The sequence below is a fragment of the Nocardia albiluteola genome (genome assembly GCF_018860155.1).
GTDB classification, from domain to species: Bacteria; Actinomycetota; Actinomycetes; order Mycobacteriales; family Mycobacteriaceae; genus Nocardia; species Nocardia albiluteola.
Genome location: NZ_JAHKNI010000004.1, coordinates 459,469 through 574,811, shown reverse-complemented (window position 1 = coordinate 574,811; position 115,343 = coordinate 459,469). Strand labels below are relative to the sequence as shown.

The window sequence follows — 115,343 nt, the reverse complement described above, 5'->3', positions numbered from 1 at the left end:
ATCAGTTCGTGGGGGCGCTGTCCGGCGGCGATGGCGCGCAGGGCGCCCGCGGTCAGGGTGTGCAGGCGGGGGGCGGGGGCGCGCTCCTCGCCCGCGAGGCGCTCGGCGGTCTCGAGCACCGCGCACGCGGCGGTGTAGCGGCCGTAGTCGGCGACGATGTCGGAGGCGAACGCCTCCACGGTGTGTACCTGGGTGACGGTGTCGAGGTTGCGTCCGGGATACAGCTGCACATCCACGTAGGCGAACGGCTCGAGCCGCGCCCCGAATCGGGACCGGGTGCGCCGCACCCCCTTCGCCACCGCCCGCACCAGCCCGTGCCCGCGCGTGAGCAGTGTGACGATGCGATCGGCCTCCCCCAGCTTATGCTGGCGAACGACAATCGCCTGGTCCCGATACAACTGCACCCACACATCCTCCCACGCCCCGCCGACGCCCTCACCCCGCCGCGCCGAACCCCCGGCCGCCGTCGGCCCGCGTGTCGCCGACCAGCGAAGATGCTGACCCAACCTGCCAACGGCCCCACGGCAGGTCTCGCGGCCGCCGTGCTTCGCCCCATTGCGACGGCAGTCACCGGACACCCTTCGGGCCGCGCTCACATCCTCGCCCGCCCACACGCGCCAGCCGCGCACAACCCAACACCTGGACGCTCCACACATGCGCCGACTACGCAGACCAGCCGCGCGCCCTCCACTCGACCAGCCCACAGGCCGTAGCTGCCGCAATCAAAGACCATCGCGCGAGATACCGCGCTGCACCGAAGCCGCGCCACCTCAGCAGTCAGCTCCACGATCCGTACGTGTGCGCCGGAAGCTATTCCTCGGTCGCCTCCGCCCCGCGCCATGGCGTGCCACGGCCAGCGGCGATCAGGCGCAACTCGGCGTCGATGGGTCGGTGAACGCCCATCCCGGTCCTGTCGTCGCTCATGCGCACGATGGTGAACGGCAGCATCGTGAACCGGTCGCTCCCCGAGGTCATGCTCAGAGTATTGGCCGCACCGCGCGACGGCGGCATCGAATTTCGGTGCCGCCCACTGCATGCCGCGACCGCCCTTCACACCGGACGGTCGGCGTTCTCCGCATAAACCTGCGCGATGCGCGGGGCGTGGATGGTGCGTAGGAGCATGGTCGTCCACCCCGTCCGCGTGCGGTCGATCTGGAAGTTGTCCGACTCGACCAGCATCCGCTCGGGCCCCTGGAGTTCCATCGACACCGCCGGATGGCCGAGCGGAACCTCCACCAGCGCCTCGCGGCCGCCCCAGACGACGAGTCTCCTGGTGCTCATCGCGATCGTGCCGAACGTGATGTTCTCCCAGCTCGCCGAGGCGAAATGTAACGGTGTCCGATGACTGCGCCGTGCCACCGATCCCTCTACCGGACCGAATACCACGATCCCCTCCCATTCCATATCCGAGCGCAGTTGGGGCGGTAGCTCTTTCGAGCCGAACGCCCGGGACATCCACTTCACCTGTTCGATCGTAGGGCCCTCGAGGGCTGTCCGGCTCGACCCGTGTGTGCCGTTTCGCCCAAACCGCCGGCAAAACCGATCGCGATCCGACTACGTACGCTGGAACGACCCGATGTGAACAGTCCGACCAGGAGAACACCGATGACCACGGCGCCCACACGCGATCTCGGACTGGCCGAGCTGGCCGCCGCCCTCGCCACCGGCACGACGAGCTCGGTAACGGCGGTCACGTCCGCGCTGGACCGCATCGAGGCGAGCCAGGCCACGCTCAACGCCTTCCGCATGATCCGCCGCGAGCAGGCCCTGGCCGAGGCCGCCGACGCCGACCGCCGCCTCGCCGCGGGCGAGCGACTGCCGCTGCTCGGCGTGCCGATCGCGATCAAGGACGACACCGATATCGCCGGGGCGCCGACGGCCTTCGGTTGCGGCGGCGAATTCCCCGCCGCGACCGAGGACGCCGAGTCGGTGCGACGCCTGCGCGCGGCGGGCGCGGTGATCGTCGGCAAGACCAACACCTGTGAGCTCGGGCAGTGGCCGTTCACCGATGCGGCCGCGTTCGGTTACACCGCCAATCCCTGGCACGCCCAACGCACGCCGGGCGGCTCGTCGGGCGGCTCGGCCGCGGCGGTCGCGGCCGGATTGGTCCCGGCCGCACTGGGTTCCGACGGCGCGGGCTCGGTGCGCATCCCCGCGGCGTGGACCCATCTGGTCGGCATCAAGCCGCAGCGCGGACGCATCTCCACCTGGCCGCTGGCCGAGTCGTTCAACGGGCTGACCGTCAACGGTACCCTGGCGCGCACGGTCTCCGATGCGGCACTGCTGCTCGACCTCGCATCCGGCCCGAATCCGGGCGATCTGCACACCCCGCCCGCGCTGCGGGTGTCCGAGGCGGTGGGGCGCGATCCCGGACGGCTGAGAATCGCTCTGTCGCTGAGCATTCCGTTCACCGCCACCTGCACCAAGCTCAACCGCGAGATCGCTGCCCAGGTGCATGCGGTCGCCAATGTGCTGCGCCGGCTCGGGCATTCGGTAACCGTCGCGGATCTGCACTACGGCCTGCTGGTCGGGGCCACCTTCCTGCCGCGCTCGCTGACCGGCGTACGCGCGGCCCTCGCCGAGCGCCCCGGCGCCCGAGTCGATGCGCGTACCCGTACCAACGCCACGATGGGCCTGCTTCTGGGCCCGGCCCTGGGCGCCGCCCGCGCCGCGGAACCACTGCTGCACAGGCGAATCGGCCGTTTCTTCGACGACTACGACCTCGTGCTGGCGCCCACCACCGCCACCCCGCCCCCGTCGCTGCACGCCATGGACGCCCTCGGCACGAGCGCCACCGATACCCTGATCACCGCCTGCTGCCCCTACACCTGGCCGTGGAATGTGCTGGGGTGGCCGAGCATCAACGTCCCCGCCGGCTTCACCGCCGCCGGACTGCCCGTCGGCGCCCAGCTGATGGGCACGGCCAACTCCGAACCCCTGCTGGTTTCGGTTGCCGTTCAACTGGAATCGGAACTCCGCTGGGACCGCGACCGGCCGTCCCCCTGGTGGGAACGGTAACCCTGTCCGATCCGGGCACAATTATCGACCGAATGCCCTGTGCGTCACATTGATCCGAATCACCGCACCGACCCGGTCGAACGGCCCAGTGAGCGGTGACACATCCCAGTGTGACAATCTGGGCAATCGTGGCAAGTCACCAACACCGGCAACCAATCCTTCTGCGGTGCACTCGCATCCGCTGTAGGCTCGGTCAGTCCCGGACCCTCTCAATCGGTAACGAGGCATGACCGACTTCACTCCACTCCAGCTCGACGTCCTCGATGCACTGGCAGACTGCCCGGGTGCCCGCACCCCCGAGGAACTCGCCGACATCCTGGATTACTCCACCGGCGCGGTGGCCGATGCCCTGGACACGCTGAGACGACATCGCCGGATCGAGCGGGTCAACGCCTGGCAACTGGCCTCCGGCGCGCAGTACGCGCTGCGCTCACGCCTCACCCTGACCGATCACCAGATCGACATCATGAGTGACCTGGACAACGCCCCTGGCGCCCGCACCATCGAGGAACTGGCCTACGACTCCGGTGACGACGAGGACCTCGTCGCCGAGACCATGGACTCGCTGGCCCGCAGCGGTTACGTGCAGGCGGTCTCGGCCTACCGCCGCCCCGCGGAATCGCGCGTCGCGGCCGCCGCCCCCCGGCCCGGGCGCTCAGCCACTCCCCCAGATCCCTACGCCAGCCCCCTGGATCCCTATGCCGCGCAGGCGTATTCCACAGCTGATCCCTACACCGGCTCATCGGATCCCTATACCGGCTCCTCGGATCTCTATGCCGCGCAAGTAGATCCCCGGGCCATCACCGCAGATCCCTATGCCACTCCCGCGGTTCCCTACGAGCCGCTGCACGAGACCGTCACGGCGGATCCCTACACCACCCCGGCGACCGGCCTGCCCGCGCCGAGCTGGCTCGACCCCGAGCCCGACTCCGAACCCCCGACCCGCCGCCGAGTTCCGGTCTGGGTCAATCGATCTCGCTGAGGACAGTCGGTCTTGCCGGCGGCAATCGCTCTCGCCGGGACCGTCGGTCCAGACCGCGCCAGTCGATGCCGCCGAAGCCAACCAATCCCTGCCGCAGACGATCGACCTCGCCTAGGGCCATCACTCTCGCCAGGACCGTCGATTCAGATCGAGCCAGTCGATCTCGCCAAAGCCAACCAATCCCTCCGAGGACGATCGATAAGTCGCCGGACGCCGCACCTACCAACCGGGCCGGAATAGGGCCTGCCGATCAATAACACGTAGTCCATGGGGTTTCGGTTGTGCCGCTGGCGCATTGCTGGGCCGGTTCGCCTTCGATACCGGCAGTGCCCTCGAAGGCGAACGCGCCGCCATCCGTCCGCCCCGACGATTGGACGACACGGTCACGCGCCGATTCCATGCAGGCGTGCTGTCGGCGTCGGTATAGGCATTGGCCATACCTACGCCGATAGCACCGACGATCACACCATTATTACCCGCCTGCACAGACCGACCGAACCGTGAACAACCGGCAACTGGGCGTACGGGGTCGAGACCGCATACGGCAGACGGTATCTACGTGATCACGGCGGTCGCGGAGCGCCTCGCACGCATCCGGTCGGCAGCCTGCTCACGGTGGGTCGATCTGGAGATCAGGCGCTGTGCGCGCTTTCCTGCATGGCGCGGATGACGGCGATGTCGATACCGAGCTGCCTGGCGAAATCGGCGGTATCCCAGTAGGACCGGATCCGGTCGATTCGGCCGTCCTTGTCGAAATGATAGAGCGACACCATGTCCAGGCTGTAGGGCCGACCGCCGGGCTCCAGGGACACGGACGCGACAGCCTCCTCCGGAATGACGACGGTGCCGGTCTCGGTCAATTCCGTTGCGGCGGTGTCGCCTTCGACCACGATGCGTTGCACGGTTTGCTTTACGTCCGGGATCACGGTGTCGAGCACCTCCGCCCACACCGGCCGCAACTGCTCTTTGCCAAGAATCGGTTCGGGGCTGGTCGGAAACCGCACGACCACATCGTCGGCCAGTGTCGCCAGCAGGGCTTCGAGGTCGTGGTCGCTGTAGGCGCGGAAGAGCTGGCGAAGGGTATCGGCGTGGTTCATCGGTTTCTCTTTCTCACATGGCTCGCCTCGGCGACGAGCCGGATACCTGAACAATATATGGCAGAACTGCCAATTGGCAAGACTGCCTGAAGGCACGTATGCCTTTTTGCATAGGTGACATCGGTTGTTATGCTGGCTGCTGTGGTGGCTGACGATGCCGAGACCGGCCTACGAGCTCGCAAGCGCAAGCGCACCCAGGATGCGATCGTGGACTGCGCGCTGAGGCTGTTCGAGGAGAAGGGCTACGACGCGGTGACTATCGAGGAGATCGCCGCGGCCGCCGACGTCGCACCGCGCACCTTCTACCGCTACTTTCCCGCCAAGGAAGATGTGATCCTCGGCAATCCCGATGGGCGCGCGGCATCCGCCGCCGCCCTGTCACAGCGCCGTCCGGGAGAACCCGACGCCGAGTTCATCACCAGGGCAATGCTTGCGGGTCTGACCGCCGGTGACCCCGAACGCACCGCACGCTCGTACCGCCTGATCCAGTCGGTGCCCGCCCTGCAGGCGCGAATGTTCCGCCTGATGTGGGGCGCCGATCAGGAACCGTTCGTCGATGCCCTGCTCGATGGGGTCGAGCGCACCCGTGATGCCGAATTGCGAGCGCGGGTCATCGCCCACGCCGTCAGCGATACCCTGCGGATCGCAGTGACCTGGTGGCTACAGGGACACCAAAGCGGCACCCTTATCGACGCATGCAACAAGGCCATGTCCTACCTGTCCGAGGCAGTAGCTATCTGACACGCAGCACTCGGCGGCACAACCATCCGCCGCGACACGTCTCGCCACTGCGGCGGGCCTGGCCCGGACCTGGCTGAACCGAATGATTCTCGTGACCGGAGCCACCGGTACCGTCGGGCGTGCGGTGATCGATCACCTGCTGGACGCCGGTGTGCCGGTGCGTGCACTCACCCGGAAACCGGAGACCGCGGCACTGCCCGAGGGCGTCGAGGTCGTCCGGGGCGACCCCGCGGAACCTGGCAGCGTGGCCACCGCCCTGGGTGGGGTGGACCGCATGTTCCTGCTGACCGCCGGCCCGGACCTGGCCGTTCATGATGCCAACCTGTCGAAGGCGGCCGCCGCCGCGGGCGTCGCCCATATCGTGAAGCTGTCCTCCGGCCGGGCCGGTGACCCGGCGGCAACGGATCCGATCCCCGCCTGGCATCGCGCCGGAGAGCAGGCGGTCCGCGACAGCGGGGTGGCGTGGACGATGGTGCGCCCCTTGGGTTTCATGGCCAACGCCCTGCTCAGCGGATCGCGCCGCCCGCGCATGGCTCGCCCGTCAGAACCCCAGCTTGCCGAGCTGCTTCGGGTCGCGCTGCCAGTCCTTGGCCACCTTCACATGCAAATGCAGGTAGATGCGGGTGCCGAGGATGTGCTCGATCTGCTTGCGCGCGTTGGTGCCCACCTCCTTGAGGCGGGCGCCGCCCTTGCCGATGACGATTGCCTTCTGGCTGGGGCGTTCGACGTACAGCAGGGCGTGCACGTCTAGCATCTCGGGATCCGAATCCTCTTGACCCTCATAGCCTTCGCGCGGCAGCACCTCCTCGATCACGACCGCCAGCGAATGCGGGAGTTCGTCGCGCACCCCCTCGAGCGCCGCCTCGCGGATCAGCTCGGCCATGAGGGTTTCCTCCGGCTCGTCGGTCAGCTCGCCGTCCGGGTAAAGGGCCGGTCCCTCCGGCATTTTCGAGGCGATGACGTCGACGAGCACCTCGACCTGCTCGCCCTTGACCGCCGACACCGGCACCACGTCGGCATCCGGGCCCAGCAGTTCGGAGACGGCGATCAACTGCTCGGCGATCTGGTCGCGGCCCACCTTGTCGATCTTGGTGACCACGCCCAGCAGGGTGGTCTTGGGGGCCATCTGCCGGATCTGGGTGAGGATCCAGCGGTCACCCGGACCGATCTTCTCATCGGCCGGGATGCACAGCGCGATCACGTCGACCTCGGAATAGGTATCGCGCACAAGGTCGTTCAGGCGCTGGCCCAGCAGCGTGCGGGGCCGGTGCAGGCCGGGGGTGTCGACGAGGATCAGCTGCGCGTGCTCGCGGTGCACGATGCCGCGGATGGTGTGGCGGGTGGTCTGCGGGCGCGAGGAGGTGATCGCGATCTTCTGTCCCACCATGGCATTGGTGAGCGTCGATTTGCCGGTATTGGGACGGCCGATGAAACAGACGAAGCCCGAACGGAATTCGCTGGTCATTGCGCGGCCTCGACGGTGTCGTACACCGTGCCGCTGCGATCGGCGAAGATGAGCTTGGCCTCGGCCGAGACCTCGCGCACCGCTGCGATGCCCGCGTCGTGGAACGAACCGCCGACGAGCACCGCGGCCTCGAATCCCTCGGCGCCGCTGGAGATTGCCGCGGCCACCGCGGCCTGCAATGCGGTCAGCGGCAGGGCCTTCAGCTCCACCGCGCCGGCGGCGTAGGTGCGGCCGTCGGTGTCGCGGACCGCCGCGCCGCTGCCTCCTCCGGTACGCCCCATCGCGCCGCGCGCGAGCACCAGCAGCTTGTCGTCCTCCGGTTCCAATCCCGCGGTCTCACTCATCGCTGTCTCCATCCTGGTATTCGGGTTCGTGATTCTGTTTCTTCTCCGGCGCCCGCCGCACCACCACCGTGTGTATCCGTACTCGTCCGCGGGCGTCGGCGCCGCCCTCGCCGCGCAGCTGCAACCCGTGGATGACGGCCTTGGAGCCGGGCAGCGGCACGCGCTCGAGCGCGTGCCCGAGCAACCCGCCCACGGTATCGACGTCCTCCTCGTCGATCTCCGTATCGAACAGCTCGCCCAGATCCTCCAGCGAAAGCCTCGCGGACACACGGTATTTCCCGTTGCCCAGCTTTTCGACGGGCGCGATCTCGTCGGTGTCGTACTCGTCGGCGATCTCCCCGACGATCTCCTCGAGCACGTCCTCGATGGTGACCAGGCCCGCGATACCGCCGTATTCGTCGACCAGCAGCGCCATATGGTTACGGCGGCGCTGCATCTCGTCCAGCAGCGTGTCCAGGGGTTTGGAATCCGGTACGAACACCGCCGCGCGCATCACCTCGCGCACCCGTACCTTGCGGCTGCGATCCGCGTACGGCACAAGGTCTTTCAGGTACACCACACCGAGTATGTCGTCGACGTTCTCCCCGATCACCGGAATGCGCGAGTGCCCGGACCGCACCGCCAGCGACATCGCTTGCGCCGCAGTCTTGTCCGACTCGATCCACACCATCTCGGTGCGCGGCACCATCACCGCGCGCGCCGCGGTGTCCCCGAGTTCGAAGACCGACTGGATCATGCGGCGCTCGTCGGAATCCACCACCCCGCTCTGCTGCGCCATGTCCACCACCTCGCGCAGCTCCACCTCGGAGGCGAAGGGGCCGTTGCGAAATCCGCGGCCCGGGGTGATGGCGTTGCCCACCAGGATGAGCAGCCGCCCGACCGGGCCCAGCAGCGCGCCGATCGCCTGCAGCGGCAGCGCCGCGCCCAGGGCGATCGAATAGGCGTGCTGGCGGCCGAGGGTGCGCGGCCCGACGCCGATCACGACGTAGTCGACCAGCACCATGATCACCGCGGTGATCACCAGCGCCCAGTCGGTGTCCAGCACATCGTTCAGCGCCGCCGCCAGCAGCACCGTCGCGGAGATCTCGCACACCAGGCGCAGCAGCACCAGCAGATTCACATAGCGGGGGCGGTCGGTGACGATGTGCGCCAGCCGGCGGGCCCCGCCTCGGTCCGCGCGGACCATATCCTCGATCCGCGCGGGCGAGACGGTGACCAGGGCCGCGTCCAGGGCCGCGAACATGCCGCCGACCGGGACCAGAACAATCGCCAGCGCCAGTAGTGCCAGAGGGCTCACGTCTCCGCCTCACTGACGCTCGGCTCCGCCGTTCCCCCGGGGGCCTGTGTCATCGGTTCACTCGCTGCGCTCGCTCACGCGGGGCCCAGGGGATCACCGGAGTCGGTGAACCCGGCCTTGCCGAGCAGCGTGCGGTCGCGTTCGGTCTGCGCCGCGCGGCGCTGGGCCTCGCGCAGGCTCTCGTACCATTCGGCGAGCAGGGTGTTCTGCAGGCCGAACATCTCCTTCTCCTCCTCCGGCTCGGCATGGTCGTAGCCGAGCAGGTGCAGCACGCCGTGCACGGTCAGCAGCGCCAGCTCCTGGTCGAGCGAATGCCCGGCCTTGGTGGCCTGGGCTATGGCGAACTCGGGGCACAGCACGATGTCGCCGAGCATGGACGGTCCGGGCTCGCTGCCGTCCGGGCGACCGCCGGGCTCGAGCTCGTCCATCGGGAACGACATGACGTCGGTCGGGCCCGGCAGATCCATCCAGCGCATGTGCAGGTCGGCCATGGTGTCGAGATCGACCAGCACCATCGACAGCTCAGCCGCGGGGTGCACGTTCATGCGTCCGATCGCGAAGCGTGCGACGCTGACCAGATCTTCCTCCGGGACGTCCATACCCGATTCGTTGGCGATCTCGATACTCACGCCGCTCAGCTTAGGCCACCACCGTCGCCGCTCCGCGCACTGCGCCGCCGTCGTGCTGCGGGGCACCCGCGCAGTTCAGCCGGTACGCGCGCGAGACACGGAGCGTGTCCCGATCTGCCGCTGGGCTTTTCACAGTGAATCGCCGTCGTCATCGGCGACCGAACCGGGAATTGCTGCTAAATTCGCGGCGGTGACGACCATGCGCGGGGTGTGCTGCACGACGGTCTCGACCCTGGCGGCGCTGCTGATGGCCGCCCCTGTCACCGCCGCGGCGGACCCGCCGCAAAATCCGGGGCTTCCCGCCGCACTGACCTCGGCGATCGAACGCGATCTGGGCCTGTCACCGCAGGAATACCAGCGGCGGGCCGAGCTGGCACAGCGGCTGGCGAGTTTCGCCGCGACCCGGCGGCAGCTCGATCCGGGATCGGTGCGTGGCATCCGGCTCGACGGCGCGGGCCGACCCGTCGTCGCGACGACCGACAACGCCGTTCGCGCGGCCGCCCAGCATGCCGGATTTGTCCTCACCGACGCGGCCGCCCCCGGTTGGGACGCCGCGGCGGCCCACCCCGGCACGGACCGGAGGTATCCGGTACCCGAGCTGCCGGCCGCGGCCGCACCCGTCACCCCGCTCGACACGGTCGCCGGTGGTAACCGGTACATGAGCATCACGCAGCCGTCGAAGCATCAGGGCGCCGAATGTTCCTGGGCATTCAACGCGGTGGACCAGGACGGTCATCCGGCCGCGCTCACCGCCGGGCACTGCAACGTCGCCGCCCTCGCCGAGGAGTCCATCGGCCCCGATCAGCGTACCTACCAACTGCTCCCGGGCGACAAGCCCGGCGTAGTTACCGGAAACTTCGAGAAGTCGGTGGTCGACGGGATTCGCGACTACTCGATCGTGCGGATCGCCGAGCCGGTACGACATGCGTTCCACAACAACCTCGTTCGCGGCCGGGTCGGCGGGCCGGCGATCGGGATTACCGGCGTGGGGATTCCCGTCGAGGGGGCGCCGGTCTGTAAATCGGGCTCCACCACGGGATTCACCTGCGGCATTATCACCGCCGTGGATCAGCCCGATCCGCAGCGCCCGCCGATCCGGTTCAAGCACACCGCGCTCACTCTGCCGGGCGACAGCGGCGGCGCGCTGGTGTCCGGATCGCTCGCGATGGGGATCGTCAGCGAAGGCGGAATCTACAGCGACCCATCGGAATTCCCCACCGACCGGCCCGGCGTGCTCCCGCCGGCACAACCCGGCCTCCCCAGCCTGAGCCGGATACTGCAGCAGATCGGGCCGGGAGCACTCGAGCAGGTGAGCCCGCCGATCGACGGACTGCTGCGGTTCGTCCCGCAGGTGACGATGATCGCGCAATCGGTCGCCGATGTGCTCGCCGAGAACCCGGGTGTGCACTTACGCACCAGCTGATCTGCCACCGCCCGCACCGCGGATGCGGATCAGGCTGAACCATCAACGCCCGCACCACGAATGCGAGAATCGGGCTGCCCCATCGTCGCGCGAACGCAGATGCGGAGACCTGACTGCCTGTAATCGCCCGCCTGACCGTCTCGCACCACAGATGCGGAAACCGGCCTGCCCCATCGTCGCCCGCAGCGCTCATGCGGGAGTTGGATCGAACGTCGTCGGCACCGCGGGTGCGGGAATCAGTCCTCGCAGCACCGCTAATCCCTGTGCCCCAAGCGAAAACGCCTGGGGCACAGAGCACTACCGTGCCACCCGGAGCGCCCTACCTCAGCGCCGCGAGCGCTCGGCGGCGCGCCGCTGAGCCCGATTGCCCGGATAGTGCGTGGGCGCGACCGCCGGACGGTCGGCCTCGTACCGGTCGTACGCGTCGACGATCTCGGCGACCAGCCGGTGCCGCACCACGTCGCTCGAGGTGAGCTGCGCGAAGTGGATGTCCTCGACATCGCTCAGGATGTCGCTGACCACGCGGAGCCCGGAGCGGGTGCCGCCGGGCAGGTCGACCTGGGTGACGTCGCCGGTGACCACGATCTTGGAACCGAAGCCCAGGCGGGTCAGGAACATCTTCATCTGCTCGGGCGTGGTGTTCTGCGCCTCGTCCAGGATGATGAACGAATCGTTCAGCGAGCGGCCGCGCATGTAGGCCAGCGGGGCGACCTCGATGACGCCGGACTGCATGAGCTTGGGGATCGACTCCGGATCCATCATGTCGTGCAGCGAGTCGTACAGCGGGCGCAGATAGGGGTCGATCTTCTCGTTCAGCGTGCCCGGCAGAAAGCCCAGCCGCTCCCCCGCCTCGACCGCCGGACGAGTCAGGATGATACGGGTGACCTGCTTGTTCTGCAGTGCCTGCACGGCCTTGGCCACCGCCAGATACGTCTTGCCGGTACCGGCGGGGCCGATGCCGAACACGACAGTGTGCTCGTCGATCGCATCGACGTAGCGCTTCTGGTTCAGCGTCTTGGGCCGGATGGTCTTGCCACGCCGGGACAGGATATCCAGGCTCAGCACCTCGGCCGGGGAATCGGAGGACCCCTCGGTGAGCATGGCGTAGGTGTGCCGCACGGCCTCGGGCGTGACAACCCGATTGCGGCCGGTCAGCGCGACCAACTGCTCGACCACGCGCTCGGCCAGGGCCACATCGGCGGCGCGACCGGTGAGCGTGACCGCGTTGCCGCGGACATGGATGTCGGCATCGAGGAGGCCTTCGAGTTCACGCAGGTTCTCGTCGGCCGAACCGAGGAAGCCGAAAACGGATTCTGGAGCGAGTTCGATGCTGGAGCGCGCGGTCCGCGCGGCGGGCCCCGTACCGTTACCGGTGCCGCCGGCTCCGATGCCAGCTGTGGGGGTTGTCGGGTCGCCGTTTTCGCCTGGTGATCTCAAAAGTGCCTATGGCCTGCTTTCCGGTCTAGAGCTGCGCTGGCTGGTATGCCGGGTGTGATGCAAGTTTACAGCCGAGCACCGACACCGCCCAGTGAATAGACCGCGACCGGCAGGTCACAGGCCTGTGTGCGGTAACACGAACTACTTCGCCGAGATCAGATCGGGGTAGTGGCTCGCGAACTGCTCACGCAGCCAGGCCGGATCGCTGATGCACTGCCACAGCTCGGCGTCCGGAGCAGTCTCCTGCGCGAAGGCCACCCCGGCCCGGGCGCCCGCGGCGCCGAAGTTGGCGTGCACGGCGCCCGCGCTGGCGCACCAGCGATCGATGAGAAACCGGGTGTAGGCTTCGTCGATTCCGTATTCGCTGCCCCGCGCCAGCATCGCGACCTCGCGAAAGCCCGATCGCCAGGTGTGGAACGGGCTCTGGTTGAAGCGGCTGACCCCCGCCACGATCGGCCGGAATTCGACCCGGTCGAGCGCGGCGAGCACGTCGACGGTGCCGTCGCGCATGCCCCGGATCGCCTCGGTACGCATCAGCTTGAGGCCGCCGTACCCGGCGACGAGACCGTTGATCACGTTGACCGCCTGCAGCACCGCCATGGCCACGCCGTCCGCCAGCGGCTCCAGCGCGTCGGGATCGAATTGCGGATCGATGTCGAAATCGCCGTCGGCGAGCCAATATTGTTCGGTATCAACGAGTTCGGCGGTCATTTTCAGCGCGCGCCGCATCGGAGCCACCCCGTGCAGTCGCTTCACCGGCCGCTTGAATACTCGCTCCAGCCGGCCGTGCAGCTGCCCCGCCAGCGGTTCGTCATAGGACAGCAGGACGACGTCGATTCCTGTCACAATCATTCCCCATCCGCGCCACGCCCTCATCACGTGGTCGTCATCGCCACCCTAGACGACCTGCCGGACTCCCCGGTGGTTCAACCCAATTCGAGCGCGATACCCCGGCGCCGTCGATCGCGGATAGGTTCTGTCTCGAAGTGACCTGATGGGTGGCACCGCTGCCACCCATCAGCTTGTTTGGTGAAAAATGTTGGCTGCGTTGGCATATAGGTGAGGTCTCCGGTAGGTGGTTCAGCGACCGAGCAAAACCGGAGTACCTACCGGAGACCTCGTTGACCAGCGAAGCGGTGGCGGGGCGCGTGGACCTGACCGATGCCCAATGGGCACGGCTGAAGCTGTTGCTGCCCTGCGGTAAGAAGGCGGGACGCCCGCCGAAGTGGACGAAAAGGCAGCTCATCGACGGGATCCGGTGGCGGTGCCGGGTCGGGTCGCCGTGGCGGGACGTGCCGGCCGAGTACGGGTCCCGGCAGGCGGCGTACGGGCTGTTCCGCCGCTGGCAGCCGGAACCACCGTTAGATCAACAGTCCCGCCGTAGTGGTGCCTCGATCTATTGATGCTGGGTGCTGGGTGAACGCGGCGCGGTACGCGCTGGGAGTGAGTCCAGTCCTTCTCGACATGTGCTGGCGCAGGGAGTCGGTGGTGGTGAGGCCACTGAGCCGGGCCACCTGGTCCATCGGCAGGTCCGTTGTCTCCAGGAGTTCCTGTGCCCGGATCACGCGCTGGTGGAGGAGCCACTGCAGCGGGCTCAGGCCTGTTTCGTCGTGGAACCTGCGGGTCAAGGTGCGGACGCTGGTCGTCGCGTGTGCGGCGAGGTCGGCACGGGTGAGCGCTTCATGCAGGTGATCGAGCGCCCATGCCCGGGTCGCGGCCAGCGAGGTGCCCGTCTCGGGCGGCAGCGGTGTCGCGATGAACTGTGCCTGCCCACCGGGCCGCACCGGTGCCGCGACCACCAGCCTGGCGACCGCGTTGGCCGTCGCGGCGCCGTAGTCGGAGCGGACCAGGTGCAGGCACAGGTCGATGCCGGCGGACAGCCCGGCCGAGGTCAGGACGTTGCCGTCCTCGACGTACAGCACGTCGGGCCGCAGCAGGACTGCGGGATAGCGGGCGGAGAACTCCTCGGACTTGGCCCAGTAGGTGGTGGCGCTACGTCCGTCGAGCAGTCCGGCCTGGGCGAGGACGAACGCGCCGGTGCAGATCGAGGCGACGCGTTTACCCGCGGCTGACGCGCGGCGCAGTGCCGCCAGGACACTGGGGTCGATGTCATCGCGGGCAGCGGTTCCGGTCACGATGACGGTGTCCGCGTCGTCGACGGCCTCCAGCCCGTGCGGGACGGCGACCTCCAAGCTGCTGCCGGTGGTGATGGGCCCGGGACGGGCGGTGCACACGCGCACCCGGTAGCCGGGGCGGCCGTCGACGATCGTTTCGCCGAGGACGAGCTCCGGGATGGACAGGTCGAAGGTGGTCGCCGGGGGAACGGCGACGACGGCAACCCGATGCATGGCCCGAACCTCCGGATGTTTGTCATTCGGGCTACTACCTTACTGATCACCCGTGGCGGAGGGTAGAACCGCTGGGGCGGCCGGCCCCAGCTCTTCGACCAGGGAGTGCACCCATGTCCTTGTACGTCATCGTTGGAGCCGGAGCCACGGGATCGTCCGCCGCACGGCTGTTGGCGGACGCCGGTGAGCAGGTCCGGCTCGTCACCCGCCGGGGCAGCGGGCCGGCGCACGATCGGATCGAGCGGGTGGCCGTCGACGCCACCGATACCGCGCGGCTGATCGAGGCGACCCGCGGGGCAGCAGCGCTGTTCAACTGCGCCATGCCTGCCTACGACCGATGGCCGGCCGAATTCCCGCCGCTGGCCGCCTCGTTACTGGCCGCAGCGGAACGCAGTGGAGCGGACTACGTCATGCTCGGGAACACCTACGGCTACGGACCCGTGGATGGACCCGTCACCGAGGATCTTCCGATGGCGCCCACCAGCGTCAAGGGCCGCGTCCGTGCTCAGATGTGGCACGACGCACTCGCAGCCTACGAGGCGGGCCGGGTTCGGGTGACCGAGGTCCGGGCCAGCGACTACCTCGGTGTGGGCGCCTACTCGCCGTTCACGATCATGGTGGGGACCCCCGTGCTGGTCGGCTCGCCCGTCTCCTACCCGGGAGATCTCGACGCCCCGCACAGCTGGACCTACACCGGTGATGCGGCCCGGACCTTGATCGCCGCCGCCCGGAACGAGAAGTCCTGGGGCCGGGCCTGGCACGTGCCATCCACCTCTCGAGCCTCGGTCCGCGCGTTGGCCGCACACCTGGCCCTGGTAGCCGCCGTACCCGGCCCGGAGCTGACACACATGACCAGGGCCGAGCTGAAAGAGATCGGACGGACCGATTCGATCATGGCGGAGTTCCCGGAAATGCTGTACCTGTACGACCGTCCCAACATCCTCGATACGTCGCTCACAGCGTCACTCTTGAACATCGCCCCAACTCCGATCGACGTGGTCCTCGACGAGATAGCCGCGGAGCACGGCCAGCCCAAGGTCTGACGAACCGTAGGTAGGCCGCGGCGGGTGTTGTGACACCTGGGATCACCCGCGATCAAGCGAGGGTGGACATCAACGAGTCCGCGTCGTCCGCCGCTGGGCGTGCGCCTCGCACGGCCATTCGGAGTCCCAGGTCAAGACGCTTGTCCACGTAGACGGAAGGTGCCGTACGGGTTGATGTTCGACCAGAACAAGGCGGTCAGCCCCCATCGGTCTTCATCCGTGAGCCGGTTCGCCCACGCGCGCTCGGCGAGGACCTGCTGCGGCAGCATGTTGATGTACACCAGCGCGGACCGCAGCAGCTGGTCTCGGCGTGCTCCTTGTCCGGGCCAATCAGGGCACCGTCCTTGCCCTAGGTGGCGCGCGCCGCCCACTCGACGGTGAAGTCGCGGAACACCCGCACCGCGTCGGACGGTACGACGTTCGCCGACCAGATCAGCCCGACCGCGCGGGTGGCGCCGGGATCCGTCAGCGGCACCAGCACCGGACCGGGCTGGGGCCCGAGCCCGCGCGAAACTGCGTCCTCGATCGGTAGCAGCGCCACGCCCAACCCGGCCCCGACGAGGCCGCCCACCGTCACGAGATCGCTGGATTCCATGACGATTCTCGGGCGAAAATCGGCTGCGGCACACAGGTCTTCGAGAATCGTACGCATGCCGTATCCGGTCTGCATGGCGATGAAGTCCGAATCGGCGGCCTCGGCCAGGCGCACCTGGCGACGGCCCGCGAGCCTGTGGTCGGCGGGTACCGCCAATGCCAGGCGCTGACCCAGCAGCTCCCGCCAGCCCAGGCCGGGCACGGCCGGCTTGGGCGAGACGATGCCCAGGTCGGCCGCGCCGTCGCGCACCCGGCCGGTGACCACTTCCGCGGCATCCTGACTGAGGTTGAACGTGATCGCACCGGATCCACGCCGGAATCCGGCGATCAGCTCCGGGACCAGGCGCGCCCCGAACGAGTGCAGGAACGTCAGGCGCACCACGCCCCGGGCCGGATTGGCCAGATCCGCCAGCTCCCGTGCGGCGGCATCGAGTTCGGCCTGGGCGCGGCGGGCATGCTCGTAGTAGACGTGACCGAAGTCGTTGAGTGACAGGCGTTTTCCATGCCGATCGAACAGCCGCGCGCCGAGCCGGCGTTCCAGGCGGGCGAGCATGCGCGAGAGCGTCGGCTGCGACAGGCCCAGCCGGACCGCCGCCGCGCCGACATGCTCTAGCTCGGCGAGCGTGAGAAACCAGTGCAAATCGTCACTCGGCACGGGCCACCTCCCCTCGCGGAGCTTCACTAATGCAGCATCGGCATCAACTATCGAACTCTAATGCATTTCCTTTCCGAACGATATGCTCCCAAGCTGGGGATATGACCCACCAGCGCAGCACCCCGGCCCGCGAATCGGCGATTACGTCGGCGGCGAACGGTGTGCGGGCACGTCGATCGCTCGGCTCGATCCGCGGCCGCGAGACGTCCGGCGCGGATCCGATCGACGACCGCGGCAATCCCGGCGGCACCGGCGCGCGGCACGAACGACGGATCACGATCGCGCTGTTTGCGGCAGGCCTGACGACGTTCGCCTCGATGTACAGCATGCAGGCGCTACTGCCGAGCCTGTCGGCGGCGTTCGGGGCGACTCCGGCGCACGCGGCGCTGGCGGTCTCGCTGACGACCGGGCTGCTGGCGCTGGCGATCATTCCGGCGGGCGTGCTGTCGAGCCGGTTCGGACGGACCCGGGTGATGATCGCCTCCGCCGTCACGGCGAGTGTGATCGGGCTGCTGCTGCCGTTCAGTCCGTCGCTCGAGGTGCTGCTCGCCGGGCGCGCGCTGCAGGGCATCACCCTGGCGGGAGTGCCCGCGGTGGCGATGGCCTACCTGGCCGAGGAGGTGGGCGCGGGCGGGCTCGGTGCCGCGATGGGGATATACATCTCCGGGACGACGCTGGGCGGGCTTGCGGGACGGCTGATTCCGTCCTTCACGCTCGAGGCGGCGACGTGGCGGTGGGCGGCGGCCGCGGTGGCGATCGCGGCGGCGCTGTGCGCGATCTGGTTCGCGAGGCAGCTTCCGGCCTCGCGGCGATTCACCCCGCAGCCATTCGAATTACGGGTCATGGCAGCCGATTTCGCCGGACACCTGCGCAATCCGCGACTGCTGGCGCTGTTCGGACTGGCGTTCGTGCTGATGGGCGGATTCGTCTCGATCTACAACTTCCTCGGCTACCGGCTCATCGCCGCTCCGTTCCGATTGTCCGACTCCACAGCCGGTTTGGTCTTCCTGCTCTATCTGGCCGGGACCGTGAGCTCGACCGCCGCGGGCCGGATGGCCGACCGGGTCGGCCGCGGCAGGGTACTCACGGTCTCGGTGATCACCATGGCCGCGGGTACGGGGATCACGCTCCCGAACTACCTGCCGAGCCTGCTGGTCGGCGTGCTGCTCTGCACCGCAGGGTTTTTCGGCGCCCACTCGGTGGCCAGCGCCTGGGTCGGCAGCGCGGCGACCGGAAACCGTGCGGGGGCGTCGTCGCTGTACATGTTCGCCTACTACCTGGGCAGTTCGATCGTCGGCGGGGCGGCGGGATTCGTATACGGCAGGCACGGATGGGTGGGCGTTGCCGTCTACGTGGGCGTGCTACTGGCCGTGGCCGCCGGGCTCACCGCGAGCCTTGTCCTGCCGTCCCGGGAACGCCATCCGGAACCTGCAGCGGCACATGATTCGGTGTCCATTCAGGGCCCGAGCAACGGCGCGACCCGGTAGCGGCTGGCCGTCCAGGGCGGCGAGCCCGGGGTGGGCTCGAGCGTGATGGTGAGGACCCGCTTGTTCGCGGTCGCTGCGGCCGGAAGTACATAGGTGTCGTCGAGCCAGCGGTGAATGGTGTTGCGGCGGGGCTGAAGCCAGGTGCCGATCGGGGTGCCGTCGACGAGCACGCGCGCCGACTGGTAGCCCCGGTCCTGGTCGCCGGTGCGTTCCAGGACGACGCCGGTGTTGCCGGGCGGGATCGCCGTGCGGAAGGTGATGGGAGCGGAGGTGGCGCGCACGGTTCCGGGCACCGGAACGGTGTCTGCTGTTCCTTCGTATTGGCTGACGAGCGGGTACCGCACCGCGCCCGGATCGCTGTAAGCGTGTGCGGCACGGCTGTTCCGGTCGGCGAGATCGATCCGGTCGCCGGGTGCGGCGGCCGGCAAGGCGGAGGTGTAGAGGAATGCGGTGGAGCCGTAGTCGGCGGGCATCAGGTTGCGCTTGCCGTGTTCGATGCCGAATCGCATGCCGGATCGATAGTCCACGGCGTCGGTGAGCATCAGCCGATACGCGTCGAGGCAGTAGCTCGGACATCCGGACCCGGTGCCGCCGGCGGCGGGCATGCCCGTCAGCGGGTCGCTGAAGGCGACGCCACCGACGGGGTAGTGATCGGGCGGCGAGCCGGGGTATTTGTCCACGTGGGCCTTGAAATACCAACCGCCCTCGAAGAAGTCCTCGGTACCGGTGCCGTACAACCGGGGCGATCCGGCCCCGTCGGCATAGACGCGCTCGGCTCCCTCGAGGAACAAGGGGGCGTCCGGGGAGAACGCCGAGGGCACGGTGACGCCTCGCATGGTTTCGCTGACGCCGACGAACTTTCCGTGTCCGGGTTGGTCGGCGAACGTCCAATCCTGCCCCGGTGCAGTGAGTCCCGTATGCGAGTACGCCGTGAAGTACCCCGCCAGACCGCCGGCCAGTGCCGGAGCCCAGGCCGGATCCGCTACCGTCGCCACGTCGGTGTCGATGCCGTTCACCGGACCGGGCGAGCCGTTCGCCAGCCATGCTGTTACGTTGCGGGCGTATGGCATTGGCCACCACGACGATAGCCAACCTCCCAGCGCCGGATCGGTGGCGAACATCAGTGCCCGGACCGGCGGCGCCGCGTATCCGGCCCCGAAAAACTCGTCGACCGGCGCATCGACGAGCACACGACCGTCGAAGGCGATGCCCAGCCGCAACCCGTTCCGCGCGGCCGGAGCGATGCGCAGCCGCAGTGCGGCGATGCTGCCGGAACCGCTCGCGGCGGCTATCGGAATCTCCGCTCCGGGTGGGAGATTCACCGTTCGGCGGTCGTGCCGGGTATCGGGCGCTTCGGGTTTCGGATCACGGGCACCCGCAGACCGCATCGTGGCGATCACATCGTCGGCCCGGCCCGCGGGGTCGAACGCGGTGATCCCGTCCGCGTCGGGAAAATGCCGGTACACGACGTGGTAGTACTCCAGATTCGATGCCACGCTGATCCGCATCGAGCGGCGATACGGCATGGGCACCTTGATGTAGACCCCGCCCGAGGACTGATTTCCGTTGGCGACCAGCGGGAAGACGAACGGCGCACCGAGCCTGCCGTCCACGATCGACTGCAGCGGCGCGTCCACGACCGTCCGCCCGTCCAGCTCGACGCGGAGATTCCCCATCGCCGACACCACCCCGCCGTCCCGGGTGAACCAGACCGACTCGATCTCCCCCGCGCCGTCGTCCTGCGCGATCATGCATCCGGCCCCGCCGGGCCCCAGACACCCGCCACTGCCGTTGTTGTTGCCGGTCAGCGGGTCGAAATCGCCACCGCTGCGATCGAAGCTGGAGAATTCGCGCGTCTCGGCGCCGGAATCCAGATAGGGCAGCCGATCCAGGTGCCGGAACGTATCCCACCCCACCGATCGGCCTCCCGGGGCCGGCCCGGTCGCGCCCGCAGGCGGCATCCCCGGCGCCGCGGCCCCCAGCACGACCGCCACGACCATCACGACACCGCGCCGGAACAGCGAAGATCCGCCGATTCTCATGCCCTGCAACACCCTTCGCGATATCCGCGGGACTGCCCGTCGGGGTTGCGTGACGGCGCCCGCCGATGCGGAGAATCCATCCAGTCGGTAGCATTTTGCCACGCCGCGCCACCGCGGCAGAAGCGGGATCCGCCGGGCTCAGTGCGGGAGGTCCGGGGTCAGGGCGGTCGCGGATCGCAGGGCCAGGCCGCAGAGGTTTCCCGACAGGCTCGAGCCGACGGATTGGCGGACGAGGATCTGGACGGTGCCCTGGGAAGTCGGCACGGCCACCGAGCAGTTGGGCGGGGGTGAGAGGATGTCGAAGTCGATTGCCCTGCGGTTGCCGACAGCGACGTCGCGGATGTTTTCGAAGGTCTTGTTCGCACGGAACTCGGCGATGGTGTGCACGGTGGCGAAGACGCTGAGAAAGTAGGTGGCGCTGTGCCATGCGCAGCCCTGCCAGTCGATGTAGTCCGGCATCTCCGAGGGCGTCGAATCCTTGGTGCCCGACTCGACTCCCACGGCCGCCAGCACCCGGTCCGGCAGCGTGCACGGATTCCACAGCTGCTGTTTGGTGAGCGACTCCGGGCTGGTCGGCGCGGTCTGCGACGAGTCCGAGTCCGGTGGAGCGCACGCGGCCAGCGCCAGCAACACACCCATCCCGGCCGCGATCCCCACTGTACGCACTCAAAACCCCCGTTCCGAGAAATCCGTCCCAACGTAGCAATTGGATCTCAGCTCGAGTACCCCCACTCTCATGGACACGTTGTCGCGCGCGAGCTGATCGCGCGGACCCGGTCGCGAATCGATTGTCCCGCAGCGCAATAGCGCGGCCGTTGCCAGCTCCTCACCACGGGATGAGGGCGCGAAACCGAATATGGCTGGGGGCGCCCCGCGTCCTGCGGGTATGGTGCTGCCCCGGGGGGCGTCGGCTCGGCAGCGGTCGGGATCTGGAAGGAATCGGGTTGTGCGTAAGACGGTTTGGGCTGTGCTCTTGATCGGTGCGCTGTCGGGATGCGGTTCGATGAATCACGGGGACGCGGGGATCCCCGTCCGACCAGTACCCGCGTCGAGCGCCGGGCCGACGACATCGAAGTGCCCCGCGCCCGCCCCGGCCGCCGCGACCGGCTATACCGCGACCACCACCCGAATACGCTCGAAGACAGCCATATTCGCGTACAACATCACGCTACCGCAGCTCACGGGCGGCACGGCCGCGGTGCGCGACCGTTTCAATTCGGCCATGCACGCGGCATTGTCGGATGCGACAGCGGTCGGGAACGGCACGGTCGCCGACGGCGAAATCCCCTACGACTGCAACGAAGCCAGCGGTGTCACCCGCATCGGCGCGCACGTGATCGCGGGCGTGCTCATCACCAACCGGTACAGCGGCGGCGCCTACCCTTCCAATAAGCTCGACACCGTCGTCATCGATACCGCCACCGCCCAGCCGATCCTGCTGCCGTCGGTGTTGCGCAACCCGGCCCGCGCCTGGGAAACGCTCGCAGCTCTCGCCCCCACCCTCGTCCCGGCCGGCGAGCCGAAGCTGGACACCCCCGGAGCCACCGGGGATTCGTTCGCCGAGTGGCTCCCCTCGCCCGCGGGCCTGACCGTGTATTTCGGGGTGCCCCACGTCCTCGGCGACTACCACCCGGTGCTGTTCCCGTGGTCGCGTATCCGGGATCTGTTCACCCCCTCCGAGCTGGCGATTCTGTCCAGTTGAGCTTGCCGCCGCCCGCGCGTCGCCCCGGATCCATTGACATCGGCGCGGCGCGATTGTCAGGATGTATGCGCGTAACCGTTCGCTGAGCGATTGCTGCTCATCCGGTTGTCGGCATGCCTGGCCGAAATGCCCCAGGCGGCTCGACAGCGCTCGACGATTCGACGGACGCGGTATTACCCCCGTTCGAGAGAGCTTTCCGGACGTGACCTACCGACACGGAGGTTCGAATGTCTGATCGCAAGCAGAATCGAAAACCCGGCCAGACAGCCAACAAGGCCAAGCAGGGCATGAAGGATCAGGGCCAGCGCATGCAGCGCGAGGCCGATCGCATGTCCGGCGAAATGAAGCAGGACATGGACCGTCTGGGCACGGGAATGCAGCGCGAAGCGCAGCAGGCGCGGTCGGATACGAAGAACATGAACGAGGATATGAAGAACATGGGCAAGGAGCCGAAGAGGAAGCTGCAGCACCGCTAGCTTCGCATCGGCCCGCGGATTCCGAGATGGGGTCCGCGGGTCGAGATGTCCTGTGCGGCAGGGAATTACCAGCGGTCGAATTCGTCCTAGCGGAGGCAGGACCGGGCTCGTTACCGCAGACTGTGTGACAGAGCGTGACTCGCATCCGCAGTACAGGCCAGGACCCAATACCGCCCGTCGCGCCCGGGGCTGACGCCGGTCGGCTCCTGGTCCTGCCAGCGAGCCGGGTCGCCCCAGGGGAAGTGCGGTTCTTCCGCCGGTGACCACACACAGCTCAGGAACTCGCCGCGATCAACCTCCAACAGCGGCCGCATCGGGGCGCCGCAGGGGCAATCTTCCAGATGCGCGGGATCGATCCAGCTGGAGTCCCAGCCCCCGATCTTCCAGCCCGGAGCGTGGGCCAGGTAGAAGTAGCTTTCTTTCTCGGGCTGGTCGGCGTCCCAGATCCGAAGGCGCTGTTCGAGTTCGGCGGGCATCCGGCCGAGCAGTCGACCGTGGCCGAGATCGGCGAGTTGGCAGATGGGCGGGAACTCGACTATCGGCTCCGGGTGGGCCACACAGGGATTCGGCACGTACTGCGGGCGCTCGATCAGCGTGCACGGCGGCGGTGAATCCAGCAGGGCGCCAACCGATGCCGAGTCGCGCCAGACGGGCACCGACCGAGGTCCGCGCCACTGCTTGTGATCGTTGGGACACCACAGAATCTGCAACAGGTCCGTGCCATCCGGGAACGGGAAGTCTCCGGCCTCGGAACGAAACAGCTGCACGACCGGAATCATCGCAACCGGCTCGGCCGGGATCTCCTCGACTTCCCAGGTGACGGCGTACCCCTCGGGAGTGATGCCGAACTGACCGATGCGGGTGGGACCCGCAGCGATAAATGCCAGCACCTCCGGCCGCCTCACGCGGCCGCGGCTTTCCTCCCTGGCCAGGTTGCGGCGTGCGTGCTCCTTGCGCTGGGCTTCGAAGCCTTCGATCTCCTCGTCCGTCATCGGCCGGGTCTTCGTGATCGGATGCGGATCCGAACACACGGGCCACGGCTCGTCCCGCGGCCACAGTAGCGGCCCGCCCACAGAACTCTGCCGAGGTATCGGCGCTCCGGCACGCGGATGCAGTCGCACCGCGGGGAGCGCATAGCCGAGCAGTTCCGGGAAGGCGGACAGCAGTGCTCGGCGCATGCGCGGCGTCGTGACGATCACCGGTCCACTCTTTCGCAGTCCCGCACAGAAAGATATGGGCCGGTTCACCAGAATGTTCCCGTACCCCAACGGGGTTGCGGGCCACCGATAACGGGCGGGCTCAGATGACCATGACCCGGCGTCCCCGGGTGTGACCGGCTCGGCTATCGATATGCGCCGCAGCCGCTTCGGCGAGCGGATACGACTTCTCGACCGGGATGTGGAGCTTTCCGCCCGAGATGAGATCGGCGGCCACGGCGAGCGCGTCCGGCATGCTCCCGGCCACACCGGAGAATCGGACACCGAACTCCGGCGCACCGAGATCGGCGATGGAGACCACCCGCTGCGGATCGCCGGCCAGCTCGACCAGCTGCGGGATCACACCCGAGCCGGCCAGGTCGAGCGCCGCGTCGATACGGCCGAACCGCCGGACGCGCTCGACCCAGCCCTCGCCGTAGGTCGTGGCGAGGGCGCCCAGGCCGCGCAGATAGTCCTGGTTGGCGGCGCCGCCCGTGGCGATCACGGCGATACCCCGGTCGCGAGCGATTTGCAGCACCGCCGATCCGACGCCCCCGGACGCACCGCTGACCAGCAGCGTCTGCCCGGGCTCCACGCCGACCTGGCCGATGATGCGTAGCGCGGTCTCCACCACCGAGGGGTACCCCGCCGCCTCTTCGAACGTCAGCCCCTCGGGCATGCGGGCCCAGGCCCACAGCACGGCGAACTCGGAATAGGTGCTCGATCCCTCGCCGAATACGCGGTCACCGATCTCGACCCCGGCGACGCCCTCGCCGATCTCGTCCACCACCCCGGCGGCGTCCTGCCCGACACCGGAGGGCAACTCGATCGGATGAGCCCCGAGGATCTGGCCTTCACGAAGGCGCCAGTCGACGGGGTTCACGCCCGCCGCCCTCACGGCGATGCGCACCTGGCCGGGGCCCGCATGGGGCTCCTCGGCCTCGAGGAGTTCCAGCACGTCCGGACCGCCGAATTCGGCGAAAGTCACTCTCTTCATGCGATCGACTATAACACTAACGGTTAGTATTTTGATACGGGTACATTTTTGCATCTGATAGCATGAATGGATGACTGTGCCGCCCGGACGCCGCGAGCGCAAGAAGGCCGCGACCCGCCAGAAGATCGCCGACACCGCGCTGCAACTGTTCCTCGAACACGGGTACGACGCGGTAGGCATCCGGGACGTGGCCGCCGCGGCGGATGTGGCTGTCACCACGCTCTTTTCGCACTTCGCCTCGAAAGAGGCCCTGGTGTTCGAGCAGGACGAGAACTTCGAGCAACGCCTCACCCGAGCGGTCACCGACCGGGTGCCGGAGGAACCGCTCATCCCCGCGCTGCGCCGCGAGATCCACGCCCAGGTCCGGCATTGCGTCGCGGCCGACGGCGGCGCGGAGATCTGGAACCTGATCGACGAGTCACCCGGTCTGCGCAAGTACGAGGAGTCGATGCGGCTGCGTCACGCCGAGTCGCTGGCGACGGCCATCGCCACCGATCTCGACCTGCCGGAGCCGACAACGGCATGCCGGGCGATCGCGAGGTTCGTGATTGATGTGCATTCGCTGGCCCGCGAGGCGGCCGATCCCGAGGCCGCGGTGGACGAGATCTTCCGGATGATCGAGGCGGCCTGGAAGATCATCCAGGTCAATCCCCCGCGAGGAACGAGGTCACCGTCGCGTGGTGGCCGTTGAGGGTCTCCAGGTCGGATTCGATGCGCTGCAGTGTTGTTCGCATTGCCGCGACGATCTCGGGGCACAGTTCGAGCTGTGGGCGCGAGCCGCTGGCGCAGGACGCGTGTCGTGGCGCCCGATCGGCGGGCCACGAGACGACGGCCGTGCGCTGCCCGCAGAACCGCTGCGGGACAATCGGTTACGCGCCAGGAACACCGGACAGCAGGAGTTGCAGACCGAGCTCGAAGCGCTCGTCGGCGGGGGTGGAGACGATTTCCGGAAGCGCTTGTGCGGTGCGCGGGAAACGGGCGGAATCGATCGCCCGCGAAGCGGCGAAGTCCTCGGCCAGGTCGGACAGGGTTTGTTCCTCGATGCAGAAGCCGACGATGAAGTGACGTAGCAGCGCGGTGCGGTGGGCGGCATCGGCGGGCCGGAGACCGGCCTCGCGCCAGGCGTCGAGGACCGATTCGATGACCTCGAAGGTAGCCGGGTCGGCGGCGAAGGTGCCCGCGAAGACCCGGGCACCGTCGCGATGCCCGATCATGGTGCGCCGCAGCGCATATGCCCAGCGGGTGAGGCATTCCCGCCACGGGGCGCGCCGGTCCGCCGCGGTCATCAGGGCCGCGGCGTCCTGGCTCATGGCGATGGCCATCGCCCCGAAGATGTCGTCCTTGGACTTGACATGCCAGTACAGCGTGGGCGCGCGGACGCCGAGTTCGGCGGCCAGCGCACGCATGGTGACGCCGTCGATGCCGTTCTCGTCGAGCAGGCGCAGTCCGGCGCGAGCGATCACTCCAGCCGCGGCGCCGGTGATCATCGCCGGCGCCGGGCCGACCGGCCTGACCCTCGCCACCGAACTGCGGCGCGGCGGCGTGCAAGTGGTACTGCTGGACCGACGTGCCGATCGCGGCGTCGAGGGATCACGCGCGGCGGGAATGCAGCCGCGCACCGTCGAAATGCTCGACCAGCGCGGCATCGCCGATCGCTTCCTGGCCTACGGCCCGCCCCTGAATCTCGGAAATTTCGCGGGTATCAGCCTCGACTACTCGCGACTGCCGAGCCGATATCCGCATGCGTACAACATCATGCAGGCCGACACCGAACGGATCCTGGAAACTGTCGCGGCCGAACTCGGCGCACCGGTGCGCTGGTCCGCGGAAGTGACCGGGCTACGCCAGGACACCGACGGCGTCGAGGTCACCGTCACCGGGCCGGGCGGCATCGAAACCCTGCGCGGCAGTTACCTCGTCGGCTGCGATGGCGGCCGTAGCGCCGTCCGGAAACTGACCGGAATCGGTTTCCCCGGAACAGATCCGGCGATGACCTGTCTGATCGGCGATGTCGAACTGGACGAGCCACCGCAGCGGCCGATGTTCCTCGAGCGCCGTGAGGCCGGGCTGATCACGGCGATCGGGTTCCGGCCCGGCTGGTACCGGATCGTCACCAGCGAACGCGAACGGGCCGCGGCCCCGGGCGATCCGGTGACCCTCGAGGAACTGCGCGCCTCCACCCTCCGGGTCGCGGGCACCGACTTCGGAATGCACAGTCCCCGTTGGCTTTCCCACTTCACCGACGCCGTCCGTCAGGCCGAGCGCTACCGCAGCGGCCACGTGCTGCTGGCGGGCGACGCCGCGCACATCCACCTGCCCGCCGGCGGGCAGGGCATGAACATGGGCATGCAGGACGCCTTCAACCTCGGCTGGAAGCTTGCGGCGGTACTGCGCGGCGAGGCGCCCGACGAACTGCTCGACACGTACCACGACGAACGCCACGCCGCCGACGCCGATATCCTGAAACTGATTCGCGCGCAATCGATCCTGTGCCAGCCCGACCCGAAACTGCACGACCTGCTCGAGCTCATGGCCCGTCTCATCGGCTTCGACGACGTCAACCGCTACCTGGCCGCCACCGTCTCCGGGCTCGACCTCCGGTATCCGATCACCGGCGACCACCCGCTGCTGGGCCGCCGCGTCCCGGATGCCGACATCACTACCACCACCGGCGATAAACGGATATACGACCTTCTGCACGCCGCAAGGCCTGTGTTGCTGGACCTTTCGAACACAACGGGCCTGGCCGATGCCGCCTCCGAGTGGACCGACCGGATCGCCATCGCTAGGGCCGAGGGCTCCGGCGCCCCCTGGGCACTGCCCGATGGCGGATCAATCCCGGAACCCGCGGCGTTGCTGATCCGACCGGACGGATACCTCGCCTGGGTAGCCGACGGGGATCCGAATCTCGTTGCCCTGCAGCATGCCCTCACCAGCTGGTGCGGCCCGGCCACCAGCAGGGTCGGCGCCCTCGACCGCGCCTGAGTCGACCTCTCCCGAAAGACGCCCCTGTAGCGCCACCACGGATAGGCCGCCCTCGCATTTCGTGCCGGGCGAGCCGGCGTGAGCGTCGGCCGCCGAGAGCAGGGTCCAGCCGAGCGCCGCGAGGGTGAGGGCGGCAAACCGCGATGACGGGTTCGAGGCCCGTGAGGAGCGTCCGGGCCGGCGCCATCTGGGTGATGGCCTCGGACGGCACCGGCCAGCGGCAGCTGCTGGCGGATTCGTTCTTCAACTCCGAGCCCGTCTTCACCCCCGACGGAACCGGAATCGTGTTCACGAGCAACCGGGGCGGGAAGAACCAGTCAGAGATCTATGCGATGAACGCCGATGGCAGCCACATCCGGCCGCTGACAAGCGATTCGACCGGGCACCCGTCGTTCTCCGAACTCGGCTCGACCATCGTCTTCACGCGCTTCACCCGTGACTCGGCATCCAGAGCCGGAGCAGAGGTCTGGGAGATGAACAGCGACGGCAGCAACCCGCACCGTCTTACCGATCCGAAACTCATTGCGCAGCATCCCAGTTCGGGCGGCGGCGAAAGTATGTGAGCGGCCACCGCGACGCGAACGGTATGGTCGACGGCTGAGGGAGCGCTGTCCTGTCGAAGGGCGCCCCAGCACTGTCCACGGATACTGATCGCCGGACCCGTACCGGCGACCACTCACTTGACGCAGGGAATCCCGCTGCCCTGCATGCTCGACAGGTCCGTCGGCGCCGGGGAGTTCTGGCCCACGGCCGTGGCCGAGACCGGCGGCGGGGGCGGCGGGGTGGTCGTGGTCGCGGAATCCGAACCGCCCATCGCGGAGACGATGCTGGCGATGGGGCCGCTGCTGGCCGACTCGGTGCCCACAGTCACCTGGATGGAGTTCGAATCCAGCGACGAGGACGCGGTCGCGGTCAGGCCGAGTTGACTGGCCAGGGCGTTCGCGGCGGTAGCCGCACCCGAGCCGTACAGCAGGGTGCTGCCGCTGCGGGCCGAACCGGTGCTCGCCTGGCCCTGGGTGAATCCGCGTGCGGCGAGGGCCTTTTCGAGATCTCCGCCCAGGCCGTTGTGGCCCGAGCCGTTCACCACGTTCACCACGATGCCCTGCGCCGAGGGGATGTTGGTGCTGGTGGTCGTGGGGGCCGCGGCCGAGGTGCTCGCCCCGGGCTTGGGCGGGTTGAGCAGGTTGTGCACGATGCTCTGGATCACGTCCACGTCGACGAGGTTGATGTCCTCGCCGTTGCTCGGGTCGTTGCCGAAGTCCTTGACCGGCAACGTGAACAGCGACAGGCCGCCGGACATCAGACTGGACGCCTGCGCGGCGAACTTCCCCAGATCCAGACCACTGTCGACGGCCATGTTCTGCTGGGCAACACCCAACAGGCTCATCAGCTTGCTCGGGCTGGACATTGTGCCACTGCTCTGCAGCTGATGCAGCAGCGACACGATGAACGCCTGCTGACGACGAGTGCGGTCCAGGTCGGTGAAGTTCAACGACTCGTTCGGATCCCGGCGCTGCCGCACGAAGGCCATCGCCTGCGACGCGTTGATCTGCTGCGGCCCCTTCGCAAACTTAGCGCCGGAGAAATTGTCGGAGGTCTTCTCGTTCAGGCACACCGTGATCGGCTGTACCGCCTCGGCGACCTGGAAGAACGCGGCAAGCGTGATCTCGACGAAATGATCGATCGGTACATTGCCGAGGAACTTGCTGACCGTGTTGACCTCGGCCTTGCGCCCGGCATCGCGGGACTTGGCGTCCAGCGCGACCGGGTCCTTGATCTTGCTGGCGTACTTGTCGTGGGACGCCCCGTAGGCGCGGCCGTACGCCTCCTTGATCTTGCCCTTGCAGGTCTCGCCGCCGCAGGCCGTCGGATCGAGGCTGGCGTAGTCGTCGCGCGGGATGGAAATCGCCGTCGCCTTCGAGCCGTCACCCGGGATGTGAATCATGATCAGCACATTGGAGTTCATGCCGCCGTTGCTGTCGTCGCCGGCGTGCAGCGCGTTGTACATGGCCTGGGGCAGGGCATTGCCGTGCTCGTCCAGTCGGCTGTCCAGGCCCATGATCAGGATGTTCTGGTCCTGGCCGGAGGATTTGGGGCCGTCGCTGATCGCGTCGGAGGTGGTCACACTGTGGACCGCGTGATCGTAAACTCGATACGCCGCACCGGTTCCGACCAGCACGGCCGCCGAAACAACCGCCATGATCGAACGCCCGGCGACCACACCCTTGGAGGACTGCCGCGCGCGCCGCGGAGGCTGGCGGTGCGTACGACGGCGCGGCTGTGTGCCGTGCGGCAACCGCTCTGTTTTCGGATCGGCCGCCCCTCGCGGGCGCCGTTCCCCTCCGTAACTCATACGGACCGAATATAGCCAGCGCGGGCACCGGAGGCGAACGCGCTGATCACCCGCACCGGCTGTGACCGGGCGGTCGCGGGGTGGATCGGTTGAATCTCACATTGTCCAGGTTCGGGGTTTAAAACTCCGACGCACCGCATAAAAACCGCCTCGAACCCTTCACAAAGTTAGCACCAGCGCGGCGTCAGCGCGCCCAGGGCGCCCAGCGCGACGGCGGCCGCGGTGGAGGTGCGCAGCACCGTGGGGCCCAGCAGCGAGGGCTCGGCGCCCGCTTCCGACAGCGCCGCCAGCTCCGCATCGTCCAGCCCGCCCTCGGGGCCGACGATCAATACGACCTGCGCGGCCTGCGCGAAGGGAAACGAGGCGAACCGGCCCGCGCCCGATTCGTGCAGCGCCACCGCTATTCCATTGTCCGCCTTGATGTTCCTGATCAGCTCGAGCACATCGGCGGTGCGGTGCAGTTCGGCGACCTCCGGGATGTATGCGCGACGGGACTGCCGGGCGGCCGAGCGGGCCGCGGCGCGCCACTTGTCGACACCCTTGCGCGCCTTGCCCTCCCAGTTCGCCACGCAGCGGGCGGCCTGCCATGGCACGATGACATCGGCCCCGGCCTCGGTCATCAGCTCGACCGCCAGTTCCGAGCGGTCCGACTTCGGCAGTGCCTGCACGACCGTGACCCGCGGCGAGACAGGTTGCGCGGCGACCTTTTCCAGGACCTTCAGCTCGAGCCGGTCTTTCTGTGCCGCAACGACTTCCGACGGGGCCAGCACACCGGCGCCGTCGGACAGCGTGATCGGCTCGCCGACCCGGATGCGGCGTACGGTCGCCGCGTGGCGCCCCTCCGGGCCGTCCAGCACCGCGATGCCGCCGGGTTCCGGGATCTGCTCGAGATAGAAAACCGTGGCGGCCAACGGGTCTCAGCGTCCGCTGAACGAGGCCCGCAGCCGCGCGAACAGGCCGCTGTTGTGCTCTGACTGCGCCGAGAGCACCTCGGTGCGCTCGCCGTTGCGGGTGGCCTTGTATTTGCGCAGCAGATCGGACTGCTTCGAATCGAGCTTGGTGGGCACCACGATGTCCAGGTGCGCGATCATGTCGCCGCGCGCGCTCGACCGCAGCTTCGGCATGCCGTGGGCGCGCAGCACCGACACTTCGCCGGGCTGGGTACCCGCGGGAATGGTCAGCTCGGTGGGGCCGTCGAGAATGGTGTCCACGACCACGGTGGTGCCGAGCGCGGCATCCACCATCGGCACCCGGATGGTGCAGTGCAGATCGTCGCCGTCGCGGACGAACATGTCGTGCGGCTGCTCGACGATCTCCACGTACAGATCACCGGCCGGGCCGCCGCCGGGGCCGACCTCGCCCTGTGCGGCCAGCCGCACTCGCATGCCGTTGGCCACGCCCGCGGGAATCGGCGCGGCGATCTCGCGGCGCGAACGCACCCGGCCGTCGCCGCCGCACTTGCGGCAGGGATCGGGAATGGTCTCCCCCGCGCCGCGGCAGGTCGGACACGGACGCGAGGTCATCACCTGGCCCAGGAACGAACGCTGCACGGTCTGCACCTCGCCGGCGCCGCCGCAGGTCTCACAGCGCACCGGCTTGGAGTTGCCGTTGGTGCCCGCACCCTGGCACAGGTCGCACAGCACGGCGGTGTCGACGGTCAGGTGCTTGGTGACACCGACCGCGCACTCGGCCAGCGAAAGCCGCGTGCGCAGTAGCGAATCCGCACCCGGCTGCACCCGGCCGCGCGGACGGCGCGGCCCCGAGGCGTTCATGCCGCCGAAGAATGCCTCGAACACATCGCCCAGGCCGCCGAATCCGGCGCCGGAGAAGCCGCCCGGGCCGCCGCTGGACTCCAGCGGATCGCCGCCCATGTCGACGATGCGGCGCTTCTCGGCGTCGCTGAGCACCTCGTAGGCCGCGGATACCTCGCGGAACTTCTCCTGCGCATCGGCGTCCGGATTGACGTCGGGATGCAGCTCTCGTGCCAGCTTGCGATAGGCGCGCTTGAGTTCCTGGTCGGTCGCGTTCCGGCCGACACCGAGTATTCCGTAGTAGTCCCGTGCCACTTGCGTCTCTAGTCCTGTTCCGAATTCGTTCGCTTCACCATCGGTCGCACACTCATCGTTCGGCGAGCACCTCGCCGATGTATCTCGCAACCGCAGCAACCGAGGCGATAGTCCCCGGGTAGTCCATGCGGGTGGGGCCGAGCACACCCATGCCGCCGAGCACGGTACCCGGCATACCGTACCCCGTAGAAACCACCGAGGTTCCGCGCATCTGCTCGAGCTGCGTCTCCTCGCCGATCTGCACGGTCACGGTGCCGGGGTGCTGCGCGGCCGCTAGCAGCTTGAGCACGATCACCTGCTCCTCCAGCGCCTCCAGCACGGCGCGCAGTGAGCCCGGGAAGCCGAAATCGTTCGCGTTGCGGGTCAGGTTCGCGGTGCCGCCGAGCACCAGGCGGTCCTCGGAGTGTTCGACGAGGGTCTCCACCAGCACCGTCGACACCCGGACCAGCACATCGCGCAGTTTGGCCGGGGAATGGTCGGGCAACTCGGCGACCGCCGTCGAGGCGACCGAGAGGCGCTTACCGTCCATGGCCTTGCCGAGCATCGCGCGCAAAGCCGTCAGATCGTCGTCGCCGATCACCCCGCCCAGATCGACCAGGCGCTGATCGACGCGGCCGCTGTCGGTGATGACCACGAGCAGCAGCCGGGCCGGATTGATCGCGACGACCTCGATGTGGCGAACCGTGGATGCGGACACCGTCGGGTACTGCACCATCGCCACCTGACGGGTCAGCTGTGCCAGCAGGCGCACCCCGCGGCGCAGCACGTCGTCCAGGTCGACACCGCCCTCGAGGAAGTCCGTGATCGCGCGGCGCTCGGCCGTGGACAGCGGCTTGACCTCGGCGATGTTGTCGACGAACTGGCGATAGCCCTTGTCGGTGGGGATGCGGCCGGAGCTGGTGTGCGGCTGGGCGATGTACCCCTCGGCCTCGAGCACCGCCATATCGTTGCGCACGGTCGCGCTGGACACCCCGAGGTTGTGCCGGTCGACCAGGGTTTTCGAGCCGATCGGCTCCTTGGTCGTGATGTAGTCCGCAACAATCGCGCGCAGGACCTCGAGCCGCCGCTGTTCGGTACTCGACACGGCCCCACCTCCTGTTCGGCTATGCGGGTCCACGCAGGCGCCACCGCCGCTGCGGGCAGGGCGAGACGCGCGGATTCCCGGGTTCATCCAAACCCAGTTTATGTCGCCGCGGGCGAATCGCTCGCACACACGCCCCAGCAGGGGGCGGATGACGGCCCGTCGCCCGGCGAGGCGAGTGTCCTGCCGGGCGACGGCAGGTCACCACCCGGAACGGCGAAACGGGTGGCTACGGCAGGGAATAGCCGATGAGCGCGCCGATGCCGGCACCGACGATGCCGCCCGGAATGGCGCCGACGACGAGGAACCAGATGCCGATCAGAATGCCCACACCCAGGCCGATAAGCGCGCCTACACCGGCGTTGTACTGGTGGCGGGCCAGGTCCGCGGCCGCGCCGACGTACTGGACACCGGCCTGCTGACGAACCTGCTGAGAATGGGGCTGCGCCCCGCGCAGGTTCAGCGTAAGAGTGCGGCCCGACGGATCGATCGTCGGCGTCAGGGCAACCTTGCCGGGGCGATCCAGTATCCGTACCGCCATCGGCACCCGGGCCACAACGTCCCCGGCCGGATCGGTGACGACGACTTCCCCGGCGTCCGGGGAGAGTGTGAATTTCCCCTCACCGAGGGTGGCGCGCACGGTACCGGCGTTCGGATCGAACGTCGTGGCGTAGTGCATCCCCAGCTCGGCGCCGTTGACGGTGGCTGCTGGGGCGATCGGCTGCGCGTGCACGACACCCGCGGTGAGGCCGAGGGAACCGATGATCAAGCTTGCGATAGCCGCAGCATTGCTGCTCTTCATAGCTGGCCTTTCTCCGATGGTTCGGCACAGTCGGCGCCGACCGCAAATCGGGCACCGTACACACACGCTTCGACCGTAGCTATTTCGATTGTTGACTGTATTTATCCAGTTAATAGCGGTTTTCGCGGAAATGGTTGCCTTACCGGGGCAAACCTCGACTGCGACGTTCGAGCGACTGGGCGATTTGCGTCATTGCAGGTTTGCCAATCACATGCCGAGGCCGAGATGCGTTGCGGCTCAAGCGAAGTCCAGATTGGTCGGTTACTAGATCATCGATGAACGCGCTCGCTTGATGATGTAAGGCCTTGCGGCACCGGAATTTCCGTATTGGAATATTCCAAATCTGTTGTGCAGCAACAAATTTAGTCAACAAAGGCTCGTGTACTGTGAGCAATACCTCCTGCCGAGGGGCGGTGGACACGGTCCACACACCGCGCCCAGGAAGGAGGTGGTGGGAATGGCGAAACATCGCCGGGCTAAGAGCAATGCCCCGGTCGATTACGGCATGTGCTTCGCAGGCTCTGTCGTGATCGCCGGGGCGCTCGCAATGGTCCGCTGGTTGATCCGGCGGGCTAGGTAAGCGCCCTAGCACACCTGGTGAGGCGTCGGAGGCAACCGGCGCTTCACCCCAGCATCACTTTCGTGACGACTTCCACTCTACCGTGCAGTGCCGCCGATCGTCGAAGTTCGTACATCGGACCCGCACCGCGTGCGGCAGAAGTCTTTTCCGGTTCGGTCGCAGCCGCGTACCCTGACGTCGGCCACGGACTCACGCCATCGGTCGAGGTCCGTTCACACAAGCAGCGCCCGGACCACCGCGTCGGCGAGCAGGCGGCCGCGCGCGGTGAGAATCAGGCGGTCGCCGCGCAATTCGGCGAGACCGTCGGCCACGACCCGATCGGCGGCCGCGCGCCCCGGCGCGTCGAGATCGCCCAGCGGCAGGCCCGAGCGCAGGCGCACCGCAAGCATGACGCGCTCGGTATGACGCTCCTCGGCGGTCAGTTCCTCCCAGCCCGCGGCCGGTAGCGCGCCCGCCGCGACCCGATCGGCATAACGTGCCGGATGCTTGACATTCCACCACCGCACGCCGCCGAGGTGGCTGTGCGCGCCGGGGCCCGCACCGAGCCAGTCGCCGCCGTCCCAGTAGCCCAGGTTGTGCCGGCACGCCGCGGAATCGTTTGCGGCCCAATTGGATACCTCGTACCACGACAGGCCTGCGGCGGCGAGACGGGTATCGATGCGGTCGTAACGCGCGGCCAGCACGTCGTCGTCGGGGGCGGGGAGTTCGCCGCGCCGCACGCGGCGCGCCAGTGCGGTGCCGTCCTCGACGATCAGCGAGTAGGCCGAGACGTGATCGACCCCGGCATCCAGGACCGCGTCCAGGCTCGCGTCCAGGTCGGCATCGGACTCCCCCGGGGTGCCGTAGATGAGATCCAGGTTGACGTGTTCGAATCCGGCGGCGCGCGCCTCGCGGGCGGCGGCCACCGCGCGGCCGGGTGTGTGGGTGCGGTCGAGCACCTTCAGCACGTGCTCGGCGGCGGACTGCATTCCCAGCGAGATGCGGGTGAACCCCGCCGCACGCAGACGCTCGAAAAACTGCGGCGAGGCGGATTCGGGATTGGATTCGGTGGTCACCTCGGCGTCCGCGGCCAGGACGAAGTCCGCGCGGATGGCCTCGAGCACCTGCGAAAGACCGTCCCCGCCGAGCAGCGACGGGGTGCCCCCGCCCACGAACACCGACGACACCTCCGGCTGCGGGCTCGGCAGCTCACCGAAAACCTTTGCCGCCATGGACAATTCGCCCCGAAGCGCGTCCATCCAGGACTGCGGTGAGGCCGAGGTGCCCAGCTCCCCCGCGGTGTAGGTGTTGAAGTCGCAATACCCGCACCGGGTCGCGCAGAACGGCACGTGAATGTAGATGCCGAAGGGGCCGCCCCCGAAGTCGTGGAGCTGCGGGAGGTCGGTCGCGGTTCGGGGGGCGGATGTCACCCTTCGAGTCTGAACGCGGCCTCTCGGCCCGTCGCACTCGGCCCCATGTCAACCGTGTTTTCGGCCGCATGCCCGCACGTATGACGCACCTCACAATTTCGGACAAGTGTCCAGGGTATTTCCCGCATTCTTACGGAAAATCCAGGCCCGCGGTCGGAAAGACGCGGCTGACATGGCACAATGGTCCGCATGACTGGACTTGGGGTACGACTCGTGGCGCGTCGCCACGTCGACTTCAAGCGTGTCTGCAGTGCGAGCTGTCTGCCCGATTGCCTCCGGTAGCTCGACTCTGTCCTCCGGCGTCACCTCTCGGCGCCCGTTCTTTTTCGGCCGTTGAGCTATCGAAGGCGTGAGCCAGCCCCTCCCGCCTACCCTCAGGCCTGATCACCACCCGCAGGAGCGACCCTATGACGTCGAGCACCGACGCCGGTCTCACAGCCGATGAATCCGCACGCCTCGAGCGCGAGCAGGAAGTCGCGCGCGAGCGCGCCCAGGCCGCGCGCGAGCGCCGGTCGCGTCCGCGCGAGGAGGTCAAGGGCCCGCGCGAGCGCACCAGCAAGCCGCTGCGCCGCAAGTCGGAGGGTCAGTGGGCCCTCGGCTACCGCGAGCCGCTGAACCCGAACGAGCAGAGCAAGAAGGACGACAACCCGCTCAACGTCCGCGCCCGCATCGAGAACATCTACGCCAAGGGCGGCTTCGACTCGATCGACAAAGCCGATCTGCGCGGACGTTTCCGCTGGTGGGGCCTGTACACCCAGCGCGAGCAGGGCTACGACGGCACCTGGACCGGCGATGAGAACATCGACATCCTCGAGGCCGAGTACTTCATGATGCGGGTGCGCTGCGACGCCGGCGCCCTGAATCTCGCGCAACTGCGCACCATCGCCGGCATCTCCACCGAATTCGCCCGCGACACCGCCGACCTGTCCGACCGCGAGAACGTCCAGTACCACTGGATCGAGATCGAGAACGTGCCGGAGATCTGGCGGCGCCTGGAGGATGTGGGCCTGAAGACCACCGAGGCGTGCGGCGACTGCCCCCGCGTCGTGCTCGGCTCCCCGCTGGCCGGCGAGTCGCTGGGCGAGGTGCTGGACCCGACCCCGGCGATCGACGAGATCGTGAGCCGCTACATCGGCAAGAAGGAATACTCCAACCTGCCGCGCAAGTTCAAGACCGCGATCTCCGGCCAGCAGGACGTGGTGCACGAGATCAACGACGTGGCGTTCATCGGCGTCGACCATCCCGAGCACGGCCCGGGTCTGGACCTCTGGGTCGGCGGTGGGCTGTCCATCAATCCGATGCTGGCCCAGCGCGTGGGCGCGTGGGTGCCGCTCGAGGAGGTGCCCGACGTCTGGGAGGCCGTCGTCTCGCTCTACCGCGACTACGGCTACCGCCGCCTGCGCACCAAGGCGCGACTGAAGTTCCTGATCAAGGACTGGGGCATCGAGAAGTTCCGCGAAGTCCTCGAGACCGAATACCTGAAGCGCAAACTGATCGACGGCCCCGCACCCGAGAAGCCGAAGCAGATCATCGATCACGTCGGCGTGCAGCGGCTGCGCAACGGGTTCAACGCCGTCGGCTTCTCCCCCATCGCCGGGCGCGTATCGGGCACCACGCTGACCAAGGTCGCCGATGCGGCAGAGCGGGCGGGCTCGGACCGGGTCCGGTTCACCCCGTACCAGAAGCTGATCGTGCTGGATGTGCCCGACGAGAAGGTCGAGCAGCTGCAGGCGGAGCTGGAACCGCTCGGCCTGCAGTCGCATCCGTCGATCTGGCGGCGAAACCTGGTGGCCTGCAGCGGAATCGAGTTCTGCAAGCTGTCGTTCGTCGAGACCCGGAGGCGTTCTCAGGCGCTCGCGCCGGAGCTGGAGCAGCGCCTGGCCGACATCAACGCGCAGCTGGACGTGCCGATCACCATCAACATCAACGGCTGCCCGAACTCCTGCGCCCGCGCCCAGATCGCCGACATCGGCTTCAAGGGCCAGCTCGTCGACGACGGTGACGGGAATCAGGTGGAGGGTTTCCAGGTTCACCTGGGTGGCAGCCTCGGGCTCGACAGCGCCTTCGGGCGCAAGCTGCGCCAGCACAAGGTGACCAGCGACGAGCTCGGTGACTACATCGAGCGTGTGGTGCGCAATTTCGTCAAGAACCGCAACGAGGGCGAGCGGTTCGCACAGTGGGCTGTCCGCGCGGACGAAGCCGACCTTCGGTAAGGGGAAAGTTCAGCTATGACAACCACTTTGGATAAGTTGTCCGAGGACGAGCTGCGCAAGATCGCGGAAGACGGTGCCGCACAGCTGGGTCCGGACGCCACGGCGAAGCAGCTGCTGCAGTGGACTGAGGACACCTTCGGCGGCAACTACATCGTCGCCTCCAACATGCAGGACGCGGTGCTGGTCGAGCTGGCCGCTCAGGTGCATCCCGGCGTGGACGTGCTGTTCCTGGACACCGGCTACCACTTCGCCGAGACCATCGGCACCCGCGACGCGGTGGAGGCCGTGTACGGGGTGAACATCGTCAACGCGCGGCCCGAACAGACCGTGGCCGAACAGGATTTGCTGCTGGGCAAGGATCTGTTCGCGCGCGACGCCAATGAGTGCTGCCGCCTGCGCAAGGTGGTACCGCTGCAGAAGTCGCTGAGCGGGTACAACGCCTGGGTCACCGGCATCCGCCGCGTGGAGGCGCCCACCCGCGCCAACGCGCCCCTGATCTCCTTCGACGAGGCCTTCGGCCTGGTGAAGATCAACCCGATCGCCGCCTGGTCCGACGAGCAGATGGCGCAGTACATCGAGGCCAACGGCATCCTCGTCAATCCCCTTGTGGAAGAGGGATATCCGTCCATCGGTTGCGCTCCGTGCACGCGGAAGCCGGAACCGGGAGCCGATCCGCGAAGCGGCCGCTGGGCCGGGCTCGCCAAGACCGAATGCGGGCTGCACCAGTCATGACCACTGCCGAGATCGACATCCAGGAAACCGACACCGCGGAGGTCACCGTGAGCACGAACCTCACCGGCGCTGCCATCGAAACCGAGGCTCTGGAAAGGGCATTCGGCGCGACCGACTTCGACACCTTGGCCGCCCTGGAGTCCGAGGCCATTCACATCTTCCGCGAGGTGGCGGGCGAATTCGAGCGGCCGGTGATCCTCTTCTCCGGCGGCAAGGACTCGACCGTGCTGCTGCACCTGGCGCTCAAGGCATTCTGGCCCGCGCCGCTGCCGTTCGCGCTGCTGCACGTGGACACCGGGCACAACCTGCCCGAGGTGCTGGCCTTCCGCGACCACGTCGTCGAGAAGTACGGCCTGCGCCTGCATGTCGCCAGTGTCGAGGAGTACCTCGCCGACGGGCGTCTGGCCGAGCGGCCCGACGGCATCCGCAACCCGCTGCAGACCGTGCCCCTGCTGGACGCCATCAACGAGCACCGCTTCGACGCGGTGTTCGGCGGCGCCCGGCGCGACGAGGAGCGTTCGCGCGCCAAGGAGCGGATCTTCTCGCTGCGCGACGCGTTCGGGCGCTGGGACCCCAAGCGGCAGCGGCCCGAGCTGTGGAACCTGTACAACGGGCGGCACGCGCCGGGCGAGCACGTCCGGGTGTTCCCGCTGAGCAACTGGACCGAGCTGGACATCTGGCGGTACATCGCCCGCGAGAACGTCGAACTGGCGACCATCTACTACTCCCACGAGCGCCCGGTGTACCAGCGCGACGGGATGTGGATGACCCCCGGAGTCTGGGGCGGCCCGGCCGAAAACGAAGAGCTCCAGATCAAGTCCGTGCGCTACCGCACGGTCGGTGACGGATCCACCACCGGCGCGGTCCTTTCCGATGCCGCCGACAACGAGGCAATCCTCGCCGAGGTGGCCGCCTCCCGGCTCACCGAGCGAGGCGCAACGCGCGGCGACGACCGCGTGTCCGAGGCCGCGATGGAAGACCGCAAACGAGAGGGTTATTTCTGATGTCCGACCTGTTACGGCTGGCGACCGCCGGCAGCGTCGACGACGGCAAGTCCACACTGGTCGGCCGCCTGCTCTACGACACGAAATCCGTACTGGCGGACCAGATCGACGCCGTCACGCGAGCCTCGGTCGATCGCGGCCTGTCCACCCCGGACCTGTCGCTGCTCGTGGACGGCCTGCGCGCCGAGCGCGAGCAGGGCATCACGATCGACGTGGCGTACCGCTATTTCGCCACGCCCACAAGGTCTTTCGTGCTCGCCGACACCCCGGGACACGTGCAGTACACCCGGAACACGGTCTCCGGCGCCTCCACCGCCCAGCTGGTGATCCTGCTGGTGGACGCCCGCAAGGGTGTGATCGAGCAGACCCGCCGCCACGCCGCGGTGATGGCGCTGCTCGGGGTACCGAAACTCGTTCTGGCCGTGAACAAGATCGATCTGGTGGACGACGCGGCAGGTGTGTTCGAGCGGATCGTCACCGAATTCACCGAGCTCACCACGAAACTCGGCTGGTCGCGCGAGGACGTCATCGAGATCCCCGTCTCGGCGCTGCACGGGGACAATGTCGCCTCCCGCTCGGAGAGCACCCCGTACTACACCGGCCCCTCGCTGATCGAGCATCTGGAGTCGGTGCCGGTGGACGCCGATGCGCACGGCCGCCACGAGGTGGGGCTGCGCTTCCCGGTGCAGTACGTGATCCGGCCCCGCACCGCCGAGTACCCCGACTACCGCGGATACGCCGGTCAGGTCTCGGCCGGTGTGGTGTCCAAGGGTGACGAGGTCGTGGTGCTGCCGTCCGGGACCCGCACCACCGTCGAGCGCATCGACACCCCGGACGGCGAGCTGGAATCGGCGCAGCCCGGGCGCAGTGTCACCCTGATCCTGGCCGACGACGTGGATGTCTCGCGCGGCGATGTGATCGCCGCCGCGGCCGATGCTCCCGAGCCGATCCAGGAGTTCGACGCGACGGTCTGCTGGCTCGGCGACAAGCCGCTGCGCCCGGGCGCGCGGCTGCTGCTCAAGCACGGCACCCGCACCACCCAGGCGATCGTCGGCGCGCTGCTCGAGCGCTTCGACGAACAGCATCTGGCCGCCGACACCGAGGCGGAGTCGTTGTCGCTCAACGACATCGGCCGCATCACGGTGCGCGTGGCCGATGCGATCGCGGCCGATGACTATCGCGTGAACCGGCACACCGGCAGCTTCCTGCTCATCGACCCGTCCGGGGGCAACACCCTGGCCGCCGGTCTGGTCGGCGACGTGCTGACCGCCGTCGAGGTCGGCACCGAGGCCGGGGTCTAGCCGATGGACACCGCGCGGACCGGCGCCTCGGCTGCCGCCGGGGCGCCGCAGAGCCCGCGCACGCCGGGCAATCCGCCGCGACCCTCGCGCAGCCGGCAGGACGTCCGGAGTTCCGTGCACGGATCTCGGGCCCTCCTGGAAATGGAGACTCACCCAGGTCCCGGCACCGATGCAGCTGCCCCGGAGCAGGCCCCCGCGACGCTGACATCTCAGCCCGCTCGGACCGCGTGCACGGGAGCATCGAGCCCCGGCCTACCTCTCGTCTCCAGGCCAGCGGGTGTGAGCGGGTTTACATGGGTCCGTAACGTCGGGGCAACCGACGGCGGCGCCGCGGCCCGTAGCGTCGGGACCATGGCGGTAACCAGGGCAAATGGCTCCGACGGCGGGCATCCGGCGCTGATCGCGGTCGCGCACGGCAGCCGCGATCCGCGGTCGGCGGCCACGATGTTCGCGGTGGTCGAGGAGCTGGCCGCCGCGCATCCGGTCCTGGACGTGCGGCTGGCGTTTCTCGATCTGAGCACGCCCTCGGTGGAGCAGGTCGTGGACGCGGTCGCCGGCGCGGGCCACACCGAGGCGATCGTGGTGCCGCTGCTGCTGGGCAGCGCCTTCCACGCCCGCGTCGACCTGCCCGGCCTGCTCGCGGCCGCCCAGGCCCGCCACCCGCGCCTGCGCCTGACCCAGGCCGATGTGCTCGGCCCCGACCCGCGCCTGGTCGGCGCCCTGCGCGAGCGCGTGCTCGCCACCGGCGCCGATGCCGACGACGCCACCCTCGCCGTCGCCGTCGCCGCGGTCGGCTCCTCCTCGCAGGCGGCCAACCGCCGCACCGAACAGATCGGCCGCCTGCTCGCCGCGGGCACCGCCTGGCGCACCGAGATCTGCTTCGCCACCACCGAACCCGGTGTTACACAAGCTGTTTCGCGCCTGCGCGAATGGGGCTGCGATCGCGTCGTCGTCGCCCCGTGGTTCCTGGCACCGGGCCTGCTCACCGACCGCCTCGCCGAGCAGGCCCCGGACCTGCGGCACGCCACCCCGATCGGCGCCCACCCCCTCGTCGCCGAGGTCATCGCCGCCCGCTACACCGACGCCCGGCAGACGGCCGGCACTCCCCATACCGCCGTCGCCTGACGACGTCAGTTCCCGAACCAGCGCTCCAGCACCAGCGCGACGCCGTCCTCCTCGACGGTCGCGGTGACCTCGTCGGCCGCTTCGCGGGCGGCATCGACAGCGTTGCCCATGGCCACGGAATGTCCTGCCCAGGAAAGCATTTCGGTGTCGTTGTAGCCGTCGCCGATGGCCAGGGTCGCCGCGCGGGGGATGTCGAGGTCCTCGCGCAGCCGCTCGAGGGCCCAGCCCTTGGTCACGCCGTGGCGGGAGGCGACGAGCCAGGGCTCGAACTCGCCGTGCACCCAGCCCGCGCCCGGGAGCTGACGGTCCCCCATCAGCGCGACCATGTCGTCGAGCGAACCACCCGGCCACCAGCCGTTGAGGCGGGTGGTCGGCTCCAGGCTGAGGTCGTCGTCCTCGACGAAGCGGAACTCGCCGAGGCGGAAACTACCGGGGTAGTATCCGGTGGCCCAGGTGCCGATGCCGACCTTCTCCACCGAGAGCACCATGTCCGGGAACAGCTCGCGCAGGACCGCCACCGCGGGCTCGGGGTCGAAGGTGTGCACCGATACCGGCACCCAGGTCGAGATGTCCGCGTGCACAGCGCCGTTCGAGCAGATCGTGTGTCCCTCGTCCAGGCCTAGCTCCCGCACCACCAGCTTGGTCGCCAATAGTGTGCGGCCCGTGGTGACGACCACGTGGGCGCCCGCCTCGGTGGCCGCCCGCACCGCGTCGAGCACGCGCGGAGCAATCGGCTGGCCGGTCTGCAGAATCGTGCCATCGACATCCAGAGCTATCAATTGAGGCCTGTCCGTGTCCACAGACCCATTCTGATCTATAGCCCAAATGCACTTGCAAGGCCATCGGTCACCGGTCAGCGACGGTCGGGCTCCGGCAGCGGAAGGTACGGGGTGATCGCGTGCGCGAGGTTGCTGACGGTCAGCGATTGCAGCCACACCCGGCCCGGACCGGTCAGCGCGGCCAGGAACAGCCCGTCGCCGCCGAACAGGATATTGCGGATGCCGCGCAGCATCGTGATGTCGAATCCCACTGTGGCATCGAACATTCCGACGTGCCCCGGATGCACCCGCAGCGTCTCTCCCGCGGCCAGATCGTATTGGATGACCTCCCCGGACAGCTCGGCCCACATGTTCCCGTCGCCGCTGACACGCTGTAGCGTGAACCCGGCGCCCCCGAAGATCCCCGCGCCCAGGCGCCGCTGAAAGCTCAGCGACACCCGCACATTGCCGGTGGCACACAGGAATCCGTGCCGATGCACCAGATAGTCCGCCCCGCGCCGCAGGGTGACCGGCACGATCTGTCCCGGCAGCTTGGTCGCGAACGCCACGGTACCGGGGTGGCGCGCGGCGGAGTACTCGGTCATGAACAGACCGGCGCCGGCGACCGCCCGCTTCACCGCGCCGAACACACCGCCCGCGGCCACCCGCGTGGAGGTGTGCAGCCGGATCGACTCGGTCATCCACGAGAGCTGCCCCGATTCGGCGAATACGGTCTCCCCCGGATCGAGGGTGACCTCGAGGACGGGCATCACGGTTCCGATGATCCTGGGATCCATCACTCCAGTGTGCGCGCGGTGCGGCGGGGTGACGAGGTTCTCCTGCGACGAACTTGGGCCACAGGCGATCTCGCTCCGCGGTCGTCGCGACCCGGGCGTGCACCGGGCGGCGTTCCGCGCCGAGCTGGATGGTCGTGTCGGGGTGGGCACGCAGATTGTGGAACCATCCCGGCAGCGTCGGCTGGCCGGCCTTGGAGGCGGCGATGGCGATCGTGTCGCCGTCCCGCTGACTACCAGACGCGAAAAGATCTACATACCCCATTGAATCGCAGGACGCGCACTGATGGGCCGCCTCGTGACGCCCGGCACGCGCCGGGCGGGTGAACGACGGGGCGGCGTACGGTGCCGCCGCGGCGCCTGCACCGCGCGGGGAATGTCCTGCGACCGCGGCACTGCGGCCCCGGCGCGGCGGCAGGCATCGGGGTGGCGGGCATGGTCAGTGGTGGCCGCCGCCGTGCGAACCGCCGGAGGAGCCGCCGTGCGAGGAGCCGTTGGATCCGCCGCCCCCGGCGGAATTGCTGCCGCGTGCGGCCGTGCCGCCGAAGTGTCCGCCGCCGGTGCCCGCGGCCGAGGTCCCCGCACCGGTGCCCCCGGGGCTCGCACCGCCGGAGTTCGTGCCGCCCGGGCCGCTGGATGAGGCGCCCAGGCGCGCGCCGGTCGTGGCGCCGGAATGCACACCGGCGGAGGCCGATCCGTTCGATGTGGCCGCGCCGTCGGAGTTCGAGCCCGGGCCGGCGTGCGACGAGGCGGCGCCCGGAGCATGCAGCCCGGCGCCCAGGGTGCTCTGCGAGTTCGACACCGGGCCGGTGGAATTCGTGCCTGCGGGGGGATTTCCGGTGTCCGCCGCCGGGATGCCCGGGACGGTAGCGGCGGGCGGGGAATTCAGCGCGGGCGAGGGCGGATCGGATTGCGTCGGCGCGGGCGGGTTCGGGATCACCGGATTCGAGGCGACCGGGTTCGGGATCACGGGGCTCGACGCCGCCGGGTTCGGCACGGCGGGGTCGGGCGGTATGACATGGTCGGGGATGGACCGGCCCGGCATCGACGGGATCGACTTACCGAAGCCAGTCATCGGATTGACACCCGGGGCCGAAAACTGCTGTGCTACAGCGGGACCGGCACTCGGGGCGATGGGCGGCAGGCTGATCTCCGGTGTCTGGAAGCCGGGCGCCGGGAAGGCCTGCGCGGCGGGCGGGGTCCAGAACGGTAGCGGATTGGTGAACTGTGCCGGATCTGCATAGGTCGGGGGTATCAGGCGGTCGTTCGGGCCGCAATGGGTGCCGGACGGATCGACGCTGGTCGTTCTGCCCGCCCCGACCACGGCGGGTGAGACCGACACCTCTTGTGCGACAGGGCTGTACGAGCCCCAGCGCGGGGCCGGGGTCGTCACGGTGTCCACGCCCGCGGACAGGGCCGCGGGTTCGGCGTTCGCCCCCTGCGACAGCCGCAGGTCGGCGTTGCCGGCGGGCCCGGCCAGGGCGGGGGCGAATTCCAGTGCGGGACCGTCGGAGCCGATCGGCCCACCGCCGAGCATGGTGGCCGCGGACATCGCGACCGCCGAAACGACCGCGGCACTGGATAGTACGGCGGCCCCGCGCGCGTAGCGGCCAAGATTCGATCCGGTGTCCATCAGCCGCGCCGAGGCCAGGGCCGCCCCGAGGGCGACGGTGTGCGCCGGGTCGGGCGACATCACCATCGGGCGGCCCAATTCGTCGAGCACCTGCGCGACCTCGACCGGCCGCGCGGCTCCCCCGATCAGCAGCACGCGGTCGATGTCTCGCATCGTGAGCCCGGCCGCGTGCACGCAACGCCGTACCAGCCGAAGGGAATTGCGCACATTCCAGGTCCGTAATCGGCTGGTGTCCGAGGCCGGGACGACCTTGGACACCGGACAGGGCGCGCCCGGCGACAGGGCCCGGGCATACCTGGCCAGTATCGCGCCCAGCGGCCGGCCGCCGTAGTCGTGCGAGCGCACCGCCTTGCCGAGCACGCCGCGCTCCTCGCGATCGGCCTCGGTGCGGACGACCGCGATGTCCAGGCTGGTGCCACCGAGGTCGTAGACGAGGGTCACACCGTTCTCGGAGACACCGTATTCCGCGTCCAGCCACTCCACCGCGGCCACCGGTTCGGGCATCAACAGCGACTCGGACACGCTGGACCAGTCCAGGGCGTGCCGCAGCGCGGCGACTTTCTGCTCGGGATAGCAAGCGGGATAGGTGATTACGGGCTCGCCCTCGGGCTCGGCCGCCGAGACCAGGCAAGAGGCCACGGCGGCGACCAGATCTGCCGAGGTCCAGTTGCGCCCGCTCAGCACCATCGGCTCGACCTCGCGGGTGAGATCGGCGAAATCCGTTACCACGGGCGCGAATCGGGGCATCCCGCCCACGCGCGCACCCCCGGCGCTGTCGAAGGTGATCGCGGTACGACGCACCCGCACGGTAGGACGCTCACGATCTCCGGCAGTGGCCGCGCACACGGAGTTCACTGTGCCGATGCTCAAACCGAACCCAGCAGTCATTGCCATCCTGTCAACGCACCGAGACCACGGCCCCGGGCGACGAACCAGGTGGTCGCGGTCGTTTACCAAACAGCGATCACAGGTTAGCTGGTCGGTATCGTTCACGGATACCTAATAGGCAGAAAAGGTTTCGTACCCATTGGTCTTGATAGCAAAACCGCAGATAGACTGGCATCCAAGATGAAAATGGGCGACACGAAACATGCAAATCGCCCAATTAGCCATAAAACTAGCTACCTCGTAGTAAATAGCTTTGAATACCGACCGGTGCCCTGCGAATGGACCGCAACACCATTCGCACGTTCACGTTCGCCCAGGGATCGCAGGATGGCTGAATGGTTGCTGTCCCGTGCGGCGGGCGGAATACGGCACAACACCCAGCCCCGACAGACCGCCCGGTTTACGAGATTTTCGCTGAGCACACCGAAATCCGGCACAGCCACTGGCCGGGCATCGGCCGGGTAGTACACCCGGATCCCAGACTTACTGCAGCCCAGAGATATTCCAGCGCCACGAACCAACCGGTATCCACGGCACGACTTACCGCACCTCGAACCAGGTTGAACGGTCACCGCATACGCGCGCGGTACGTGAGGACGGCGAGGACAGCACCAGAAGACCCAACGGCCGCTACCGATCACATGTTCCCGCATGACCCGGCGTCGGCAGGGCCCGATTCGCCCCGGGAGCGCGAACCGAGCCCAGCCGACGCCCGAAAATCCGGCCACGACCGAGTCCCGATCGACGCCGGACCAGGTCGGGCTGCAACGAGGTATCAGGCGCGGGAAAGCAGGCCGCGCTTCCACCACGGGCGGGCGACGCCGCCACCGCGGATGGCGTCGGGGCGGCGGGCGGCGACCAGTGCGTCGAAATCGGCCGCGCCGGAGGCCGGTTCGGCCAGGCGGCCGGCGTTGAAGTCCTCGGCGAGCATCCGCACCGTCTGCTGGGCACAGGATTTGTTGGTGCCGATGAAGCCCGTGGGGCCGCGTTTGATCCAGCCGGTGACGTAGGCGCCCGGGAGGACCGCGCCGCCGGGCTCGGACAGCACTCGGCCCTCGTCGTTCGGGATCACACCGAGGGCATCGTCGAACGGTAGACCGGGCATCGGCACGCCCCGGTAGCCGACCGAGGCGAGCACCAGTCCGGTGTCCAGGGTTTCGGTCGTGCCGGTCGGCACCGCGCGCACGGCGCCGTCCGGGTCGGCGACCAACTCGTTGTGCGCCAGCTCGATTCCGGTGATGCGGTCGGCCCCGACCAGCGCGGTCGGCGCGGACCGATAGCGCAGCACGATCCGCTTGCGCGCGCCCACCGGCCGGTCGGCGACCCTGCGGAGCAGCCGCAGCTTGTGCTCCACCTGCTGCGGCATGCCCGGAACAGGTTCGGGCACATCGCCTTCCACGATGATGTCCACGTCGGCGCCCAGCAGCCCGACGAACTCCGGTACGGTGAAGGCCGATTCGGCCGGGCCGCGCCGGGCCAGGATCACCACTTCCTCGATCTTGCTGTGCCGCAATGCTTCCAGTGCGGCGGGCGAAATCTCGGTGTGCGCCAGCGATTCGGGATCCGAGGCGAGAATCCGGGCCACGTCCAGGGCCACATTGCCGTTGCCGACGATCACCGCGCGGCGTTGGGACAGGTCGAACTCGCGCCCGGCCTGGCCGGGATGACCGTTGTACCAGGCGACGAACTCGGTGGCCGAGACGCTGCCCGGCAGGCCCTCACCGGCGATCCCGAGCTTCCGGTCGGCCGAGGCGCCCACCGCGTAGATCACCGCGTGATGGTGTGCGAGCAGCTCCTTATGCGAAATGTGGTCACCCACAGTCACATTCAGATAGGAGCCGAACCCGGGCTGCGCGGAGATCACGTCGAACAGCCGGCTCACCTGCCGGGTCGCGGTGTGGTCCGGGGCGACCCCGTACCGAGCCAGGCCGTACGGCGCGGACAACCGATCCAGCACCGTCACCGCGACGTCCGGCTGGGTCAGCAGCTCGTCGGCGGCGTACATGGCCGAGGGGCCCGAGCCGACGATCGCGACCCGCAGCGGACCACCCTGCACCGGCGCGGCCGGCACCGGCCGCGCCAGCAGCGCACGCGGGCGCACCTGGCGGTAGAAGTCGGCGTTGATCTCGATGAACGGCTGCTGCTCCGCGGTCAGCCGCTTCGTCGAGACGATCGCGTCGACCGGGCAGGCCGTCGCGCACGCCCCGCAGTCCACGCACGCCTGCGGATCCACGTACAGCATCTCCGCGCTCAGGAAGTCGGGCTCGTCCGGCGTGGGATGGATGCAGTTGACCGGGCATGCGTAGACGCAGGACGCGTCGCTACAACACGACTGGGTGACGACGTACGGCACTGGACGCCCGCCCTTTCGACGATGGTGAGCCAGCGGAGCGCGCGGAGCGCGCGGAGCTGGCGAGTGGGTGGATTCAGGCGGCCTTCACCGCGCGCAGCGGCTCGGAGCGGTAGCGGCTGGTCGGGCCGTCGATACGCAGCAGCTTCCAGACGCCCTTGGCGATCGGATTCATCAGCCCGATCTCCCTGGCCAGGGCCCGAACATCGATGAAGTAGTCGCTGAATCCCTGCCGGGCTTCCTTCGAACCGAAGAACAGCTCCTTGCGCACGTCCTCGGGAATATCGAACTCGGCGAAGAACGCCTTGGGCGGCTTGACGATCGAGCGGCCCAGCAGCCACATGACGATCGGCATCATCACCGAGAGCGTCATCTTGCTCGCCGGATTCGCCTCGGGCACATGGCGCTTGAGGAACTCGTGCGCGAACGAGATGTGACGCGCCTCCTCCGCGACGTGGATCGCCATGACACCGCGCATGATCGGGTGGATCTCCTCGCCCGAGCGCAGGATCGCCTTCTGGATGTGGTCGATCGGCTCCTCGCCGGCGAGCACGGCCATGAAGAACAGGTTGGGGAACATCACCGCCACCGGCACGCCGAGGTGGCGCAGCTGGCGCACGAGCGGGCCCATGCCGGGCACGTCGGCGCCGATGCGGTTCACCATCTCCTGGAACATCAGCGTGTGGTTGAGTTCCTCGGACATCTCATGGGTGCAGTAGCGGAACTCGGGATCGCCGTTGGGCAGCGAGAAGGTGTGGTTCACCATGCCGCTGATCAGGATCGACTCGAACTGCAGGCCCACCTTGGCCACGTTGGCCTGGCGATACTTACCGATCTCGATTTGGCGCTGCACGGACTGCGCCCGATACCACGGGTGACGGCCGAGCGAGTCGGCCGAGACGGGCAGGATCCAGCGCTCCGGATTCGCTTCGGCATCGAAATCGGGGTTCTCCCAGTCGATATCCTCATACGGATCGAAGTTGCGGTTCACCGAGCCTTCCGAGAGCAGCATCAGCTTCGCGGCATATTCCTGCGCCTCCTTGACGACAGGATCGACGCCGGGGGTCGCGGCAACGGACGTCATCGTCTCAGCCTCTCCACTCGTGGGTAACTGTTTCCAATAGTTACACCAACTCGGAGTCACGTCAACCGCGCGGTCTCATCCGGCCAGATGTACCCCGTTGACCACGACGTTTCCGGCCGAAACGGCCGCGGCCGGTCCCACCAGCCCGACCAATACCGCGGCGCCGACGATGGCGACCGCCGCCGCGGCACGCACCAGCCGCCGCGGCAGCCGGGCCACGCCCGGACGCCGCTGGGCGGCGGCCTGCGCCGCGGCCGAACGGCGCGCCATGATCGCCGCGCCCTCGGCGATCGTGCGCTCGGGATCCGGTGCGACGATCACCGGACGGGCCAGCGCCTCGGCCAGGGTCTCGGCCACCTCGCGCGGGCGCGCCGCGCCCCCGACCACCAGCACGCGATCGACATCGGCCATCGTGACATCGGCTGTGCGCAGGCACCGGTAGACCACTTCCAGCGAGCGACGCACATGGGTGGCGCGCAGGTCACTGATCGCGGCGTCGGAATCGGCCAGCGACCGGGCGGGGGTATCGGCGCGTCCCCCAATTCCACCGGACCGGGCCGTCGTTGTGAGTTCCCGCCCGCCGCCCTCGCTGCCCCGGATCGTGCTCCGCGCTGCCTGCGAGGCCATCAGCGCGCCGAAGGCCCGGCCGCCGTAGTCGGGCGAGCGCAGCGGCACCCCCACCACCGGATCGGCGGGGGCGTCGGCACCGACGCGGACCAATGTCACCCCCAGATTCGATGCCCCGAGGTCGTAGACCAGCGTCAGGCCCGGGGCGAGCGGGCCGTGGGCGGCATCCAGCCAGGCCAGCGCCGCGATCGGCTCGGCGACCAGCACGGCCTGCGGCAGGCCGACCGTATCCAGCGCCTCGCGCAGTTCGGCGAGGCATTCGGCCGGATAGCCGATCGGATGGCTAACGGCCACGCCCGCATCGGGCGCGAGCGCGGCGCCGAACGTGTCGGTCAGCACGCTGTGCGCCACCGTCGCCACCAGATCGGCGGGCGAGAGGACGCGATGCCCGACGCGGGTCGCCGGGGCGCCGCGCTGGGTCAGATCCGCGAATTCGGCGAGGGCGCGACCGTGCTCGGGTATACGGCCCACCCGCGCCGTGCCGGCGCTGTCGAAGGTCAGGGTGGTGCGCCAGGTCGACGGGCCGGCACCCGCCCCTCCCCGGCCGAGCGGTCTGTCCGGCCCGGTTCCGCGCTGCGCCCGCGCACCGCCCTCACCCGTCGTGGCGCACACCGTATTGACCGTGCCGATACTGACTCCGAGCCCAACCGTCATCACACCCACCTCGTCGACGAGCCGCCTTGATGCAACCGGGATCCGACCGCGTCCCAGGCAACCATCCGCAACGAGCGCTGCCAACCACCGGACATGCGGTTGTCCGCGCGTGACATGGGCTGCGCACAGGTTTCAGTAAACCGGCCCGGCGTAGCCGACATTCAGCAAACGCTGCGGCCCGATCACTCCGCGGCGATCCGCACGACCATCTCCGTCGCCTGGTCCTCCCACTGCGCGTACCGCTCCGGGAAGGCTGAGGCCTGGGTGCGCTGGGCCGCCTGCCACAACGGCACGGCGGCGTAGTCGGGCACCCGCGAGAGCAGCGCGTCCAGGAACGCCCCGGCCGCGTAGGCCGGATCGGTCAGCTGATCGGGATCACCCCAGCCCGCCGAGGGACGCTGCTGGAACAGGCCCAGCGAGTCGTAATCCGCTGCGTCGGTGAGGTTGTGCAGCGAGGACTCCTGCATCGCGGTGGCCAGCGCGATCACCGCCGTGTACAGCGGCAGTTCGCGTGCGCGCACCACGCCGACGATCGCGTGGGCGTTCTCCCACTGCTCGGGGCTCGGCGAGAAGTGCCGCTGCGGCCCTTCCGGAGGAGGCGGAATCAGCTGCCCCGCAATGGGGGCGGCCTGCGCGAGCGGTGGCGAATCCGCGGGCAGTCGCGGCGAAATGCCGAGCGACCGCCGAACTTCGCCGGGCGGCGCCGCGAGCGCGGCGACCGGATCGGCATAGGTACGGGCGAGAGTCGGATCGGTCACGAGCGTGTCCGGCCCGTGATCGGAGCGGCCTGTGAACAATGCCAGCGCGCCGCAGGCCAGGACGGCGGCCAGCGAGATTCTCGGAATGGGCATGGAATCCGTGAATTCTGTGCAGCCGAGGCTCCCCACCCGATGCTCCCACCCGTTTCGATATCGCTCTTCCCGCGAGCATCAACCACGGTGATCGACAGGGACTGCCCGGACAGCAGATTCCGGGCGGGAGAAGCGATCGCGCATGTGCACGCGATCTCCTCGAGCTCACTTTCTTCAGACCGGCGGAATACGCTTACTCATTTCGCACGAGATGCATCAGACCACATTTCACCGATCTGAAACATCATCTAGCCACGGCGTGTCAAAAAGTATTCCGATTTCACGTGGCGGGAAGCTCCGGGATTCGGGTTGCTCGCGCGTATACCGTTTCACCGTCGGCCAGGTGCAGCGCCTCGGCGTCGCCGCGGGTGACCTGGGCGGTGAACACGTCGCCGGTCGCGGCATTGCGCAATTCCAGCCGGACCTCGAAACCCAGCACCACCACGCGTTCCACGGTGGCGCGGGTGACGCCCGCCGATTCCGCCGTGCCCTCGTGGGAGGCCAGCGCCATCTCCGGGTCCCGGCCGATGCGAATATCGTGCGGGCGCACCAGATGGCCGTTCAATTTCGCCACCGCACCCAGGAACGACATCACGAATTCGTTGGCCGGGCGGTCGTACACGTCCCCCGGGCTGCCGATCTGCTCGATGCGCCCGGCGTTCATGACCGCGATCCGGTCCGCGACGTCCAGGGCCTCCTCCTGATCGTGGGTGACCAGCACGGTGGTGACGTGCACCTCCTCGTGCAGGCGGCGCAGCCAGGTACGCAGGTCGGCGCGGACCTTCGCGTCCAGCGCGCCGAACGGCTCGTCCAGCAGCAGCACCTGCGGGTCCACCGCCAGCGCGCGGGCCAGGGCCATGCGCTGGCGCTGACCGCCGGACAGCTGCGCCGGATAGCGGTGCTGGAAACCGTCCAGGCCGACGATTCCGAGCAGCTCGTCCACCCGCTTGGAGATTTCGTTCTTGGGTCGCTTCCGGATCTTCAGCCCGAAGGCGACATTGTCGCGCACGGTCATATGTTTGAACGCGGCGTAATGCTGGAATACGAATCCGATATCGCGCTTCTGCGGCGAGACCCGGGTGACGTCGCGGCCGGAGATGGTGACCACGCCGGAATCCAGTGATTCGAGCCCCGCTATCGAGCGCAGCAGCGTGGACTTGCCCGAGCCGGAGGGGCCCAGCAATGCCGTCAGCTCGCCCGCGGGAATATCGATGCTGACATCGTCGAGGGCGGCGAAGGTGCCGTAGTTCTTCCGCGCATTCGCGACGGTGATCATCTGCTCGCCTCCGGAGCGGGTCGTCGAGGTCGTCATTTCACGGTGCTCCGCTTCCGTTCGAGAAGAATCATCAATGCGAGGGTGACCAGGCCCATTCCCATCAACAGGGTCGCCGCGCAGTACGCGCCGAAGACATTGCGGTCGTCCATGTAGCGCGCGTTCACCAGCAGCGTCAGCGTCTGACCGCCGCCGGGCAGTCCGGTCGAGACCATGATCACCCCGCCGAATTCGCCCAGCGCGCGGGCCACGGTGAGCACGACGCCGTAGGTCAGGCCCCACCGGATCGCCGGGAGTGTGATCCGCCAGAACGTCTGCCAGCGCGAGGCGCCCAGGGTGACCGCCGCCTGCTCCTGGTCGTCGCCGATCTCGTGCAGCACCGGCTCCACCTCGCGCACGACATAGGGCAGGGTCACGAACAGGGTGGCGATGACCATGCCGGGCAGGCTGAAGATCACCCGGAAACCGAGATGCTCGATGCCGCCGAACCATCCGCGCACACCCCATAGCATGATCAGCGAAACACCAACCACCACAGGCGAAACCGCGAACGGCAGGTCCACCACGCCCTGAACCAGCCTGCGGCCGGGGAAGTTTCCACGCACCAGCGCGATCGAGGTGACAATGCCGAACAGCACGTTCAGCGGGACGACGATCAGCACGATGATCATGGTGATGTTGAACGCCGAGATGGCCGCGGGCGTGGAGATCCAGTCGTAGAACTGCGCGATGCCGTGGGCGAAGCTGCGCCACAGAATGATCACCAGCGGCAGCACCAGCAGCACCAGCAGGTAGGCCAGCGCCACCACGCGCATCGAAATACGGCTCAGCGGTGAGAGTCTCATCGGGTCGCCAGCTCCTTGCGCGCGGTGCGGTCGGCGAACAGCCGCAGCGTAACCAGCACGATGAACGAGATGACCAGCAGCACAACCGAAACCGTGGCGGCGCTGACCGGCCGGTCCACCTCGATCTGCTGCTGGATGTACTGCGAGGCGACCTGCGTGCGGCCGGGAATGTTGCCGCCGATCAGCACCACCGAGCCGAATTCGCCGACGGCGCGGGCGAATGCGAGGGCGCCGCCGGAGATGATGGCCGGGGTCAGCGTGGGCAGGACGACGCGGTGGAAGGTGGTCCAGTTGTCCGCGCCCAGCGAGGCCGCGGCCTGCTCGACATCGCGGTCGGCCTCGAGCAGCACCGGCTGCACCGAGCGCACCACGAACGGCAGCGTCACGAACGCCAGCGCCACCACCACGCCCGGCTGGGTGGCGTTGAGGTGGATGCCGACCGGGCTGTCCGGTCCGTACAGCGCCAGCATGACGATGCTGGCGACGATGGTGGGCAGCGCGAACGGCAGGTCGATCAGGGCGTTCACGATGCTCTTACCGGGAAAATCGTCCCGCACCAGCACCCACGCGATCAGCGTGCCCATCACCACGTTGAGCAGTGCCACCAGCACCGACAGCAGCACGGTCACCCGCAGCGAATCCAGTGCGGCGGGCGCGGTGGCCGCGGACCAGAATCCGGACCATCCGGCGTCGAAGGCGTGGAACGCCAGCGCCGCGAGCGGCAGCAGGACGATCACGCTGAGCCACAGCACCGCGGTCGCGATGCCGAGCGGGCCGACCGATCCGGTCACCCGCAGCCACGATCTGCCGCCCGATGCGCCCGACGGCGCGGCGGTAGTTGTCTGGGTCACTATTTCGTCGCCTTGTCGTAGATGATCGCCACGCTGCCGGTGTTGGGCGTGAACAGCTGCTTGTCGACCTTCTTCCACCCGCCGAGATCAGCGATGGTCCACAGCTTCTGCGGCTGCGGGAAGTCCTTGCCGTATTGCGCGGCGATCTGCGGATCGACCGGGCGGTATCCGGCGTCGGCGAAGGCCCGCTGCCCCGCGGGGGTGTAGAGGAAGTCCTTGAACGCCACGGCCTTGTCGAGGTTGCGGCTGCTCTTCAGCACCGCGAACGGGTTCTCGATCTTGAACGTGGTCGGCGGCACGAAGTACTCGATCGGATCCCCCTGGCGCACGGATGCGATCGCCTCATTCTCGTAGCTGATCAGCACGTCACCGGTGCCCTGCAGGAACGTCTCGGTCGCCTGGCGGCCCGACTGCGGCTGCACCCGCACGTGGTCCTTGGAGATGAGCTTGCCCAGAAAGTCCAGCCCGGCCTGTGGATTCTTACCACCGTCGCTCTCCTCGGCGTAGGGCGCGAGCAGATTCCATTTCGCGGATCCGGAGCTGAAGGGATTCGGCGTCACCACCTGCACGCCCGGCTTCAGCAGATCGTTCCAGGTGTGGATGCCCTTCGGATTTCCCTTGCGGACCACGATCGCGACCACCGATCCGAACGGAATGCCCTTGTCCGCGTCGGCATTCCACTCGGGATCGATCAGTCCCGCGTCGACCAGGCGGGTGACGTCCGGCTCGACGGACAGATCGACGACATCGGCCTGGGCGCCCGCGGCGACCTTGCGCGACTGGTCGCCCGAGGCGCCGTAGGACTGCTTGACCTGCACCCCGGAGCCGGCGGAGGTCTTGTTGAAGGCGGGCACCGCCTTGTCGAACGCGGGCTTGGCCGTGGAGTAGCCGAAGAGGGTCAGGGTGACCTTCGCGCCGCTGCCCGACGCCGCGCCGGGGACATCGCTGGTACCGCCGCTGCAGGCGCTCAGCAGCGCCACCGCGAGCACGGTCAGCACGGCAGCGGTCGAACGCCGGGCGCGGAGCCCGTTGCTGCGAGACATTCGGATGTGGGACCTTTCCTGCTGCCCGCCGGGCCGCCCCTGCGACCCCAGCGGATATCTGAAGTGCCGCATCCGTTGCCTCACAAGCGATTTCGGCAACGGCGCGGCCGGGCCCGAGGGCCGCCGGAATTACGGACACATCTGCGAGAAACCGATCGCGCTCATATTAGGCGCGCGGTAGTGTCCGCCCTATCAGCGACAGTAGACGTCAGCGACGACGAGGCAGCCGACCGCGATCAACGCCAATTCATGGCGGACCCGCGGCACAGCACTCGACGACACGGGCAGACTGTAGCAGAGCGGAATGAACCGCCGCGACCTACGACAAAAGCAGCTGAGCTCACCCACCCCGCCGGCCCGCAAGCTCCGCCGGCTCACCAGCCCCGAGGGGACACATGACAGAGGCTCCGGACCGCATCCGCCGCGAGTTTCCCGGGATCAGCACCCGCGCCTGGGAACATCCGGCCGACCGCACGGCGCTGGTCGCGATGCGCACCTTCGCCGGCTTCGACACCGTGCTGCGCACCCTGTCGGGGCTGCTGCGCGAGCGCCAGCACCGGCTGATGTACCTGGCCACCGCCGTGCGCGTGGACGAGCGGCAGTTCAAGACGCTGCACGACCTGCGGACCGATGCCGTGCGCATCCTGGACGCGGAGGTCACCCCGGAGATGTACGTGCTGCAGGATCCGGCCGCCAACGCCTTCACCATCGGCATGGACACCCCGTTCATCGTGGTGACGACCGGGCTGATCGAACTGCTCGACGTGGAGGAGCTGCGGTTTATCGTCGGGCATGAGCTCGGCCACGCGCTGTCCGGGCACGCGGTATACCGGACGATGCTGATGCATCTGCTGAATTTCGCCGCCAGCTTCGGATGGATGCCGATCGGCGGCTGGGCGCTGCGCGCGATCATCGCGGCGCTGATGGAGTGGAGCCGCAAGTCCGAGCTGTCCGGCGACCGGGCCGGGCTGCTGTGCGGGCAGGATGTCGAGGCCTCGGTGCGGGTGCACATGAAGCTGGCCGGTGGCGCGATGGTCTCCGAGATGAGCCACGCGGCATTCCTCGAGCAAGCCGACGACTACGACCGCACCGGCGATCTGCGCGACGGCGTGCTCAAGCTGATGAATCTGGAGCTGCAGACCCACCCGTTCTCGGTGCTGCGCGCGGCCGAGCTGCGGCGCTGGATCGCCGCGGGCGACTACGACCGGATCCTGGACGGCCGCTATCCGCTGCGTGAGCAGGACAAGAGCGCGAAGATCAGCGACGAGATCAAGGAGGCCGCGCGCGCCTACAGGGAGAACTTCGACGCCTCGGAAGACCCCCTGATCCGCACGGTGCGGAATCTGAGCCGCGATGTCGGGACCGCAGTCAGCACCGTGGGCCAGGAGGTCGGTGAGACGGTGTCGAAGATCGGGAAGAAACTGGGCCTGTAGGCCCGGCGACTAATCCTCGTCGGTCTCGGGCGGGCTCTCGAGCAGATCCAGGACCCACTCCTCGGAGGCGGTCTCCTCGCCGTCCTCCTCGCTCTCCTCGATCCGCAGGCGGTTCGACAGGCGCACGCCCAGGCCGAGCAGCTGGGCCGCGCGCACCATCTCGATCGCCTCCTCGGGGGAGGCGTAGTGGGTGGCGATCAGGCGGGGCCCCTCTTCGAGCTCATCGGTTTCGAGCAGCTGAGTGAGCTCGGCGAAATCCTCATCGGTTGGCATGGGCAGGAGCGTACCCCGGGCAACCGACAACGGCAGCGCGTTTTCCCCGCCGCCGGGGAACGCCGCCGTCAGGGCGGTCATCCGCCCGCGCGGGGCCGAGGCAGGCTGCCGTGGCGACCTCACACCTACTAGGCTGGGGTCGTGCACAGCATTGCCGGATGGTGGGACAGCGTCGAGCTCTGGGTCGCCGGCCTGCCGTTCCTACCGCAGTTCGCGGTGGTGCTGGTCGGGATGGTCCCGATCAGTTTCGCCATCGCGTACCTGCTCGATCGTGCGCTGCGCGAGGCGCTGCGGCTGCTCGGCCGCGATCGCGCGGCGCAGCCGGAATCGGTACGGCCCGAGCTCGTCGGGCCGCAACAGCCGGCGCTCGGCGCGGACGATCCCGAGCTGGCGACCGGCGACGCGATGCCCGGCACGCACGACCTCGCGGACGATGCGCGCCCGCTCTCCGGCGCCGCACGCGGCTGACAGAAAGAAACGGTGTAATGCCTCGCTCACGGGTGCAGTTGGCCCTGGTCGCTCTGCTGGTGCTGGTGATCGTGGCCTGGCTGCTCACGCGCTGACCAGCTGGGGCCGTCACCACCGGACATCCCCGATGGTGGACGTCGCCGCGGTGACGGGCGAATGATGGGGCTATGCCGTCCTATGACGAACCGCTCAGCGACGAACCCGACGACGAAGCCGGCAACGACCCGACCCATCATCCGGTCATCCCGGACGATGTCCTCCCGGAACCCGAGGGCCGCGACACCGGGCCGGTCGCCGGGCATGGGGACGGCGAGGACGACCAGCTCACGGAGGACTACACCATGCCGTCGCTGACCCACAAGTCGGTCTTCCCACCGATCGACGACTACGCCTTCCTGTCCGACTGCGAGACCAGCTGCCTGATCGCCAAGAACGGCGCGGTCGAGTGGATGTGCCTGCCGCGGCCGGATTCGGCCAGCGTGTTCGGCGCGATGCTGGATCGCAGCGCCGGGCACTTCCGGGTCGGCCCGTACGGGGTCAACGTGCCGGCCGCCCGCCGCTACCTACCCGGCGGCATGATCGTGGAAACCACGTGGCAAACCGACACCGGCTGGCTGATCGTGCGCGACGCGCTGGTGCTGGGCCCGTGGCACAACAACGACAAACGCAGCCGCACCCACCGCCGCACCCCGATGGACTGGGATGCCGAGCACATGCTGCTGCGCACGGTGAAATGCGTCAACGGCGTGGTCGAGCTCGAGGTCAGCTGCGAGCCCGCCTTCGACTACCATCGTGCGCCCGCCCGCTGGGAGTACACCGGCCAGGTCTACGAGCAGGCCACCGCCAGCGCCCCCGCCGAGCACGAATCCGATTGCACGACAATCACTCTCACCACCGACCTGCGTCTCGGGCTGGAGGGCCGTGAGGCGCGCGCCCGCACCCGGATGAAGGAGGGCGACGAGGTGTTCGTCGCGCTGTCCTGGTCCGAGCTGCCCGCGCCGCGCACCTACGCCGAAGCGTCGGAGAAGATGTGGGCGACCACCGAGTGCTGGCGCCAGTGGATCACCCTGGGCAAGTTCCCGGATCACCCGTGGCGCGGCTACCTGCAGCGCAGCGCGCTGACCCTCAAGGGCCTGACCTACGCCCCTACCGGCGCGCTGCTCGCGGCGGCCACCACCTCGCTGCCGGAAACCCCCGGCGGAGAACGCAATTGGGACTACCGCTACGCCTGGGTGCGCGACTCCACCTTCGCGCTGTGGGGCCTGTACACCCTGGGCATGAACCGCGAGGCCGACGACTTCTTCGCCTTCCTGCACGACGTCGCCACCGACGGCAACGGCGAATCGCTGCCGCTGCAGGTGCTCTACGGCATCAGCGGCGAGCGCACCATCACCGAGTACGAACTGGGCCACCTGCACGGATACGACGGAGCCCGCCCGGTGCGCATCGGCAACGGCGCCTACAACCAGGACCAGCACGATATCTGGGGCACCATCCTGGATTCGGTGTATCTGCACGTGCGTTCGCGTCAGCAGGTTCCGGAAACGTTGTGGCCCATGCTGCAGAAGCAGGTTCACAGCGCGATCGAGCACTGGCGCGAGCCGGACCGCGGCATCTGGGAGATCCGCGGCGAGCCACAGCATTTCACCTCCTCCAAGGTGATGTGCTGGGTGGCGCTGGATCGCGGCGCGCGGCTGGCCGAGATGCACGGGGAGACCGACTACGCCAAGAAATGGTCCGAGATCGCCGACGAGATCCACGCCGACATCCTCGACAACGGCGTCAATGCCGAGGGAATCTTCACCCAGACCTACGGCCGCGACACCCTGGACGCCTCGCTGCTGCTGGTGGTGCTGCTGCGCTTCCTGCCCTCGGACGATCCGCGGGTGCGCAAGACCGTGCTGGCCATCGCCGACGACCTGACCGAGCAGGGCCTGGTGCTGCGCTACCGCACCGACACCACCGACGACGGCCTGTCCGGCGTCGAGGGCACGTTCACCATCTGCTCGTTCTGGCTGGTGTCCGCGCTGGTGGAGATCGGTGAGGTGCAGCGCGCGCGGCACCTGTGCGAGCGGCTGCTCGGCTATGCCAGCCCCCTCGAGCTGTACGCGGAGGAGATCGATCCGCGCACCGGGCGGCACCTGGGCAACTTCCCGCAGGCATTCACCCACCTGGCGTTGATCAATGCGCTGACCCACGTGATCCGCGCCGAGCAGAAGATCAGCTCGGGCGAATTCCATCCGGCACACCGCAGTTCGTGAAAATCGCAGGGCCGTGAACACTCCTCGTCATCCCGGCGCAATGCCAGGATGACGAGGAGTGGGCGGGTACACCTATGCCGTGACGGCGTCCGCGCGCTCGCGGATTTCGCGCAGGCGAACCAGCGACGATTCGATCTCCGACAGCCGGCGGTCACGGATCGGGCCGGACTGCTGTGCCGCGGCTTCCTCGGTGGCGCGCAGGGATTCATCGACCGAGCGCAGGGTCTGGTTGGCGATCTCGGTGAAATGGTCGCGCAGGGTGCGCTGTACCCCGCGCAGGCGCTTGCGCGACTCCATGCTGACCTGGAAGATCACATCGTCCATCAGGCGCGCGACCGCGACCTTGGCCTCGGCCTGGCGACGCTCGCGGCGCAGCCTGCGGTCCTCCCACAGCGCGTTGATGCCCAGCAGCACCGCCGCGGCGCCGGAGTAGACGTTCACCGGCGGGATCCCCAGCACGCTGGCCAGCACCACGCCGACCATCAGCAGACCGCCGTACGAGCCCCGCATGATGTTCAGGATCGGTTGGATCACACCAACTTTCGCGGAGGTGAGGGGTTCGAGGGAGGCCACCGGCTCGAGCACCTCGGCCGAATTCTCCAGGCGCAGATCCGGCAGCCTGGCCTCGTCGGCGCTGGGGAACTTGGCCGCCACCTCCTCGGCCAGTTCGACCGAGCGGTAGTGCGCGATGACGAAGTTCTCCTCCACCGACTCGGTGATCCGCGCATCCAGATCGGCGCCGAAGGCATCCCAGCGGCGGGCCGGATCGCGCTTGCGGATCTCGGTCTCAGCATCGCGCACCAGGCCGCGCAGGCGCTGGCGCAGGTCGTGCTCGATATCGGCCATCAGATCCGAACAGCCGTCGGCGAGGGTGATCTGCCAGTTCGCGGTCCGCTGACGCAGCTCGTCGGCCTCGCTGCGTGCGGTGCGCAGGCGCTCGGTGATATCCGACAGGCGACGCGGATCGCGCAGGGTCTCGGCCTCGCTGCGCATCGACAGCGCCAGATGATCGGTGATGGTGCGGATATCGCGCACCGCGGCGTCGCGGGCCAGGGCGTCCGCGCGGCGCAGCACGTACTCCCGCAGATGGTCGATCAGCTGCGGCACACCGGATTCGATGTCACGACGATGATCCCCCGCAGTCTGCAGATGCCGCTCCGCCGACACCGGCGCAATGGCGAATCCCAGCCCGGCCTCGTCGAGCAGCTCGCGGTTGCGCTGCTGCACACGCGACCAGAACGGATGCAGGTCGATCTTGTTCAGCACGCAGATCACCGTCGGGCACACCTGCTGGATACGCGCCAGCAGCAGAATCTGCTCGGCGGTGTACTCGTTGCCCGCGTCGGTGACATACAGCACCGCATCCGCGGCCGCGATCAGTGACCAGGTGGTGGGGGTGTCACCGGGCGTGCCGGGGGCATCCATCACCACGAAGCCCTCGGCCAGGAACGGGCTCGGTTCGGTGAATTCGGCCCGGACCACTCCGCCCGCGGCGAAAGCGACCTCCGGATTCAGCGGATCGACCGGGAGCCGCTCGGTGCGCAGGCCGGTGACCGAGCGGACCAGGGTGGCCGTGGACTGCGGGCCGTACTCGGCGATCACCGGCACGCTGACCACGCTGCCGGTGGCACTCACCATCGTCCCGACCAGGCCGTTGACCAGCGTGCTCATCCCGTTCTTGGGCGCGCCCACCACCACGACCCGCACCCGCGGATCCGCGACCCGGGATCGGGACATGCTCAGGCGCGCGGCCAGATCGGCCCGCCCGGCGGCGCGTGTGAGCCCGAGCAGCTCGTCGAGCTGCCCGAGCAGCGGCCCCATGGCCTCGGGGTTCTTGACCACGGCCGATTCCAGCGCCGTCACAACACGGAATGCAGGTCGGGGAAGCCGTGAACCGGGAGGTGCGAGGGGTAGAGCTCGGTGCCCGGGAGCAGGCCACCGGACAGCAGGCTCGCGGGTACCGCGCTCAGGCCCGCGTGCGAGCCATCGTCCCAGGGCGTCGATTCGTTCGAATTCATCACGTGTGCAATGGGTTTCATCGGGAGGCCGGGTTCGAGCGTGGGCAGCACGAGCGGGGCGTGTGGCGCGAGGTGCGCGCCGCCGTCCTCGCCGGGAACCGACACGGTCGGCGGCGTGTCATGGGTGGGCACGGATGGCGTGTGGGGGGAATCGTAGGTCGGGGCCGCGGCGTGGGTCGGCACCGGCTCGCGGGTGGGCGGCGCATCGTAGGTCGGGGCCGGGAGGTGCGAGGGGGCCGAATCGTGGCTCGACGGCGTGTCGTGACCGGGCATCGGAACGGTGGAATCGGCCGCACGCGGAGCGGTGGTCGAATTGTCCGTGCCGGTGGAGCCCGGGTGAGCGTGCGTGGTAGGAGTGTCGGCGACCGTCGGGGTCGGGTGGGTGGGGGTGGTGGCGTCCGAACCGCCGGTGGTCGGATGCGGGTGCGTCGTCGAGCCGTCCGAGTTCGTCGAGCCGGGGTGGGGGCGGGTCGTCGGGCCGTCGGTGGCGGTGGGATGCGCGGGCGTCGTGGGGACGTCGGCGCTCGTCGAACCGTGCGTACCGGGATGCGCGGCGGTGGTCGGATCGACCGCGGTGGACCCGTCGGTGCCGACGTGCGCACCGGTGGTGGGCAATCCGGACTCGTCGCGGGGTGTGTGGGTGGGATCGATGGTGTGGCTGGGGGTTTCGGTGCCTGACACCGGAACCGGCGCGATGCTGATGCGCGGGATCGTCGGCAGGCTCGGCTCCGGCCTGTCGACCGGCGTGGGGGTGGGTGCGGGGTGCTCGCCATGCGAGGAGCCGGGAGGCGTGGCGGGACGCGGGATGCCGAAGAAGGTCGCCGGGCTGACCGCCACGGCGCCGATGCCCAGCCCGAACGCGGGTCCGTGCTCCGGCAGCGCGACGGCCAGCGGGTGCACGGCGGCATCGGAGTGCCCGGGCTGCAGGGGGGTCGTGACGACCGGCTGCGCGACGGCGACCGCCGGGGCCGTCACGGCCGCGAGCGCGGGGGTCGCGACGACCGGCTGCGGCATGGCCACGGCCGGGACCGCGGCCAGGACCGGCGGTGGCGAGACGGCGGGCAGCGCCGCACCGAGGACCGGCGCCGGACCGGCGGGTAGGGCCGTGGGGATGGGCGTTGGCGCGGCCATCGCCACACCCGGCACACCGGCGATCCCCGGCACCGAGGTCGGCGAGGTCCCCGGAAGAACGACGCCCGACACCGGCGCCGCCGCGGGCGCACCCGCCGCGGTACCGAAGGCCGTGGATGGGATTCCGGGCGCGGCACCCGGGGCTCCGGTGAACGCGGCGGGGAGTGCCGGCCCAGCGGTCGGCGCGACGCCCGCGATATTCGCCGGGCCCGCATCGCCCATCCCGAGTTGCGCCCCGAGCAGGCCGGAGTTCACGCCCGGAACGAATGCGGATTCGGGTCCCAGCGCACCGCCCGGAAGGTGCTGCGCATCCGGCCAGCCGCCGTAATTCCCGTAGTTGTCGAGCTCCTCGCCGATATCACCGACGCCGACATGGACCGTCGTCTCGACGCTCAGCCATACCCCGTCCGCCCCGACGTGCGCGTCCAGATCCGTCGACGCGTCGAAGAAGGCGCCGAAACCGCTACCGACACCGTCGAATCCGGTGCCCGGGCCGAATCCCGCGCCCTCGAAGCCGTAGTCGCCGGGCAGGTGGAAGCCGGGGAGCGATCCATCCGGAATCGCGTGTGGCGCAGCATTGTCCGGGCCGAACTGTCCGAAATCCGATCCGTCACCGAAGGTGTTGTCGCCGAGGTCGATCGGCCCGATCGTGCTCCCCACAGCGGCCTCGGGTGAGAAGCCCGTGCCCGGCGAACCGTCGGCCGCGATCGCGGCGGCGGCCGGATGCATGCCGGGCAGGCCGAGATTGTTTGCGCCGGAGTTGAAGCCGGGGATGTGGAAGCCGGGAGTCGAACCACCGGGGGTGCCGTTGCCCAGACCCGGGATGCCGTTGCCCAATCCCGGAATGCCACCGTTCAGACCGGGAATTCCGTTGCCCAGGCCCGGTACGTCGGCGCCGGGCAGATGACCGCCCTGCGGCGCGCCCGGAGCGCTTTCGATGTTGGGAACCAGGCTCGGGCCCTGGGCGCCGCCGTCCGTGCCCGGAATCCCGTTCATCCCCGGAATCTTGTTCAGGTCGGGCATGCCGGGGACATGATCGTCCCCGTTCGGCCCGATCTGAAAGTGGAAGGACAGGCCCGGCGGGCCGTCCTGCGGCGCCAGTGCGCCGGGAGCATGGTTGCCGTGTGCGGGGGGCACCGAATCGGGCGACGGATCGGGGTAGGTGACGACCGGTCTCGGTGCGTTCGGCTGCGGATCCTTGACCGACCAGCCCGCGATCTGGCTCTCGTCCTCGGAGTGCGGTGTCGTCGGTGTGGCGCCGCCCGAGGCGATCAGCGCGCCGCCGGTGACGTATGCGCCTGCCCGGGCGATCCGGGCCACGCCGCTCGCGAGGCGGTATGCGGTATCACCTGCGTGAGTGCCCGTATCCCCGGCGTCTGCATCGCTGGGCAGGTCACGCGTCATACACACTCCGCTCTCAGGTGCCCGGTCTTCGTACCGGACGGTCTAGCCGCCTTGCCGTACATCTCCGACCGCGTCTCACTGTATTTCCGGTAGGCCGGCCTGTCACATCGTCCGGGCCGGGCAGGGCCGGATGATGGTGCGCCACACCAGCGTGCCAGTGCCGGGCCCGCGGCGAAAGCCCCGAGATGAACCGGCACGGAGTCGGCCCCGGCCCCTATTTCCCCTTCGGCTTGTCCGAGGCGGCGTCGCTGGACAGCGCGGCGACGAAGGCCTCCTGCGGAACATCGACCCGGCCGATGGTCTTCATCCGTTTCTTGCCCTCCTTCTGCTTCTCCAGCAGCTTGCGCTTACGGCTGATGTCACCGCCGTAGCACTTGGCCAGCACGTCCTTCCGGATGGCCCGGATGTTCTCGCGGGCAATGACCTTCGACCCGATCGCGGCCTGGATCGGCACCTCGAACTGCTGACGCGGGATGAGTTCGCGCAGCTTGGTGGTCATCTTGTGGCCGTAGGCCTGGGCGGCATCCTTGTGGACGATGGCCGAGAACGCGTCGACGGCCTCACCCTGCAGCAGGATGTCGACCTTGACCAGGGCGGCCTCCTGTTCACCGGCCTCCTCGTAGTCCAGGGAGGCGTAGCCACGGGTGCGAGACTTCAGCGAATCGAAGAAGTCGAAGATGATCTCCGCCATGGGCAGCGTGTACCGCATCTCGACGCGGGTCTCGGAAAGGTAGTCCATGCCGAGCAGCTCGCCACGCCGGGACTGGCACAGCTCCATGATGGTGCCGACGAACTCGCTGGGCGCGATGACCGTGCACTTGGTGATGGGCTCGTAGATCTCCCGCGCCTTGCCCTCCGGCCAGAACGACGGGTTGGTGACGACGTGCTCGGTGCCGTCCTCCATGACCACGCGGTAGATCACGTTGGGCGCGGTCGAGATCAGGTCGAGGCCGAATTCGCGCTGCAGCCGCTCGCGGGTGATCTCCATGTGCAGCAGACCCAGGAAACCGCAACGGAATCCGAAGCCCAGCGCCACCGAAGTTTCCGGAATATAGGTCAGCGCAGCATCATTGAGCTGCAGCTTGTCCAGAGCATCACGCAGGTCCGGATAGTCGGAGCCGTCGACCGGGTAGAGGCCGGAGTACACCATCGGCCGCGGCTCCGCGTATCCCGCCAGGGCCTCGGCCGCCCCGTCGCGCGCGGAGGTGACCGTGTCACCGACCTTCGACTGGCGCACGTCCTTCACGCCGGTGATGAGGTAGCCCACCTCGCCGACGCCGAGCCCCTGGGTGGGCTTGGGCTCGGGCGAGACGATGCCGATCTCCAGCAGCTCGTGCTGGGCGCCGGTGGACATCATCTTGATCTTCTGGCGCGGGGTGAGCCTGCCGTCCACCACACGCACATAGGTCACCACGCCGCGGTAGGTGTCGTAGACCGAGTCGAAGATGAGGGCGCGGGCGGGCGCGTCGGCGTCGCCGGTCGGCGCGGGGATCTCCGCGATCACCTTGTTCAGCAGTTCCGGCACGCCGACGCCGGTCTTACCGGAGACGCGCAGCACGTCCTCGGGCTCGCACCCCACGATGTGGGCGAGCTCGGCGGCGTAGCGGTCCGGATCGGCGGCCGGGAGATCGATCTTGTTCAGGACCGGAATGATGGTCAGGTCCCGTTCCATGGCCAGGTAGAGATTGGCCAGGGTCTGCGCCTCGATGCCCTGGGCGGCATCGACCAGCAGGATCGCGCCCTCACACGCCTCGAGCGCGCGGGACACCTCATAGGTGAAGTCGACATGGCCGGGGGTGTCGATGAGGTGCAGCACGTAGTCGGTGCCGTCCACCTGCCAGGGCAACCGCACGTTCTGCGCCTTGATGGTGATCCCGCGCTCGCGCTCGATATCCATCCGGTCCAGATACTGAGCGCGCATGGCCCGCTCCTCGACCACACCGGTGAGCTGCAGCATCCGATCGGCCAGGGTCGATTTCCCGTGGTCGATGTGCGCGATGATGCAGAAGTTCCGGATCCGGGCGGGATCGGTGAACGTCGTATCGGCGAAGCTGGCCACTGGACTCCTGGTCATGAATGGTATTCGGCGGGTCCATGATCCCATGCGGTGACACCGCGGCCACCTCCAGGTCTGAACCGGTCCCGTCCGGGAGCGCTCGGGCGGCGTTATCGCCCGTCCCGCATTCGTCAACCGGTGGGCATCCGATATTCGAATTCTTCGACGGCAGCCCGATCGCGGACAAGGACTTTCCCCTCCCCTGCGGTCTGGCGCACAGTTCCGCACCGAAGCCGCCTGTTTGGCGATTAACCGGCGGAGTCTGGCACATATCCCGATGGTCACGCGAGTCCCTGCTGATTACCGTTCAGTCCGGTCATTGTCCCGGATCGTCACTCTCGGAAAGAGCACCATGTGTGACTTCATCGCTCACGCTGCTAGGGAGGCCCGCCTTGCGAGCGGTCCGAACCGGCGCCGGTTCCTCGGGACCCTCGCAGGCGCAGCCGCGGGGTCGGCGGTGACCCTGGGCACCGCGGCAGCCTGTGCAACACCCCGCCACGACACCGAACCACCGGCCCGCACCCGGATCGTGCCCCTCGGGACTGCGGGTGGACCGACCTGGCTCGACCCGGCGCGGGCCGGCGTGTCCACCGCCATCGTCCACGCGGACCGGGTCTACCTGGTCGACCTCGGACTCGGCGCATACAACCGGCTTGTCAACAGTGGGATCGCACCGGGCCTGGCCAACGGTGACCTCCTCGGGGACGTTCGCGGGATCTTCTTCACCCACCTCCACAGCGACCACGTCGCGGACTGGCCCGCGCTCTACGTCACCGGCGCTTCGAACGCGATCGGCCGCACCGCCCCACCCATCCAGGTGTGGGGGCCCGGTATACGACCCACCTTGCCCCGGGTCTTCCCACCCGGCCGTCCGCAACCACCCGTGTTCGAACCCGACGACCCAGGCCCCGGCACCATCGGTATGACCGGTCACCTGCGCCAGGCCTTCGCGACCGACCTCAACGACCGATCCCGCGACAGCGCCTTCGCCAGCCCCGACTCACTGTTCCAGGTCCATGACATCGATCTCACCGATATCTGGACACCCGACCCGGAAGGTAAACCACCTCGACTGTCCGCACCGATCCACATCTGGCAGGACGACGACGTCACCATCACCGCAACCCTCGTCGACCACCACCCCACCGCGCCGGCTTTCGCCTACCGGTTCGACACCCCGGACGGCTCGATCGTCATCTCCGGCGACACAACGGTGAGTGCGAACCTCATCGACCTCGCCCACGACACCGACTACCTCGTGCACGAAGTGATCGACGCTCAGTTCGCCGAACACATCGTCGCCCACCTACCACCCGACAAAGCCGCACCCTTGCGCGAACACCTGCTCGCCGCCCACACCACCATCGAGCAGGTCGGCGCTCAGGTCGCCCAGGCCGCACGGGCACGCAACCTGGTGCTCACCCACCTCGTTCCGGCGAACAACCCGATAGCACGATGGAATTCGGCGCAACGGGGCTACTCCGGCCGCCTCGTCGTCGGCAGCGACCTGCAGGCGCTGAACGTGGGTCCCACCTAATCCAGGAGGCCTCTGCGACCTTCAGGATCAGGTCTCTACATCGTCAGTTCATAGACGGCGCGGTCCTTGCCGGGCCCCTTGTAATCGGCGATGACGGAGACACCGTTCACGACCCGATCACCAGCGACGTTCTTGAACCCGAGTGATGTCCACGCGGCATGAGCGGCCGCGTTTTCCGGTTCGGAGGTCAAATAGATTCGGCGACACCCGAGCTCGTGTGCCCGTTCGACGATATGGCCAATCAGGGCGGTAGTGACGCCACGCCGGCGAAAGTCGGGGTGGGTGATGACGTCCTGGACGTAGATGTCGTCGGGGATCTCCTGGCTGCGGAACGCGATGATCGCACCGGCAAGTTCGCCATCGACGTGGGCGACCGGGCAGGTGGAGGCGAACAGGTGCGCGTAGAGCCAGTAGTCCGAAGCTGTCCGGGCGCGGACAAACGGTTCGCCCAACTGCATCAGTGGGAGGACGTCTTGTGCGAGTTCGATGTTCAGCGGTGTGATCTGCAGTGCCACTACCTGGGTCCTTTCACCATGGTAAGCATCTGCCGGGCTGCGCCTCGACAGCGGCAAGTGCGACGAGGACCCTGGGCAGGAAGTAGCCGACGATCGGGCCCAGGGTCAGGGCGATCAGTACCGTACCGAGGCCGACAGCACCGCCGAGCGCCCAGCCGATCGTCGCCACGGTGACCTCGATGCCGGTGCGTACCACCGCAACCGGTAGCCGGGTGATACGGACCAGGCCGGTCATGATGCCGTCGCGGGGACCGGCGCCGAACTGTGCGCCGAGGTACAGCGCATTGAAGAATGCCAGTGCGACCAGGCCGGTGAGCAGATAGGCGATCCGAACAGCGAGGTGGTGGGCCGGGGGCACTATTTCCGCCGTGGCGTCGGCGGCTTGTCCGACGATGACCACGTTGAGCAGTGTGCCCAGTCCCGGAAGCTCGCGCAGCGGGATCCATGCGATCAGCGCGGCGAGCGAGATCAGATTCGTCGCGGTACCGAACGAGATCCCGGCCGATCCGGCCACACCCTCCGCGAGCACATTCCAACTGGTCGCACCCAGCCCCGACCGCACCAGCAGCATGACCGAGGCGCCGTAGCCGATCAGGCCGATGAGAAGTTGTGGGGCCCTGCGCAATTTACGTCCGGCACGCAATTGCTCGATCGCGCCCATGCGGCGGATCGCGAACGAACCGTGCGTGCCGGACGCCGAATCAGGTCTTCTCATGACTCCACCCGCACGATGGCCTCCCTTCGACAACAACCGATCTCCACCATGCGGTGCGCCGATCCTGGCCCACAAGATCGGTTTTCGCCTCGATCGTTCAGTCGCGGTGAACGATGCCGACGCGGGCGAGGACTCAGGAGCGAAAGGGCCGCGCATGGACGCGCGCGGTGTCGATCGCGATGTCGACGAAGGCGCGTACGCGTGCGGATTCGCGGCTGTTCGGCCACATCAGGCCGAACTCGAGCACGCCGCGTTCAGGCAGGGGCACGAACGCGATTCCGGGCGTGGCGTAGTACGCCGCCGTGCGCGCGGGCGCCGGAGACACCCCGCGTCCGGCGGAGACCAGCGGAATCACCTCCTGCCACTGCAGGACCGACAGTCCCCGCGAGATGGGGCGACCGCACGGCGTGACCGACGGAAACCATTCCTCTCGCAGGGGTTTCGGGAAATCACCCCCGATGCCGACAATCTCCGCATCGCCCAGGTCCTCCTCCGTGACGGCGGTGCGCGCGGCGAACGGGTGGGCCACGGGCACCATCAACGACCAGGACTCGCGGAACAACACCGGGCCCAGCGTCATGTCGGGCGCCTCGACCGGCCGGGCGGAGAGCTGCAGATCCACCCGGCCCGCACGTAACGGACCGAGGTAGTCGCTCAGCTGGATCGCGGTGATCTCGACCTCACAATCCGGGTGTTGCGCATGGAAAGCCGTTGCGGCCCTTGCCATCAGCTCACCGCACCAGGGCATCGAGAAGCCGACCCGCAGGGTACCGGTGATGCCGCGCCCGGCGGCCACTGCGCTCGCGAGCGCCTGCTCGATCTGCCGGTAGCCGGGCAACAACTCGTCGTAGAACTCGCGACCGATCGGCGTGAAGGCGACCCTGCGGCTGTTGCGCTCGAACAGTGGCGCGCCGACCCGGCGCTCCAGCTTCTGAATTGTCTGGGTCACCGTCGCGGCCGATACCTGCAACCGTTGCGCCGTACGGCCGAAGTGCTGCTCCTCGGCGAGGGTCAGGAAGATCTCGATCTCACGCCATTCCACCGCCTCGACGTTAGGTCATCCCGCTCTCATGCGGGATCGCCTGCGCCCATGACGGTTTCGGATCACCGCTGTGGGCGCACCGGGTGATCGGGGTTACCGCGCGTCCGGGCCGGGTTATCCGGCGCCGGTTCCGCAGACCCCAGCCGAGGACCAGCACCGCGGCCGCCATGGTCGCTACAAGGGCCGGCCGCAGTCCGCCGATGCCGTCGGCAACCACGAACGCCAGGGTGGGTGCCGCCGTGCCGGTGAGCGGTGAAGTCATTCGCAGCGTGGAAAACCTCCAGCGGCCCAATGACATCCATAGGGTCGAAGCCGTCGAAGAGTACGAACTGGGCCGGCATCAACACTCCTTACTTTCGACTGGGCGGACGGTCACCGCGAGGACTCTGTCTCGGAACTGGTTCGGCGCCGACCGGTTACCTTCGAGGCGGGGAGGGGTCCGGCCTGGGACTTGCCGGTGAGCGTGTCGCCGTCGATGGTGACGGTGAATGCAAGGTTCAGGCGCATCGGCTTGGTGACGGCCTGCTTCCAGGTGAGTGTCTCGCCCTCGAGGGCGAGGTTCTGGAGAGGGACTTGTTCTCCCAAGCCGTGTGCGATGCCGATCAGTTGCCCGTCCGTGCGGCTCAGCTCGATGACGGGCCGGATGCGCCCGATGGGGGTCGCGATGGTCAGCTCCCAGGTGCCTTCGATTGACATGAGGCGATTGCTCCTTGCTTGTGGCGGTACGGGGGGTCAGAAGGCGATGGGAGCTGCACCCTGCGGGCGCCAGATCGTGCCGCGGCGCTCATGGGCGAACAGTTCCTCGACGGCGTGGGCGATCTGCGGGCCGACCTCGCGTTCCAGCAGGTAAAGACCCAAGTCCAAGCCGGAGGTGACACCGGCGCCGGTGACCAGGTCGCCGTCATCGACCACACGCGCGCGCACCGCGCGGACGCCAGTTGCCTCGAGCATGCCCAGGCCCATGTGGTGGGTCGTGGCATAGCGGCCCTCGATCAGTCCAGCCATCGCCAGGACCAGGGAGCCACCGCAGACTGTTGTCATGGTGACCTGCGGATTGTCCATTGCCGCTTGCAGGAGGCCGGGCAGTGCCGAGGTAAGCGTCCGGCCCAGCAGCACGGGGATGAACTCGTCCTGATGCCACTCGCCGTCCCCGCCCGCTTCCTGATCGGGTACCTCCCCGGGCTCGCCAACTCGCCCCGACGCTCCGGGGACCAGCACCAAGCCAGGGCGGTCCGGGTCCAGGGCTGCGGTCGCGCGCAACGCCAGCGCCCCGGCACCACTGACGACCTCCCGGGGACCTTCGGCGGACACCAGTTCCACCGTGACGGCGCCACCGCTGCAAGAACCGCCGGCGGAAAAAGCTTCGAAGGGGGCGATAACGTCAAGCGGGTCGAAGCCGTCGAACAAAACGATCTGAACGTGCATCTACAGCTCTCTCTGGGGGTGAGGTCGGCAGGAGCCGATGTGGTTCTTCCCACGCTAGGCAGAGGAGATACTCGATCCCAGTGGCGTTCTTGACATCTCCCAACGAGATTTCGCCAACTCACGGCACGCACATCCTTGCGGCGATGGTGTGAGATAGGTCGACCGAAAGCGATTCCGGATTCGTTGCAGCACTTGCTGTCTCGCGCGCTGTGGGATCACGACCGAGCGCGGGACGAGTTGCGGGGATATGCGGTCCGTCCTCGCTTGCCGAACCCGGTCCACCTGGCAGCTGGTGCCCATGAGGCTGGAGCTGCGGGCGGAGCGAGTGCGGCAGCAAGGATGTCACCGATTCGAGGGTGTTCGATCAGTGCGCGATATCGGACGATCTGCCCGACCTCACGCCAGTGATGGTCGGCACGAGTAGGTGGCTCGGGAATTCCGTTCCGCCGTACAGCGTGACCGAGTTGTGGAACACCGCCGGTGGGCGGTCGAATAGGTCGTCGTGGCCGGTGCCGTGGCCTCGCACGGTGAGCCGCAGCCGGTGGCCGGCAGGGAGATGCAGGCTTGTCGGGCACAGTTCGATGTCGACCTGGACGATTTCGCCGGGCCGGAGGGACTCGGGGTTGTCGTGTGTGTGAAACGGTTGGCCCGGCTCGCTGCGAGCGGGGTCGATCGCGCGCTGGGAGGCGCGCTGCCAGCCGATGCTGACCGGGGTGAGGCCGGTACGGTGGTCGCGTAGCTCCACCAGGTGACCGTCGGGGTCGACCGCGTCCACGGTGAGAAAGAGGTCGGCGTCCGTTGTTGACGACGACAGGAAAATCCGGGCCGCTACGGGTCCCAGGAGCGTGGTGTCGTCGCCGGCCGCGGGTCCCAGAAGCGCAACGCCCTCGCCGGCCGCATCGTATGTGTCGGACGTTTCGTTCGCCGGCGGGTTGGCGCCGAGCGATTTGGCCGAGAAGTCCGCATACCAGGGCGTCCAGGTGGTGCCGGGGACCGGCCAGTCGGTCGAATCGAAACGCGATGCGCTGCCGTCAGCCTGGCGGATCGCGAGTTGGACGCGCGGCTGAGTGTCCCAGTTACCGATGCTGTCTTTGAGGTGGTAGTCGAAGAACCGCATCTGGAGCTCGACGGACTCGGGGTCGTCGAACTGTCCACCGGCGTGAATCTCGAGCCAGGTGTTGGTGCTGGCCACGGTCCGGAAACCGCGGATGGTCCCGCGCAGGTGCAGGTCGTGATCGGACCAGTCGGCGGCGGCGAGCAGTGGCACCTCGATGCGTCCGAGGTCGGGGGTGCGCTGCCGGTGGTAATCGTCCACGACTGGGTGGTCGCGGATCTGCTGCACGATGTCGGCGCGGTTGGCGGCGAGCGTGTCCGCATCGAGGCTGACTTCACCGGTGATCGGAAGTCCGGAGTGTGGATTGGTGCCGGCACCGGCACCGTGCTGGACGGGCAGAACGAGCTGCGGGTACCAGAATGTCTCCCAGAACTGGTACATGATCCCGCCGTGCCGGGTGGCGTCCCGGTACCAGTCGCTCAGGCCGTGCCACACGCAGATGGCAGCGAGATGCTCGGGCCGGCGTGCGGCGACGAGCCATTGGGTCATCGCGTAGTAGGACTTGCCGCACAGCCCGACCCGGCCGTTGGACCAGGGCTGTGTTCCTGCCCATTCGATGCACTCGACATAGTCGTCGATCTCGCCGGGTGACATCGGGTCGAGTCGTCCCGCGGAGGTGCCTGAACCTCGGGAGTCGATCCGCACGCACACGTACCCGGCGGGGACCCAGATCGAGGGATCGACAACCTCCCACACGCGGTAGTCGCCGAGCGCAACGTCGTCGAGAGCGTCCGGGTCGGTGATATCGGCGAGGTCGGCCCCGCGGACGGTGTTCAGCATCGGGTGCGCCTGCAGGTTCGTGACCATGTTGTGGCGGAACCGCTCGATCGGCAGTCCCTTGCCGTAGACGCCGTGCGTCATGATCACCGGATACCGGCCCGCCTCGGCGGGCCGGAAGACATCGGCTCGCACCACGGCGCCATTGGGCATTTCGATGGGTACATCCCATTCGATAGTCATCGATGATGTGTCGTTCGACATGTCGAATCAGTCCCTCTCTTGGGTGGTTGCGTGTTGGTGAATGCGGACCGTCGCTCACAGCGACGCCGCGACCGGGGTTCTTCGGTACTCGGAGATCGCCAGAGCGACGGCCGCGATGAGCGCGGCAGCCGCTGTGGCCACGAGGATCGCGTGCGCGGTCTGGATCGCCGCGAGCTGCGGAGTTGTCCGGGAGATGACCAGGACGATGATCGCGCTGCCGAGGCTGCCACCGACCCGCTGCAGGATGTTTGCTGTTGTGGTGGCATCGGCGAGGTGATGCGCGGCGGCCCGCATTGCCGCGGACATGGCGGGTATGCCCGATAGGCCGACGCCGATACCTCGGAGCCCCTGCAGGACCTCGACGGTGACGAGGTTCTCGTGGGCCGGCAGGTAGATGAACGGTGCCGTGGCGAGGATCGTGATCGTCAGGCCCACGATGCAGGTGACGCCGCCGCCGATACGGTCGGTGATTCGGCCGCCGACCGGTAGTGCGGCCATGGCTCCGAGACCATAGGCCAGCAGGAGCAGTCCGGTGTGGACGACTGTCAGGCCGCGCAGCGCCTCGAAGTACAACGGCAGCAGGATCAGCCCGCCGAACTGGCTGACCCCGATGAAGAACACGGTGACCTGCGCGGTGGCATATGGCGTCTGTCGGAACAGGCCCACGTTCAGCAGCATGACCCGCTTCGTTCCCGGCGCGCGGCGGCAAGCGTCGACGGCGAATGCCATGAGCAACACAGCGCCGAGCACCGTCAAGATCACTCCGGACGCATGGTGCTCGCTGGACGGACCCAGACGCGTGAGCCCGAGCGTCACCACCGGCAGGCCGAACGAGAGCAGTACCAGGCCGACCACGTCGAGTTTCGCGGCGGCGTCCGGAGTGTCCCTGGGCAGGACGCGGAGCGCGAGAATTCCGGCGACGATGCCGATCGGCAGGTTGATGACGAACAGCCAGCGCCAGGACAGCGTGTCGATGAGCACACCACCCAGAGCCGGGCCGATGGCGGGCGCCAGCACGATGACGAGGCCGGCTGTGGACATGACCCGCCCCATGCGGTCGGAGCCGACCACACGTCCGATGATGTTCTGACCGGTAGGGACGAGCAACCCGCCGGAAATACCTTGCAGCGCTCGCGCAATGAGCAGCAGCGCCAGGTTCGGCGCGACCGCGCACAGCAGCGACGCGGCCGTGAAGGTGACCAGGGAGATCATCCACAGGCGGGAAGCTCCCAGTCGGCGCTGTAGCCACGGGCAGGCGGGTAGCGCCGCAGCCAGGGCGAGCAGATATCCGCTGGTAACCCATTGCGCCGCGGCGAGTCCGGCATGCAGATCCTTCGCGATCGTGGTCAGCCCGACGTTGACCAGCGACGTATCGAGCCCGGCCATGAAGCCACCGAGGACGATCACGGCCGTCAGTCGTGCCACTGTGGCCGGCGGAGCAGCTGCGCTCGTGGTCATCGCGCACCGGCCCAGCGCTTGATCGCGGTGCCGCCGACACCGGCCGGCGCGGTGCCGTGCGTCACCTGTATGCCGCCCTGCGTCATCTGCTCGCCGGCGAGAAACAGGCCGGTGGGTCCGGCTCCGACGTCGATATCAAGTTCATCCGTAACACACCTCAGTAAATTTACTCAGTAAGATTACTCAGTAAACATACTGGGCAAAGGTAGTGTTGTCTACATGCCGAACAGAGGAGACCGAGGCGGCGCGCAGACACGAGCGCGCATCGCTGCGATCGCTACCGAACTGTTTCTCGAGCGCGGCTTCGACGACGTCACGGTCGCCGATGTCGCCGCCGCCGCCGGTGTGTCGAAAGTGACGGTGTTCTCGCACTTCGACCGCAAGGAGGACCTTCTGTTCGATCGCCTTCCCGACGCCGTGGACATCGTGCGCACCGCAATCCGTGATCGGGCCGACGCCGTCGACGCTGTCGAGGCGATCCGTCAGGCCGCCCTCGCGCTCGCGGAGCAACGACATCCGCTGTCGGGCCTGAGTGAGGGTGAGGAACCCTTCATGCGGACTCTGCTGGCTTCCCCCGCGTTGATCTCGCGGCTGCGCGCGTTCGAACACGAGATCGAGGCAGAGTTGGCCACGGAACTCGACGCGGACGTGGCGTTCACCGGCGACAGCGCGTTGACCGCAGCGCTGCTCGTTGCTGCATATCGGACCGTCGCCGTCGAGTCGGTCCGCCGCCGACTCGACGGGGACAATCTCGCCGACATCGCCGCGACGCATTACCAGCGCCTGAGCAAGGCTTTCGATGTTGTCGCACAGGGCCTCTCGGCCGAGTACCCGCGACAAGAGCCTGGTTCGAGCTGAAGCCGCACCTGCTCCCGCTCACGGATCATCGCTGTCGGCGCGCGGGATTACCGGGAGCCCGGGCGGGGCGATCGGATGCCGGATCCGCGATGAGGGAGGACAGCACTGCCAGGCGTTCGGCGGTGGGGCTGCCCAATTCGGCGTGGTAGACGACCAGGATCTGGCGGTCGGTGTCGGGGATCGGCAGACTCTCGTGGCGCAGCTCGAGCGGGCCGACCTGAGGATGCGAAATCGTGCCGGTGCCACTGCGTTTGGGGCGCACGTCGTGCCGGGCCCACAGCGTGCGGAAGCGTTCGCTGCGCACGGACAGCTCACCGACGAGCTCGACCAGCGCCGGATCGTCGACGTCGGGGCCGACGAGGTTGCGCAGGGTGGGGACCGAACTCTCGGTGATGGCCTCCCACTGCCCGTGCGCGGCCGCGGAGGCCGGATCGAGAAACAGCGTGCGCAGCATGTTGGTGCCAGGGGTGTACAGCGGCGACAACGCCTGGGCGAGCGGATTCGCGGCCAGCACGTCCATGAGACGCCCCTGCACGATGGCGGGCGTCTGCGGCCACGTCATGATCAGCTGCCGGATGCCGTCGGGGACGCGCTCGGGCGGGCGCCGGCGCCGGCGGGACCGGTCCGACGCGGCGAGGCGGTGCAGATGCGCGGCGGCGCTCTCGTCGAGCCGCAGGGCGCTGGCCAGGGCGTCCAGGACCTGAGCGGACGGGCGCCGGTCGCGGCCCTGCTCGAGCCGCAGATAGTACTCGACGCTGATGCCCGCCAGCAGGGCCAATTCCTCCCGGCGCAGGCCGGGGACGCGACGCCGCGAGGACCCGGCCGCGAGACCGACATCCTCGGGCAGGACCAGTTCGCGGCGGGCCCGCAGGTATTCGCCGAGCGGGGTGCTCGTCCGGTCGTCGCTCGCCATGTGATCACCGTACGACCGCACACGGGCGGCGAGCATGTCCCTGTCACTACCAGTATCGACAGAGGACTGGGTACATCCCGGCAGAAGCCGCACCGTAGCTGCATGACACTGATCACGACACCTTTCGGACCGCATTCGACCGCCGCCGAGGTGGCCGCCGGGACGGACCTGTCCGGCAAACAAGCGATCGTCACCGGGGCATCCTCCGGGCTCGGCGTCGAGACCGCCCGGATCCTCGCGGATGCCGGGGCCGAGGTCACGCTCGCGGTCCGCGACCTGACCGCCGGGGCATCGGTGGCCGCCGCCATCACCGAATCCACCGGCAACGCACACGTCCGGGTGGCTTCTCTGGAGCTGGCGGACCGATCGTCGATCGCCTCCTTCGTCGCGGACTGGACCGGCCCGCTGCACATCCTTGTCAACAACGCGGGCGTGATGGCACTGCCGGAGCTGCGGCGCACACCGCAGGGATGGGAGACCCAGTTCACGGTGAACCACCTGGGCCACTTCGCCCTCACGCTGGGCCTGCACGGCGCACTGGCGGCGGCCGACGGCGCGCGCGTGGTCGCGGTCAGCTCCTCCGGGCACCTGTTGTCGCCGGTCGTCTTCGACGACATCCACTTCGACTTCCGGTCGTACGACGCCCATGCGGCGTACGGCCAGTCGAAGACCGCCAACATCCTGTTCGCCGTCGCGGCCGCCGTCCGCTGGGCCGGCGACGGTATCGCCGTCAACGCCATCGCCCCGGGCTCCGTGCCTACCAACCTGATACGCCATCAGGGCCGCCCGGCAGGCGTCACCCTCGAGGAAGGCCTGCGCAAAACGGTGGAACAGGGCGCGGCCACCACGATCCTGGCGGCCACCTCGCCCCTGCTGAAGGGGGTGAGCGGGCACTACTTCGCCGACTGCGCCGAGGCGCACCCGGTCACCCGCCGGCCGTCCATGGCGCCGGTGACCACCGAATTCATGAACGGCGTCGCCCCCTACGCCCTGGATCCCGCGGGCGCCGACCGGCTGTGGGAGGAATCCGCGCGCCTGGTCTCAGGCGGGGGTGACAGGTGACCGCTGGAATCCGGTGCGGAACAACGTGACCGCGGATACAGCGGCAGCGGACGACGGTCCCGTCAGGCTTCGGTCGAGGACTCGGGCAGGGGCTCGGGGGACGCGGCCGTCCAGCGATGTTCGATGCGGCCGAAGCGCCACACCAGGACCGCGAGGATCCATACCAGCACGAACATCCCGGCAATGGTGAAGCCGGCCTTGTTGGTATCGAAGTTGCTCATGTAATCCCAGAAGCCACCGGACAGGTGAAGTTCCTGCGAGAGGACCTGGCACAGCTCGATGGTGCCGATGATGAAGGCGGCCAGGATCGAAACGCCGGTGACGACGAGGTTGTAGTACACCTTGCGGACCGGCTTGGCGAACGCCCAGCCGTAGGCGACGTTCATGAAGCAGCCGTCAATGGTGTCGAACAGCGTCATACCGCCCGCGAACAGCAGCGGCAGCGCCAGCACCGCGTACCAGGGCAGGCCCTGGGTGGCCGCCGCGGCCGTGGCCGCGAGCAGCAGCACCTCGGTGGCGGTATCGAAGCCGATGCCGAACAGGATCCCGACGAAGAACATCTGCCAGGTCTTGGTGATCGACTTCATCAGCCGGCCGAAGAACCGGTACATCATGCCGCGGGCCTGCAGTTGCTTTTCCAGTTCGGCCTCGTCCAGCACACCGCGCCGCATGGAGCGGAACACCTTCACGATGCCCGCCAGCACAACCAGGTTCAGAATCGCGATCAGATAGAGGAACAGCGCGGCCGCACCGGTGCCGAACGCCCCGCCCACGGTCTCGTAGGTGGAGTTCGGGTCGACCATCGCGCCGTACACGGCCTTTGTCGCCACCACGATGCCCGCACCGACCGTGACCAGGATCGACGAATGTCCCAGAGCGAAGAAGAAACCCGTCGCCAGCGGCCGCTTCCCCTCGGACATCAGCTTGCGGGTGACGTTGTCGATGGCCGAGATGTGGTCGGCATCGAAGGCGTGCCGGGCGCCGAGGGTCCACGCGGTGAACGCGACCCCCAGGCCGATGCCCAGCCCGTTGTATTTGAAGTGGTGCGGCATGATCGCCAGGACGTAGATGCCCCATCCGGCGATGTTCATCGCCAGGATGATCGCCGTCATCACGCTGAGCCGGAACCGTTCACGCTGATCGAGGCTGTCGCGCAACGCGGTGAGGCGCGAAATTGTCGTTGTCATTGCTCATCCTCCGAACCGACAGGAGGATGACGAGAGTTCTTCCGGGGCCCACCGGATGTGGCCCGCACGAACGCCCTTCATCCGAGGACCTGTGCCACAACGGGATTCAGGCGACCGGACTCGTCCCCCGTGCAGGGGATCGACCGTTGCGGGACAGTGCCGGGCTCACACCGGACTTCGCTGAATCCTCATCGGCCGCGAGACGAACCCGCGGCAGGCCGAGAGTATCAAGCCTGCAATGTTGCGAAGATTGCGGAGACGGAATCGACCGCAACAACGGCGCGGCGAGCAGCGATATAGAGAACGAATCGACACCGGTCGCGGGGGCATCCAGCCAAACTCGCCCGAGACTTTGCCCACGATACGGACGGGTAACCCCCTACCGTGGTGTACCCGCGTGGTGTGAGGGGGCAGACTACGCGGGAAACGGGACGCCACCCCCCGCCCGATCCGGGCCAGTGCTGTGAATGGAAGGAGCCGGCGGAGTGTTCAGCCGCATCGCCATCGTGAACCGTGGAGAGGCTGCTGTACGCCTCATCCATGCCGTCCGAGACCTGGCCGCGGAGACGGGGCTACCGATCGAGACTGTCGCCCTGTACACCGACGTCGATCGGAATTCGACGTTCGTGCGGGAAGCCGACATCGCCTACGATCTCGGCCCCGCCTCGGCCCGCCCGTATCTGGATCTGAAGGCGCTGGAAAAGGCGCTGGTGACAACGAAGGCCGACGCCGCCTGGGTCGGTTGGGGTTTCGTCGCCGAGGATCCGGCATTCGCGGAACTGTGCGAACAGATCGGGGTCACCTTCATCGGCCCCAACGCCGAGGCCATGCGCAAGCTCGGTGACAAGATCGGCGCCAAGCTGATCGCCGAGGAGGTCGGCGTGCCGGTCGCGCCGTGGAGCCGCGGCGGGGTCGACACCGTCGAGGCCGCCAAGGAGGCCGCGGCGCAGGTCGGCTACCCGCTGATGCTCAAGGCCACCGCCGGCGGCGGCGGGCGCGGCATCCGCAAGATCACCAACGAGGCCGACCTCGTCGACGCCTACGAGCGCACCCGGCAGGAGGCCGCGCGGGCGTTCGGCAGCGGCGTGGTCTTCCTCGAGCGCCTCGTCACCGGGGCCCGCCACGTCGAGGTCCAGGTGATCGCCGACGGTCAGGGCACCGCGTGGGCGCTGGGCGTGCGCGACTGCTCGGTGCAGCGGCGCAACCAGAAGATCATCGAGGAGTCGTCCTCGCCGGTGCTGCCCCCGGACCGGGTGACCGAGCTGAAGGCCTCGGCCGAGCGGCTGGCCATCGCGGTCGGCTACCGCGGCGCGGCGACCGTCGAATTCCTCTATCACCCCGGTGAGCAGCTGCTGGCCTTCCTCGAGGTCAACACCCGCCTGCAGGTCGAGCACCCGATCACCGAGTCCACCACCGGTTTCGATCTGGTGCGCGCGCAGCTGCACGTGGCCTCGGGCGGCAAGCTCGAGGGCCAGGCTCCGCTCGAGCGCGGCCACGCCATCGAGGCCCGGCTCAACGCCGAGGATCCCGACCGCGACTTCGCCCCCGCCCCCGGCCGCATCGCACGGCTGGACCTGCCCGCAGGCCCCGGCATCCGCGTCGACACCGGCGTCAGCGAGGGTGACACCATCCCCGCCGACTTCGACTCGATGATCGCCAAGATCATCGCGTACGGCAGCAACCGCAACGAGGCGCTGGGCCGCCTGCGCCGGGCCATGTCCGAGACCAGGGTCGTCATCGAGGGCGGCGCGACCAACAAGAGCTTCGTGCTCGACCTGCTCGACCAGCCCGAGGTGATCGACGGCAGCGCCGACACCGGCTGGATCGACCGCGTCCGCGAGGAAGGCCGCCTGGTCTCGCACCGCCACTCCGCGGTCGCACTGGCCGCCGCGGCCATCGACGCCTACGAGGAGGACGAGCGGGCCGAGCGGCAGCGGCTGCTGTCCACCGCCTCCGGCGGGCGCCCGCAGGTGCAGCACGAGAGCGGCCGCCCGCACGACCTCAAGCTGCGCGGCGTCGGCTACCGGGTCCGCGTGGCCCGGATCGGCGCGCACCGCTTCCGGATCGGCATCGACACGGGCGACGAGGTCCGCGCCGCCGACGTCGATATCGAACGCTACGACCAGCACACCGCGCAGGTCGTGGTGAACGGCGTCCGGTACCGGGTCATCACCGGCACGTACGGCCCGGTCCACCTGGTGGATGTCGAGGGCGTGGCGCATCGGATCAGCCGCGACGAGGGCGGCGTCGTCCGCTCGCCCGCGCCCGCGCTGGTCGTCGCGACCCCGCTCGAGGTCGGCGCCGAGGTCGAGGCCGGCGCGCCGATTCTGGTGCTGGAGAGCATGAAGATGGAGACGGTGCTGCGCGCGCCGTTCAAGGCCCGCCTCAAGGAGAGCAACGTCTCCGTCGGCAGCCAGGTCGAGACCGGCGCGCCGCTGCTGCGCCTGGAACCGATCGCAGACGACAACGACGACACGGCGGCCGCCGACGCCGCGGCCCCCACCGAGCTGGACCTGCCCGGCGAGCCCGCGTCGGTCCGCCCGCAGGAGAGCATGGCCCGCAGCCTGCAGGACCTGCGCAGCCTGCTGCTGGGCTTCGATGTCGACCCGCACGACGACAGCCGCCTGGTCGAGAACTACCTCGCCGTGCGCGCCGAGGCCATCGCGGACAACCGCCGCCCGCTGGCCGAGGAGATCGAGCTCGTGCAGGTCTTCGCCGACCTGGCCGAGCTGAGCCACAACCGGTCCTGGGACGAGGACGGCCGCCCCGGACATGGGCAGGGCCACGTGCACAGTGCGCGCGAGTACTTCCACACCTACCTGCAGAGCCTGGACGTCGAGCGCGCCGGACTGCCGGAGCCGTACCGGACCAAGCTCGCCACCGCCCTCGGGCACTACGGCGTCACCGAGCTGGACCGCTCCCCCGACCTCGAGGCCGCGGTCTTCCGTGTCTTCCTGGCCCAGCAGCGTCCGTCGGACACCGTCAACGTCATCACGACGCTGCTGCGCGAGTGGCTGCGCGAGCCGGTGCCGGACCGGGCGCTGCGCGAGCCGGTCGGCCTGGCGCTGGAACGGCTCGTCACCGCGACGCAGGTGCGCTTCCCGGTGATCGCCGATCTCGCGCGCGGGGTCGTGTACGCCTGGTACGGCCAGCCGCTGCTGCGGCGCAACCGCGCCCGCGTGTACACCAACGTCCGCAAGAACATGAGCCACCTGGACGCCCAGCCCGGCGCCGCGGACCGTCGCGAGCGCATCGCCGACATGGTCCGCAGCACCGAGCCACTGGTGCGGTTGCTGGGTCAGCGCCTGGTGCGCGGCTTCCCGGACAACACCGTCATGCTCGAGGTCCTCACCCGCCGCTACTACGGCAACAAGGATCTGACCGGCGTTCGCACCGAGAACATCGACGGCGCGAAGTTCGTGGTCGCCGAGCGGCGCGGCGTCACCCTGGTCTCGGCCGCGGTGAGTTTCGACGCGCTGCACACCGCGCTGCGCGGGCTCACCGAGCTGGCCGGCGGTGCGGCGTCCATCGAGGCCGACATCTACCTGTCGTGGGAGGGCCAGCCCACCGACTTCGACGCGATGGCCTCGGCCCTGCAGGAGGTGCTGGCAACCCAGCAGCTCCCGAACCAGGTGCACCGGATTACCACCACCGTCGCAGGCAGCGGCGGCGCGGTGATGCACCACCACTTCACCTTCCGTCCGACCGCCACCGGGATGAGCGAGGAGCGGCTGATCCGCGGTCTGCACCCGTACATCGCGGAGCGGATGCAGCTCGAGCGGCTGCGCAAGTTCGACCTCACCCGCCTGCCGTCCTCGGACGACGAGGAGGTGTACCTGTTCCGCTGCGTCGCGAAGGAGAACCCGGCCGACGAGCGGCTCGTCGCATTCGCCCAGGTCCGCGACCTGACCGCGCTGCGCGAGCACGACGGCCGCCTGCTGGCGCTGCCGACGGCGGAGAACACCATCGCCACCTGCCTGGACTCGCTGCGCCGGGCGCAGTCGCAGCGCGGCTCGGCCAAGCGGTTCAACACCAACCGCATCGTGATGTACATCTGGCCGCCGATCGACCTGTCCCCGGCCGAGTTCGAGGCGATCGTCGAGCGCATCGAGCCGACCACCGCGGGCGCCGGGCTGGAGGAGATCCTGATCATCGCCCGCCAGCCCGACCCGAAGTCCGGTGAGCTGGCCAAGATGGCCGTGCACATCACCTTCGATGCCACCGGCGGGACGAGGGTGACCGTCGGCGACCGGACCGACGAGGCGGTCGAGCCGCTCGACGAGTACCGCCAGAAGGTGTTGCGCGCCAGCAGCCGCGGCACCGTGTACCCCTACGAGCTGACCGGTCTGCTCGGCGAATTCGCCGAATACGACCTCGACGCCGAGCACGCGCTGGTGCCCGTCGACAGGCCGCGGGGCCACAACTCCGCCGCGATCGTCGCCGGCGTGGTCACCACGCCGACCGAGCAGCATCCGCAGGGCATCACCCGCGTCGTGCTGCTGGGCGATCCGACGAAATCCCTCGGCGCGCTGTCGGAGCCGGAGTGCCGCCGGGTCATCGCGGCGATGGATCTGGCCGAGCAGATGCGGGTGCCGCTGGAGTGGTTCGCACTGTCCTCAGGCGCCCGGATCTCCATGAAGTCCGGCACCGAGAACATGGACTGGGTCGCCGCGGCGCTCAAGCGCATCGTCGAGTTCACCCAGGACGGCGGCGAGATCAACATCATCGTCACCGGCATCAACGTGGGCGCGCAGCCGTACTGGAACGCCGAGGCGACGATGCTCATGCACACCAAGGGCATCCTGGTCATGACCCCGGACTCGGCGATGGTGCTCACCGGCAAGCAGGCCCTGGACTTCTCCGGTGGCGTGTCGGCCGAGGACAACTTCGGTATCGGCGGCTATGACCGCGTGATGGGCCCCAACGGACAGGGTCAGTACTGGGCACCGGATCTCGCGGGCGCCCGGGACGTGCTGATGTCGCACTACGACCACACCTACATCGCCCCCGGCGATGCCGGGCCGCGGCGCTCGGAGACCAGCGATCCGATCGATCGCGACGTCTCGGACTTCCCGCACATGATCGAGGGCAGCGATTTCACCACCGTCGGGCAGATCTTCTCCGCGACGCACAACCCGGATCGTAAGAAGCCCTTCGACATCCGGACCGTCATGCAGGCGGTGGCCGATCAGGACCACGCCGTGCTCGAGCGCTGGGCGGGCATGGCCGACGCGGAAACCGCTGTCGTGCAGGACGTCCGGCTCGGCGGCATCCCGGTGTGCCTGCTGGGCATCGAGTCTCGCGGCGTGACGCGGCGCGGCTTCCCGGCCGCCGACGGCCCGGACACCTACACCGCGGGCACGCTGTTCCCGCAGTCCTCGAAGAAGGCCGCGCGGGCGATCAACGCAGCCAGCGGCAACCGGCCGCTGGTGGTGCTGGCGAACCTGTCCGGCTTCGACGGCTCGCCCGAGTCGATGCGCAAGCTGCAGCTCGAGTACGGCGCCGAGATCGGCCGCGCGATCGTCAACTTCCAGGGCCCGATCGTGTTCTGCGTGATCTCGCGGTACCACGGCGGCGCGTTCGTCGTGTTCTCCAAGGCGCTGAACCCGAACATGACCGTGCTCGCGATCGAGGGCTCGTTCGCCTCGGTGCTCGGCGGCGCCCCGGCGGCGGCGGTGGTCTTCGCCGGCGACGTCACCGCCCGCACGGCGGCCGATCCGCGGGTCAAGGATCTCGAGGCGCGCGCGGGCAGCGCGTCGGGCGCCGAACGTGCCTCGCTGACAGCCGAACTCGACGAGCTGCGCTCCTCGGTGCGCGCGGAGAAGCTCGGCGAGGTCGCGGCGGAGTTCGACAAGGTGCACAACATCCACCGCGCGGTCGAGGTCGGCTCGGTGGATGCGGTCATCCGCGCCGGCGAGCTGCGTCCGAAGATCATCGAGGCGATCGAGACCGGGCTGAACCGGTAGTCATCGCTCGCTGAAAGCTGCACTCGGGGCCCGGATTCCGGGCCCCGAGTCGTTTTCCGGGGTTCGACGGGCGCCCATTCAGCTCTGCTGACGTCGGGGCCTGGGGCCGATCATGTCGAGCAGGTCGTTGACCTCGTCGGGGAAGCCGTTGGTCGTGGGCTTCGGCGTCTTGGCGGGGAAGCGCCGCGTGACATGTTCTTCGGCGGCCGAGCCGGGAAGGACGTAGACCGGCTCCTGTTTGCCGGTGAGCGGACGGACGATCTCGTTGATATGCGATTGCCGATCGTCGAGGTACGCGCCGATGACGTCTTCGCCTGCCGGGCAGACGGCCATGCAGTAGCCGGCCTTGTAGTTCGGTTTGAACGACAGGCTCTGCCACATCGAATACGACTCGCCCGTGGTGACACGGTCACGGTAGTCCTGGCGGCTGTCGCTGTCGGCGATGGTCTCGGCCCAATCCGTGAAGCCACCCATGAACTCACGGTAGTTGTGCGTATAGCAGGCCTGGAAATCGAAGCCGCCATCTTTCGTGATGGCGCCCACGGGGCACGCGGACACGCAGAGCTTGCACTCCAGACACGGGCTGTAGTCCAGGGCCGTGCTCGGCTCGTCTATCAGCGCATCGGTGACCACCGTGCCCAGCAGGATGAAGTTGCCGAACTTCGGGTGGATCACGTTGCGGTGTATGCCCATTACCCCGAGCCCCGCCGCCTCGGCGATCGTCTTGTGCTGAATCACCCAGATACGGGCCGGGAACCGATCGACCTCCATGGGATAGCCGGGCACCGGGTAGACGGCGCGGTGCCCCGCATCCTGCAAGGCGCGGGTAATTCGACGCGACACCTCATTGGTGTCGTCGTCGGCGTGGTTGAACTCCGCGTTGGCCAACGACCGTGCCGGACTGCGCAAGTTGTCGCGGTTCATTCGGACGCAGAACGCGATATAGGTGCGCGCGGTCGGCAGAATCGACCGGACGTGCTCCAGTTCGCCCGCCACGGCGGGATTGTCGACGGAGACGAAGCCGACGTCGTCGGCGCCCGCATCCAGGCACAGCTGCCGCAGCTGCTCGGCACGTAGCACCGGGTCCGGTTGGGGTCTGGGGTTTTCCGATACCCGACGTACCGTCGGATGGTCGGAGAGCCTGCGGGGAGTAGTGGATTCGTCGGTCATCGGTCCTCCTGTGCGCGCGAGAGGACGACACGTCCTCGAATATGTAGACACGCGGTGAGCCGAGAAATCATCGCCGCGGCCGTGCCCGATTCGGTGACGGTCGGTCGCCCTCGAGGGCTCAGTCGTCCGCTAGGTCGGCGGCGCGCAGCGTCTGGAGCTCGTCGTCGGACAGCGCGTCCAGGTCGCCGTCGAGGCCACCCAGCCGCATGGCCTGCCGGCCGATGGCGTGCTCGAGCAGCTGACGCATGGTGCGGCCGTTGGCGAAGGCGTTGTTGCGATCGATCCTCGCGATGTGTGGGCCCAGGGCCTCCACCAGATCGTCGGCGAGGGTGTACTTCTGCGAGGTCGCCATCGCGGTGAAGATCCGCGCGAGTTCGTCGTCGGTGTAGTCCTCGAAGACAATCGTCGTGCCGAAACGCGAACGCATGCCCGGGTTGTCGTCCAGGAAGGCGTCCATCTCCTTCGGATATCCGGCGGCGATCACGAGGATTTCGTCGCGCCGGTTCTCCATCTGCACCAGCAGCTCCGCGATGGCCTCGCTGCCGAAATCGTTCTCGCCGTGCCCTGCCAAGGTGTACGCCTCGTCGATGAAAAGCACTCCGCCGATGGAACTTTCGATCACCTTGCGAGTCTTGGGCGCGGTCTGGCCGATGTACTGTCCGATCAGGTCCGTGCGGCTGCATTCGACCAGATGCCCGGAGCTGACGACGCCGAGTTCGCGGTAGATCTGGGCGATCAGGCGCGCGACCGTGGTCTTGGCCGTGCCGGGATTGCCGAGGAAGATCAGGTGCCTGCTGCGGACGCCTACCGGCAGGCCCGAGGCCTTGCGTCGGGCGTCCATGCGCACCTCGGTCGCCAGCGAACGCACCTGGTGTTTCACCGATTCCAGGCCAATCATGCCGTCGAGTTCGGCGATCACGTCGGTCAGGGACCGGCGCGGGGTGTTGCCGCCCGGGCCCATGCCGCCGGTGCCCGGTGCGGGCAGATCCGCCAACGTCAGCTCCTGCAGATCGCCCTCGCCGTCGCTGAGGCGGGCGGACTGGCCGGAGGTGGTCTGCTCGAAAAGCATTCGCGCGGAACGGCCATTGGCGAATCCGGGCCCGCGGGGGATACGGCCCATGCGCTCCGGCAGCGCCGCGATCAGATCATCGGACAGCCGGTAGTCCTGGGACTTGGCGATGGCGACATAGATCTTCGCCAGCTCGTCGTTGGAGTAGTCCGGGAACTCGATCCGGTTGCCGAAGCGCGAACGCAGGCCGGGGTTGGAGTCGAGGAAGTCCTCCATCTCCTTGGTGTAGCCCGCGACGATCACCACGAAGTCCTCGCGCCGGTTCTCCAGCTGTACCAGCAGCTCGTCGATCGCCTCCTGGCCGAAGTCCGCGTCGTCGCCCTTGGCCAAGGAGTAGGCCTCGTCGATGAAAAGCACTCCACCCAGGGCCTTTTCGACCTGTGCACGCGTCTTGGGGGCGGTCTGGCCGAGGTATCCGGCCACCAGATCGGCGCGCTGGGTCTCGACCAGCTGTCCCTCGGCGACGACGCCCAGGGCCCGATAGATCTCAGCGATCAGCCGGGCCACAGTGGTTTTCGCGGTGCCCGGGTTGCCGGTGAACACCAGGTGCCTGCTGCGGGGCGGCACCGACAGCCCCGCCTCGCGCCGCCGCGAATCCACCTCGACCTCAGCGGCCAGCGCGCGGACTCGCTCCTTCACCGAGTCCAGGCCGATCATGTCGTCCAGCCTGGTCATCAACTCGGACAGGCTCTTACCGGGCTTCTTCTTGTCCTTGGGCGCCACCTCGAGCCCCGCCAGATGCACGGCATCGACCAGGACCCTGCCGTCGGCGCCGGTGGAGCCCTCGACCACGGCGGCCTGGCTGGCCGCGCTCAGCAGATCGCTGGTGGTCCGGGCATTTCCGTGATGGGCACACAGGTGCTCGGCGAGCATCGTCCGTGCGGGATCGGTGATCGTGACGTCCATGTGTGTCACGATTTCCTGGATCAGGGCCGCCGCGGCGACGGGCTCGGTGAGATCCGGGAGGGTGTACGTCAGTGCGCGGCGGATGAATTCGGGCGCGCCCTCGGTGATGGCGCCGAGCATGCCCTCGGCGGTTCCGCACATCACGAGTGCGCCACAGGTGTTTTCGTCGTGCGAGGCGGCCAGGAGGGTCTCGAGCGATTCGGCCGCGTTCGCGGAGTCGAACAAGATGTCGGCGTCCTCGATGACCATCATCGTGGCTTCTTCGGCCCCGAAGGCATCGTAGATCGTGTCATGCAGGTCGACCGCGACCGAGCACTCACGGTCGGTCGCGCGCTTGACGATCTCGGCACCGGTACTGAACATCAGGCCGCTCAGCTGAACTCCGGCGCCGCCGACCGCAATGCGCACGGCCTTCGCCAGCCGCGCCTGGCCGGAATGGGGTGCGCCGATGAACAGCATCACCGGGTTCGGCTGGTTCTCGGCGGCGTCGTTGTGCCGGGTTCCGTCCGCCCAGCCGATCACCCGCACCGCGCGTTCGAGGAACGGGGCCACCGGTTCTACGGCGACGAGTGGATAGCCGTGCGGCAGCGGTTGCACGGTGGCGGCGGGGGTTCGAGCGGGTACATGCCCCTGCGGATCAGATTGCTGTGCAGCGCTGTTCGTCTGCGCGCCCCCGCCCCGTATGTTCGGGGCCGGGCCGTTCGCGCCGCCAGGCGCGAGTTGCGCAGTCCCGGAAGATGATACGCCCGACTCTTCCCCGGCAGGTGGCGCAGTGTGCGGCCCGGTCGATGGTTGCCCCGGATCGATACCGGGGCGGTTCGCCGCGTCGTATTGTGCAGCGTGCTCCGACGATCCCCACCGGACGGTTTCGGGCGCGGGGGAACCCGGCGGTTGCGGGCCGAAGACGGCAGGCCGCTGCGGCGGCGGTGCGGGAGGTCGCCGCTGACCTGCCGGAACGGAACCGGGTCCGTGTCCCGCGCCGAGACCCCGTCCGGACGCATCCATCGAACCGGCTCCCCGGCCGGACTTATCGGCGCCCGGCCCGCGCCACCCAGGATCGGTGGCAGGCCGCTGCATGCTCGATTGCGGTGCAGGAGAATATGATCCGAGTGGAGGCGGCGCAGCCGCAGCGGCCGATCCGAGCGGCGGAGGAGTCGTCCCGCCGGAGGGTCCCATCGAAGGCGGGGTAGCCGGGCCGGACGGTCTCAACGGCGGTGGAGCCGTCGGGCTGGATGATCCGAGCGGAGGAGGTGTAGCCGCACCGGACGGTCTCAACGGGGGCGGAGTCGCACCGCCAGCGGGCCCGGGCGGCGGCGGGGTCGCCGGGCTTGACGATCCCAGTGGCGGGGGTGTCGACCCGCCGGCCGGACCCAACGGAGGCGGGGTCGCCGGGGCGGACATACCGAGCGGAGGCGGTGTCGCCGACCCCGGCGCACCCGGAGGCGGCGCGACGGGATGTTGCTCGGCGATCCGCGCACCACACCGGACCCCCGCATCGAAAGGCGGTGAGGCGTACTGCCAATACGTCCCGTTGTGCCACATCCACGTGGAGCCGGGATCGAGGCGCCACCAGTAGCCGTCGGCCGTACTCAGCACCGTCGACTGCCCCAGGGCGGCTTTGGATTCCGCGTCGGTGAACTTGTCGAACCATGGACCACTCACCGCGCCCCCCTCTCATCCCAAATCTCACCAACACTATAGGGGACCCCAGATCAGAGCAGCTTCAGCACGTTTCGCACCAACACCACGAGACCCCCGGCTCGCACGCCGGTTCACCAACCCATGCGCCAGAAGCTGTCAGCCGCAGCGCACCGGCCGGTTGCTCCCCCCGGAAACGTAGAGGGGTCGGAGACGTACCACTCGATGCACGAGTGCGGGGCGTTCCAGTAGACAGGGCCCGCCCCTACCGAGGCCACCAGCGGCGTACTCGTTCCGACCTGCTGGGTCTTCCATGTGACGACGCAGTCGATGGAGCCGTTGTACATCAGCCAGCCGACGGCGATCTTCAGGTCGTAGTGGTCGATCGCGTAATACCCTGCACCGCAGGCCGCTTCGGGTGTCGCGGCCGCTTCCGCGCACCAGTTCTGCCGCATCTCCGGATCATGTTGCCCGGCACTTGCGGACTACGCAGAACGGTTCGTGACAGTACACACTCACAACGTCTTCCAACCGCCGGGAATACCTACGATTACCTACGTCAGCTCGGATGGGCGTATATGCCGGCTCGAGGAACCTCGTACGCCCTTATGTGTTGCGCCAGTGCGGGACTCGGCGTTCGTGCAGGGCGGCCAACCCCTCGGCCGGATCGTCATGGGCGATGAGAGAATCCAGCAGTTGGGCCGGATTCGCTATGGCGGCAACGGGATCGGTGATTTGCTCGGCGTGGTCCAGATACGACAGCGCGGTGCGGATCGCGACGGGTGAGCGGGTGACGATGTCGGCGGCCATCTCCCGGGCGGCGGCCAGCGCTTTGCCGGTGGGCGCGGTGCGGGCGACGAGTCCGGCGGCCAGCGCCTCGGCGGCGTCGATCCGGCGGCCGGTGACGATCATGTCGTGCGCCAGCGCCCGGCCCACGATCCGCGGCAGGCGCACCAGCACCCCCGCGCCGGGCGGCTGCCCGATCCCGGTGTCCGGCAACGCGAACGACGCGGCCTCGTCGGCGACGACGAGCCGGCAGGCCAGGGCCAGTTCCAGGCCGCCGCTGTCGGCGCGGCCGTTCACCGCCGCGATCACCGGCTTACCGAGACGGCGCGCGGACAGTCCACCGAATCCACTGCGCGGCAACGACATCAACTGCAGTGGTGAGCCGACGGCACCCAGGTCGGCGCCCACACAGAACGCCTCCTCGCCGACCCCGCCGAGAATCGCCACCCACAGTTCGCTGTCCCGCTCGAACGCGGTGAAGATCTCGTCGAGCTCGCGGTGGGCTCGGGCGTCCAGCGCGTTGCCCACATCGGGCCTGTTGATCATCACCTCGAGCACGTGCCCCGACCGGGTGAGCTGCACCCGGTCGTACGCCTCCCGGAACGTGGTCACCGGCGCGCCGAGGCATTCGTCCATCCGCTCCCGGGTGAACGCGACCCGGTTGCCCGCGTCCGTCGAGCGGGCGAAGATGCGTGCGCCGATCGGCTCACCATCCCCGGTCAGCGCATCGATCAGGGCGTCGTCGCCGTCCAGGGTGTTGGCCAGGAAGCGGCGGCCGTCGTCGAGCCGGCCCGCCACGATGCCGATCCGGGACCCGTCCCGCTCGAAACGCACCGCGTAGCTGTCGATCCTGGCCCAGCCGTCCGCGTGGAACGCGACCGGAACCGCCGGTGCCGCATCGAGCGCGGTCTGAACGGCAGTCGTATCGCCCGGCCGCCACGCGACAGGGGTGCTCGCATAGACACCCGCCGAATGCTTGCTGAGCAGTCCCCCGTTGGCCACCACCAACCCGTAGCTACTTGGCTGATCGCGAACGCGCGCAACGACTTCGGCGATGGCGTGGGTCGTATAGTTGTTGCCGGGGCCGCCGAAGTACGGCAGGCCGCCGGTGACCGACAGGCCCCGCGGATCCCCCGGATCCAGGCCCAGCCCGTCGCAGATGTTGAACACCGCGATCGGAAAGCAGCTGTACAGATCCATGACGGTCAGCTCGTCCACACCGATGCCCGCCATGTCGAGGGCGCACCGGACCGCCGCGACGGCGGCCGGGCTGCTACCCAGATCGGGCCGCACCAGCATCTCGCGTTCGGTCAGATCGGCGTGCCCGTGCAGGAACACCATCCGCGCCTCCGGGACGCCCAGGCGTCGCGCGAGATCCAGCGACACCACGACGATCGCGCCGGCCTGATTGACCTGATCCCGGGCGACCAGCAGCCGGGGGTAGGCATCGGTGATCAGCCGGTTGCGCTCCCCCACCGCGACCAGATCCTCCGCGGCACGCGCGACGGGCGCGGCCGCGTGCGGGTTGTCGGCGGCAAGCGCGCTCATCGGGGCGAACAGCTCCCCCATCGACCGCGCGTACTCCGCGCGCGTCACACCGAGCCGGGCCCGGCGGGCGTTCTCGAAGACCGTGTAGAACACGGCGGCCTCGCCCATGTGGTGGATCACGGCCTGAGCCGGCGTCATGCCGTCGGTGCCGTACCCGCGATCATCGAGCGAGCCCGGCGCGTGCTCGGTGAAGTCCGGGCGCTCGGTATCCGACCCCGTCGGCTCCGCAGACTTGCGGTCCCCGTTGGCGGGCCGAGCCATCAGGTTCCGGACGGTGGAGATCGCCTCCGCGCCGAAGAGCACCGCTGCCTCGCAGCGGCCGTCGGCGATGTCGCCGCACAGCTCGGTGAGCAGTCGTTGCGGACTTTGCCCGCCGGTAGGGCCCAGGATCGCCCGGCGCGGTCGAGCACCGACCCGCGCGGCCACCGCCCGTGCCACGTTGTCGGGGGCGCCCAGCGGCGCCGTGGCGAACGGATGCGCGGCATCGAATGCCCGAACCGCGGCGAACGTATCGAGTGCATCCACGACAGCCGCTGCATCCGCATCGGTATCGGCGATCGCGGCCCGGAGGGCCCCGGCGGCCAGATCCGCCGCGGACAGGGCCCGATAGTCCTGGTCGTCGATGCGTTCGGAGAACTGCCCGACCCCGACGATGACCGGGGTATTCGATGGCAGAGCGGACAATTCGGCAGACACCCGACCGAACGTAACACCCCGTCCGGCACAGCCGCACATCCGCTGTGGGGCCATCGGTTCACGGCCGGGCACACCGGCATTCTCCGCGCCACCGTCGTCCAGCGACACGCGAGCGGCCGCACTATCCGAATCCAGCGTCGATACACGACGGCGATCAGGCGACAATCCGATACCGCGAGAGCATCAATCCATTCATGATCGGTGTTGGACAGGCATCACCGACCGGCCGTAATCTCGCCAAAGCGTGAGGCGAGTCACGTGGATCGATGCGCTCGATCGCGGCGCCTGGGCGCGCCGTGATTCCCGGATCGAAAGGAGTGGGCGATGCGGTTCACTCGACCTCTCACCGCCCCGCAATCGGCGGCGCCGTTGGATACGGCGGTGGCGAAATTCTTCCGCCGCGTGGTTCCGCTGCTGATTCTCATGCTGATCTGCAATCAATTCGATCGCGCGAATATCGGATATGCCACCAAATATCTGCAGGCGGACGTCGGAATCGGCGCGGCAGCATACGGATTCGGCGCGGGCATCTTCTTCGTCGCCTACGCGATATTCGAACTGCCCAGCAACATGATGCTGGAGAAGTTCGGGGCGCGCGTCTGGCTCACCCGCATCATGGTCACCTGGGGTGTGGTCGCCGCCGCGATGGTCTTCGTCCGCGATGCGGAGATGTTCTATGTGCTGCGCTTCCTGCTGGGCGCCACGGAGGCCGGTTTCTTCCCCGCGGTCATCTTCTACCTGGCCAAATGGCTACCCAATGCGCATCGCGGGCGTGCCACCGCGCTGTTCGTCGCCGGATCCTCGGTCGCCGCCGCGGTGTCCGGCCCCGTCTCCGGCCCACTGCTCAGCATGAACGGGCTGCTGGGAGTGCACGGCTGGCAGTGGATGTTCGGCATCGAGGGGCTGCTGTCGGTGGCGGTCGGCGTGCTGGCCTATGCGCTGCTCGATTCCCGGATCGCGGACGCGAAGTGGCTTAGCGCCGCGGAGCGCACCGCGCTGGCCGAGGCGGTGGATTCCGAGGAACAGCAGGTCGTTTCGACCTCCGGCAAGCGCACCCGCTCGCGCTGGCGCATGCTGGCCGATCCGCAGATGCTGTTGTTCTGCTGGATCTATTTCGCGATACAACTCTCGATCTACGCCAATACGTTCTGGCTGCCCACTATCGTGCGGCGCATCCACGGCCTCGGCGACGTGACCGTCGGACTGCTTTCGGCGCTGCCCTGGATCAGCGCGTGCTTCGCGATGTATTTCACCGCCCGCATCGGCGACCGCACCGGCAACCGCCGCCCGCTGCTGATCGGATCCCTGCTCACCGCCGCGATCGGCACCTACCTGGCCGCCGTCGTATCACCCTGGCCCGCACTGATTTTCCTGTGCATCGCGGCGATGGGGTTCAAGAGCGCCAGCCCGCTGTTCTGGTCGATTCCGCAGTCCACCCTGCATCCGCTGGTACTGGCCCCGGCCATTGCGGTGATCAATTCGCTGGGCAATCTCGGCGGCTTCGTGGCGCCCTACGGCTTCGGGCTGATCAAATCGGCCGTCGGCACGGTCACCTGGGGGCTGTACGCGCTGGCGGCGGCGTCGGCGCTGGCCGCGGCCTCGGTGCTGCTGATCCAGCGACATCGGCTGGGCGCCAAGGCCTCCGGCGCGACCGGATCATCCGCATCCGCGAAGTCCACGGACGCTGCCGGTGACACCTTCGGTATTGCCCGATCCGCACTTCTGAATGACGGCGGCGAGCCCGCCCCGGCCTGATGTGCACCTGTCCACCCCCGACAGAAAGAGACTTGATGCCCGCCGGAAACGCTTCGCACAGCGGAAACATCACGCCCGCTTCGATTCCCGTTGTCACCGACGTGCGCGTGGTACCCATCGCCGGGCACGACAGCATGCTGCTGAACCTCAGCGGGGCGCATGCGCCGTACTTCACCCGGAACCTGGTGATCCTCACCGATTCCGATGGCAACACCGGTGTCGGCGAGGTCCCTGGCGGCGAGGCGATCCGGCGCACCCTCGAGGATTCGCGCCCGCTGGTGCTGGGCCGGCGGATCGGTGAATACCACGCGGTCCTGGCCGATATCCGGCGCACCTTCGGCGACCGCGACGCGGGCGGGCGCGGCGCACAGACCTTCGACCTGCGCGTCACCATCCACGCGGTGACGGCGGTCGAATCGGCACTGCTGGATCTGCTCGGGCAGCATCTGGGCGTGCCGGTCGCCGCGCTACTGGGTGAGGGACAGCAGCGCAGCCAGGTCCGGGCGCTGGGCTACCTGTTCTTCGTCGGCGATCGAAATCGCACCGACCTGGCCTACCGCGGCCCCGGCGACGAGGACGCGGACGCCGACGATTGGCTGCGCCTGCGGCACGAGGAGGCGCTGACGCCCGAGGCGGTGGTGCGGCTCGCCGAGGCCGCGCACGCCCGGTACGGCTTCGCCGATTTCAAGCTCAAGGGCGGAGTACTGGCCGCGGACGACGAGGCCGCGGCGGTCCGGGCGCTGGCCGAGCGCTTCCCGCGGGCCCGAATCACGCTGGACCCCAACGGCGGCTGGCTGCTGGCCGACGCCGTGCGCACCGCACGCGGGCTGCGCGACGTACTGGCCTACGCGGAGGATCCCGTCGGGGCCGAGGGCACGCTGTCCGGTCGGGAGGTGATGGCCGAGTTCCGCCGCGCCACCGGCCTGCTGACCGCGACCAACATGATCGCCACCGACTGGCGCGAACTGGGCCACGCCATCCGGGCCGATGCGGTCGACATTCCGCTCGCCGATCCGCACTTCTGGACCATGGCGGGTTCGGTGCGGGTGGCCCAGCTCTGCGACGCCTGGGGCCTGACCTGGGGTTCGCACTCCAACAACCACTTCGACGTGTCGCTGGCCATGTTCACCCACGTGGCCGCGGCCGCGCCGGGCGAGATCACCGCCATCGACACGCACTGGATCTGGCAGGACGGCCAGCGCATCACCACCGAACCGCTCGCCATCCGCGACGGGCTGCTGACCGTCCCCGACCGCCCCGGCCTCGGCATCGACCTGGACCCCGAACGCGTCGAGGCCGCCCACGCGCTGTACCTGCGCGAGGGCCTGGGCGCCCGCGACGACGCCCGCGCCATGCGATACCTGATCCCGGACTGGAGTTTCGACAGCAAGCGTCCCGCCCTGTGCCGGTAGGCATTCGGCCCTGACCAGGCCGGTTCCCGGATGCTCGGCCAGCGGGATGAGAAGGTCGGCGAGCCCGATTATGCTCCCGAACATGGCCAGTACGTGGAGCGCTCTCGGCAAGCAGTTGGGGTCCCTGGCGCGGGTGCAGGGGACCGGGCTGGCCGGTCGGATGCAGCGCTCGACCATCTGGGACCGGGCGCTGGGGCGGCGGCGGGCGCCCGGCATCACGGTGCGCCCGGCGGCCTCTGTTCCGGTGCCGACGCAGCAGCGTGCGCGTCAGATTCTGTACTGCCCACACCTGGACGGCCGCGCCGATCCGGGCGAAATCGTCTGGACCTGGGTGCCTTTCGAGGAGGATCCGAGCGAGGGCAAGGACCGCCCGGTCCTCGTGGTCGGCCGCGAGGGGTCGACCCTGCTGGGCCTGATGCTGTCCTCGAACCCAGACCACACCCACGCCCCGCACTGGGTCGAGATCGGCTCGGGCCCTTGGGATTACGAGGGTCGCCCGAGCTGGGTCCGGCTGGACCGCGTGCTGGACGTCCCCGAGGAGGGCATCCGGCGCGAGGGCGCGGTGCTGCCCCGCAAGAGCTTCGACGTCGTCGCGCACCGGCTGTGCCGCGAATACCATTGGCAGTGAGCAGGACTCACTCCGAATCAGCGGAATCCGGTCAGTCGACCCAATCTTGCAGCGGGGTCGTGTCGAGGGTGATTCCGATCGGCTCGGGCAGCGGCACCGGGCAGCCGAAGGCGTACCGGCGCACCTCTTGGTACTCACCATCGGACGGCTTCTCCACCCGATCGCGCTGGTTGGTGTCGAAATAGTGCGAGGTCGCCTCGACGACCATCCTGACGGCGTCGGCGCTCGCCCATTCCCCGCATCCAACAAAGGCATCGAGTGGGGCCAGCACCCCATCCGGGCGGGCCCGGCCCTGACGATGAGGCCCGATCCGCTCGATAGTACGGAGCAGCACCGACAACCTGCATAGTTCCGCGCCTCGGCCCAGTCAGAGCACTGTCAGGAGGCCGAGGGGCGCGCCAGGGGCGCCGCCGACTACGCCGCCCTCATCGCCGGGCAACGCGAGGGGGAAGACGCTGCCCTGGGCTGGGCTCGGCTCGCGAGACCTGTGGTCGCGGTCCCGGCCACAGGCGGGAAGCAGATAGATTTCTTGTATCAGCACGGCCGCGACAGGCGCCCGACCAGGGCGATTTCGTCCAGGACCCGCCCGGCTGGTACTCTCGATCGTCGGTGCAGCGCTACCCGGCCTTCGCGGTTTCGATGTAGTGCGCCCGAGAGACTTCGCAGTAGTACAGAACACACCACACTGACGACAAGAATCAGAGGAAACACGCGTGGCCAACATCAAGTCCCAGATGAAGCGGATCCGCACCAACGAGGCGGCGCGTCAGCGCAACCAGTCGGTGAAGTCCGCGCTGCGCACCTCGATCCGCAAGTTCCGCGAGGCCGCCGCGGCCGGCGAGAAGGATCAGGCGCAGGAGCTGCTGGTCACCGCGAGCCGCAGCCTCGACAAGGCCGCCTCGAAGGGCGTCATCCACGCCAACCAGGCCGCCAACAAGAAGTCGGCCCTGTCGCTGACCTTCAACAAGATCGGCTGATCTTCGCGGTCCGACAACCGCATACGCTTCGCATCGCCGCCGTGGCAGAGGGTCTGTGAGAGCAGACGACCACGGCGGCTTTTGTCGTGCTTATCGCACCCCGGGCCGTGCGGTCGCCGCACCGGAGTGGGTCACGCGCTGCGCTCAGCCTGCGCCGTGGAGGTCCAGGATGCGCGACAGGGCGTGTTCCAGGGCATAGTCGGCGTCGGCGGCGACGCCCTTGACATCGGCGTTGAGGGAGGCGACGACCTCTAGCGCGTTGCCGATGGTGGCGGCGGTCCAGCCCCGAGCCTGGCCCTGGGCCTTCTTCACCTTCCAGGGGGGCATGCCGAGCGTGGAGGCGAGCTTGAACGGGTCGCCACGACCGGCCGAGCCGACGCGGGCGATCGTGTGTACCGAATCGGCCAGGGCGTCGGCGAGCAGGACCGCGGGGACCCCACGGTCCGTGGCCCAGCGCAGCGCCTCCATGGCGGCCGGACGATCCCCGGAGACGGCCAGATCGGCCACGTCGAAGCCGGTGACCTCCGCCCGGCCGGAGTAGTAGCGGCGTACCGCGGCGACATCGACCTTGCCACCGGTGTCGGCCGCCAGCTGCGAGCAGGCGGCGGCCAGTTCCCGCAGGTCCGAGCCCACCGCCTCGAGCATGGTCTGCACGACCTCCGCCGATGCCCGCACCCCGGCCGCACGGAATTCGTTGCGCACGAACTCCATCCGCTCACCGGCCTTGCTGATCTTCGCGCATTCGTGCGTAACCGCACCCGCCTTCTGCAGGGTCGGCGCCAGCGCCTTGGCCCGTCCGCCACCCGAGTGCAGGATGACCAGCACCACCCCCTCGGGCGGCTCGGCCGCGGCGGCCGTGATCACCGCGACCGCCTCCTTACCGGCCTCGGCGGCGGACTCCAGCACGATCACCCGGTCCTCGGCGAACAGCGACGGACTCAACAGCTCGGCCAGCTCGGCGGTGCTGGCGTCGCCGGCACGCAGCCGATCCACCGGCAGCGCCTCGGAATCCGGGGCGACCGCCCGCACACCGGAGACGATGGAGGCAACCGCGCGCTCGACGAGCAGCTCTTCATCGCCGAGCACGAGATGAACGGAGGCGGGGCGGTCAGTCACGCCCCGCATCCTACGGGGCGGCACCGACATCCCGACCGTTCCCCGGTCGAGTCGACCAGCACGGCGGCGTCACCGGGCGCACACCACGATCCATGTACCGACCTCGCCCGCCCAGCTGCCTGAGCGCCGAACGCACGACTCGTTCGGCAACGACGGGAGAACCCGTGCCCGCGCCCGGCGCGCATACCCAGCCGCACATGCACGGGTCGACGCAGGTGCGAGCGAGCCGCGAGTCCTAAGGCGGCCGCTCGGACCCCACGGTCCGATCCGTGGGCAGGTCCGGCGGACGGGTGATCCTGTGCAGCAGCACCAGCAGTCCGGCAACCACGACGGCGGCCGCGCACCCACCGCGTACCCCATCGGGCATCGATACCGAAATCCCCAGTGCCGCACCGCGTTCGGAGACGAACAGGAGCCACCACAGCAATGGACGAGTGATCCACAGCGCCGCGACCGCGAGGGGCATCCAGACACAGGACAGGATCGCGGCGACGGTGCCGATCACCGTGATCGGGTAGATCGCCGGTTCCACCAGCACGTTCGCGGCGATCGCGAGCATTCCGACGTGTCCGGTCAGCGCGACGATCAGCGGCGCGGTGAGCAGGAACGCGGCGGTAGCGATCGCGATCGCCTCGGCCGGGCGCGGGCGCCAGCCGTGCCGCTCGAGCCACTGCGACCACCGCGGGGACAGCACCACCAGGGCGGCCGTCGCCAGCACCGAGAGCGCGAACCCCATATCCAGGGCCAGCGCGGGCGAGTAGCCGATCAGGACCAGCGTCGCGGCGCACAGCGCGGGCAACGCCTGTTTTCGGCGGCCGATCAGGACTGCGAGCAGTGCGATCGCGCCCATCACCGCGGCGCGCAATACCGTCGGGGACGGCCGCGCCAGGATGACGAACGCCACCAGCGCCGCCGCCGCGACCACCGCACCGAGGCGCGGATCCACGGTGAGCCTGCGCATCGTGCCCATCACAACGATGAAGATGATGGAGACGTTGGTACCGGATACCGCGACCAGGTGCGTCAGGTCGGTCTGCTGGAAGTTCTCGCGCACCCGATCCGGCAGCCGCGACACGTCCCCGTCGACCAGTCCGGGCAGCAGCCCGGCCGCATCGGGCGGCAGTGCCCGCGCGGCCGCGGCGGCGAAGTGCGAGCGCACCGATCCCGCGGCCAGCTGCCACCAGGGCGCGGCCCCGACCACACGCGGCGGTCCCTGAGCGCGCAAGACCGCCACCGTCAGATCCCGGCGCCACGGCCGATCCAACCGGGCGCGGAATTCGACCGGCTGCCCCGGCAGCAGCCCCGCCCAGCCGCGTTGCGAGGACAGCACGATCACCGCCCCGCCCGCGCGGAAGAGCGCCGCGCCGCGCCGATACTGCCGCAGGCTCGCCTTCACCATCCATTGACGCGCACCGAATGCCCTGGCGGGCAGCAGCTTCGGATCGTCGTCCGGAACGACCGTCACCGTCAGCTGGGTGCCCACCGCCGCCGTCCGCAGCGGATGCCCCGCGATCCGATGCTCCTGCCAACCCGCGGCCATCCCGAACCCCGCCGCCGCCAGCATCGCCGCCAGCGCCACCGCGGCCAGCACCCGCCGCGCAGGAACCCGAACAGCGAACGCCCCCACCAGAATCGCCGCAGCACCGAGCACCGCCCCCAACACGAGCCCGGTCCGCCATCCCGTCTCGACCACCACAATTGTTGTGCCCCAGCACATCACCGTCGCGGGCACCAACCGCGCATCCAGCGCCTGCGGCACCGAGATCGGCTCCCGCCCACCGTTGGAATCCGTGCCGCTCACGACTCCACCTCGCTGGCGCTCGGCTCCGTCGTGCGCGCCGCGCGCTGGCCTGACGGTTCACTCCGCTTCGCTCCGCTCACGACTCCACCTCGCTGGCGCTCGGCTCCGTCATGCGCGCCGCGCGCTGGCCTGACGGTTCACTCCGCTTCGCTCCGCTCACGACTCCACCTCGCTGGCGCTCGGCTCCGTCGTGCGCGCCGCGCGCTGGCCTGACGGTTCACTCCGCTTCGCTCCGCTCACGACTCCACCTCGCTGGCGCTCGGCTCCGTCGTGCCCGGGGCGCGCTGTACTGATGGTTCGCTCGCAAGCTCGCTCACAGCGTCACCAGGTCGCGGAGGCGGTTGAGGCGGGAGGGGCCGATGCCGGGGATTTCGGCGAGTTGGTCGATGTCGGTGAAGCGGCCGTGCTCGGTGCGCCAGGCCACTATGTTGCGGGCCGTCGCGGGGCCCACGCCGGGCAGCGAATCCAGTTCCGATTCGCTGGCGGTGTTCAGGTCGACCTTGGCCGCGGGGCCGGAAGGCATTGCCGCGCCGGAAGTCCGGGCCGAGGGCGGGCGCTCGTTTGCGGGGATGATCGCGCTGCCGAGCTGCGGCGATCCGGCGTTCGGGCCCAGTGCGCCGACGACGACCTGGTCACCGTCGGCCAGCCGTTGCGCGAGATTGAGGCGCGCCAGGTCTGCGCCCTGCTCGGCCACGGCGGCCGCCACCGCATCGGCGACCCTGGATCCGGCCGGGAGGTGCATCAGGCCGACATGCTCCACAAGGCCCACAACACTCACGACCAACTCGGCGGGCGGATCGCTGGTGGGCGCCGGCGTGGACGTATCCGCAGGTCGGCTCGGCCCCGTCGCGGTACCGGTCGCCTCCGCGGTCTGCACCACGGGCAACGGCGGAACCGGCTCCGCCACAGGCTTTTCCCGCTGCGCCGCGGCGGCCGCCACCAGTACCGCAGCCACACCCACCCCCGCCAGTGCGAGCACTCCGCGCCGCCCGGGGTGCACCCGCAGCCCCCGAAATCGCTCGGGCACCAACCGCCCGTGCCACATCGCCACACTCCCTACCGGCTCGTTCAACCACTGCGGTGAAGGTGGCGCTCCCGGGGTATCGTCCCACCCGGACTCGTGCACCCGAGCCCGCTCGCGGTCGCCCGGTTCATACCCAGACTCCTCGAACTGACCTTCCGCATAACCAGCCGATTCATGAACCGACTCACGGAGATCCGACTCCTCGTCCACCGACCGGCGATCCCACCCCTCTCGGTCGCCAGCCCGATCGCGTTCGGCCCCATAATGTTCCGTCCCGGCCGAGTCAGCGATGCCGGACCCGTCACCATCGCCCCGCCTCCACCGCGACGCCCGCCGTCCAAATCCCGCGCGCCAAGCCTCCCCGGCCGCGGAATGAACAGGCTCAGCGGACATCCGACGGCTGCTCCGATGGGAGCCGTGGCGAACTCCTTCACGGGCCCTGGACCCGTCCCCGAAGTCACCTTCCCCCGCCTTCCGACGACCTACGTGATCATGCTCGGCAGCGCCGTATTCCTGCTCGGCCGCACCGTATTCCTGCTCCGCCCCGCTGGAATCGGTTGCCCAGGACACAATCTCGTCGAGGTCCCAACGACCGCCGCGCAACGGACCACGGCCGCCGGGTTTGCCCTCCAGCGCCCCCAGCCGCTCCCGCACTCGCATCCGCTCGTCATCGCGCCCCATGGAAGCCACCGTAAGAGCACCGATCCGACATCCCCCGCCGCGAGCTGGGCCGATATCTGCCCTGTGGACAACGGATCCGCTGTGGACAACTCACCTCGAAACGCCGCTGCCCAACGCCCAACGACCGCCCCTGACGCCAGTCCGTCGTCGCAGGACCGAGTACCTACCCGCAACCGCCCGGGACCACCACCACCCCGACAGCACCGGACCCGAGATGCACACCCAACGTCGGCCCGAATTCGGCGGTGACCAACTCCCGGATATCGGGAACCAGCTCGGTGAGTTGCCCGGTCAGAGTCGCCGCCGCATCCGCCGCGCCGAGGTGCTGCACGGCGATCGCCGCCCCATCCTCACCAGCCGCATCCACTACCGCGGCAACGAGTTTGGCATAGGCCTTGGATCGGGTGCGGGCCTTTTCCCGCAGTTCCAAACGACCGTCGACGATCTGCAGCAGCGGTTTGGTCACCAGTTCGGTGCCGAAGAACGCGGCCGCGGTGCTCAGACGGCCGCCCCGCCGCAACTGCTCGGTGCGGTTGACCATGATGAAGGCCCGGCCGCGGGCCGCGGCGGCCACGGCGGTGTCGTACACCATGTCCAGCGTCGCGCCGGAGCGGGCGCGGCGCGCGGCCGCCAGCGTGGGCAGGCCGGTGCCGAGTCCGGCGCTGAGCGAATCCACCAGCCGGACCCGATCGGCGGCGTCCATGTCCTGCACCGCCTGACGACCCGCCTCCCACGTCGAGGAGAGCTGGCGCGAAATATGCACGGCCACAACACCATCGCCCTCGGACAGCATCCATGCCCGCTCGTAGGCCTCGCGCAGCTCACCGGGCGAGGCGGCAGAGGTGGTGACCGTGGCGGAGCTGTAGTCGATGGCGCAGTCGTCCACACCCTCCCGCAGTTCGTGATCGTCCACGAGCACATGCAGCGGCACCGCGAGGATGCCCAGGTCCGCAATCAGATCCGCGGGCAGGCTCGCGGAAGAATCGGTGACCACCACGACGGGCATCGGTCAGGCACCTTCCTGGAGCGGCTTCAGGACCGCACCTCCGATATCGCCTTCACCATGGCCCGCGCGACGGCGGTGTGCCCCTCCCAACCCCAGTGGATCCCATCCGGATTCGACTCACCGGAGAAGATATTGTCGCGCACCGCATCGCCCAGATCCACCAGCGGCACAGCGGTTTTCGCGGACCACTCGCGCAGCGCCCGCACCGCGGGCTCGCGGCCCGTGTGCACGCGGCCGTACGCCTCGCAGTCGTGGACCGACGGCAGCACACCCACGATCGGCAGCTCCGGCCGCAGCTGCGCGAGCGAAGTGCGCGACTGCTCCAGATAGTCGACGCTCACCCTCGGCGGCAGCGCCACCGGACGACCGAGCCTGGACAACCGGGGCTGCAGCCAGTTGTACCCGTCCCGCACCACTCGCCGCAGCTCCGGCGGCCGCACGTAGCGGATCAGCTCCCGCAGCGCGGTGGGCAGGGGCGAGGGCAGCGAATCCATTCCGCCGGTTGCGAATACCACCGCGCCCGCACGCGGCACCGCCGCCCACACCCGCGGGTCGCCGATCAGCGCCCAGTACGCGTCCCGGCAGGTCCAGCCGATCCGGGCGACCAGCTCGACATCCCAATCCAACTCCGCCGCAACCAGATTCGGCCAGATGCGGGGATCGTCGGCGGGCAATCCGCCCTTGGGCCCGAAATACGCCAGCGAGTCGGCGAGCACCAACAGGACCGGCCGGGGCTCGGGATCATCGGCATCCCCGGTGTCCCGCGGACCCGATACGTCGGAGGCCACGAGGGGCGGCGTCACGTCCGAATCATTGTTCGCGACCGGCGACTCATCGCCGGAGGCAGTGTCGGACAGCACATCCGACGCAGCGACCCCACCGGAAGCGGCGGAGGATGTGGCAACCGATCCGGCGGTCGCGGGCTCGTCTGCGGACGTCCCCGGCGGACCGGTATCCCCCTCGGCCTCCTCCGGAGCCGCCGCCCCACCGGATCGGTCCGCGCTAGACACGACCGAATCCTGCTGCGATGCGGCCGGTTCCGGCACCGAGCCGCCGAAGAGCAGATCCGGCAGGTGCCGCACGGGACCCTCGGATGCCTTGCGCAGCAGTTCATCCGATACGGCTACACCGTGCTCGGCTCCCGCGGCAGCCGGTCCGTCGCCGCCGTCGGGCGCGGCGTCACCGCGCGACGCGGACGCCTCACCGCCGGACGCCGGCTCTTGCGCCGGGCCCGGGCCGCCGAACAGTGCGTCCGGTAGGTGCCGTACCGGTCCCTCGGACGCCTTGCGAAGCAATTCGTCCGACACCTGCCGGGCCGGCTCGTCCCGGTCGTTCGGGGAGGACTTTTCAGAGGACATCAGGTGCTACCTTTGCCGCCGCGTTCCAGACATCGAGCCGCCACCCGGGCTGCTCGATGCTCGGACCGTGGCTGCTCAGCTGCACCCAGCTGGTATTCGCCAGTCCACCCAGGACGGGCCAGTTCGCGGGGGGCAACTCGAGCAATGCGGCAGTCAGAGCGGCGATCAACCCGCCGTGCGCGACCAGGATGATGGTACGACCGGGCCAGTCCGCGCGCGCGGCGAACAGCTCCCGCACGACCGGCAGCGCCCGCGCGCCCACCTCGGCCTTGCTCTCGCCGCCGGGCGGGGTGAAATTCACATCCAGGCGCCAACGCTGGCGGGCCCCGGGCCACCGCGCGTCCACCTCGACATGCGTCAGGCCCTGCCACTCACCCAGCAGCGTCTCGCGCAGCCGCGGATCAGGCACGATGTCCAGGCCGCTGCACTCGGCCAGCGCAGCGGCGGTGTCATAGGCGCGCCGCAGGTCCGAGGAGAGCAGGGCGATCGCATCGCTCCCGCCCAGCTCGCGGGCCGCAACCTTGGCCTGGCGGCGGCCGAGTTCGCTCAGCTCGGTGTCGTACTGGCCCTGCATGCGGTCGGTGGCGTTCCATTCGGTCTGACCGTGCCGCAACAGGATCAACCGGCGCACGCCCGCGTGCTTACTCATAGGTTCCATATCTGTCCGAAAATTCTCCCGCGCGCGGACCGGCGGTCACTCGCCGGGAGTCCCGGATTCCCCTATCCCGTCGACCGGAATCGCCGGGCAATCCTTCCAGAGCCGTTCCAGCCCATAGAAATCGCGTTCGTCGCTGTGCTGGATGTGCACCACCACCTCGACGTAGTCGAGCAGCACCCAGCGACCCTCGCGGGTGCCCTCACGGCGCACGGGCTTGTGCCCGGCCAGCCGCAGCTTCTCCTCGACGTTGTCGACGATGGCGTTGACCTGACGCTCGTTGGGCGCGGACGCGATGACGAAGCAGTCGGTGATCACCAGCTGTTCGGACACGTCGAGCACGACCACGTCGGTGGCCAGCTTCTCGTCGGCCGCGAGCGCAGCCACCTGCGCCATCTGCGCTGCCTCGGCGGATGCTGTCATAGGCCTACCTTCCGTTCCTCCCCGGCACGTAGAGGTGCCGTTTCGATATGTACTGCACGACCCCGTCCGGAACGAGGTACCACACCGGCCGGCCTTGGGACGCGCGGCGGCGGCACTCGCTCGAGGAGATCGCCAGGGCCGGGATCTCGATCACGGTCACCGCATCGTCCGGACTGTCCTGAAGGTGTTTCTCGAGGTCCTCGATATTCAGGTCGTATCCCGGACGGCTCACCCCGACGAACTTCGCGAGTTCGAACAGTTCCGCCCAATCCTGCCATGTCAGGATGTTGGACAACGCGTCCGCACCGGTGATGAAGTACAGCTCCGCATCCGGATGCTGTGCCTGCAGGTCACGCAGCGTGTCGACGGTGTAGGTGGTCTTGCCGCGGTCGATGTCGACCCGGCTGACCGAGAACCGCGGATTGGAGGCGGTGGCGATCACCGTCATCAGATAGCGATCCTCGGCCGGACTGACCTGCTTTCCCGCCTTCTGCCAGGGTTCCCCGGTCGGCACGAAGATGACCTCGTCGAGATCGAAACGATGCGCGACCTCGCTGGCGGCGACCAGATGCCCATGGTGGACGGGGTCGAACGTTCCGCCCATCACGCCCAGTTTGCGCCGGCCTGTTTCTTGCACGGCTGTCGAGCTTACTGGGCGGTGTACGAACCCCCCGTTACCGCGCCCCCCGACGGCGGAGACGGGCTGTCAGCGATCCACCAGGGTCCGGAACCCGGCGGCGGCGCAGCGCTCCACGCGCACGACCGAGGTGCGATGGTGGTGCGGCGAGCCGGCGGCCGCACAGGTCGCCGAACCGGACCCGGTGCACAGGGCGATAGCCATCAGGGCGGCCACCGTCAGCACCACCGCGAGGCGGGTCACTCGGCACGCTCCTCGTCCAGCATGGCCTCGAGCTGGCGACGGGTCTGCACGAGTTCGGCATCGACCTCCGGAGCGGGCGCGGCCTCCGCACGCAGCACGAGATCCGAGAGCAGAGTCCGCATGGTTCCCAGCCCCTGCTCGCGGGATTCGCCCCAGAACTGCAGCCATGCCGCCGCGCGCAGGCACCGGGCGCGCGCGGCGAGCCGATCGAGGACATCGAACAGCTCGGCGGCGCGCAGGTAGGCGGCCAGAGCATCGGCGTCGCGGCCGCTCAGCGACAGCGCCGCCGCGGCGGCGTGCTCGAGCTCCGCATGCAACTCACGATGCGCGGGGGTGTCGAGGACCAGCCGGGCACCCTCGGTGAATTGCGCTGCAGCATCGGGATATCGGTTCAGACCGTTCAGCGATTCCCCGAATTGCCTTCGAATCAGCGCGATCTCGGACGGCGGATACGGAATGTCGGTGCCGGGCTCCGCCGGTGCGAGCGAGAGGGGCTGTTCGAACAGCGCGGCCGCCTCACCGTGGCGCCCGGCGCGATGGCAGGCGCGGGCGGCGACCAGGGCGTGATGCACCGCGTCGGCCTCGGACAGGGTCTCCCAGCGCCAGGCCGCGGTCACGGCCGCGTCGGCCAGCGCCGATTCCCGGCCCGGCTGCACCGAGATCGCCGTTACCAGTAGCGAACTCAGCCGAGCCAGCTGCTCGGGCGAGAGTACTCGCGCCCCGACGTTCAAGGCATGCCGCAGGCGCTGCTCGGCGCCGGCCGGGTCGGCCGCCAGCCGGGCCGCGGCGAGCTCGCCGAGCCGGCCGGCCCACCGCGCCGCCTCGGCGGACGGATCCGCGTGGTGCGTCGCGACCGGCCGCAGCGACGTGGAGCTCTTGATGCCGAGCGGCAGACGGTCCAGCAGCGGCGCCGCGACCAGGCGCGCCCGGATGGCGGTGCTGACCGCATCGGTGCCGTTGCGGGTGTCGTACCGGTTGCACAGGGTGTCGATCTCGAGGAGCAGCTCGGCCAGGACGGACCCCGCCGTCCGGCTGCCGACCAGCAGATCGCCGTGCCCCAGCTCGACCAGCCGGCGCAGCAGCACCCCTGCCCCGGTGGCGAATTCGAGACGCAGATCGGCATCGGCGCCCGCGTCGGTGAGCCAGCCCGCGTGTTCGGCCAGGATGTCCAGGCCGCGGGCCTCGTTGCCGGTCAGGGCGCAGAACTCGATGTGCTGCGCGACCGCGTACCGCAGCCCGGGCTTGTCACGGACCAGCGGATATCCGGTCAGATGCGCGCTGCGGGCCTCGCCGACCCTACCGGCACGGACCAGCGGCAGCAGGGCGTGCGCCCGGATGCGATGCGGCTCCTCGGCGCAGCGCCGCCTGCCGTTGAGCACCGGCGCCCAGCGCTCCAGCGCATCCCGATCCTCGCCCATTGCCACGGACAACGTTCCCGCCCAATGGCATTCGCAGGCCTCGCAATCGGTCATGGTGTCACGCGGGGCGGCCAGCGACTCCTCGCGCAGCCGTGCGGCGGTCTCGTAATCGCCCAGATTGCGGGCCAGCGCCGAGCGCAGCTTCAGCACGGGTCGCATACTGTATTCCGCTGCACGGTATCGCCTTTCGAGCTCATCGAGCCAGTGGTACACGGTGGTGAGCGACACCGCCGGATTGTCGATGAGGTTGTGCGTCATCCACTTCAGGTACCAGTGCACCGAATGCGACAGCGCGCCCACCGCGCCGGCATTGTCGTCGAAGACGCGCAGCAGCCGGTCGAAGGCCGACGGTGCCAGGTCCCGTTCCCCCGCATAGGTGTACGCCCGGACGAGGTCCAGCAGGACCTCCGCCTCGGCCAGCCGGTCGGCGCCGTCGCGCGCGGCGTCGGCGAGCGCCTCGAGGCGGCGGGTGCGGCCACTGCCGTCCGGTACGGTACGGGCACTGGTGAGCGCGTGCCGGATCTCCGCGGTATCCATGCGAGCATGGTCACCACGCTCCCCTGCCGTGCGCTTAAGAAAACCTAATACCCGCCGGCGCGCCGTGCGGCCGCCCTCACACCGGCAGCAGCTGCCCCACGACCGCGGTCAGCTGGCGCGCCGAACGACATTCGTACATCTCGATGATCTCCGCGTACCGACGTGCCGCGGAATCTCCTGTGCCCCACGCCTTCTCCGCCTCGGGATTGAGCCAGTAGGCGTGCTTGGCGGTCTCGGTCAGCCGGCGCAGCGTGTCCAGCGCGGGGTCGCGGTAGTTGGTCCGGGCATCGCCGAGGATCAGCAGCGAGGTGCGGCTGGTGACCGCGTCGGGCCAGCCTTCGGCAAATCCGTCCAGGGCCGCACCGTAATCGGAGTGCCCCTCGATGCCGACGACCTTCGTCTCGCTGAAGATGCGCCGGGTCACCTGATCCAGCGGGGTGACCTGGTCGAACAGGTGGGTGACCTCGTCGGCCCGGTCCACGAACGCGAAAATGCGTACCCGGGAGAACTGTTCGCGCAGCGCGTCCACCAGCAGCATGGTGAAGCTGGAGAATCCGGCCACCGATCCCGAAATATCGCACAGCAGCACCAGATCCGGGCGGCCGGGGCGCGGCTTGCGGGTGGCCAGATCGATCGGCACGCCGCCGGTGGACATCGATCGGCGCAGCGTTCGGCGCAGATCGATCTCGCCGCGGCGGGCGCGACGGCGGCGGGCGGCCAGACGCGAGGCCAGCACGCGGGCCAGCCGCTGGCTGCTGCGTCGCAGCTCGGCAAGCTCGTTCTCGGAGATGCGCAGGAAGTCCGCGTCCTCGGCCTGGCGCTGCACGCCGTAGGAGGCCACCCGCTCGCGCCCGATCCGCTCGGCGACGCGGCGCCTGGTCTCGGCCTCGACCGTGGCGCGGAACTCCTTGACCCGCGAACGCGCCGCGCGCCGCGCGATTTCGGAGCCGAAGTCCGAATCATCCACGCCCGCAGCCAATCCCGCGAGCAGCTTGCTGACCAGCAGTTCCGGCTGCACGTCCTTCAGGGTCTGGTACGCGGAGAACGAGGGGCCACCGGCCGACTGGTACTGCCCCATCTGTTCGACCATCTGCGCCGCGAGCTCCTGCAGGGCGCGGGTGCGTTCCCCCGACGGATCGGCAACGAGCAACTCCGCGAGCATCTTTCGCAGCTCGAGGATGTCGACCTCGCCGTCCGGCCGGCGCGGGATCTCGATCTCGTCCGCGCCGGTGCGCTCGCCGAGCGCGGCGGGAAACCACAGGTCGAACAGCCCGTCGAAGGTGGCGCGCTGGGAGGGGCGGCGCAGCAGCGCGCACGCCAGGCCCTCGCGCACCATCTCGCGATCCAGCAGATCCAGCACCGTCAGTACCTGACCGGCGTCCACGGTCTCCGAGGGGCCGACGGGGATTCCCTTGGCGCGCAACGCCTCCACGAATCCGACCAGATGTCCGGGCAGCCCGTGCGGGGCATTGTCCGGCAGGTCGGCCGGTGTGCGGACGGCCGGCGGACGGGATCTGCCGCCGAACATCAGGCCAGCTTCAGCTCGGCCAGCGCGCGCTGGTGGTCGCTGCGGTGTTTGAGCACCACGCCGAGGGTGGCGCGCACGGCGTTGTCGTCCAGATCCTTCAGGCCCAGGGCCAGCAGCGTGTGGCCCCAGTCGATGGATTCCGCCACCGAGGGCAGCTTCTTGAGCTGCATCCCGCGCAGCACGTGCACGATCCGCACCAGCTGCGCCGCCACCGAGGGCTGCAGCTCGGGTACCCGGCTGGCCAGGATCCGGCGCTCGAGCTCCTCGCCGGGGAAGTCGATGTGCAGGTAGAGGCAGCGCCGCTTGAGCGCCTCGGACAGTTCGCGGGTGGCGTTGGAGGTGAGCACCACGAACGGCATGCGGGTGGCGGTGATGGTGCCGAGCTCGGGCACGGTCACCGCGAAATCGCTGAGCACCTCCAGCATCAGGCCCTCGATCTCGACGTCGGCCTTGTCGGCCTCGTCGATCAGCAACACCGTCGGGTCACTGCGCCGGATCGCGGTCAGCAGCGGGCGCGAGAGCAGGAATTCCTCGCTGAACACGTCGGATTTCGTTTCCGCCCAGCCGTTCTCGCTGGAAGCCTGAATGCGCAGAATCTGCTTGGCGTGATTCCACTCGTACAGTGCTCGCGCCTCGTCGATGCCCTCGTAGCACTGCAGCCGGACCAGCTCCGCGCCGGCAACCTGCGCGACCGCCCGCGCCAGCTCGGTCTTTCCCACACCCGCGGGCCCCTCGATGAGCAGCGGCTTGCCGAGCCGGTCCGCGAGGAACACCGAGGTGGCCGTCGCCTTGTCGGCCAGATACCCGGTCGTGGCCAGCCGGTCGATCACCTCGTCGACCGAGGTGAAGATCGGTTCGTGCACGGTTTGCACAGGTCCTCCTCCGGAGTGGACCGCCGCCACTCACACTCAGCTCTACCGGGCACGGGGCGGTGGGCACAAGCGTTTATGCACCGTAAAGCCCACGATCAACGGTACACAACCCACCCGCCGGGCACCGACGGGCCCGGTCCCGGGTCGGCCGCAACGCGTGCAAACATCCGCTGGCAGGCGGATGTTCAAGAATCCGCTTACTGCTCTAAGGTGGAGTTGTCAACGATTTTCGGTGCTGGACAATGAATTCGAGCGATGCACCTGTGCAATGCGAGGGACAATCGGGGGGATCGTCGTGCAAGTCGATACAGCTGTTCTGGGGCCACTGGCCACAATGCTGAGCTTTCAGTCCAAATCCATCGCGGTGATCAATCCCCGCGAAGACGCCTCGGCGGCCGCATCAGCAATGAAGGACACGGCCACCGGTACGGCGGCCGGAAGCCTCGCCGATCCGATCCTGGCCGGATACGCGCAGATCTCCCGGGCGATCGAAGACATGTCCTCCGCGTGCATCGCCGGCATCAAGGACTACCACGCGATGGATACCGAGAACTCCACCGCACTCGCGAACTACGACCGGGGCGCGGCCTGATGGCGACCGTCGACCAGATTCGCGCCACGAATCCGGAGGCCCTGCTAACGACGTCGAAGACCCTCACCACGAAGAACCGCACGTTCAGTTCGATCCTGGACCAGATGCGCCGCGGTGTCGACGACACCATGAGCAGCTGGAAAGGCGACGGCGCGGCCGCGGCATCGGCGACGAGCCTGGCCAACCATCTCGCGGGCAGCGCCCTCGCCACCGCGGTCGATGCGCAGATCGAGGCGCTCGGCAATGCCGCGGCCGCCCTCGGCCCGGCCCGCCAGACCGTCGTGACCTACGACGACCAGGCCAAGGCAGCGGGATGCACGGTCGCGCCCGACGGCCACGTCACGCCGCCGACGATCTTCCGGCCCATCACCAGCCCGGCGAATCCGGATTTGACCACCATGGTGAAATTGATGGCGCAGGCCGCCGCCGACGAACAAGCCAGGGAAATCGAGTCCCATCTGGTTCCCGCGGTTGCCAGCTTCAACGAGCTCGACGCCGCTGCCGCCATCGCTATTTCCGATGCCAGCCAGGCGATCGCCGCACTGGCGAAGAACCCCAACGCAGAGCCACTACCGGCGAGCTTCCAGCCACTCCGCGCCGGGCTGACACTAATCTTCCACGCCGCCGATCCGAAACAGTTCCACGACTGGTGGGTCACGCTGACTCCCGCCGAGAAGGATGCGCTGGCCGCCGCCGATCCGGCCATCGGCAACATCGACGGCATGCCCAGCGTCGACCGCGACCACTACAACCGCCTGTATCTGACGCAATTGCAGGCCCAGGGCGGCGCAGGACAGGACGGATACCTGGCCGTCGCCGCCGCCCTGAACGACCCGCACAACCCGGACCCCTACCTGCTGCACATCGACGCGCAAGGTCACGGCGCGATCGCCCTCCAGAACCCCGACACCGCGCAGTACGTTGCCACCTACGTTCCCGGCACGGGGCAGGAGCTGTCGAAGATCCACAGCGGCATGGGAAACAGCCAGCATATGTTGATGGCCGCGAGTGGCGCTCCCGGCAGCACCTCGGTGGTCTGCTGGTACGGCTACAACGCGCCTCAGTCGAAATTGGACGCCACGCGCAGCTCCTACGCCGACGCCGGCGTGCCAGCACTGGACAGTTTCCAGAGCGGTCTGCGTGCCTCGCACGACGGAGCCCCCTCCTTCAACACTGTCGTCGGCCACAGCTACGGCACCACCCTCATCGGTGACGCCGCGAGCCATGGCCGCACTCTCGATGCGGACCAGGTGGTTCTGATCGCGAGCCCCGGCACCACGGTCGACCATGCAAGCGATCTGCACCTCACCGGCGTACCGCAAGACCAAGTGAGCCAACACGTCTGGGCGACGCGCGCGGCGAACGACATGGTTCCGGTGTTCTCGCACACCGACGGGATCCTCGGGGGCGGCGCGGCCGGAGGCGTGCTGGGTTGGGTGGTCGGCGGCCCCGTCGGCGCGAGCGTCCTCGGTTACGTGGGTGCCCACGTCGGCAGTCATGTCGATCCGGAGGGCCCGCTGGGAGTCGACCCGGCCGCAGGGGATTTCAGGGGCCGGAAGTTCGCGTCCGATCCCGGTCCTTCGGGGTCCTGGTACGAGGACGGATACAGCTCGGCGGCGCACAGTCATTACTTCGACATCAACGGCAACACACCCGTCCGATCACTACAGAACGTGGGCGCCCTGATCACCAACCAGCCGAACAAGGTCGACTGACCATGGGCCACATGGCACATACGGACACCGCGCTGGAGCAAATGATGGCGCGAGCCGCGGAGGTTCAGCGCGGCATCGCCGCTATCCGCTGCCGCGGAGAATCCCTGGACGGCGCGATAGCGGTCACCGTCGACGCCACGGGCCGCATACGCAATCTGACCCTCGCGGACGATCTCGCCGGTATCGGGTTGCCGGATCTGGCCACCGAGATCGTCCGCGCCCACACCGCGGCCTGCGATCTCGCCCGAGAAACCGCCACCGGCTTCGAACGCGCCCTGAGCGACGACCGGTACGCCGCCGCGCTCACCAACCAGCTCGCGGCCGCGGGACTGACCGTCGAGGACGAATTCGATTCCTCCGCAACCGAACAGGACGCCGACGCCACGGAAACCTCTACCGGCTGGGACAATCCGGCGGCGGTTGGCCCCCTCGTCGACGTCGTCGAACTCCCCTCTGGCAAGCAAACTCTCGAATCCAGCTGGTGAAAGCTGGTGAACGACACGGCCACGGCATATCGTGGCCGAGGGCGGCGACTCGCGCACCCCTGGCGATCAACGCATCGTCCTCACCCCGCGCTGAGCCGCCGCCCCCGAACTAATCCGACCGGGTCAGGGAAGAACCTGGGGGATCACATTGGGGTTGAGATCCCCGACCAGCGCGCCGATCAGACCGCCGAGGATGGGGCCGCCCGAACCGGTGGCCGAACCAACGGCCGAACCGATCGCCGCACCGGCCGCCGCACCGTTCAGCACCGGGCTGGGGTATTGAGCCTTGGGGTTCGTGGCAATATCGCCGGGCTGCAGCGGAATTCCGGCGGCGACGGGCGCGGCCACAGGAGCATGCGTACCGGTGTCGGCCGAGGCCGCACCCGCGAAGACCACCGCGGCAGCCAGCGGCAGGGCACTCAACGCCACCACTCGACCGGACTTGACCAGGGCATTTCGAATCATTCGTTTCCAACCTTTCCAACCCTCGGGTCACCGAGGGCGCAACACACTAACTGTCAGCACCGGCCCCCACAGAAGCACAAGTGCCCGGCCACTTTTCGAGCCGTAATCGA

The 115,343-nt window shown here is 68.7% G+C and carries 99 protein-coding genes and 3 pseudogenes (1 of these 102 running past the window's edge); 33 read left to right on the top strand and 69 right to left on the bottom strand.

Translation table 11 applies throughout. From position 1 onward, the window contains the following. The 3 genes from recO to KO481_RS15690 all read right to left on the bottom strand — a co-directional run. A protein-coding gene (recO, locus tag KO481_RS15700) for a DNA repair protein RecO (RefSeq protein ID WP_215917827.1) crosses the window boundary here: on the bottom strand, positions 1 to 404 show its 5' portion. Its footprint begins 373 nt before the window's first position; the window shows 404 of its 777 coding nt (coding positions 1-404); the start codon lies at positions 402 to 404; its stop codon lies beyond the left edge, outside the window. A 406-nt stretch (positions 405 to 810) separates the two neighbouring features. Next, the gene (locus tag KO481_RS15695; protein ID WP_215917826.1) at positions 811 to 975 is read right to left on the bottom strand and encodes a hypothetical protein; all 165 of its coding nucleotides are present in this window, start codon (positions 973 to 975) and stop codon (positions 811 to 813) included. A 75-nt stretch (positions 976 to 1,050) separates the two neighbouring features. Continuing rightward, positions 1,051 to 1,464: a hypothetical protein gene (locus KO481_RS15690; protein ID WP_215917825.1), complete on the bottom strand. Its 414-nt coding sequence runs from the start codon at positions 1,462 to 1,464 to the stop codon at positions 1,051 to 1,053. A gap of 141 nt (positions 1,465 to 1,605) precedes the next feature. On the opposite strand from KO481_RS15690, the gene KO481_RS15685 reads away from it, so the two are divergent. Together KO481_RS15685 and KO481_RS15680 are read left to right on the top strand one after the other, a co-directional pair. Next, positions 1,606 to 3,018 carry an amidase gene (locus KO481_RS15685; protein ID WP_215917824.1) on the top strand — a complete coding sequence of 471 codons (1,413 nt, stop codon included), beginning with the start codon at positions 1,606 to 1,608 and terminating at the stop codon, positions 3,016 to 3,018. Between the two features lie 226 nt (positions 3,019 to 3,244). Then, a complete protein-coding gene (locus KO481_RS15680; RefSeq protein ID WP_215917823.1) occupies positions 3,245 to 4,000 on the top strand; it encodes a MarR family transcriptional regulator in 756 nt (251 codons plus the stop codon). A gap of 632 nt (positions 4,001 to 4,632) precedes the next feature. On the opposite strand, the gene KO481_RS15675 is transcribed toward KO481_RS15680, so the two are convergent. After that, positions 4,633 to 5,193 carry a nuclear transport factor 2 family protein gene (locus KO481_RS15675; RefSeq protein ID WP_215917822.1) on the bottom strand — a complete coding sequence of 187 codons (561 nt, stop codon included), beginning with the start codon at positions 5,191 to 5,193 and terminating at the stop codon, positions 4,633 to 4,635. 45 nt (positions 5,194 to 5,238) lie between these two features. On the opposite strand from KO481_RS15675, the gene KO481_RS15670 reads away from it, so the two are divergent. Beyond that, entirely contained in the window at positions 5,239 to 5,838 is a 600-nt protein-coding gene (locus tag KO481_RS15670) for a TetR family transcriptional regulator (protein WP_215917821.1), read from the top strand. A gap of 82 nt (positions 5,839 to 5,920) precedes the next feature. Next, positions 5,921 to 6,325 (top strand): annotated as a pseudogene (locus tag KO481_RS15665) (SDR family oxidoreductase); the annotation flags it as partial. Between the two features lie 54 nt (positions 6,326 to 6,379). Here the strand turns inward: KO481_RS15665 and era are convergent. The 4 genes from era to ybeY form a co-directional block, all read right to left on the bottom strand. Further along, positions 6,380 to 7,303 carry a GTPase Era gene (gene era / locus KO481_RS15660; protein ID WP_215917820.1) on the bottom strand — a complete coding sequence of 308 codons (924 nt, stop codon included), beginning with the start codon at positions 7,301 to 7,303 and terminating at the stop codon, positions 6,380 to 6,382. Next, positions 7,300 to 7,647 (bottom strand): cytidine deaminase-like protein, encoded by a 348-nt coding sequence (locus tag KO481_RS15655; protein WP_215917819.1) that lies wholly within the window; start codon positions 7,645 to 7,647, stop codon positions 7,300 to 7,302. The genes era and KO481_RS15655 overlap by 4 nt, the downstream gene beginning before the upstream one ends. After that, complete coding sequence (locus KO481_RS15650) at positions 7,640 to 8,944, bottom strand: hemolysin family protein (RefSeq protein ID WP_215917818.1); 1,305 nt, start codon at positions 8,942 to 8,944, stop codon at positions 7,640 to 7,642. Before KO481_RS15650 ends, KO481_RS15655 begins: the two co-directional genes overlap by 8 nt. Before the next feature lie 74 nt (positions 8,945 to 9,018). Then, a complete protein-coding gene (gene ybeY / locus KO481_RS15645; RefSeq protein WP_215917817.1) occupies positions 9,019 to 9,573 on the bottom strand; it encodes an rRNA maturation RNase YbeY in 555 nt (184 codons plus the stop codon). 190 nt (positions 9,574 to 9,763) lie between these two features. Between ybeY and KO481_RS15640 the strand changes: the two genes are divergently transcribed. Then, positions 9,764 to 10,996 (top strand): S1 family peptidase, encoded by a 1,233-nt coding sequence (locus tag KO481_RS15640; protein WP_215917816.1) that lies wholly within the window; start codon positions 9,764 to 9,766, stop codon positions 10,994 to 10,996. A 324-nt stretch (positions 10,997 to 11,320) separates the two neighbouring features. Here the strand turns inward: KO481_RS15640 and KO481_RS15635 are convergent, their stop codons facing one another. Both KO481_RS15635 and KO481_RS15630 read right to left on the bottom strand, forming a co-directional pair. Further along, positions 11,321 to 12,385 (bottom strand): PhoH family protein, encoded by a 1,065-nt coding sequence (locus KO481_RS15635; RefSeq protein ID WP_215917933.1) that lies wholly within the window; start codon positions 12,383 to 12,385, stop codon positions 11,321 to 11,323. 189 nt (positions 12,386 to 12,574) lie between these two features. Beyond that, positions 12,575 to 13,279: a hypothetical protein gene (locus tag KO481_RS15630; protein WP_215917815.1), complete on the bottom strand. Its 705-nt coding sequence runs from the start codon at positions 13,277 to 13,279 to the stop codon at positions 12,575 to 12,577. A 152-nt stretch (positions 13,280 to 13,431) separates the two neighbouring features. Between KO481_RS15630 and KO481_RS15625 the strand changes: the two genes are divergently transcribed. Next, a complete protein-coding gene (locus tag KO481_RS15625) occupies positions 13,432 to 13,836 on the top strand; it encodes a transposase (protein ID WP_308166621.1) in 405 nt (134 codons plus the stop codon). On the opposite strand, the gene KO481_RS15620 is transcribed toward KO481_RS15625, so the two are convergent. Then, entirely contained in the window at positions 13,795 to 14,781 is a 987-nt protein-coding gene (locus KO481_RS15620; protein ID WP_215917814.1) for a GlxA family transcriptional regulator, read from the bottom strand. The genes KO481_RS15625 and KO481_RS15620 overlap by 42 nt on opposite strands. A 113-nt stretch (positions 14,782 to 14,894) precedes the next feature. Here KO481_RS15620 and KO481_RS15615 point away from each other — a divergent pair, with 113 nt between their 5' ends. Then, positions 14,895 to 15,824, top strand: a complete 930-nt coding sequence (locus tag KO481_RS15615) for an NAD-dependent epimerase/dehydratase family protein (protein WP_245400915.1) — start codon at positions 14,895 to 14,897, stop codon at positions 15,822 to 15,824. A gap of 131 nt (positions 15,825 to 15,955) precedes the next feature. Here the strand turns inward: KO481_RS15615 and KO481_RS15610 are convergent, their stop codons facing one another. Both KO481_RS15610 and KO481_RS15605 read right to left on the bottom strand, forming a co-directional pair. After that, a complete protein-coding gene (locus tag KO481_RS15610) occupies positions 15,956 to 16,105 on the bottom strand; it encodes a transposase (protein ID WP_215917813.1) in 150 nt (49 codons plus the stop codon). Positions 16,106 to 16,173: 68 nt separating this feature from the next. After that, positions 16,174 to 17,073, bottom strand: a complete 900-nt coding sequence (locus KO481_RS15605) for a LysR family transcriptional regulator (RefSeq protein ID WP_215917812.1) — start codon at positions 17,071 to 17,073, stop codon at positions 16,174 to 16,176. Positions 17,074 to 17,174: 101 nt separating this feature from the next. Between KO481_RS15605 and KO481_RS15600 the strand changes: the two genes are divergently transcribed. After that, positions 17,175 to 18,560: an MFS transporter gene (locus KO481_RS15600; protein ID WP_215917811.1), complete on the top strand. Its 1,386-nt coding sequence runs from the start codon at positions 17,175 to 17,177 to the stop codon at positions 18,558 to 18,560. Here the strand turns inward: KO481_RS15600 and KO481_RS15595 are convergent. Together KO481_RS15595 and KO481_RS15590 are read right to left on the bottom strand one after the other, a co-directional pair. Then, positions 18,530 to 20,602: a glycoside hydrolase family 172 protein gene (locus KO481_RS15595; protein WP_245400914.1), complete on the bottom strand. Its 2,073-nt coding sequence runs from the start codon at positions 20,600 to 20,602 to the stop codon at positions 18,530 to 18,532. The two genes, KO481_RS15600 and KO481_RS15595, sit on opposite strands and share 31 nt — an antisense overlap. 138 nt (positions 20,603 to 20,740) lie before the next feature. After that, positions 20,741 to 21,268 carry a DUF3558 domain-containing protein gene (locus KO481_RS15590; protein ID WP_215917810.1) on the bottom strand — a complete coding sequence of 176 codons (528 nt, stop codon included), beginning with the start codon at positions 21,266 to 21,268 and terminating at the stop codon, positions 20,741 to 20,743. 280 nt (positions 21,269 to 21,548) lie between these two features. Here KO481_RS15590 and KO481_RS15585 point away from each other — a divergent pair, with 280 nt between their 5' ends. Continuing rightward, positions 21,549 to 22,304 (top strand): hypothetical protein, encoded by a 756-nt coding sequence (locus KO481_RS15585; protein ID WP_215917809.1) that lies wholly within the window; start codon positions 21,549 to 21,551, stop codon positions 22,302 to 22,304. A gap of 227 nt (positions 22,305 to 22,531) precedes the next feature. Continuing rightward, complete coding sequence (locus tag KO481_RS15580) at positions 22,532 to 22,780, top strand: hypothetical protein (protein WP_215917808.1); 249 nt, start codon at positions 22,532 to 22,534, stop codon at positions 22,778 to 22,780. A gap of 110 nt (positions 22,781 to 22,890) precedes the next feature. Here the strand turns inward: KO481_RS15580 and KO481_RS15575 are convergent, their stop codons facing one another. Together KO481_RS15575 and KO481_RS15570 are read right to left on the bottom strand one after the other, a co-directional pair. Next, complete coding sequence (locus tag KO481_RS15575; protein ID WP_215917807.1) at positions 22,891 to 23,979, bottom strand: hypothetical protein; 1,089 nt, start codon at positions 23,977 to 23,979, stop codon at positions 22,891 to 22,893. Between the two features lie 100 nt (positions 23,980 to 24,079). Continuing rightward, positions 24,080 to 24,973: an NADP-dependent oxidoreductase gene (locus KO481_RS15570; protein ID WP_215917806.1), complete on the bottom strand. Its 894-nt coding sequence runs from the start codon at positions 24,971 to 24,973 to the stop codon at positions 24,080 to 24,082. Between the two features lie 70 nt (positions 24,974 to 25,043). On the opposite strand from KO481_RS15570, the gene KO481_RS15565 reads away from it, so the two are divergent. Beyond that, positions 25,044 to 25,664 carry a TetR/AcrR family transcriptional regulator gene (locus KO481_RS15565; RefSeq protein ID WP_215917805.1) on the top strand — a complete coding sequence of 207 codons (621 nt, stop codon included), beginning with the start codon at positions 25,044 to 25,046 and terminating at the stop codon, positions 25,662 to 25,664. A 178-nt stretch (positions 25,665 to 25,842) separates the two neighbouring features. Here KO481_RS15565 and KO481_RS15560 read toward each other — a convergent pair whose 3' ends face one another. After that, positions 25,843 to 26,460, bottom strand: coding sequence for a TetR/AcrR family transcriptional regulator (locus KO481_RS15560; RefSeq protein ID WP_215917804.1), 618 nt, complete (start codon positions 26,458 to 26,460; stop codon positions 25,843 to 25,845). Between KO481_RS15560 and KO481_RS15555 the strand changes: the two genes are divergently transcribed. Next, on the top strand, positions 26,453 to 27,958 hold the full coding sequence (locus tag KO481_RS15555; RefSeq protein WP_215917803.1) for an FAD-dependent monooxygenase: 1,506 nt from the start codon (positions 26,453 to 26,455) through the stop codon (positions 27,956 to 27,958). The genes KO481_RS15560 and KO481_RS15555 overlap by 8 nt on opposite strands. A gap of 194 nt (positions 27,959 to 28,152) precedes the next feature. Next, positions 28,153 to 28,521 (top strand): TolB family protein, encoded by a 369-nt coding sequence (locus KO481_RS15550; RefSeq protein ID WP_215917802.1) that lies wholly within the window; start codon positions 28,153 to 28,155, stop codon positions 28,519 to 28,521. 113 nt (positions 28,522 to 28,634) lie between these two features. On the opposite strand, the gene KO481_RS15545 is transcribed toward KO481_RS15550, so the two are convergent. The 6 genes from KO481_RS15545 to hemW all read right to left on the bottom strand — a co-directional run bounded on the left by KO481_RS15545 (position 28,635) and on the right by hemW (position 36,249). Then, positions 28,635 to 30,311: an LCP family protein gene (locus KO481_RS15545; RefSeq protein ID WP_215917801.1), complete on the bottom strand. Its 1,677-nt coding sequence runs from the start codon at positions 30,309 to 30,311 to the stop codon at positions 28,635 to 28,637. A 167-nt stretch (positions 30,312 to 30,478) separates the two neighbouring features. Next, positions 30,479 to 31,222 carry a 16S rRNA (uracil(1498)-N(3))-methyltransferase gene (locus KO481_RS15540; protein ID WP_215917800.1) on the bottom strand — a complete coding sequence of 248 codons (744 nt, stop codon included), beginning with the start codon at positions 31,220 to 31,222 and terminating at the stop codon, positions 30,479 to 30,481. A gap of 6 nt (positions 31,223 to 31,228) precedes the next feature. Then, complete coding sequence (gene dnaJ, locus KO481_RS15535) at positions 31,229 to 32,377, bottom strand: molecular chaperone DnaJ (protein WP_215917799.1); 1,149 nt, start codon at positions 32,375 to 32,377, stop codon at positions 31,229 to 31,231. 52 nt (positions 32,378 to 32,429) lie between these two features. Beyond that, positions 32,430 to 33,461 (bottom strand): heat-inducible transcriptional repressor HrcA, encoded by a 1,032-nt coding sequence (gene hrcA / locus KO481_RS15530; protein ID WP_215917798.1) that lies wholly within the window; start codon positions 33,459 to 33,461, stop codon positions 32,430 to 32,432. A gap of 226 nt (positions 33,462 to 33,687) precedes the next feature. Continuing rightward, positions 33,688 to 34,260: a DUF8020 domain-containing protein gene (locus tag KO481_RS15525; RefSeq protein ID WP_215917797.1), complete on the bottom strand. Its 573-nt coding sequence runs from the start codon at positions 34,258 to 34,260 to the stop codon at positions 33,688 to 33,690. Between the two features lie 792 nt (positions 34,261 to 35,052). Next, complete coding sequence (hemW, locus tag KO481_RS15520; protein ID WP_215917796.1) at positions 35,053 to 36,249, bottom strand: radical SAM family heme chaperone HemW; 1,197 nt, start codon at positions 36,247 to 36,249, stop codon at positions 35,053 to 35,055. A 180-nt stretch (positions 36,250 to 36,429) separates the two neighbouring features. Here hemW and KO481_RS44765 point away from each other — a divergent pair, with 180 nt between their 5' ends. From KO481_RS44765 to KO481_RS15495, 6 genes are all read left to right on the top strand, one after another. Continuing rightward, positions 36,430 to 36,531, top strand: coding sequence for an Ms4527A family Cys-rich leader peptide (locus tag KO481_RS44765; RefSeq protein ID WP_372452035.1), 102 nt, complete (start codon positions 36,430 to 36,432; stop codon positions 36,529 to 36,531). A 125-nt stretch (positions 36,532 to 36,656) separates the two neighbouring features. Next, a complete protein-coding gene (locus KO481_RS15515) occupies positions 36,657 to 38,462 on the top strand; it encodes a nitrite/sulfite reductase (protein ID WP_215917795.1) in 1,806 nt (601 codons plus the stop codon). A 15-nt stretch (positions 38,463 to 38,477) separates the two neighbouring features. Further along, a complete protein-coding gene (locus KO481_RS15510; protein WP_215917794.1) occupies positions 38,478 to 39,194 on the top strand; it encodes a phosphoadenylyl-sulfate reductase in 717 nt (238 codons plus the stop codon). Continuing rightward, on the top strand, positions 39,191 to 40,198 hold the full coding sequence (cysD, locus tag KO481_RS15505) for a sulfate adenylyltransferase subunit CysD (RefSeq protein ID WP_245400912.1): 1,008 nt from the start codon (positions 39,191 to 39,193) through the stop codon (positions 40,196 to 40,198). Before KO481_RS15510 ends, cysD begins: the two co-directional genes overlap by 4 nt. Next, on the top strand, positions 40,198 to 41,499 hold the full coding sequence (locus KO481_RS15500; RefSeq protein ID WP_215917793.1) for a sulfate adenylyltransferase subunit 1: 1,302 nt from the start codon (positions 40,198 to 40,200) through the stop codon (positions 41,497 to 41,499). The genes cysD and KO481_RS15500 overlap by 1 nt, the downstream gene beginning before the upstream one ends. A gap of 351 nt (positions 41,500 to 41,850) precedes the next feature. Further along, positions 41,851 to 42,624, top strand: coding sequence for a sirohydrochlorin chelatase (locus tag KO481_RS15495; RefSeq protein WP_215917792.1), 774 nt, complete (start codon positions 41,851 to 41,853; stop codon positions 42,622 to 42,624). A gap of 5 nt (positions 42,625 to 42,629) precedes the next feature. Here the strand turns inward: KO481_RS15495 and KO481_RS15490 are convergent. The 13 genes and pseudogenes from KO481_RS15490 to KO481_RS44755 all read right to left on the bottom strand — a co-directional run. Beyond that, positions 42,630 to 43,388 (bottom strand): annotated as a pseudogene (locus KO481_RS15490) (HAD family hydrolase); the annotation flags it as partial. Positions 43,389 to 43,477: 89 nt separating this feature from the next. Next, on the bottom strand, positions 43,478 to 44,179 hold the full coding sequence (locus KO481_RS15485; protein WP_215917791.1) for a TIGR00266 family protein: 702 nt from the start codon (positions 44,177 to 44,179) through the stop codon (positions 43,478 to 43,480). 43 nt (positions 44,180 to 44,222) lie between these two features. Beyond that, positions 44,223 to 44,441 (bottom strand): annotated as a pseudogene (locus KO481_RS44760) (nitroreductase/quinone reductase family protein); the annotation flags it as partial. A gap of 174 nt (positions 44,442 to 44,615) precedes the next feature. After that, positions 44,616 to 46,616, bottom strand: a complete 2,001-nt coding sequence (locus tag KO481_RS15475; RefSeq protein ID WP_215917790.1) for an Hsp70 family protein — start codon at positions 46,614 to 46,616, stop codon at positions 44,616 to 44,618. An 856-nt stretch (positions 46,617 to 47,472) separates the two neighbouring features. Next, complete coding sequence (locus KO481_RS15470; RefSeq protein ID WP_215917789.1) at positions 47,473 to 49,050, bottom strand: 4Fe-4S binding protein; 1,578 nt, start codon at positions 49,048 to 49,050, stop codon at positions 47,473 to 47,475. A gap of 73 nt (positions 49,051 to 49,123) precedes the next feature. Further along, entirely contained in the window at positions 49,124 to 50,131 is a 1,008-nt protein-coding gene (locus KO481_RS15465; RefSeq protein WP_215917788.1) for an AurF N-oxygenase family protein, read from the bottom strand. Positions 50,132 to 50,206: 75 nt separating this feature from the next. Next, positions 50,207 to 51,412: an Hsp70 family protein gene (locus tag KO481_RS15460; RefSeq protein WP_215917787.1), complete on the bottom strand. Its 1,206-nt coding sequence runs from the start codon at positions 51,410 to 51,412 to the stop codon at positions 50,207 to 50,209. Positions 51,413 to 51,594: 182 nt separating this feature from the next. After that, the gene (locus KO481_RS15455; protein ID WP_215917786.1) at positions 51,595 to 52,263 is read right to left on the bottom strand and encodes a hypothetical protein; all 669 of its coding nucleotides are present in this window, start codon (positions 52,261 to 52,263) and stop codon (positions 51,595 to 51,597) included. A 280-nt stretch (positions 52,264 to 52,543) separates the two neighbouring features. Further along, positions 52,544 to 53,539 (bottom strand): sulfate/molybdate ABC transporter ATP-binding protein, encoded by a 996-nt coding sequence (locus KO481_RS15450; RefSeq protein ID WP_215917928.1) that lies wholly within the window; start codon positions 53,537 to 53,539, stop codon positions 52,544 to 52,546. Between the two features lie 32 nt (positions 53,540 to 53,571). Then, positions 53,572 to 54,381, bottom strand: coding sequence for a sulfate ABC transporter permease subunit CysW (gene cysW, locus KO481_RS15445; protein ID WP_215917785.1), 810 nt, complete (start codon positions 54,379 to 54,381; stop codon positions 53,572 to 53,574). Further along, a complete protein-coding gene (gene cysT, locus KO481_RS15440; RefSeq protein ID WP_308166620.1) occupies positions 54,378 to 55,232 on the bottom strand; it encodes a sulfate ABC transporter permease subunit CysT in 855 nt (284 codons plus the stop codon). Before cysT ends, cysW begins: the two co-directional genes overlap by 4 nt. Further along, a complete protein-coding gene (locus KO481_RS15435) occupies positions 55,232 to 56,275 on the bottom strand; it encodes a sulfate ABC transporter substrate-binding protein (protein ID WP_215917784.1) in 1,044 nt (347 codons plus the stop codon). The genes cysT and KO481_RS15435 overlap by 1 nt, the downstream gene beginning before the upstream one ends. A gap of 192 nt (positions 56,276 to 56,467) precedes the next feature. Next, entirely contained in the window at positions 56,468 to 56,542 is a 75-nt protein-coding gene (locus KO481_RS44755) for an Ms4533A family Cys-rich leader peptide (RefSeq protein WP_372452044.1), read from the bottom strand. Between the two features lie 128 nt (positions 56,543 to 56,670). Between KO481_RS44755 and KO481_RS15430 the strand changes: the two genes are divergently transcribed. Next, the gene (locus tag KO481_RS15430; RefSeq protein ID WP_215917783.1) at positions 56,671 to 57,708 is read left to right on the top strand and encodes a M48 family metallopeptidase; all 1,038 of its coding nucleotides are present in this window, start codon (positions 56,671 to 56,673) and stop codon (positions 57,706 to 57,708) included. 9 nt (positions 57,709 to 57,717) lie between these two features. Here KO481_RS15430 and KO481_RS15425 read toward each other — a convergent pair whose 3' ends face one another. Next, positions 57,718 to 57,981 carry a hypothetical protein gene (locus KO481_RS15425; protein WP_215917782.1) on the bottom strand — a complete coding sequence of 88 codons (264 nt, stop codon included), beginning with the start codon at positions 57,979 to 57,981 and terminating at the stop codon, positions 57,718 to 57,720. A 141-nt stretch (positions 57,982 to 58,122) separates the two neighbouring features. On the opposite strand from KO481_RS15425, the gene KO481_RS15420 reads away from it, so the two are divergent. Together KO481_RS15420 and KO481_RS15415 are read left to right on the top strand one after the other, a co-directional pair. Continuing rightward, on the top strand, positions 58,123 to 58,449 hold the full coding sequence (locus KO481_RS15420; protein ID WP_215917939.1) for a hypothetical protein: 327 nt from the start codon (positions 58,123 to 58,125) through the stop codon (positions 58,447 to 58,449). 341 nt (positions 58,450 to 58,790) lie between these two features. Beyond that, positions 58,791 to 60,710 (top strand): glycoside hydrolase family 15 protein, encoded by a 1,920-nt coding sequence (locus KO481_RS15415; RefSeq protein ID WP_215917926.1) that lies wholly within the window; start codon positions 58,791 to 58,793, stop codon positions 60,708 to 60,710. 72 nt (positions 60,711 to 60,782) lie between these two features. Here the strand turns inward: KO481_RS15415 and KO481_RS15410 are convergent, their stop codons facing one another. From KO481_RS15410 to lepA, 3 genes are all read right to left on the bottom strand, one after another. Then, the gene (locus KO481_RS15410; RefSeq protein ID WP_308166619.1) at positions 60,783 to 62,573 is read right to left on the bottom strand and encodes a P-loop NTPase family protein; all 1,791 of its coding nucleotides are present in this window, start codon (positions 62,571 to 62,573) and stop codon (positions 60,783 to 60,785) included. Continuing rightward, the gene (locus tag KO481_RS15405; protein ID WP_215917781.1) at positions 62,570 to 65,263 is read right to left on the bottom strand and encodes a hypothetical protein; all 2,694 of its coding nucleotides are present in this window, start codon (positions 65,261 to 65,263) and stop codon (positions 62,570 to 62,572) included. Before KO481_RS15405 ends, KO481_RS15410 begins: the two co-directional genes overlap by 4 nt. Positions 65,264 to 65,477: 214 nt before the next feature. Next, positions 65,478 to 67,337 carry a translation elongation factor 4 gene (gene lepA / locus KO481_RS15400; RefSeq protein WP_215917780.1) on the bottom strand — a complete coding sequence of 620 codons (1,860 nt, stop codon included), beginning with the start codon at positions 67,335 to 67,337 and terminating at the stop codon, positions 65,478 to 65,480. 439 nt (positions 67,338 to 67,776) lie between these two features. Between lepA and KO481_RS15395 the strand changes: the two genes are divergently transcribed. Beyond that, on the top strand, positions 67,777 to 68,856 hold the full coding sequence (locus tag KO481_RS15395; RefSeq protein ID WP_308166618.1) for an MBL fold metallo-hydrolase: 1,080 nt from the start codon (positions 67,777 to 67,779) through the stop codon (positions 68,854 to 68,856). 35 nt (positions 68,857 to 68,891) lie between these two features. Here the strand turns inward: KO481_RS15395 and KO481_RS15390 are convergent, their stop codons facing one another. From KO481_RS15390 to KO481_RS15355, 8 genes are all read right to left on the bottom strand, one after another. After that, entirely contained in the window at positions 68,892 to 69,371 is a 480-nt protein-coding gene (locus KO481_RS15390) for a GNAT family N-acetyltransferase (protein WP_215917778.1), read from the bottom strand. A 13-nt stretch (positions 69,372 to 69,384) separates the two neighbouring features. Then, on the bottom strand, positions 69,385 to 70,086 hold the full coding sequence (yczE, locus tag KO481_RS15385) for a membrane protein YczE (protein WP_215917777.1): 702 nt from the start codon (positions 70,084 to 70,086) through the stop codon (positions 69,385 to 69,387). A gap of 133 nt (positions 70,087 to 70,219) precedes the next feature. After that, positions 70,220 to 71,128 (bottom strand): LysR family transcriptional regulator, encoded by a 909-nt coding sequence (locus KO481_RS15380; protein ID WP_215917776.1) that lies wholly within the window; start codon positions 71,126 to 71,128, stop codon positions 70,220 to 70,222. A 10-nt stretch (positions 71,129 to 71,138) separates the two neighbouring features. Next, complete coding sequence (locus KO481_RS15375) at positions 71,139 to 71,390, bottom strand: hypothetical protein (RefSeq protein WP_215917775.1); 252 nt, start codon at positions 71,388 to 71,390, stop codon at positions 71,139 to 71,141. 110 nt (positions 71,391 to 71,500) lie between these two features. Continuing rightward, positions 71,501 to 71,824, bottom strand: coding sequence for a hypothetical protein (locus tag KO481_RS15370; RefSeq protein WP_215917774.1), 324 nt, complete (start codon positions 71,822 to 71,824; stop codon positions 71,501 to 71,503). 36 nt (positions 71,825 to 71,860) lie between these two features. Beyond that, positions 71,861 to 72,553, bottom strand: a complete 693-nt coding sequence (locus KO481_RS15365) for a DJ-1/PfpI family protein (protein ID WP_215917773.1) — start codon at positions 72,551 to 72,553, stop codon at positions 71,861 to 71,863. Between the two features lie 364 nt (positions 72,554 to 72,917). Beyond that, positions 72,918 to 74,627, bottom strand: coding sequence for a CocE/NonD family hydrolase (locus KO481_RS15360; RefSeq protein WP_215917772.1), 1,710 nt, complete (start codon positions 74,625 to 74,627; stop codon positions 72,918 to 72,920). 75 nt (positions 74,628 to 74,702) lie between these two features. Beyond that, entirely contained in the window at positions 74,703 to 76,073 is a 1,371-nt protein-coding gene (locus tag KO481_RS15355; protein ID WP_215917771.1) for a DHA2 family efflux MFS transporter permease subunit, read from the bottom strand. A gap of 252 nt (positions 76,074 to 76,325) precedes the next feature. Between KO481_RS15355 and KO481_RS15350 the strand changes: the two genes are divergently transcribed. After that, positions 76,326 to 76,964 (top strand): TetR/AcrR family transcriptional regulator, encoded by a 639-nt coding sequence (locus KO481_RS15350; RefSeq protein WP_215917770.1) that lies wholly within the window; start codon positions 76,326 to 76,328, stop codon positions 76,962 to 76,964. 25 nt (positions 76,965 to 76,989) lie between these two features. On the opposite strand, the gene KO481_RS15345 is transcribed toward KO481_RS15350, so the two are convergent. After that, positions 76,990 to 77,877 (bottom strand): helix-turn-helix domain-containing protein, encoded by an 888-nt coding sequence (locus tag KO481_RS15345; RefSeq protein WP_215917769.1) that lies wholly within the window; start codon positions 77,875 to 77,877, stop codon positions 76,990 to 76,992. Between the two features lie 102 nt (positions 77,878 to 77,979). Between KO481_RS15345 and KO481_RS15340 the strand changes: the two genes are divergently transcribed. Continuing rightward, positions 77,980 to 78,939 (top strand): SDR family NAD(P)-dependent oxidoreductase, encoded by a 960-nt coding sequence (locus tag KO481_RS15340; RefSeq protein WP_215917768.1) that lies wholly within the window; start codon positions 77,980 to 77,982, stop codon positions 78,937 to 78,939. Positions 78,940 to 79,001: 62 nt separating this feature from the next. Here KO481_RS15340 and nicT read toward each other — a convergent pair whose 3' ends face one another. Further along, the gene (gene nicT / locus KO481_RS15335; protein ID WP_215917767.1) at positions 79,002 to 80,126 is read right to left on the bottom strand and encodes a Nickel transporter NicT; all 1,125 of its coding nucleotides are present in this window, start codon (positions 80,124 to 80,126) and stop codon (positions 79,002 to 79,004) included. A 485-nt stretch (positions 80,127 to 80,611) separates the two neighbouring features. On the opposite strand from nicT, the gene KO481_RS15330 reads away from it, so the two are divergent. Next, positions 80,612 to 86,092, top strand: coding sequence for an ATP-binding protein (locus KO481_RS15330; protein ID WP_215917766.1), 5,481 nt, complete (start codon positions 80,612 to 80,614; stop codon positions 86,090 to 86,092). A 78-nt stretch (positions 86,093 to 86,170) separates the two neighbouring features. Here KO481_RS15330 and KO481_RS15325 read toward each other — a convergent pair whose 3' ends face one another. The 4 genes from KO481_RS15325 to KO481_RS15310 form a co-directional block, all read right to left on the bottom strand. Then, complete coding sequence (locus tag KO481_RS15325) at positions 86,171 to 87,262, bottom strand: 4Fe-4S binding protein (RefSeq protein ID WP_215917765.1); 1,092 nt, start codon at positions 87,260 to 87,262, stop codon at positions 86,171 to 86,173. A gap of 118 nt (positions 87,263 to 87,380) precedes the next feature. Beyond that, positions 87,381 to 89,834, bottom strand: coding sequence for an AAA family ATPase (locus tag KO481_RS15320; protein ID WP_215917764.1), 2,454 nt, complete (start codon positions 89,832 to 89,834; stop codon positions 87,381 to 87,383). Between the two features lie 1,175 nt (positions 89,835 to 91,009). Beyond that, complete coding sequence (locus KO481_RS15315; protein ID WP_215917763.1) at positions 91,010 to 91,330, bottom strand: hypothetical protein; 321 nt, start codon at positions 91,328 to 91,330, stop codon at positions 91,010 to 91,012. Positions 91,331 to 91,481: 151 nt separating this feature from the next. Then, on the bottom strand, positions 91,482 to 93,905 hold the full coding sequence (locus tag KO481_RS15310; RefSeq protein WP_308166617.1) for an acetyl-CoA acetyltransferase: 2,424 nt from the start codon (positions 93,903 to 93,905) through the stop codon (positions 91,482 to 91,484). A gap of 324 nt (positions 93,906 to 94,229) precedes the next feature. On the opposite strand from KO481_RS15310, the gene KO481_RS15305 reads away from it, so the two are divergent. From KO481_RS15305 to KO481_RS15295, 3 genes are all read left to right on the top strand, one after another. Further along, positions 94,230 to 95,660, top strand: a complete 1,431-nt coding sequence (locus tag KO481_RS15305; protein WP_215917762.1) for an MFS transporter — start codon at positions 94,230 to 94,232, stop codon at positions 95,658 to 95,660. Between the two features lie 35 nt (positions 95,661 to 95,695). Continuing rightward, complete coding sequence (gene gudD / locus KO481_RS15300) at positions 95,696 to 97,072, top strand: glucarate dehydratase (protein WP_215917761.1); 1,377 nt, start codon at positions 95,696 to 95,698, stop codon at positions 97,070 to 97,072. Positions 97,073 to 97,154: 82 nt separating this feature from the next. Continuing rightward, positions 97,155 to 97,700, top strand: coding sequence for a type II toxin-antitoxin system PemK/MazF family toxin (locus tag KO481_RS15295; RefSeq protein ID WP_215917760.1), 546 nt, complete (start codon positions 97,155 to 97,157; stop codon positions 97,698 to 97,700). A gap of 31 nt (positions 97,701 to 97,731) precedes the next feature. Here KO481_RS15295 and KO481_RS15290 read toward each other — a convergent pair whose 3' ends face one another. After that, on the bottom strand, positions 97,732 to 98,034 hold the full coding sequence (locus KO481_RS15290) for a hypothetical protein (RefSeq protein WP_215917759.1): 303 nt from the start codon (positions 98,032 to 98,034) through the stop codon (positions 97,732 to 97,734). Positions 98,035 to 98,413: 379 nt separating this feature from the next. On the opposite strand from KO481_RS15290, the gene rpsT reads away from it, so the two are divergent. Next, positions 98,414 to 98,677: a 30S ribosomal protein S20 gene (gene rpsT, locus KO481_RS15285; RefSeq protein ID WP_215917758.1), complete on the top strand. Its 264-nt coding sequence runs from the start codon at positions 98,414 to 98,416 to the stop codon at positions 98,675 to 98,677. A gap of 144 nt (positions 98,678 to 98,821) precedes the next feature. On the opposite strand, the gene holA is transcribed toward rpsT, so the two are convergent. The 12 genes from holA to KO481_RS15225 form a co-directional block, all read right to left on the bottom strand. Further along, complete coding sequence (gene holA, locus KO481_RS15280) at positions 98,822 to 99,802, bottom strand: DNA polymerase III subunit delta (RefSeq protein ID WP_215917757.1); 981 nt, start codon at positions 99,800 to 99,802, stop codon at positions 98,822 to 98,824. Positions 99,803 to 100,028: 226 nt separating this feature from the next. Further along, positions 100,029 to 101,594 (bottom strand): ComEC/Rec2 family competence protein, encoded by a 1,566-nt coding sequence (locus tag KO481_RS15275; RefSeq protein WP_308166616.1) that lies wholly within the window; start codon positions 101,592 to 101,594, stop codon positions 100,029 to 100,031. Between the two features lie 313 nt (positions 101,595 to 101,907). Further along, positions 101,908 to 102,621, bottom strand: a complete 714-nt coding sequence (locus KO481_RS44345) for a ComEA family DNA-binding protein (protein ID WP_215917756.1) — start codon at positions 102,619 to 102,621, stop codon at positions 101,908 to 101,910. Between the two features lie 841 nt (positions 102,622 to 103,462). Further along, on the bottom strand, positions 103,463 to 104,305 hold the full coding sequence (locus tag KO481_RS15265; protein ID WP_215917755.1) for a DegV family protein: 843 nt from the start codon (positions 104,303 to 104,305) through the stop codon (positions 103,463 to 103,465). Positions 104,306 to 104,331: 26 nt separating this feature from the next. After that, the gene (gene octT / locus KO481_RS15260; protein ID WP_215917922.1) at positions 104,332 to 105,093 is read right to left on the bottom strand and encodes a diglucosylglycerate octanoyltransferase; all 762 of its coding nucleotides are present in this window, start codon (positions 105,091 to 105,093) and stop codon (positions 104,332 to 104,334) included. Between the two features lie 559 nt (positions 105,094 to 105,652). Then, positions 105,653 to 106,312, bottom strand: coding sequence for a histidine phosphatase family protein (locus tag KO481_RS15255; protein WP_215917754.1), 660 nt, complete (start codon positions 106,310 to 106,312; stop codon positions 105,653 to 105,655). A gap of 45 nt (positions 106,313 to 106,357) precedes the next feature. Beyond that, positions 106,358 to 106,741 (bottom strand): ribosome silencing factor, encoded by a 384-nt coding sequence (rsfS, locus tag KO481_RS15250; RefSeq protein ID WP_215917753.1) that lies wholly within the window; start codon positions 106,739 to 106,741, stop codon positions 106,358 to 106,360. Positions 106,742 to 106,745: 4 nt separating this feature from the next. Then, positions 106,746 to 107,378, bottom strand: a complete 633-nt coding sequence (gene nadD / locus KO481_RS15245; RefSeq protein ID WP_215917752.1) for a nicotinate-nucleotide adenylyltransferase — start codon at positions 107,376 to 107,378, stop codon at positions 106,746 to 106,748. Between the two features lie 69 nt (positions 107,379 to 107,447). Next, positions 107,448 to 107,621, bottom strand: coding sequence for a hypothetical protein (locus tag KO481_RS15240; RefSeq protein WP_215917751.1), 174 nt, complete (start codon positions 107,619 to 107,621; stop codon positions 107,448 to 107,450). Further along, positions 107,618 to 109,576, bottom strand: a complete 1,959-nt coding sequence (locus tag KO481_RS15235; RefSeq protein WP_215917750.1) for a tetratricopeptide repeat protein — start codon at positions 109,574 to 109,576, stop codon at positions 107,618 to 107,620. The genes KO481_RS15240 and KO481_RS15235 overlap by 4 nt, the downstream gene beginning before the upstream one ends. A gap of 76 nt (positions 109,577 to 109,652) precedes the next feature. Next, entirely contained in the window at positions 109,653 to 111,104 is a 1,452-nt protein-coding gene (locus KO481_RS15230) for a vWA domain-containing protein (RefSeq protein ID WP_215917749.1), read from the bottom strand. Then, positions 111,104 to 111,976, bottom strand: coding sequence for an AAA family ATPase (locus KO481_RS15225; RefSeq protein WP_215917748.1), 873 nt, complete (start codon positions 111,974 to 111,976; stop codon positions 111,104 to 111,106). Before KO481_RS15225 ends, KO481_RS15230 begins: the two co-directional genes overlap by 1 nt. Positions 111,977 to 112,310: 334 nt before the next feature. Here KO481_RS15225 and KO481_RS15220 point away from each other — a divergent pair, with 334 nt between their 5' ends. Genes KO481_RS15220 through KO481_RS15210 form a run of 3 tightly spaced genes read left to right on the top strand, consistent with a single transcriptional unit; the run spans position 112,311 to position 114,768 of the window. After that, complete coding sequence (locus tag KO481_RS15220) at positions 112,311 to 112,568, top strand: hypothetical protein (RefSeq protein WP_215917747.1); 258 nt, start codon at positions 112,311 to 112,313, stop codon at positions 112,566 to 112,568. Beyond that, complete coding sequence (locus KO481_RS15215) at positions 112,568 to 114,283, top strand: alpha/beta hydrolase (protein WP_215917746.1); 1,716 nt, start codon at positions 112,568 to 112,570, stop codon at positions 114,281 to 114,283. Before KO481_RS15220 ends, KO481_RS15215 begins: the two co-directional genes overlap by 1 nt. A gap of 11 nt (positions 114,284 to 114,294) precedes the next feature. Then, positions 114,295 to 114,768, top strand: coding sequence for a YbaB/EbfC family nucleoid-associated protein (locus KO481_RS15210; protein WP_215917745.1), 474 nt, complete (start codon positions 114,295 to 114,297; stop codon positions 114,766 to 114,768). 123 nt (positions 114,769 to 114,891) lie between these two features. Here the strand turns inward: KO481_RS15210 and KO481_RS15205 are convergent, their stop codons facing one another. Continuing rightward, complete coding sequence (locus KO481_RS15205; RefSeq protein WP_215917744.1) at positions 114,892 to 115,233, bottom strand: glycine zipper domain-containing protein; 342 nt, start codon at positions 115,231 to 115,233, stop codon at positions 114,892 to 114,894. Between the last annotated feature and the right edge of the window lie 110 nt (positions 115,234 to 115,343).

Excerpts from the sequence above, each read along its gene's own strand:
- KO481_RS15415 (WP_215917926.1), top strand. The coding sequence starts at position 58,791 with ATGCCGTCGCTGACCCACAAGTCGGTCTTCCCACCGATCGACGACTAC.
- lepA (WP_215917780.1), bottom strand. The coding sequence starts at position 67,337 with ATGACCAGGAGTCCAGTGGCCAGCTTCGCCGATACGACGTTCACCGAT.
- KO481_RS15510 (WP_215917794.1), top strand. The coding sequence starts at position 38,478 with ATGACAACCACTTTGGATAAGTTGTCCGAGGACGAGCTGCGCAAGATC.
- KO481_RS15620 (WP_215917814.1), bottom strand. The coding sequence starts at position 14,781 with ATGCATCGGGTTGCCGTCGTCGCCGTTCCCCCGGCGACCACCTTCGAC.
- KO481_RS15210 (WP_215917745.1), top strand. The coding sequence starts at position 114,295 with ATGGCACATACGGACACCGCGCTGGAGCAAATGATGGCGCGAGCCGCG.
- KO481_RS15350 (WP_215917770.1), top strand. The coding sequence starts at position 76,326 with ATGCCGAACAGAGGAGACCGAGGCGGCGCGCAGACACGAGCGCGCATC.
- KO481_RS15370 (WP_215917774.1), bottom strand. The coding sequence starts at position 71,824 with ATGTCAATCGAAGGCACCTGGGAGCTGACCATCGCGACCCCCATCGGG.
- KO481_RS15295 (WP_215917760.1), top strand. The coding sequence starts at position 97,155 with ATGGCCAGTACGTGGAGCGCTCTCGGCAAGCAGTTGGGGTCCCTGGCG.
- KO481_RS15545 (WP_215917801.1), bottom strand. The coding sequence starts at position 30,311 with ATGAGTTACGGAGGGGAACGGCGCCCGCGAGGGGCGGCCGATCCGAAA.
- KO481_RS15570 (WP_215917806.1), bottom strand. The coding sequence starts at position 24,973 with ATGAAGAGAGTGACTTTCGCCGAATTCGGCGGTCCGGACGTGCTGGAA.
- KO481_RS15655 (WP_215917819.1), bottom strand. The coding sequence starts at position 7,647 with ATGAGTGAGACCGCGGGATTGGAACCGGAGGACGACAAGCTGCTGGTG.
- KO481_RS15680 (WP_215917823.1), top strand. The coding sequence starts at position 3,245 with ATGACCGACTTCACTCCACTCCAGCTCGACGTCCTCGATGCACTGGCA.
- KO481_RS15595 (WP_245400914.1), bottom strand. The coding sequence starts at position 20,602 with ATGAGAATCGGCGGATCTTCGCTGTTCCGGCGCGGTGTCGTGATGGTC.
- KO481_RS15315 (WP_215917763.1), bottom strand. The coding sequence starts at position 91,330 with ATGCGGCAGAACTGGTGCGCGGAAGCGGCCGCGACACCCGAAGCGGCC.
- KO481_RS15515 (WP_215917795.1), top strand. The coding sequence starts at position 36,657 with ATGACGTCGAGCACCGACGCCGGTCTCACAGCCGATGAATCCGCACGC.
- KO481_RS15560 (WP_215917804.1), bottom strand. The coding sequence starts at position 26,460 with ATGATCACCGGCGCCGCGGCTGGAGTGATCGCTCGCGCCGGACTGCGC.
- KO481_RS15565 (WP_215917805.1), top strand. The coding sequence starts at position 25,044 with ATGACTGTGCCGCCCGGACGCCGCGAGCGCAAGAAGGCCGCGACCCGC.
- KO481_RS15425 (WP_215917782.1), bottom strand. The coding sequence starts at position 57,981 with ATGCCAACCGATGAGGATTTCGCCGAGCTCACTCAGCTGCTCGAAACC.
- cysW (WP_215917785.1), bottom strand. The coding sequence starts at position 54,381 with ATGAGACTCTCACCGCTGAGCCGTATTTCGATGCGCGTGGTGGCGCTG.
- KO481_RS15550 (WP_215917802.1), top strand. The coding sequence starts at position 28,153 with ATGGCCTCGGACGGCACCGGCCAGCGGCAGCTGCTGGCGGATTCGTTC.
- KO481_RS15235 (WP_215917750.1), bottom strand. The coding sequence starts at position 109,576 with ATGGATACCGCGGAGATCCGGCACGCGCTCACCAGTGCCCGTACCGTA.
- KO481_RS15455 (WP_215917786.1), bottom strand. The coding sequence starts at position 52,263 with ATGCCCATTCCGAGAATCTCGCTGGCCGCCGTCCTGGCCTGCGGCGCG.
- KO481_RS15465 (WP_215917788.1), bottom strand. The coding sequence starts at position 50,131 with ATGACGTCCGTTGCCGCGACCCCCGGCGTCGATCCTGTCGTCAAGGAG.
- KO481_RS15405 (WP_215917781.1), bottom strand. The coding sequence starts at position 65,263 with ATGACGCGTGACCTGCCCAGCGATGCAGACGCCGGGGATACGGGCACT.
- KO481_RS15365 (WP_215917773.1), bottom strand. The coding sequence starts at position 72,553 with ATGCACGTTCAGATCGTTTTGTTCGACGGCTTCGACCCGCTTGACGTT.
- gudD (WP_215917761.1), top strand. The coding sequence starts at position 95,696 with ATGCCCGCCGGAAACGCTTCGCACAGCGGAAACATCACGCCCGCTTCG.
- KO481_RS15685 (WP_215917824.1), top strand. The coding sequence starts at position 1,606 with ATGACCACGGCGCCCACACGCGATCTCGGACTGGCCGAGCTGGCCGCC.
- nicT (WP_215917767.1), bottom strand. The coding sequence starts at position 80,126 with ATGACAACGACAATTTCGCGCCTCACCGCGTTGCGCGACAGCCTCGAT.
- KO481_RS15230 (WP_215917749.1), bottom strand. The coding sequence starts at position 111,104 with ATGTTCGGCGGCAGATCCCGTCCGCCGGCCGTCCGCACACCGGCCGAC.
- KO481_RS15340 (WP_215917768.1), top strand. The coding sequence starts at position 77,980 with ATGACACTGATCACGACACCTTTCGGACCGCATTCGACCGCCGCCGAG.
- KO481_RS15430 (WP_215917783.1), top strand. The coding sequence starts at position 56,671 with ATGACAGAGGCTCCGGACCGCATCCGCCGCGAGTTTCCCGGGATCAGC.
- KO481_RS15345 (WP_215917769.1), bottom strand. The coding sequence starts at position 77,877 with ATGGCGAGCGACGACCGGACGAGCACCCCGCTCGGCGAATACCTGCGG.
- KO481_RS15615 (WP_245400915.1), top strand. The coding sequence starts at position 14,895 with ATGTCCTTGTACGTCATCGTTGGAGCCGGAGCCACGGGATCGTCCGCC.
- KO481_RS15305 (WP_215917762.1), top strand. The coding sequence starts at position 94,230 with ATGCGGTTCACTCGACCTCTCACCGCCCCGCAATCGGCGGCGCCGTTG.
- KO481_RS15220 (WP_215917747.1), top strand. The coding sequence starts at position 112,311 with ATGCTGAGCTTTCAGTCCAAATCCATCGCGGTGATCAATCCCCGCGAA.
- KO481_RS15205 (WP_215917744.1), bottom strand. The coding sequence starts at position 115,233 with ATGATTCGAAATGCCCTGGTCAAGTCCGGTCGAGTGGTGGCGTTGAGT.
- rsfS (WP_215917753.1), bottom strand. The coding sequence starts at position 106,741 with ATGACAGCATCCGCCGAGGCAGCGCAGATGGCGCAGGTGGCTGCGCTC.
- KO481_RS15495 (WP_215917792.1), top strand. The coding sequence starts at position 41,851 with ATGGCGGTAACCAGGGCAAATGGCTCCGACGGCGGGCATCCGGCGCTG.
- era (WP_215917820.1), bottom strand. The coding sequence starts at position 7,303 with ATGACCAGCGAATTCCGTTCGGGCTTCGTCTGTTTCATCGGCCGTCCC.
- KO481_RS15485 (WP_215917791.1), bottom strand. The coding sequence starts at position 44,179 with ATGGATCCCAGGATCATCGGAACCGTGATGCCCGTCCTCGAGGTCACC.
- KO481_RS15500 (WP_215917793.1), top strand. The coding sequence starts at position 40,198 with ATGTCCGACCTGTTACGGCTGGCGACCGCCGGCAGCGTCGACGACGGC.
- cysD (WP_245400912.1), top strand. The coding sequence starts at position 39,191 with ATGACCACTGCCGAGATCGACATCCAGGAAACCGACACCGCGGAGGTC.
- KO481_RS15325 (WP_215917765.1), bottom strand. The coding sequence starts at position 87,262 with ATGACCGACGAATCCACTACTCCCCGCAGGCTCTCCGACCATCCGACG.
- KO481_RS15255 (WP_215917754.1), bottom strand. The coding sequence starts at position 106,312 with ATGAGTAAGCACGCGGGCGTGCGCCGGTTGATCCTGTTGCGGCACGGT.
- KO481_RS15580 (WP_215917808.1), top strand. The coding sequence starts at position 22,532 with ATGTCTGATCGCAAGCAGAATCGAAAACCCGGCCAGACAGCCAACAAG.
- KO481_RS15460 (WP_215917787.1), bottom strand. The coding sequence starts at position 51,412 with ATGACGGTTGGGCTCGGAGTCAGTATCGGCACGGTCAATACGGTGTGC.
- KO481_RS15215 (WP_215917746.1), top strand. The coding sequence starts at position 112,568 with ATGGCGACCGTCGACCAGATTCGCGCCACGAATCCGGAGGCCCTGCTA.
- KO481_RS15360 (WP_215917772.1), bottom strand. The coding sequence starts at position 74,627 with ATGACTATCGAATGGGATGTACCCATCGAAATGCCCAATGGCGCCGTG.
- KO481_RS15435 (WP_215917784.1), bottom strand. The coding sequence starts at position 56,275 with ATGTCTCGCAGCAACGGGCTCCGCGCCCGGCGTTCGACCGCTGCCGTG.
- KO481_RS44765 (WP_372452035.1), top strand. The coding sequence starts at position 36,430 with ATGGTCCGCATGACTGGACTTGGGGTACGACTCGTGGCGCGTCGCCAC.
- KO481_RS15525 (WP_215917797.1), bottom strand. The coding sequence starts at position 34,260 with ATGAAGAGCAGCAATGCTGCGGCTATCGCAAGCTTGATCATCGGTTCC.
- KO481_RS15695 (WP_215917826.1), bottom strand. The coding sequence starts at position 975 with ATGACCTCGGGGAGCGACCGGTTCACGATGCTGCCGTTCACCATCGTG.
- yczE (WP_215917777.1), bottom strand. The coding sequence starts at position 70,086 with ATGAGAAGACCTGATTCGGCGTCCGGCACGCACGGTTCGTTCGCGATC.
- KO481_RS15375 (WP_215917775.1), bottom strand. The coding sequence starts at position 71,390 with ATGACTTCACCGCTCACCGGCACGGCGGCACCCACCCTGGCGTTCGTG.
- KO481_RS15450 (WP_215917928.1), bottom strand. The coding sequence starts at position 53,539 with ATGATCACCGTCGCGAATGCGCGGAAGAACTACGGCACCTTCGCCGCC.
- holA (WP_215917757.1), bottom strand. The coding sequence starts at position 99,802 with ATGCGGGGCGTGACTGACCGCCCCGCCTCCGTTCATCTCGTGCTCGGC.
- KO481_RS15600 (WP_215917811.1), top strand. The coding sequence starts at position 17,175 with ATGACCCACCAGCGCAGCACCCCGGCCCGCGAATCGGCGATTACGTCG.
- KO481_RS15265 (WP_215917755.1), bottom strand. The coding sequence starts at position 104,305 with ATGCCCGTCGTGGTGGTCACCGATTCTTCCGCGAGCCTGCCCGCGGAT.